Source organism: Caballeronia sp. GAWG1-1 (assembly GCF_023631465.1).
Lineage (GTDB): Bacteria > Pseudomonadota > Gammaproteobacteria > Burkholderiales > Burkholderiaceae > Caballeronia.
The window spans coordinates 285,884-401,226 of the sequence record NZ_JALQDB010000037.1; the positions used below are offsets into that span (position 1 = coordinate 285,884).

Genomic DNA, 115,343 nt, shown 5'->3' on the forward strand with positions numbered 1-115,343 from the left:
CGATAGCTACGATCGCGCGTCGTTCGTGAGCGGCATCGGCTTATCGATCGGCATCGTTGCGGCGACGCTGCTCGGCAGCGCAATCGTCGGCGTGGTCTTGCTCATGGCGTTGCGTTCGAGCAGCGCGTTGCTCGAAGGCATTGCGCGCGGCGTGATCGAACTCACGCGCAATACGCCGACCATCGTGCAACTGTACTGCGCGTTTCTCGTGCTCAATACGCTCATCACGCAGCATCTGCAGGCGCATGGCGCGGACAATCCGCTCAAACCATTTCTGTGGGTCGTGATCGTGCTTTCGATCAACAAGGGCGCGTTTCATGCCGAAGCGCTGCGCGCCGGTTTCGATGCCTTGCCGCGCGAAACGCTCGAAGGCGCGGACTCGCTCGGCTTCTCACGCAAGACGCGCTTCTTGCGCGTGGAGTTGCCGCTGGCGTTACGCGCGGCGCTGCCCGCGCTCGTCAACAATGCGGTGGAACTGGTCAAGGCATCGGCGATTGCATCGGCTATCGCGGTCGGAGACATCACGTATCAATCGATCATGATCTGGACGCAGCGCGACAACGTACTCGGGTTGATGCTGCTGATACTCGCGTTCTTCTACGCGCTCACGGCGCTCGTCAATGTGTCGGGCCGCTGGATAGAGCGGCGGCTTGCGGTGCCCGGTTATGGTCAGCGATAGACCCGGCGCCTATGCGGGCGCGACCATCGCCGTGGCCGCGCTCGTGCTATGGCTCATGGCGCCGCGCGATATTCCCGGCGCGCAACTGCTTGCCGATTTCGTTCGATGGCTCCCCGCGTTGCTGCACGGCTTCGCAATCAATGTCGCGGTGAGCATCGGCGCGTTGACATTCGGCACGGTGCTGGGTGTGTTCGTCGGTTCGCTCTCGCTGGCTCGCGGTATCGTCGGGCGGGCGGCGCGGCTTTGGGTGCAGGCGTTTCGCAATGCGCCGTGGCTCGTGCTGATTTTTTTCACGACCTATGTGTTTCCGTTCGAGTTCGATCTCGGCGGACATATCGTGCCGTTTCCCGACTGGCTCAAGGTGGTTGCGGCGCTCGCGCTGCCGGCGAGCGCGAATATTGCCGAGGTATTTCGCGGCGCGGTGCAGTCGATTCCCTCCACGCAATGGGATGCCGCCGGTTCGCTCGCCATGTCGCGCCGGCAGATTCTCTTGCTGATCGTGCTGCCGCAATGCATGCGCCGCATGCTGCCGCCGTGGATGAACGTCTACGCGATCATCACGATGGGCACGGCGCTGTCATCGCTCGTCGGCATTCACGACGTGCTCGATACCGCGCAGATCGCCAGCACGACGGTCGCGCATTCGAGCTTCACCGTGCTCATGTACATGAGCGCGCTCGCGTTGTTCTTCGTTTATTGCTATCCGGTGACGCTCGCGACCCGCGCGGTCGAGCGGCGCTTGCGTTCGCGCTAGGCTTATCTTCCGTCAGGCGCGGCGTTGTCCGCGCTCCGCGCTCGCGGAGACATCTCCTTACCCGTTCCGTTAATCGAATTGCGCGAGCCAAAGGCAGTCGTTATACTGCCTCGGCGGTATAGTGGCCTGACCACTGCAATTGGCCTGACCGCGACAGACAAAGGTAATGGCAACTCCTGGCAAGCATCGCACCGGCATTCGCGCCCGTGCGCTTACGAAAGGCGTGTGATCATGATGTCGTCTCAAAGCCTCGGCCTCGCCCCGCGCAACGCCCGCAATTTTCTCGAACAGTCGTGCCATTTTTTATCTCTCGACACAGGGGGAGGGCCGAACGCGCCCTGATCGTCCATACGCATTCGGCCTGACAAAACGCTAATTCAATCAACGATAGCAGGCGACATGAAAGGAGACACAAGGATGTTCCGCAATGGAAAGACGGCCGCGCTCGCGCTGGCCTCATGCCTCATCGCAACCGGTGCGCACGCGCAAGTCGCAACCGGCGATACCTCGCAGAAGAAGATCGCGTTGTCCAACAGCTTCGGCGGCAACGCCTGGCGGCAGTCGATGCTGAAGAGCTGGAACGCCGTGTCGGAGCAGGCGGTCAAGGACAAGAAGGTCGCCGCCGCGCCCGCCTTCACCACGGCGGAGAATCAGGTCACGGAGCAGGCGCAACAGGTGCAGAACCTCATCCTGCAAGGCTATAACGCCATCGTGATCGATGCCGTCTCGCCCACCGCGCTCAACGGCACCATCAAGAAGGCATGCGCGGCCGGCGTGGTCGTGGTGTCGTTCGACGGCATCGTCGATGAACCCTGCGCGTATCGCGTCAACTTCGACTTCAAGGGCTGGGCGGAACAGGGCGTCGATTTTCTGGCGCAGCGTCTCAACGGCAAGGGCAATATCCTCGAAGTGCGTGGCGTGGCCGGCATCTCGGTCGACAACCTCATGCATGAAGGCGTGCTCGAAGGCATGAAGAAGCATCCGGGCATGAAGCTCGTCGGCTCCGTGTATGGCGACTGGACGCAATCGGTGGCGCAAAAGGCCGTGGCGGGTATCTTGCCGACGCTGCCGCAAGTGGATGGCGTCGCGACCGAAGGCGAAATGTCCTTCGGTATCGCGCAGGCGTTCAAGGCAGCCAATCGCCCGACGCCGCCGATGATTATCGGCAGCACGTATCCCGAACTCAACTGGTGGAATGAGCAGACGAAAACCGGCTATCAGTCGCGTTCGTTGTCGAATCCGCCGGGCGCGGTGAGCTTTGCTTTCTGGGTCGCGCAGCAAGTGCTGGCAGGCAAGAAGATCCCGAAGGAAGTGACCATCAACGTGCCGCTGCTTGAAATCTCGCAACAGGAATTGCCCGCGAAGCTCGCGGCGACGCCACCGGGCGGCATCAGCGATGTCACCTACACGTTGCCGCAAACCGTCGCGCTGCTCGACAAGAAGTGATCTCCATGGCGGCGCATGCCTGCAAGGGCCGCGCCGCTTTCTCCACACATGGAGCACGTGGATGAGTGCAACTTTTGATACCGGTAACAGCGGCGGCACCGGTCATGCCGGCAAGCGCGCCGCGCTGATTCGCTTCGAAGGCATCGGCAAGACGTTCGGCCGCGTGCGCGCGCTGGCCGATGTCGATTTCACCTTCCTGCAAGGCGAGTGCGTGGGTATCGCCGGGCATAACGGCGCAGGCAAGTCCACACTGATGGCCGTGCTCGCGGGCGTGTACGAACCGACGCAGGGCACCATCGAAGTGGACGGCAAGCATGCCGAAGGCTACGACGCCAACTCCGCACGCGATGCAGGCGTGCGCTGCGTGTTCCAGGAACTGTCGCTATGCGCGAACCTGACGGTTGCCGAGAACATGTGCGTCGTGCACCCGCAATTGCATGGACGCGGCTGGCGGCGTCGCGCCACGGCGTTGATGCGCGAGAAGCTCGAAGAGATTTTTCCCGGCAATGGATTGAAGGGCAATGAGCTCGTTTCCGATCTCACCCTCACTCAGCAACAGATGGTGGAAATCGCGCGCGGCTTCACGGTGACGGATGCGCCCGTGCGCCTCGTGATTCTCGACGAACCGACGTCTTCGCTCGATGCTCACACCGCCGACCAGTTGCTTGCGTTCGTGCGCAAGGCGGCGCAAAGCGGCATTACGTGTCTGCTCATTACGCATATGTTGGGCGAAATAGAGCGCGTGGCGGACCGCGTGATGGTCATGCGCGATGGCGGTATCGTGAGCGTGCTGGGCCGTGACGATGCGAAGCGCGAATCGATCATCCAGGCGATGGGGCAGCATCTCGAAGCCGACAAGACGCCGGGCACGGTGCGCGAACAGAACGCGCGCAATGACGAGCGGCATTTTCGCTGGACGCTGGGTGCCAAACGCGAGACATCCGTCGATGCCGCGCGTGGCGAAGTCGTCGGCTTTGCGGGACTTGCAGGACAAGGGCAGACCGAAGCGTTGCTCGCCATCTACGAAGCCGCGACGAATAATGCGAGAGTCGCTTTCGTGGCGGGCGATCGCGCTCGCGACGGCGTGTTCCCGGTGTGGTCGATTGCGCAGAATTTGGACTTGCGCTGGCTTGCGGGCGGCATGAAACGCGCGCGCGGTCTGGTCGATCTCGCGGCGGCCCGTGAAGTGGTCGAAGCATGGCGCGCGAAGATCGGCATACGCGGTGCGTCGATGAACGCGGGCATTTTGTCGCTCTCGGGCGGCAATCAGCAGAAGGTGCTGTTTGCCCGCGCGCTTGCATCGAATGCGGAACTCATCCTGATGGACGATCCCACACGCGGCGTCGATGTCGGCACGAAGCGCGACATCTATCAGCTCGTGCATGCGGAAGCCGCGAAAGGCCGCACGTTCATCTGGTACACGACCGAAAACGAGGAACTGTCGCACTGCGACCGCACTTACGTGTTCCGTTCGAGTCACGTCACGCGTGTGCTGCATGCGGACGAATGCACGGAAGAAGCGCTGCTCGCGGCGAGTTTCGAGGAGCAAGCAGCATGACGCCCGCCAGTAGTAACACCCGCGCCAACGCATCGAATACGCAAGCACGTTTGCGCGCCTTGCTTCCCGCCATCTCGCTCGTCGCCGTGTTGGTGCCGATTCTCGTCATGCAGCCCACGGTGATGAGTTACTTCGGTTCCAGCCTGCTGCTGAATCTCGCCGTGCCGATCGTGCTCGCCACGCTTGCGCAGCTTGCGATCATCACCGTGAACGACCTCGACCTTTCCATCGGACCATTCGTGAGTCTCGTCGCGTGCATCGGCGCGACGCTGCTCGTGAAGACGCCGTGGCTCGGCGCGTTGACGCTCGTCGGTTGCGTGCTCGCATATGCGGCTGTCGGCGCGCTCATCGAGTTGCGCCAGATACCGTCTATCGTCGTCACGCTCGGGCTTTCGTTCGTGTGGAGCGGCCTTGCAATCGTGCTCTTGCCGTCGCCTGGCGGCACGAGTCCCACGTGGCTCGGCAACGCAATGAATTATCAGACGCCCTTCATCGCCGCGCCTATCGTGTGGTCGGTGCTGATCGCGATCATCGGTCACTTGCTGCTCATGCGCTCGTCGGCGGGCGTGCGCATTCGCGGTGCGGGCGGCAATCCGCGCGCAATGCGCCGCTTCGGCTGGTCGCTCGTGCGCAGCAAGGCGACGCTGTATGGCATAGCGGGCGTGTTCGGCGTCCTGTCGGGTCTGTCGCTGCTCGGTCTCACCACTTCCGCCGATGCCAACCTTGCACTGCGTTACACGCTGCTTTCCATCGCGGCCGTGATCCTCGGCGGCGGCGAATTCGTCGGTGGACGCGTGTCGGTGATCGGCGCGGTGCTGGGTGCGATCACGCTGACGCTCGCGGCATCGTTCCTCGCGTTCCTCAACATTTCGTCGGACTGGCAGGTCGGCATGCAAGGCGCGATTCTCATCGTCGTGCTTTCGTTGCGCGTGCTGCTGCAACGTGGAGAGCGCCGATGAACACACTCGCGGACAAGAATGGAAGCACCTGGACGCGCCTCAAGAGCATTCAGGCGCCCTGGGCCTGGTCGTTCGTCGGCGCGGTGCTGGTGTGGTTCGCCATCGTCGTGATCTTCGGCTTCGGCATTGCGAGCAATGTCGCGCAGACCGCGCTCACTTATGGCGTCTTCATGGTGCTCGTCGGGCTCGGGCAGATGCTCGTCATCACGTCGGGCGTGGGCAATATCGACTTGTCGGTGCCATCGACGATAGCGCTTGCGGGCGTCGTCGGCATGCACGTGATGGGCGGCACGAACGGCGGCATTGCACTCGGCATTGCGGCGGTGCTGGGCGTGGGGATCGTGATCGGCCTCGTGAATTACGCATTGATTCGCTTGCTGCGCATTCCGCCGATCATCGCCACGCTGTCGTCGAGCTTCATCATTCAGTCGGTCGCCATCACGCAAGGACGGCAACTGCCGCCGCCGCCTCCCGCGCTCGGAGCCTTTGCGACGGGACGCTTCCTCAACGTGCCGTATATCGCGCTCGTGGCGCTGGTTCTATCCCTCGTGCTGGGCGTGCTCTTGCATCGCGCGGTGTATGGGCGCCAGCTTTCCGCTATCGGTCAGAACTCGCGCGCGGCATGGCTTGCGGGCGTGAACGTGCATCGCACGCGCTGCATCGCGTACGTGCTTTCTTCGATGATCGCCGCGCTCACGGCCTTGCTGCTCGCTTCGGTATCGGGCGGCGCATCGCTCGACATGGGCGTGGAGTACATGCTCATATCGATTGCGGTGGTCGTGATCGGCGGCACGCTCGTGACAGGCGGCAAGCCGACCATCACGGGCGTGTGGGGCGCGTCCATGTTCCTCTTTCTCACGAATGCCGTGCTCAACGCGGTAGGTGCGGATGCGGGCGTGCGCTCCATCGTGTATGGCGTGCTCATCATCGCGGTGACGGTGGCCGCGGGCGGCAAGGTGGTGCGCTGAAACGGATTCAAAAAAGGAGGAGACACATGAAGTCAGGAGAGTTCGAGATTCACGACGCGCGTTTCAAGTGGCTGATGCAGGGCAATGCGCCACTGCAGAAGATCACGGGCGATTGTCTGTGGGCCGAGGGTCCGGTGTATTTTCCGGCGGCGGACATGCTCATCTGGAGCGACATTCCCAACAACCGCATGTTGCGCTGGGCGCCGGGCATGGGCGTGGGCGTGTTTCGCGCGCCGTCGAATTACAGCAACGGCAATACGCGCGACCGCGAAGGGCAGCTCGTGAGTTGCGAGCATGGCGCGCGCCGAGTGACACGCACGGAGCACGATGGCAGCATCGTCGTGATTGCATCGGAATACGAAGGCAAGCGGCTCAATTCGCCGAACGACGTGGTGGTCGATTCACACGGCGCGATCTGGTTCACGGACCCCGATTACGGGATCATGAGCGATTACGAAGGGCATCGTGCGCCAAGCGAGATCGGCCGATGCAACGTGTATTGCGTCTCCCCCGACGACACGCACGTGCGCCTGGTTTGCGATGACTTCGTCAAGCCGAACGGTCTTGCGTTCTCGCCGGACGAGTCATTGCTGTATATCGCCGATTCGGCGGCATCGCACGACGACACCGCACCGCGTCATATCCGCGTGTTCGACGTCGCGAAGGACGGCGCGCTGCGCAATAGCCGCGTGTTCGTGGACATGCCAAGCGGCGTGCCGGATGGCTTGCGTCTGGACGAACATGGCAATGTCTGGACGAGCGCGGAAGACGGCGTGCACTGTTATGCGCCGGACGGCACGTTGCTCGGCAAGATACTCATTCCCGAAGTGGTGGCGAACTTGACCTTCGGCGGGTTGAATCGCGATCGCTTGTTCATCGCGGCGACTTCTTCACTCTATTCCGTGGCCGTGAGCGTGCGCGGCGTCGGACGATAAAGACACATCTACAAGGAGACAGCAACGTGAAAACAGTATTGTCGTTTCTTGCCGGCGCCTGCTTCGTGGCGTTGTCGGCAAGCGCATCGGCGCAAGTCGCGACGGGCGATACTTCATCGCTCAAGATCGCGCTTTCGAACAACTACGCGGGCAATAGCTGGCGTCAGCAGATGTTGAAGAGCTGGGCGAACGTGGCGGACCCGGCTGTAAAGCAAAAGGTCGTCGCGGCCGCACCCACCTTTACGACCGCCGAGAGTCAGGCGACCGAACAGGTCCAGCAGATTCAGAATCTCATTTTGCAGGGCTTCAAGGCCATTGCCGTCGATGCCGTCTCGCCCTCCGCGCTCAATGGCGTCATCAAGCAGGCGTGCGGCGCGGGCGTGACGGTCGTGTCGTTCGACGGCATCGCGACCGAACCGTGCGCGTATCGCATCGCCGTGGATTTTCAGGGCATGGGGCGCATGCAGGTGGATTATCTGGCGAAGCGTCTGAACGGCAAGGGCAACTTGCTGGAAATTCGCGGGCTCGCGGGCGTTTCCGTGGATGACGAGATTCATCAGGGTATCGTCGATCAGCTCAAGAAGTATCCGGGCCTGAAGATCGTCGGTTCGGTGCATGGCGACTGGACGCAAACCGTGGCGCAGAAGCAGGTTGCGGGTATCTTGCCGACCCTGCCGCAGATCGATGGCGTGGTCACGCAAGGCGGCGACGGCTTCGGTACGGCGCAGGCCATCAAGGCAGCGGGCCGGCCGACGCCTATCATCATCCTCGGCAACCGGCAGGAAGAACTGGCGTGGTGGGCGGAGCAGAAGAAGACCGGCTACGAGACCATGTCGGTGACCATTCCGCCGGGGGCTTCGTCGTTTGCGTTCTGGGTCACGCAGCAGGTGCTGGCCGGGAAGAAGATTCCGCACGATATCCGCATGCCGGTGCTCGAAGTGAAGCCTGAAGAACTGGACGCGGTGTTGGCCAAGACGCCAACGGGCGCGCTGGCTAACAAGGAATACACGCGGGATGAGGTTGTCGCGGTGATCGACGGAAAGAAGTAGATGTTTGCGAAGTAGCGTGTCGAAGGGCGGCCGATGAATGGCCGCCCTTCGACTTTCATGACGCGCCTGATCAGCCCTTCTGAATCAACCGCCCAAGCGGCGCGAGCGGACCCACCGGAATCAGGTCGAAAGTCATGAAACCGCCTTCGGTCAGCGGCAGCGCGCCGACTTCCGCTCGGGCCGCGTCGACCGATTCGACGTCCATCAGAAACATCACGCCCGGACGGTCCTGACGGAACCAGAATTGCTCGATCTTGCCATCGAGATAAAGCTGCAGGGTATGTGGAACCTCCTTCGGCATGATCCGTTGCTGCTGCTCCGGTGTGGGCGGATTGGTGATCGATCCAACTGCGAATACCTTCATGGGTGAACTCCTTCCTTGACTGCGTTGCGATGTACAACGGAGCTCACTGTAGTCTTAGGGCGCAAAAACCGGTATCGTCGCAAATGCCAACTTTGAGGGCATTTACGCCATGCGAATTTCAATCGTCGCTTTGGAAGGCCTGTTCGATACCGGGCTCACGGTCCTGCTCGATGCGTTCACGCTCGCCAACAAGTTCTCCGCTCAGGCCACGGGCGGTGCGCCTCGGTTCGATGTTTCGCTGGTCGGCGTGCGCAAGAAGGTCCGCTCGGCGCAGGGATTCGGCATTCCGGTTCGGCCGGTTGCAGCCGACCTGAAGCCCGACTGGGTGATCGTGCCGGCATTGAGCACCGGCACACCCGAGTTGCTCGTTCCCGCGCTCGAACGGCCGGATGTGAGAAAGGCCAGAGCGCAACTGCTGCAATGGCACGACGAGGGCGCGCTTATCGCAGCGTCGTGCATCGGCACGTTCCTGCTGGCGGAAACCGGGCTGCTCGATCATCGCGAAGCGACGACGACCTGGTGGCTCGGTCCGTTTTTCCGGCAGCGCTATCCGTATGTGCTGCTCGACGAATCGCGCATGCTCGTGCCGACCGATGTGGGCGTGACGGCCGGCGCGGCACTAGGACATCTCGATCTGGCGTTGTGGCTGATCCGCAAGGCAAGCCCGGAACTCTCGAATCTGGTGTCGCGTTATCTGCTTGCGGACCTTCGCTCCTCCCAAGCGCCTTACATGATCCCCAATCATCTGGCGCAAGCCGATCCGCTCATTCTGCGTTTCGAGCGATGGTCGCGAGAGCACCTCAAGTCAGGCTTCTCGCTTCAGGAGGCCGCCAGCGCGCTCGCGACGAGCACGCGTTCGCTGCAACGCCGGTGTCAGGACGTGCTCGGCAAGTCTCCGCTCGCGTACTTTCAGGATCTGCGGGTGGAACGCGCGCAGGCGCTTTTGCATGGCAGCGGTCTCGACCTCGAAGCTATCGCGGCCGAAGTCGGTTATGTCGATGGCGCAACCCTGCGCACGCTCTTGCGTCAACGCCTGGGACGCGGTGTGCGAGACCTTCGCGCGGACTTGCGCTGAGAGCGGTGCGCCGGGACTTTAAACTTCAACGCATGACGAACACCGTGCGCTGTTTGTTGTCGTTGCCGTCCCAGTGCTCGCTCAACTGCGAGAGCGGCACCGCTTTTGCATCGACACGTAATGCTCCCGATGCAGCCGCGTTCAGTACCGCCTTCAAGCATTCGAGCAAGCGCGGCAGTGCAACGCTGCCGATCCCGCTGCCCATCAACGTGATTGCAGTGGAGCGCAACACGGCGCCCGGCAAGCCGATCTCGGCGCCGCCAATCGAGCCGATCTGCACGAAGCGCAAGACACGGCCATCGTCCAACGCTTTCGCGGCGGCGATCAACAAGGCACGCGCACCAGGACCCCAGAGATAGTCGAGCACGATATCGACGCCTTCCGCGAACTGCGCTTCGAAAGCACGCGACATCGCATCCTCGTTTTCATCAAGGGCGATCGTGACATCGGCGCCGGCTTCGCGCAGCGCGTCGAGCACCGCCGCGTTGCGCCCTAGATTCGAGACCTATCGACATGAGGCCGCTCAACGCGCCCATCAACTTTCCGCGCGCGTGACTGTGCAGGGACATTTCGCGCGGCGCGGCTTGCGTGTGTTCGGCGGCAGCGAGAAAAGGCCCGTCTTGCAAAGTGACGAGGTCGGGGCGAATGAGCGGTGTAGTCATGGCCGGTTTGCCGTATCGATTGGCTTTTATACCGGAGATTGGCCGCGCTCGCATGGCTAGACTGGATGCATCGTCATGGAGGCACTATAAAAGCCGCAATCGTCAATGCAGCAGGACAGCAACCGTTCTACGGCGACTTCGCCGAACCCGTCGCAACGCCAGAACACCACATCGTTCACGTCAATCAGCGCATTCATCGATGTGTTTCGCCGCACCTTCGGCACGACGCCCGGCCGCTATATGGCGATGAAGCGCGTTTAGATGTGTTCCAGCATCCATTCCCGATGCCCGAGCAGTGTCTGCCCCAGCACTTCGAACGCCGCCGCGGGCAACTGCTGAAGCTCTTCCACGACGCTACATACGGGATAGAACTCTTCGACCGCGTCATCGAGTATTCCGATACCGATGAGTTCCACCTTACGCGCGAGCACTTCGCGCACACGCTCGCGCAGATCGCTACGCAAAAGCGCGGGATGACCTTCTCCCGTCGCCGGATAACCGTCCGACAAAACCATCAGTATGCGACGGCGCGCACGTCTCGCGAGCAATCGTTCGGCGGCCCAGGTCAGCGCTTCGCCATCGGGATTTTCGTGGCCGCATGCTATGCGCGCAAGCCCGCTGAGATTGGCCGAATCGAAGCGCTTAAAGACTTGCAAATCGAGTCTTTCGACAAAGCGATTGAAGCCTTCGGGCGGCGTGTGTCCACTAGAGAGCCAGCGCTCGTAATAAGCGCGCATGTCCGCGTCTTCTATCGAGCTATAGCCCAGCACTTCGCACGCGAAGCCGAGATGTTCGAGCGCGTCGCACAGCGCGGTCGCGCATAGCCGTGCAAGTTCGATCTTGCGTCCAGCCATGGAGCCGCTTCGATCGATCAGCAGCGTGACGGCGGCATCGCGGCCGGGACGCGCGCGTGCCGCACGAAACGGCGTGCGATAGCCAGGCGATGTTGCAAGACGCACGAGCGACGGCCGGTCGAGTTCGCCGCGTTCCTGTTCGCGCTGCCAGTGCGTTTGTTCGTCGGCCTTCAATGCACGTTCAAGACGTGCCTTCAACGGCCCTGTTTGTGCGCGCGCCAGCGTGCGCAGCTTGCGCCATGCGGTGGGGTCGCCCATGCCGGTGAGATCGGTCACGCGATCGAATTCCGTGGTGAGGGGAACGGAGCGTGTCGGTCGTTCGATCGGCGATGCATTGCTTTCGGGCGCGATGGCATCGCCTTGAGAATCGGGCGAGGAATCGTCGAGTGGCGCCGCGCTGGAATGCGCGGGCGTCGACTCTTCGCTGCTTGCGTCGTATTCGGGCTCGGATGCCGACTCGTGGTCCACGGTGAACATCATGTTGTTGATGTCGCCCGCCGATAGCGCTGCAATGCGTTCGAGCGCGCGCATTGCAAGACGCACGCTTTGTTCCGTCGATACGCTCGCGCGCCCTTCGCGCAGGATATCTTCCATCACATGAAGCGCCGTGCCCAACGATGGCGTGTCCTCCACGGCCGTCGCTTGCTCGTTCCAGAGCGCGCGTTCGACGCGCCAAGCAAATTGCTCGCGCCAACTGAGCTTCTGCCAGCCGCCAAGCACGAGTTCCTGCCGATGCTCGCGGTACGAACGCAATAACGCTTCGGCACCGGGGTAAGCATCGAGCAGAAGGGCGCACGCGCGTCTGTCGTCGAGTGCGCGAGCGATACCGCGTGCACCTGCTGCCGTCTTGTCGAGTGCGTCTGAATCGCAATGACAATGCCGCGCGACGAGCAAGTCGAGATAGCCCTTAAGCGTGTCGATTTGCGTCGTCGGGTCGAGCGTATCCGGCAGCAAAAGCAGCTTGCCGCGCACGACGGGCCCGTCCGGTGAGAAGCCGATTTCCAGATCGTCACGACGAGCCAGCGTGCGCGCGAGCTTCGCGAGATTGTCGTCATCCATCGGCGTCGATGCGTTCATCTCGCGATGTAATGCTGCACGATATCGCGGATAAACGCGGCGTCCTCGGCGCTGACCTTGGCGTAGATCGTCGGACCCGCGGCGGCTTCCGGGTCGCCGCTTCTCAGCATGAGCGCGGTCCAGTCGAGCAGCCTGCGCGTGGAGAACGCGCTCGACAGATCTTCGCGCGCGAAGGCAGCGCGACAGTCCGCCGCGATGGAGGCAAGCGTCGTCGCCATGGATGCGCTCACGCCTTCGCCGAAGGTACGCACGAGCACCTCGGCTTCATCGGCGGGAGAAAGGTAGTCGAATTGATACACGCGCCAGCGGTCGAGGAACGCCTCGTTCATCACGTTGGCGCCCTGATACAAGTGCCGATATTGACTCATCGCGCCGACTGCATTGGCTGTCGCAAACAATCTAAACGAGGGATGCGGCGTCACGATCTCGTTGCCCTTCTCCTTGAGCAGGAGACGTCCGCCGGGTTCCAGCACGGCGGTGAGGACGGCGAGTATCGCGGGTTCGGCGAAGTCCACTTCGTCGACGATCAGCCAGAGACCTTCGCGCATGGCGGTGGGCAACACGCCGTCGATCCAGATGGTCTCGCCGCCCTTGACGGTCCAGAAGCCGACGAAGTCGCCGACTGTCGTCTGGCCGTTCATGTTCGAGCGCAGCACGCCCTGATTCGTATGCGCGGCGACTTGTTCGATGAGGCTCGTCTTGCCCGTTCCCGTATGCCCGATCAGCAAGAGGCGCCGGTTCTCGACGATGTCCAAGAGGATGTCGCGTGAGCGTGCCGCGAAGAGATAGGCCGGGTTCCGTGCGGGAACGAAGGGTCCGCCCGCACCCGTCGGCATGGGCACGGAGTCGATCACCGTGCTGTCCACCATGCTCACGACGCCCACGCTAGCAACGGCCGCGTGCTTCAAGTCTTGCATGAACGCATGACGATTAGGCGACGACGCCTGATCTTCCCGATGCTTCACGAAGCCTTCACGCCGCCACTTTTGCAGCTTGGCTTCGAGATTGTCGAGGTCGACCACTGTATCGACACGGACTTCGCCCGCATTCAGACGATGCAGGATGCGATACAGATGCGGCCGGTCCGCGTGACTGACGGTCCATTGGCCGGCGTTTGCATCGGCGGGATGAACATAGACGCCGACGTGAGACGCGTCGCGCGTGGAAGATTCGAAAGAGGCGTTCATGAAAGGCGAGGCACGGGCGATGACCTGTGCGAGGGTGCATCAAAAGTCACGCCACGTCCAGCTTACTTCGTCGTGACCGACGACGGCACGAAGACGAAACCTTCCATCAGACGCCGCGCGCTGCGGCTCATGATGGCTTTCGTCACGGTCCAGCTTCCGTCGCGTTGCTCGGCTTTCGCGCCTACTTCGAGACTGCCGGAAGGATGCCCGAAGCGCACCGGTGCGTGCGCATTCGCGACGAGCCGGTTGACGACCGTCCCCGGAATGGCCGCCGCGACGGCGATAGCCACGGCGCCCGTGCCCGTCATCGCGTGATGCAGCTTGCCCATGGAAAAGATGCGCGCGTTGATGTCGAGCGCGCTCGCATCGACATGCTTGCCGCTCGATGCAACGTAGCTCGCGGGCTTCGCGACGAAGGCGAGCTTCGGGGTATGCGGGCGCGATTGCGTGGCTTCGTCGGCTGACGCCGCGAGACCCATGCGCACCGCGGCGTGAGCGCGAATGGCTTCGGCTCGTTGCAGCAAAACGCTGTCGCTGTTCACGTCGCGCTGCAGTTCGCTGCCTTTCAAGCCGAGCGATGCCGCATCCACGAAAATGGCCGGGTTTCCCGCGTTGATCATGGTCATTTCGACCGGGCCGACGCCGGGCACGTCGAGCACGTCGATAGCGTTGCCGGTCGGAAACATGCTCTCGTTTGCATCGCCGGCCGGATCGAGGAATTCGATCTTTATCTCGGCTGCGGGGAAGGTCACGCCGTCGAGTTCGAAGTCGCCTTCTTCGACCACTTCGCCGTCTTTTATCGGCACATGCGCGATGATCTTCGCGCCGATATTCGCCTGCCAGATGCGCACGGTGGCCGTGCCGTTACGCGGGGCATCGACTAGACCCTGCGCGATGGCGAACGGACCGACCGCCGCAGTCAGGTTGCCGCAATTGCCGGACCAGTCGACCACCGGCCGGTCGATGGCGACCTGACCGAAGCGATAGTCCACGTCGCAATCTTCACGCGAGGAAGGACCGATGATCACGACCTTGCTCGTGCTGGAGGTCGCGCCGCCCAGGCCGTCGATATGCTGGCCATAAGAGTCGGGGCTGCCGATCACGCGTAGCAGGACGGCGTCGCGCACGGCAGCGTCGGCGGGTAGCCAGTCGTCGCGGAAGAATACGCCCTTGCTGGTGCCGCCGCGCATGTAGACGGCCTGAAACTTCGACTGAGCCAAGATGATTCTCCGGGTGTGCACGCATTCGATGTCTTCATTAAACATCAAAACGTCCCGACCCGGATAACTTACAAAAGCATCTCAACGCCTGGCATAGTCTTTCGCCGAACACAGCGAGGCTGCCAGCGCGACTTGCGTTTCATCCTCGCCGCGCAGACGCGCGAGCCACTTGCCCGCGTTTGCCGATGCAGTAGCGAACGGCGCGGTCACGCGTTGCAGATAGGCTGTCATCGGCGAGACGATACTGACGTTCTCCATCATGCCGCGATCTTCGTGATCGAGGATATGGCAATGCATGACGAATTCGCCCGTGAAGTCCTGATAGATCGTGCGCATGGAAAGCTGATACCCGGCCTTGATGAAAAGCGTATCGCGCTCCACGCCTTGCAGGTTGCAGTACTCAGTGTCGCCGGTTTGAAGCTCTTCGTCGGTGCAACCCCCCGAGCCATTGAAAATGGAGTTGCCGGCTGCGTTCTTGATGTCGATGATCCTGAACGGATTCGTGTGAATGTGAAACACGTGTGTGGCGAAGGCCGTGGCAGAGACGTTCCATTGATCGATGTTGCCGAGCACGCCGGTGTAAGCAGTGACGCTCGGATCGTAGCTCTTGCCGTTGATGGTGAATGCGGGCGGCTTGATGTCGAACACAGCAGGCACGACGTTGACCACCTTGCCATCGACCGGCACACTGGGCGCGAACGCTCGCAACGTAAGCGATGCGAGATCCGTCTTCGCGGGTTCCGCGAGCGTGGGATTGGCCGCGACCAGTTGATTGCGAATGTATTGCCAGTAGCGCGAGTGATTGCCGACCGTGGTGTTCGGAATGTTGACGCCGGGACCGACACGCGCGAGCGACAACAGACGCCGGTCCTTCGCCTTCGATGAATTGGTTCTGAAGTTGATGGTCGCGGAAGCCGAGGCGGCTTCGTCGAGTATGCAATACACACCCGGCGATGGAAAGGCCACGAGCACGTCGCTGCGGTAGCCGGGGTTCATCGAATTGACGTCCTTTTCGACCATCGCGTTCATGGTGATGCCGTCTTCGGCGAACTCGAGTTGCTTGACGGTTTCACCGCTGCAGAGTTGATCGAGCGTCAGGGTCTGCGACGTCTTGGTGTTGTCCTTCGCGAGCGCCGAGGCTGCCGCGCTCGTCGCCGTGTTGACCTGCGCCGCGCTCAAGGACTGCGAATCCGCCACGCCAACGGCCGAGAGATTTGCACGCACGATCTTCACATTGATGGTGTCGCGATTGCCGCCATGCACCATGCGAAGACGGCGCACTTCGCCTGCGGGTACGAAGGTCGTTGCGCTCGGAAAGACTGGCTGAACCACGCCGTTGATCTGCGTATAACGGCCGGATATTTGCCACGTCGAATTGAACTGCCCCGTGTGACCGGGCCGCGGGTCCTGAACGAAGGAAAGCTGGTTCGTATAGCCGCGAATTTCGCCGATCTTTCCAGATGGGCAGATCCATTCGAAAGTGGTCGGGTCGGCCAATGGCACGGTGGATTGCGCGTCGCTGAAGCAGCCGTATTCGATCTGCTGAAACAGCATGACGTGTTCGCGCATCGGCAAGGGTAACAGCAGGAAGCGGCGATGCAGGATGGTGTCGATATCGGCGCTGCCATCGACGACGCCACGGCGCGCCTGACGTGAACCGCGCACGATCAGCACGCCGGCCATGCCGCTCGCGACATCGATGGCAGTCGAGCCGTGCAGATGCGCGTGATACCAGAACGTGCCGGAGGGATGCGTCGACGGAATGTTGTAGACGTATTGCTGCGACTGCTGAGGCAGCACCGTCAGCAGCACGTTGTCCGACTTGCCGGAAGGCGAGACATGCAGACCGTGCGTATGGATGTTCGTGTGATTGAAGCAATGCGGCGTGGAGTGATCCGGATTGTCCGGGCAGTCGTCCACGGGATCGTTCACCTGCAACCTGTTGTTGAGCTTCAGCCTGAGCGTGGCGCCCGGCTTGATGCTGATGGTCGGCCCGGATGGGCAGCCATTGTACGAACGCATCGACACGGTATCGAAGGCGTTGGTGGAGGGGTTGTAGATGCGGTAGCTGCCCTTTTGCACCGACAGCGTGACCGAGGCCGAATTACCCGATGGATTCAGCCCTTGCAAGCACTGAAGCCGCGCAAGTATCGAAGCAAGCCCGCCCGGCGTTGCGACCGCTGTGTTGTCCGCCGTGGTGTCGGAGTCGTCGCTGAGATCGTCGAACGAACGTGTGGTCAGCGTGCTCGACGTGCTCTGCGCGAAGCTCATAGCGGGCGCGAATGCACAAGCAAGAAGCACGATCGGCAGAGCGCTTTTGAAACGACGAACGAGGGATTTCATGATCCGCTCCTTGCATGGACGAACACGGTTGGCTCGCTGCAAGAGGACATTAGGTGATTGGAAGAATGTCGTATCCCTAATCTTTTTCGATCTGTTCGCTTCACCACACGATGACCCGAGCGAGACGGTAAAAGCCGGTTGGCGTTGAAATCCCTGAGAGGGGAATATGAAAGGAAACCGAAGGGCGATGCCTCGGCGTCATCGCTTGCATGGAATTAGATCGGAACCCGAAACAATCTTCAGATGCGACGAAATTCATCGCATCAATGCCATGGATTCATGTCTGACGATTAGGCGAAGTCGTCCTTGCACTCCCAATCCCGTTATAAGCTTTCCACCCGTTCGTGCTTTTGCATATGCAAATCGATTCGTTCGCGTCCGCGCGACGGCGTTTTAACGTGTGCGCTGCGGCAGCAGCCCAGCAACGCCGCCAAGATCATCGACGACAGACGAAACAAAGGAACGGCAATACATGGCAGGCATCGATCGACGGGGATTTCTCATTTCATCGGGCGCGGCGCTCGCGTCCGCAAGCCTGTCCTCACTGGCGTTCGCTCAGGGCGACGCCGGAAGTCCGAAGCGCGGCGGCACGCTCAACATGCTGATCAATCCCGAGCCGCCCGTGCTCGTATCCATCTTTCAGACGACGGGGCCCGCGCTCGTCGCCAGCTCGAAAGTGCTGGAAGGCTTGCTCGCCTACGACTTCGATCTGAAGCCGAAAGCGCAGTTGGCGACCGCATGGAACGTGAGCCCGGACGGTCTCAAGTACACGTTCACGCTGCGCGAGAACGTCAAGTGGCACGACGGCCAGCCGTTCAGCTCGGCCGATGTCGCGTTTTCCATCGATTTGCTCAAGTCGATCCATCCTCGCGGGCGTAGCACGTTCGCCAACGTGGTGAAGGTCTCGACGCCCGATGCGCGCACCGCCGTGATCGAATTGTCGAAGCCCGCGCCGTATCTGTTGAAGGCGTTGTCGGCGGGCGAATCGCCGATGGTCCCGAAGCATCTCTACGCCACGGGCGACCCGCTCTCGAATCCGCACAACAACGCACCCGTCGGCACGGGACCGTTCCGCTTCAAGTCGTGGACACGCGGCGCGAATATCGTCTATGAGCGCAACCCGGACTACTGGGATGCGGGCAAGCCGTATATCGATTCGCTCGTGTTCAAGGTCATTCCCGATGCGGCGGCGCGTTCCGCTGCGTTCGAAACCGGCGCGCTCGATCTCGGCGGCGAGAATCCGGTGCCGCTCACGGACTTGCCGCGTCTTGGGCAACTGCCGCAGCTTGCCACGGAAACGCGCGGGTATCGTTTTCTTCAGCCGCAATCGGAGATCGACTTCAATCTCGATCATCCGATCCTGAAGGATCTGCGCGTGCGTCAGGCCATTGCGCACGCCATCAATCCGCAGATAGTGCAGCGCACGATTGCATACGGTTACGCCGATATTTCGCCGACACCGATCACGCCTGCATCGCCCTATCACGACGCCAAGATCACGCCCTATGCGTTCGATACGGCGAGCGCCGAGAAGCTGCTCGATGCGGCGGGTTATCCGCGCAAGAACGGCGGGCCGCGTTTCAGTCTCACGCATGACTTCCTGCCTTATGGCGATATGCATCGGCGTCAGGCGGACTATGTGAAGTCGGCGCTCTCGCGCGTGGGGATCGACGTGACAGTGCGCTCGCAGGACTTGCCTTCGTTCCTGAAGCGCGTGTATGCGGACCGCCAGTTCGACTTCACCAGCATAGGCGTGAATACGCTGTTCGATCCGAGCGTGGGCGTGCAGCGTCTTTATTGGTCGAAGAATATTCGTCCGGGCGTGCCGTTTTCCAATGCGCCGCACTACAGCAATGCGGAAGTCGATACGCTGCTCGAATCGGCATCCGTGGAAACGGATGAAGGCAAACGGGTCGCGCTTTATCAGCAGTTCCAGCAGATCGTGAATCGCGACTTGCCTGTTCTGAACCTCATCGCGCCGCGCATGATCACGGTCGCCAACAAGCGCGTGCATAACCACACGGTGTCGGCGCAAGGTCTGGAAGGCAATCTCGCCGATGTCTGGCTGAGCGCGTGAAGGCATCCACATGAGCCGACGCACGCGCCTCGCCGCCATCGTTCGCCGCACGGCCTGGCAAGCCGTGCCGACGATGCTTGCCATCGTGATCCTCAACTTCTTCCTGCTGAAGCTCATGCCGGGCGATGCCGCCGATGTCATCGCGGGAGAGTCCGGCTCGGCCACGACGGAGAGCTTGCAAGCATTGCGCGCGAAGTTCGGTCTCGATCAGACGGTGCTCCATCAGTTGTGGTCGTATCTCTCGCATCTCGCGCACGGCAGTCTTGGTTTCTCGCCGCGTTACGACGCGCCCGTCATGCAGCTGATCCTTTCGCGGTTGCCCAATACACTCATTCTGATGGGCGCGGCACTTGGCATTGCAATCGTGGCGGGCATCGTACTCGGCGCGGTCATGGCGCATTGGGCCGGCAAGTGGCCGGACCGTGTGCTGTCCGTGCTTGCGTTGTTGCTCTATTCGACGCCGGGCTTCTGGATCGGGCTTCTCGCCATCGTGCTGTTCTCGGTGCATCTCGGCTGGCTGCCGAGCGGCGGCGACGTGACGGTTGGCGCGAACCTGCATGGCTTCGCTTATCTGGCCGATATCGGCAAGCACGTGCTGTTGCCCGCGGTCACGCTCGCCACGTTCTTCGTCGCGATCTACGCGCGTCTCACGCGCGCCGCCATGCTCGAAGTGCAGCGGCAGGACTTCGTGCGCACGGCGCATGCAAAAGGATTGCATCCGTTGCGCGTCACCGTGCGGCATGTGCTGCGCAATGCGCTGATGCCGCTCACGACGATGGTCGGCATTCACTTCGGTACCTTGCTCGGCGGCGCGGCCGTGACCGAGACGGTGTTCAGTTGGCCAGGGCTTGGCCGCCTCGCGCTCGATGCCGTCATGGCGCGCGACTTCAGCGTTCTGCTCGGCGTCCTGCTGCTTTCGTCGCTGCTCGTGATCGTGGCAAACGTGGTGGTCGATCTGTTGCAGGCATGGCTCGATCCGCGTATAGCCTGATACGCCCGACACGCCTGACATTCATTCGAGGACGCATGGCTTCCGATTCCCCCGAACTCGTTTCATCCCATGCCTCGCCCTGGCGACGTCAGCTCGCGGGCGCGTTGTTCGGCACCCGCCGTGGTGAAGGCGCACCCACGGCCCGCGCGCGGCGTGGCGCATGGCACGCGTTATTGCGCAACCCTTCGGCGCTTGCGGGACTCGTGTTGCTCGCGGCGTTCATCGTGCTTGCGTTGAGCGCGCCGCACTTCTATCCGGGCGATCCGCTCGACATGGTTGCGCTTCCATTCGACTGGCCTGGCGCCGATCCGATGTATCGCCTCGGCACCGATTCGCTTGGCCGAGATGTCGCCGCGGGCGTAGCCCACGGCACGCGCGTGTCGCTACTGATCGGCGCATCGGCGGCTGCGATCGGCTTGTTGATCGGCACGCTCGTGGGCGCTATCGGCGGCTTCTTCGGCGGTCTCGTCGATGATCTGCTCGTGCGTATCACCGAACTCTTTCAGACCGTGCCGTCGTTCCTGCTCGTGATCGTGATAGTCGCTATAGGACGGCCCAGCGTGACGATCATTGCGCTTGCCATCGGCATTGCTTCGTGGCCCACGGTCGCGCGAATCGTGCGTGCCGAGTTCCGCACCTTGCGTCAGTCGGACTTCGTGCTTGCGGCGCGCAGCCAGGGCTTCAGCAACGCGCGCATCATCTTCGGCGAGATTCTGCCGAACGCGTTGCCGCCGGTGATCGTCACTGCATCCGTGATGGTGGCGAGCGCCATCCTGATCGAATCGTCGCTTTCGTTTCTCGGCATGGGCGACCCGAACGTCGTCACGTGGGGCGGCATGATCGGCGCGGGACGCGATTCGCTGCGTACCGCGTGGTATCTGACGGCGATACCGGGCGCGGCCATCGTGCTCGCCGTGCTCGCATTGAACCTGCTCGGCGACGGGCTCAACGACGCACTCAACCCGCGCATGCGCGAACGACCATGACGAGGCGCGACGTGGCCAATCTACTTGAAGTGCGCGACCTGCGCGTGAGCTTCGGCGCGCACCACGCGGTGCGCGGCATCGACCTCAATATCGCGGAAGGCGAGACGCTGGCGCTCGTCGGCGAATCGGGCTGCGGCAAGTCCGCGACCGCGCTTTCGCTCATGCGTCTCGTGCCGGAGCCCGGCCGCGTGACGGGCAGCGTGCGTTTCGACGGACGCGATCTGCTTGCGCTGGCGCCACGTGAAATGCGTGCGATGCGCGGCCGACAGATATCGATGATCTTCCAGGAGCCGATGACATCGCTCAATCCGGTGCTGTCGATCGGCGCGCAGATCGTCGAGACCTTGCGGCAGCATGAGGCGCTCTCGAAGGAAGCCGCGCATAAACGTGCCATCGAATTGCTCGACCTCGTGCATATTCCCGAGCCGCAGCGGCGCGTGTCCGACTATCCGCATGAGCTTTCGGGCGGGCAACGTCAGCGCGTGATGATCGCCATGGCGGTGGCGTGCAGGCCGCGTCTTCTCATCGCCGATGAACCCACCACCGCGCTCGATGTGACCATTCAGGCGCGCATCCTCGAATTGCTCGCGGAGCTGCGGCGCGAACTCTCGATGTCGTTGTTGCTCATCACGCACGACCTCGGCGTCGTCGCGAACCATGCGGACCGGGTGGCGGTGATGCTTGCGGGCGAGAAGGTCGAGGAAGCGAGCGTGGAGCAGCTTTTTACCGCGCCCAGCCATGCCTATACACGGGGATTGCTCGGGGCGTCGTTGAATCTGTCCGGCGAGTTGCATTATCGCGAGTGGAAGCTGCCGGAGATAAGGCACACCGTCACCGAAGACGGTAAGCCCGTCTTCGACGTTACGCCGCTTGCGCCGCATCGGATCGTGCCGACCGCACAGGCGGACGATGTGCCCTTGCTTTCAGTGCGGGATTTATCGGTGCATTACGCGCATCGTCATGGCAAGGACTTGCTGCGTGCGGTCGATGGCGTGTCGTTCGACATCGCACGCGGTGAGACGGTCGGTCTCGTTGGCGAATCGGGTTGCGGAAAGTCCACGCTATCGAAGGCGATCATGCGGCTCGTGCCGTCCGCTGCCGGCGTTATCCAACTGCGCGGCACCGACCTCGCACCGCTTTCCGAACGTGCCTTGCGCCCGCTGCGCCGTCAGGTGCAGATGGTGTTCCAGGACCCGTATGCGTCGCTCAATCCGCGCCGTAGCGTGGGTGAAATACTCGAAGCGGTGCTGGAAGTAAATGGCATCGGCGATGGCAAGACACGGCGTGCACGCGCTGCGGCCATTCTCGATCGCGTTGGTTTGCCCAGTGCCGCGCTCGGGCGCTATCCGCATGAATTTTCGGGCGGTCAGCGTCAGCGCATAGGCATTGCGCGTGCGCTGATTCTCGAACCCGCGCTTCTCATCTGCGATGAACCCGTGTCCGCGCTCGACGTATCCATACAGGCGCAGATTCTCAATCTGCTGGTCGAACTCAAGCGCGATCTCGGGCTTGCGTATCTCTTCATCTCGCACGATCTTTCGGTGGTGCGCTATATCGCGGACCGCGTGCATGTGATGCAGGGCGGACGCATCGTGGAGAGTGGACATCATCGCGAGATATGGCGAGCGCCGCGGCATGCTTATACGCGCACGCTGCTCGAAGCCATTCCGGTGAAGCAATTCGATGCGGAAGCCGCATGACACAGAACCATTCAAACAAGGAAGAAGGTATGTCACAACAGGACCCGCGCCAGGCCGCGCTCGATGCGCTGCCCGCGCTCGCCGAGGCGATCGGCGAAGATGCAGCCGCACGAGAGGTGCGCCGCGAGTTGCCCTTCGAGGGCTTCGCATTGTTTCGTCAGTCGGGTCTTGGCAAGCTGCGCTTGCCGGTGGAATGGGGCGGTCTCGGCGGGTCGCTCGAAGACGTGTTTCATGTGATCGCCACGCTTGCCGCGCATGAAAGCAATGTCGCGCATGCGCTGCGTATTCACTTCGATCAGACCGAAGCGCTGTTGCTCTCGCCCCGCACGCCGTTCAACGAATTGCAGATCAGGCGCGTGGTGGATGGCGCGATCTTCGGCGGAGCTTCGACCGAAGCGGGCACATCGCGTCCCGGCGAGATCACGACCCGTTTGCAGCGCGACGGGGAGCACTTTCGACTGAGCGGCCGCAAATATTACTCGACTGGCACGGCGTTCTCGGACTACGCGCGCCTCAACGTGCAGGACGAAAACGGCGATGCGGCCGTTGCCATCGTGCCCGTGCAACGTGAGGGTTTTCGCGTGATCGACGACTGGGACGGCATGGGCCAGCGCATGACGGCAAGCGGCAGTCTCGAGTTCGACAATCTGCTCGTGCATGCCGATGAAGTCACGCCGCGCGTGCAGTCGACGCTCACGGGACGTCATGGCGGCGCGTTGCGTCAGTTGCATCTCGTGACGGTGGCGGCGGGCATCGTGCGCAATATCGTCGCGGATGCAAAGCGTTATGTGCTGAAGCATGGCCGGCCGGTGATGCACAGCACCGCGCCCACCGCGCGCGAGGATGAGTTCATTCAGCAGGTGATCGGCGAACTGAGTGCGCATAGTCACAGCATCGATGCACTGGTGCGCGAAAACGCGCGCGAGTTGGAGCGTTCCGCACAAGCCATTCGCAATGGCGTTGCGAATGCCGAGGCGCTCGTGCTCGAAGGCGCGCTTGCGACGGCGCGCACGCAGATCGTGGTCAGCAAGCTCGCGCTGTTTGCAGGCGAGCGGATGTTCGAGGCGGGCGGTGCATCGGCGACTTCCCGGGCGCATAACTTCGACCGGCACTGGCGCAATCTGCGGACCATCTTCAGCCACAACCCGCTGCTGCACAAGGCACGCGTGATCGGTGACTACGAATTGAACGGCGTGACCACCCATTTGACCGAAGGGAAGGTTTTCTAAGCTGCATTGACGCCGTTCACCGGACGAGGCACGGCGAAGTGTCCAGCGCTCGCGCGGGTTTTCAGCGCAAATCGCCTTCATCACGAGGCGATGAAGCCATCGCAAAGCTCAGGGCTTGTAGCCGTCGTTCAACGTCTGCAGGAACGCGACGATGTCGCGAATATCCGCGTCCGTCATCGCGGGCTTGTCGCCGAACTTGCGGTCGAACGGCGCGTCCTTGTCATCGATATTCGCGTGATACCGCGGCGGCAGATCGTCGTACTTACGCACCGCGCCCTTCGCGTCTTTCGAATAGAACTTTTGCGGCGCGGTATTGCGCTCGTTGTAGAAGGCCATCACGTCGTCGAGCGAATGATAGATGCCGTTGTGAAAGAACGCGTGGCGCGTAGCGACGTTGCGCAGCGTCGGCGTGAGGAACATGCCGCAATACTGCGTCTGGTCACGCAGATCGTCACGGAAAGGTCCGCATACGCCCATGTCGAAGAACTTCGGATCGTGATTGGTCGCGAGCTTGTCGTTGCGCGGCACGCCAAGCGACTCGTACTGATAATCCGTGAACATGGGCGGCAGGCCATCGCCGCCAGGCTTCGACAAATGGCATCCCGCGCAATTGGCCTTGGCGGGATCGTTGAAGAGGTGCAGGCCGTGCAACTCCGCTTGCGTGAGGCGCGTCTTGCCTTCGAGCCAGTAGTCGTACTTGCTCGTATAAGGATGAAACGCCTGTTCCTCAACCTGATAACGCGCCACCGCGAACATGGCTTCCGACACGGCCAGGCCGCGCGTATCGAAGATGCGCGGGCCGAAGAGCTTTTCGAATTCGCCTTTGTAGGCCGTATGCGCTAGCTTGCCGGACACTTCGTCGAGACTCGTGTTCGCCATCTCGACCGGGTTCAGCATGGGACCGGATGCCTGTGCCTGCAAGGTATCCGCGCGGCCGTCCCAGAACAGGCCGCCTTGTGGAACCAGCGCGGGTGCGGCGGGCGCCACGCCTGCGGTCTTCGTGGCGCGTTGCGTGCTTTTGGCCTGATCGGCGAGTTGCGCGAGATCGGGCGGGGCGTCGGCATCGCCTGCATCGGGACCAATGCTGAAGTTCGGTTGCCGATACAGATACATGAGCGAAGGCGGCGGCCGATAACCCTGCAAGCTCAAATGCGGTCCGCCTTCCTGCACGGACAGATCATTGGATGGCCCGAACGAATGGGCCGGGTCATGGCATGACGCGCACGACTGCTTGCCGGATGCGGAAAGCGTCTTGTCGAAGAAGATGTTCTTGCCGAGTTGCGCGACCGCACTCAGTTGCACGGCCGGCGGACGCTGCAAGACAACCGGCGCGGGATTCGCGCCGGTCAGGTTTTCCACGATCTCGCCGACGGCCGCAGGCACATGCGATGGATACATCGACGCAAACGCACCGAACGCGCCTGCGGCGATCACGAGGGCAGCAACGCCGCGTAACGCATGACGCCTGAGCGGCGGCTTGTGAGGGGAACGACCGAAGGCGGGTTCGACAGTAGCGGACATGTACGGATGAGTTTGGAAAAACGCGATGTCGCCGGCGAGCGGCGACACGATACGAGCGGCGATGGCGCGCATTGAATGCGCGCGCCCATGCGTCACCTTCAGATTGCGGGCACCGATGCGACCGGCGAACCGAGCGACTGATCGACGAAGACCTTCGGGTTGTTGCCCTTGCCCGAGAAGTCGAACATGCCCATGATGCTGCCGGCCGTGGCGTCGAACGAACCGCTGCCGAGACGCGTCGAACCAAGCCAGTTGTCTTCGATGAAGCGCACCACCGAAGCCTGCGAGATCGCCGTGTGATCGACGTAATTCACCTTCGCCCAAGGCGAGATCACTAGAAACGGAATGCGCGTGCCCGGACCGCAGCGGCCATTCACCGCGCCGCCGTTCACGCCGACGGGCGCCGCGCCCGAGCCGCATTTGCCCGCACCGTTCAACTGGTCGGCTTGCGGATCGAACGACGATGAAGTCGGTACCGCATAAGCGTGGTCGTACCAGCCATCCGAGTCATCCCATGCAACGATCACGGCCGTCGTGTTCCAGTCCGGCTGTTGCTGCAGGAAGTTCACGATCTTCGACGTGAAAGCCTGCTCGTCGAGCGGATCGGAATAGCCCGCATGGCCGTCCTGGAACGCGGGCGCCTTGATGAAGCTCACCGAAGGGTAGTTGCCGGCCTTCACCGCAGCGAAGAAGTCGTCGCTATCGTATTCGTGATTCGCGGGCTCGGCGGTCTTGCCATCCGCCTCCAGCGACGAACCGATGGCCGCCGTCGAACTCGGACGCAAATGCTGCGGATTCGCCGTCGACGCGTAGTACTGGAACCAGTTGTGATGTGCAACGTAGTCGGCCGTGGATGCATTGACCACGTTCGAGAAGGTCGCGCGCTTGCAACCGGTCGAGCCGTCGCTGTTCACGGTGGCGAGATTGAAACCGCCCATGAAGCCGCCCCACGTGATGCTCTTAGCATTGAGCAAGTCGCCGATGTTCTTCGAGGTCATCAACGCCTGATCCGTCGTGCTCGAACAGACGTCGTTGGCGGGATCGACGTCGTTGATCATCGAGAAGCCGCCTTGACCGTCGGCGACATAGTACGAGCCCGATGCCGTCGTCAGGTTGAACACGGGCTTGCTCGTCTTCACGATCTGCATGCCGTTGTTCTGACCGGAGACGACTTCGAGCGCGCCGGGCGTGGACGGGCCGTAGGTGTCGGTGTACGCGTTGTCGCTCATCGCGAAGTTTTGCGCGTAGTTCCACAACGCGGCGACCGTGTTGCCGTCGTAATAGCCCATGACTTGGCCTGCCGTGCCGAATGCACCCGCGCCGCCGCTCGAACCCTTTCCCGTGTATTTCGGGAAGAGATCGGCTGCACCGTTGTTATAGGCTTGTTGTTCCGCGGTGTAAGCGTGGTTCTGGTCGGCGGTCGCGGCTTGCGTGCGATCGAGCCGGAACGGGTTGGCGGCAGCCGCGCCGTTCAGCGTGTTGACGAAGTTCGGGTTGGCCGTGAGCAGCGTGCCAGTGAGGCCATTGACCGTCGGCGTGCCGGCGGCCGCCGTGAAGGCGGGCTCGCCCGCGGGGTTGGCGGCGTTCGGGTAGGTTGCGAAGTAGTGATCGAACGAGACGTTCTCGTTGAAGATCACGACTACGTGCTTGATGGGCGTGGCGGTGACGAGCTTGTTTTGCGCGCTCTGTTGAGCGTTGTTGTCGTGATCGCTGCCGCAGGCGTAGAGGCCGAAGGCGGCGATCGCGGCCGATGTTGCGACCATGATGGCTCGACGAAACATGAAGGAACTCCGGGGGTCGATGTGATTTTGTTTGATGAGGCGCAAAGGCTTCTCCTCGACGCGGATTACAACACTCGCGTGTTGCGCGTCGAAGTCGAAGCGCTTTCGCACCTCTTACTTCACATTGACGATTCGGCGTATTCCGGCGTGTTCCTGATCCGACTCCGTAAGGCTCTTATTTCGCGGCAGCCCCAATGCCGTTCAGTTCCTCGATCACTTCCGGCGACAATTCGAGGCCCGCACTTTCGATGTTCTGCCGCAAATGCGCGCGTGAGGACGTACCCGGAATGAGCAGGATGTTTTGCGAGCGTTGCAGAAGCCATGCAAGCGCTACTTGCATGGTGGTGGCGCTCACCTGTTGCGCGACGCGATTCAAGATGTCGGATTGCAAGGGCGAGAAGCCGCCGAGCGGAAAAAACGGCACATACGCTATGCCTTGCTGCGCAAGATGATCGATCATGGCGTCGTCGCCGCGATGCGCGAGGTTGTACTGGTTCTGCACGCAGACAATGGGCGTGATGCTCTGTCCTTGCGTGAGTTGCTTCGCCGTGACGTTGCTCAGGCCGATATGCCGGATGAGGCCCTTGCGCTGCAATTCCGCAAGCGTCGTAACCTGTTCCTCGATATCGCCTTCAGCGGGACCGGCTATGTCGAACATGACGCGCATGTTCACGACGTCCAGCACGTCGAGGCCGAGATTGCGCAGATTGTCGTGCACGGCAGATTCGAGTTCGGCGGGAGACCGCGCGAGATTCCACGATGCGTCGTCGCCGCGTTTGGCCCCCACCTTGGTGACGATCACGAGATCGTCGCGATACGGATAGAGCGCTTCACGAATCAGTCGATTGGTCACGTGCGGGCCGTAAAAGTCGCTCGTGTCGAGATGCGTGATGCCGCTGTCGATCGCTTCACGCAGCACGGCGATGGCTTCGTCGTGGTCCTTGGGCGGGCCGAACACATGCGGCCCTGCGAGTTGCATGGCGCCGTAACCCATGCGCGTCACGGACGATTCGCCGAGTTGATAGAGGCCAGCGCGGTTTGCGTCGGTCATTGCAATGCTCCTTGCATCCGTCGATGCGAAATGGATTCTCGAAACTGCTCGTCTATAATACGAATAATCCTTCAGATTGTGCATTCGCATATGTCGAGCGACAACAAGACCGCGTTGAAGCCCCGCAAGCTGCCGCGCCAGGCGCGTTCGCAGGCCACCGTCGATGCAATCTTCGACGCCACTATTCAGGTTTTGCTGGCCGATGGTTTGCAGCGGCTCACCACCATTCGCGTGGCCGAGAGGGCCGGTGTGTCCATCGGCACGTTGTATCAATACTTTCCGCACAAGCAGGCGTTGTTGTTCGCGGTGCTGGAGCGGCATCTCGGCAGAGTAGGCGACGTGCTCCAGCAGGCGGCGGAGTCGGTGCATGGCGAGTCGCTGGCGACCATGGTGTCTACAGTCGTGGAGGCATTCGTACGAGCAAAGACCGCACGTATAGATGAAGCGCGCGCGCTGTATGCGGTCGCGGCCGAACTCGATGTGCGGGAGCTTGCGCAAGGCGCGGAACGCCGAAGCCGCGCTACGCTCGTTGCCATGCTTGCGACAGCGTCGGACGCCATCTTCGACGATCTCAATACCACTGCCTTCATGCTCGCAGCGGCGATGGTTGGACCCACGCGCTTGATGGTCGAAGGCGGAGCACCGCGCGCCATGTTGCGGGCCCTGCCGCGTCAGCTCGAGTCGCTATGTCTGGGTTATCTGGAGCGAGAGGCAAGGCCGCGCGCGCGGTTGAAGCGCACCGGCGCTTCGTGAGTACGGCGTGCATGGGGCGGAGTTAGCCAGCCTTCGAGTTTTGAGCTAGGCTTGATGTCTCGACTCAACTCATGGCTGCAAAATCATGTCTCGTCCCCTGCAAATCGACTTCGTTTCCGACATCGCGTGCCCGTGGTGCGCCGTTGGTCTTTCATCATTGCAACGCGCGCTGGAACGCCTAGGCGATACCGTCGATGCAACCATCACGCTGCATCCGTTCGAACTGAACCCGGACATGGGTCCGGAAGGCGAGCGTATTGTCGATTACCTGGGCAGGAAGTACGGCCGCACGCCCGAGCAAATAAAGGAAGCGCAAGCGATGATCCGCGAGCGTGGCGCGAGCGCCGGCTTTACCTTTGGTCAGCGCGATTGGGTGTACAACACATTCGATGCGCATCGGTTGCTGCATTGGGCGCGTATCGAAGGCAAGCAAGTGCCGCTCAAGCTCGAACTCCTGCGTGCGTATCATTCCGATGGTAAAAACCCGAGCAATCGAGATGTATTGATCGAAGCCGCCAAGGCCGTCGGACTCGACGGCGACGCCGCGCGTGAAGTGTTGACGAGCGGCGCGTATGCGAACGAAGTCCGAGACGAGGAACGCGAGTTCCAGCGACTCGGCATCAGTTCGGTGCCCGCGATCATCTTCGATCGACAATATCTCGTGAGCGGTGGCCAGCCCGTGGAAGCGTTCGAAGAGGCCATCCGCAAGATCGTCGCCGAGGCGCAGTAAGGAAACGAAGGGCACGCTTACTTGGCTGCGCCGACGAGCGAGAAAGCGTCCCAGGTCGGATCGATAGGCGTGTGCGGATTGTGCGTGAGCGCTTCAGCCACGAGCGGTTCGCATGCGCCGTAATCCGAACCGACACTGTCGCTATGCGCTTGTGGGAAGTTCACGCCCGTGACCTGACCGCCCCAACGATTGACGGTCGCGGTCATGCTGCACTTGCCAGCCCCACCCACCTTCAAATCCAGCACGAGCGCGTTCAAGTCGAGCGCCGCATCGGAGTTGGAAAAATTCCACTGCACTTCCATACGGTCGCTTGGGCTATTGCGATCCACGAGCTTCATGGTCTTGTCGGGAATGCCGACGGACTGCACCAAATCGAGCACATTGGAGCCGATGAGCGCGCCGTCGGTGTTGCGGGCTTCATGCGTTCGAATGGCGCTACATCCTGTCAGCAACGTGAAAAGAAAAGCGAAAGCGATCGTCAAACGTGACATGCGGGCTCCTTTCGATGAGCGTATCGATTGATGAAACGGCGCGCGTCCCTCGAATGGTGCAGGATTGCCGAACGACGCGAACCGCTTGAATACTGGTGCGACACCGCTGCTGCGGGCTGGTTCCAAACTTGCGGCATCGGTTTATGTGTTGAACACGGGTTACTCGCTTTCAACGCGCCACGGAAACAGTCCAAGCCATGCGAAGGAGACTTGATGCACAACGATGAATCACGACAATCGAACATGCGGCGACGCGTGCTTGCTTCCATCGGCGCGGGTTTGCTCGGCACGATGAGTGTGGGTGCAGCGACGCAGACGGCATTTGCTGCAGGTGCAGAAAACGCGCCTCGTCTGGAAACCGTGGCAACTTTCGACGATGATTTTCGTCTCGTGGGAATCGGCGTATCGAAGGAGGGGCGTGTGTTCGCCACGGCGCCGGCTTCGGCGAAGCGATCGCGTTACAGCATGGTTGAAGTCGATACGAAGACCGGCGCGCTCACGCCGTTTCCCGACGAAAGCTGGAATGTTTTCAAACCGGATGAAGATGGTTCGCATCAGTGGATTTCGGTACAAGCGCTATGGGTCGATGAACAGGACCATCTGTGGGCGCTCGACTCGTCGCTGACATCGGTCGATCAGACACGTCAGCCACCGAAGCTGATCGAGTTCGATCTGGCTACGAAGAAGATCGTGCGTCGGTTCGACTATGGCAGTGTGGTGACGCCGAAGGACTCGCTCAACGACATTCGCGTCGATCTGAAACACGGCTACGTGTATTTGAGCAATGCTGCAAATCAGGGCGGCGTGGCAGTGACGAACCTTGCAACTGGCGAGTCGCGTCTCGTGCTCGCGGGCGACAAGTCGAGCGTGTCGGACCCGCAGCAGCATCTCATGTTCCGCGATCAGATTGCGCGCAAGGGCGATGGCAGCGTCCTCGTCTTACAGACCGATGGCATTGCGCTTTCGCCCGATCGCGAATGGCTTTATTACCGGCCGCTCACGGATCACCACTATTGGCGAGTACCGACCAAGGCGCTTATCGATACGTCGCTTTCTGCTGACGCCCTATCGAAGAAGGTGCAGTTTCTCGGCGACGGCGCGTTGACCGGCGGTCTCATCATGAGTCCAGCTGGCGTGCTATACGGTGGCGATCTGGAGAACAGGACCGTGGTGGGCTTCGATGTCGTCGAGAAGCATGGCAAGCCCGGGCTCGTGCAGAAGACGCTGGTAGGCAAGCATCCGCAGCTTTCATGGGCAGATGGCTTTGCTATTCAAAACGGCTGCTTGTATATCGCGGATTCGCATTTGCATGAGTTGAACAACTTCTCCAATCCTTACCCGCGCGAAGGCAAGTTCGCGATCTTTCGCGTGCGCTTGCCGAAGCAGCCGGCGCATGGGTTGGCGGGTTGAGTTTAGCCTGGCGGTTGATGCTGCGGCTCATCGACGGATTGCCTCAAGCGAGTCAAGCAAGGGCCACGCACTTGCCAGTTCGCTTCGCATTTCGTCGATGAGCCATTGCGCGATCTGCCGCGCAGGCTCCGGAGGATTCGACGAGCGATGTTCGAGCACACAGTGACAGCCCGTCGCTACATGACGACTCCGTGCTGGCACCACCTTGCCTTCGTTAAGCGGTGCCGCTATTGCCAGCAACCATCCGGGGACAATGCGACGCACAGAGTTCGAAACTGCGTGCACTGAAGGGCAGTCCGTCGGGTCGGTTGATGAGGTATCGGTATGGAGAATTTGCTTGGCTGAGTCGGTATGCACGATTCAACGTGGAAGCGCCGCCAACGCAATATCTCCGGCGTTCCCTAATTGCTCGACCTGCCAGCAGTTATCCATCAACGCGCGAGTTTGCTCGGGCGAGAGAATCCCATCGGCGAGATCGGAGAACTTCTTCTCCAATTGCTGATCGGTCATCGGCACTTCGGTACTGCCGATAGCGTGCTGAATATACTTGTGCAGCTTGCGGCCGTCCTTCAGCACGATCGTCATGTCGACCTGTTCCGGTTTTATCGCGGGATCGATGATCGCATTCACCTTGTCGCGCAACGCAATGGTGTTCGGGTCGCGCACCTTCGCATCGCTGAACTGCTTCTCACCGGCCGCGCCGTCGATGATCGCAATCGCTACCGCATGATAGATGCTGAATTTGCCTTCGAGCCCGATCTGCGGCGTCTTCTTCCCCGTCAACTCAATGACGAGAGGATGCACGCGAAGATCGATACGTTCTATTTGATCCGCTTGCAGCTTGTTTTCGTTGCGAAGCTGGATTGCACCGTCTATTGCCGGATGAATGACGATGCCGCATGCAAACGGCTTGTACGTATTCAAGGTCGATTCGTAATGCGATCCCAGACCTTCGGTAATCTCGCGGTAATCCTGCTTCGTGCTGATGGTGTTCGCCCATCCGCGCTTGGCTTCGATCATGCCGTCAGAACTCGTGTAATCCCTTGCCGCCAGTAAGGCCGCGAAGATGCCGTTCGCGGCGGCGCGCCCCGGATTGAAGCTCTTGTTCATCGAGCCGAATGACTCGCGCAGTCCTACCGGTTGCGACGCTGCAAGTCCCAGCGCCCATACCATTTGCTGAACGCTCAGTCCCATGAGCTTGCCGGTCGCGACGGCCGAACCGAATACGCCGCATGTTCCGGTGATGTGCCAGCCGACATCGTAGTGATTGGGATACACGGCATTGCCAATGCGCAATTCGGTTTCGACACCCAGCACGAGTGCGTTGAGGAAGTCCTTGCCCGACACCGGTTGGTATTGCGAGAACGCGAGGATCGCGGATGCCACGGGACCCGCCGGGTGAATGATCGTCTTGAGATGCGTGTCGTCGTAATCGAAGATATGACTGCTGACGCCATTGATAAACGCCGCGTTCATGATGTCGAAGCGCTCGGCGCGGCCCAGCAGATTGGCTTGTGGCGGACCTGAGAATGGCGTGAGCGCGGCGACGGCGCGACTGACGGTTTCATCGTGCGAGCCGCCGACCGCGACGCCGACCCAGTTCATGAGCGTGCGCACGCCTTCCTTGCGTGCTGGCGCGGGCAAATCTTGATAGCTCGTCTTGCAGATGAACTCCGCAAGTATGCGTGTGACTTTCGGCGGGCGGGCGTTGGGTGCGCTTGCGGGCGCAGGTGTTGAAGCCGAAGCCGCGTTAGATTGAGCGAACGCGGCCGGACTGACGGTAGCCGATGCCAAGGCACCCGCTGCGCTGGTCCTGAGGAAATTACGACGGTCGAATGCGGACATTTTCTTTGTCTCCTTGAGTACTCATGCCGTGATAGATGGCTTGGTATCGCGGCGAGCAGGTTTCGCTCCCGAAGAGATCAGACTCACGGTCCTCCAGCGTGATAGGACCTTTCCTTGACAGCCTCGTTCAGCAACTGTTATTAATAATGGTTATCATTTAGCCTGAATCGATCACGCCGCTGGCTTGCGTGACCATCGCGCTTGCAACTTCTGCTCGGCCATCTGTTTCGATGCCATCGGCGTCGGTCACACGGCGCGTGTCCGCGACGGGACACAGTGCACTCATGAACTCAAGGATTCGCCAGCCAATGACTGGTTTGATTACGAACCGAATTGCCCGCGTGGGGCCGCTCGTATCGCGCATCGTCTGCGCGATGTTCGGCGGTTACACGCTTGCCGCCCTGACGAGCGTCGCCGCGCTCGCGCTGCCGATGAGCAAGCCACAAGCGGTGCTCACCGGCATGCTGGCAAGTTTCGTCGTCTACGTATGCGCGGTGATCTGGGTCTTCGCGGTGCGGAGCGCAACGCGCGCATGGTTCGGATGCCTTATCGTATCGATACCGCTCCTGATCGCGGCGTGGTCGGTATGAAGGCAGACGTCAAACCGCGCGGCATCCGCCAGAGCATGTCGGACCTGCATACATGGGCCGGTCTGCTCGTCGGGTGGATTCTCTATGCCATGTTTCTCACCGGCACGGTCAGTTACTTCAAGGACGAGATCTCGCAGTGGATGCGCCCGGAAGTCGCGCATCAAAAGGTCTTGCCCGACGCGGCATCCGCTGCCGAACGCGTCGCCGCGACGCTTGGCACCATCGCTGCGGGAAGCTCGCAATGGAGCTTCGACTTGCCGAACGATCGCAGCAGCGTGATGGGATCGTTCTGGCGCACGCCGGGCGCGGCGCAGAGCCGGCGCACGTTTTCGGAAGCGAGCTTCGATCCTGCAACCGGCCAGAAAGTGACTACGCGCGAGACGCTTGGCGGTGACTTCTTCTACCGCTTTCATTTCCAGTTTTACTACATGCCCGCGCTGTGGGGACGCTGGATTGCAGGCTTCTGCGCGATGTTCATGCTGGTCGCAATCGTAAGCGGCGTCATCACGCACAAAAAAATTTTCATCGACTTCTTTACTTTTCGATGGGGCAAGGGACAACGCTCATGGCTCGACGCGCACAATGCGCTGTCGGTGTTCGGCCTGCCGTTCCACTTGATGATCACCTACACCGGTCTCGTCACGTTGATGGCGATGTACATGCCGTTCGGCGCATCGGCCGCATTCAAGACGCCCGCGGAACGCCAGCAGATGACGGCGCAACTGAGCGCATTCATTCAACCGGGCAAGCCCGATGGAACGAAGGTTCCGCTCGCGCCCATAGCTCCGATGGTGCGCGAAGCCGAAGCGCGCTGGGGCCGGGAAAACGCGGGACGAGTGACGATCACGAATCCGGGCGACGGCGCGGCACGCGTGGCCGTATCGCGTGGCGATGCGGTGCGTGTATCGATGAGTCCGCAGTATCTTCTCTTCGATGGCGTGACGGGCAAGCTCATCGACGTGAAAGACAGCGTGGGCGCAGCCGCCGAAACGCGCGGTGTGCTCTATGCGTTGCATCTCGGGCGCTTCAGCGGTCTGCAACTGCGCTGGCTGTATTTCATCGTCAGTCTCGCGGGCACGGCGATGGTCGGCACCGGCCTCGTCATGTGGACGGTCAAACGCCGTCAAAAGCTGCTCGATCCGACGCGGCCGTACTTCGGCTTCTGGCTCGTCGAGCGGCTGAATATCGCGAGCATTGCGGGACTTTCCATCGCCATGACCGGATATCTGTGGGCGAATCGACTATTGCCCGTGTCGATGCACGACCGCGCCGAAGCGGAGATCAACCTGTTCTTCGCCATCTGGGCGGCAACGTTGCCGTGGGTGTTCGCGCGGCCCGCGAAGCGCGCGTGGATGGAACTGCTTTGGCTTGCGGCTGCCTTGCTCGCGCTCTTGCCGGTGCTCAATGCCTTCACGACGCAAAGGCCGTTCTGGCGAAGTGTCCCGGAAGGCGATTGGGTGTTCGCCGGATTCGATCTGATGATGTGGGCGTTCGCCGCGTTGCATGCCGCATTGGCGATACGCACAGCACGTCACACGCCGCGCGTGAAGCCCGCGAGAACCGTCGACGAGCGCAAGGTGACGATGAAGGAAACCGAGGAGGAAAGCACGTGACGCATGGAATCGCCTTGCTGGTCTGCGTCGTGTCATTCGCGTTTCTTGCGCTGGCAATGGAGCGGCATCAAGAGACCCTCTTCGGACGCGAGCTGTCACGCGGTCAGTCGCGCGCGTTTCGCACCGCCGGATGGTGCGGCCTCGTGCTCGCGCTTCGATACCTCGTCGGTGGCGAAGGCTGGGCGCTCGGACTCGTGAGCTTTAGCGGATGCACGAGTCTTGCCGCAGGCATCGTATATGGCGCGCTCATCTTGCTTGACCGACGCGAGGTTCGTGGATGAATGAAGCATCGCCCACGCCTCGCATCCATCAAAACGCCGTGCGTAATCCGATCATCACGCTACGACCGCCTTCAGGCGCGATGTCCCTTACGACCGAACTCGCGTAACGCACTTCCTGATTCGTCAGGTTCTGTCCGCGCACGTAAGCGAGCCAGTCCGTTGGTCCGACGCGGAACTTGTACGTGAGCGTGAGCCCGAGCGTCGTGTAGCTTCCCGTCGGCAGATCGTTCTCCGGCACGCGATGCTGCGCCCACGCGTGAACCATTTCCGCGCGCGCGCCGTACGGACCGTAGCCGTAGTCGAGCGCGAGTGTCGTGCGCAACGGCGAGATGCGCGGCAAGGCTTCGCCGGTATCGACATTACGGGCATGCGTGTAATCGGCGACGACTTCCACATCGAGCCGATGCGCGCCTTGATCGAGCACGCGCCATTTGCCATCCAGTTCGATGCCGTAAAACTCCGCGCGCACGCCGCGATAAACCGCTTCGTCGAGCGCGTCGTCGGTGCCTGGCGCCACGGGCGTGTCGTCGTCGTTGACGAGACGGCCCGTGTTGAACTCGGTCAGATAGTTGCGAAAGCGGCTGTAGAACACGCCCGCGCTGCCTTTGTTGGGACCGCTCGCGAAGCGCAAGGACACGTCGGTGGACACGGCCTTTTCCTTCTGCGCGTCCTGATTGCCGATCAGGTACTGACCGGTGGCATCGTGCGGACCGTTGGCGAAGAGTTCGTAGTAAGTCGGCGCCCGCTCCGTGTAGGCGAGATTGCCGACCACCGACCAGATCGGATTCAGCTTGAACAACGCGCCCGCGGACACGCTTCCCGCGTTGAAATCACGCGACATCGCCGATGCGAATTTCTCGTTGCCGCCCGCCGTCGGGTCGATCTTCACATGCTCGTAGCGTGCCCCGACGCTGAGCGTGAGCGCGTCGTTGACGGCCCATTCCTCGAGTCCGAAGAGCGCGGCGCTCGTCGTCTGCGATGTCGGCACGAGCGCTTCGTCGCCGAGCGCGGAAAATGTGTTTTGACTCAACTGCACGCCGATGGCGCCATCGAACGGACCGATCTTCTTGTGACGCGCCTCGATGCGCGCCTCGTAGCCGTGGTTACGAAAGGTCGTGCCGGTTTCGCCGTCGTCGATCTCCTTGTGTTCGTAATCGGTATAGCCGAAGTTGAACTTGAGCTGGCTGAACGGTCCTTGCAGATTGCGTATCTCCGATGCCGCCGTCACGTGATCCTGATGCATGCGCAGACGCACATCGTCTTCGGCGACCGATCCGTAGTTCGCTTCGTAGCCGTTGTAGCTCACACCCGCATATCCGTCGGCCCAGGTGTAGGACGTGCCGACCGCGCCGCCGTGCCAGCGCCCGTCGCTATTCGGGATGCTGCCGTAGGGCTCTTGCGCGTCCGGTCCGTCGAGCGCGCGCTGGCGATCCGAGTGCGTAAAGCCGGGGACGCGCTCCTTGCTGGTTTCGCGGTCGAAGGCATCGACGTGAAACGCGAACTGCCCGTTGCCGCCTTCCACGAGCGCCGCGCCCGCGCGCGCATCGTTGGCGCCGCCATAGCTGGCATCGGCCTGACCGGAGACGCCTTTGATCGGCTCGCGCGGAATGCGGTTGTCGATGGTGTTCACCACGCCGCCTATCGCGTTGCCGCCGTATAGCAGCGCCGCCGGTCCGCGCACGATCTCGACGCGCTCCACTGAAAGCGGATCTTGCGGGACGGCGTGATCGTACGAGAGCGACGATGCATCGAAGGCCGCGACGCCGTTTTGCAGTATGCGGATGCGGTCGCCGTCCATGCCACGGATGATCGGCCGGCCGACCATCGGACCGTAAGTCGTCGTGGAGACGCCGGGCAGACCGTTGAGCGTCTCGCCGAGCGAATCGCCGCGTCGCAGAGCGAGGGCGTCGCCGTCGAGCGCGCTGGATGGCGACATCAACTGGTTCGATCCAAGCGGATTCGCCGTGACGAATACCGGCGTGAGCGCGGTGTCCGTTACGTTGCCGGCGGCCGTCTGGCCGCGTGCCACGGCGGTGACCAGCAGCATGCCGAGTGGCAAGAGGCGCTGTCTGCGCGGCGCTGGATGAGCGAAAGGCGTGTGGTGCAAGATTTTATTGCTCCTGTCGAAATGATATAACGTTGCATCCGATGAGCGTACGGAGGCGTAAGGAACGGCATCCACCGCAGGCGGTGAGATGATATAACGTATCTTTACAAAAACGCCAGTGTCACGTGATCGACTAAACAACGCGCGTCAGTTGCGCAAAACACCACACCTTTTTGCGATGACTTGCCCCATCGTGTCCGCTGCGATATTCGATGTGATAAAAGTCCGCGTGCTTTTTTCGATCGGCTTCACGAGAGCCATCGGCAAAGCGCGACATACAACATCGATCAAAGCATCCAGCACACGACATCCATGAAGACGATCACATCGCGTGCCGTATCCGCCCTTGGCATCACGGCCATTGCACTCGCCTGTCACACCGCATTCGCGCAAAGCTCGGTCACGCTGTACGGCGTCGCCGACGTCGGCGTGCGCTATCTCACCAACGCCAATGCCAACAACGACGGCAAGGTGTTCATGACCAACGGCGCAATCACCAATAGCCGGATCGGCTTGAAAGGCACTGAAGATCTCGGCGGCGGTCTCAAGGCGATTTTCCGTTTGGAAAGCGGCGTGGAATTGCAGAACGGCCAGTACTCGGATAGCCAGCGCGAGTTCAATCGCGCGGCGTATGTCGGTCTGTCGAACCAGTACGGCACGCTCACGCTCGGCCGCCAGAAGACGCCGCTTTTCGACATGCTGGGCGATACCTACGACCCGCTCACGGTCGGCAACTACTTCGAGAATGCGTGGTTGCCGGTCGCGCTCGGCGCCGGTCTCTATGCGGATAACGCGGTAAAGTACAACGGCACGTTCGCGGGCCTGACGGTCGCGGCGATGTACTCGTTCGGCACCAACTACACGTCGACGGGCGCGGGCGGCTTCTCGGGCCAGGTGCCGGGTCACATGGGCGCGGGCAACATGTACGGCTTCACGGCTTCGTATGCCGTGGGGCCGCTTGCCATCGGCGGCGGCTACCAGCAGAACAGCGACAACGCCAGCAACAAGCAGAAGATCTGGAACGCCAACGCGGTCTATACCATCGGTCAGGCAAAGCTCTACGTCGGCTATCTGCACTCGACGGATGACACCGGTTTCGTCGATAGCACGCTGTCGCAACGCGATCTCGTGTCGGGCGTGGATATCCTCAAAGGCTCGGGTCGTCGCGACGATGGTCCCTTCGCCGGCATCACCTATCAAGTGACGCCCGCGCTCTTGCTCACCGGCGCGTTCTACTACGACCACATGAAGAATGCGGCAATCGGCGGTGGAGAAGTCGGCAGCGGCAATCGCTATACGGGCGTGGCGGTCGCAGAATATGCGTTGTCCAAGCGCACCGAAGTCTATGGCACGGTGGACTTCAACAAGGTAACGGGCGCGGGCTTCGTGGAACTGCCGGGACGCTCGAATCAAACGGGCGTTTCCATCGGGCTTCGCAATATTTTCTAAGTGCTATCGATGACGGCGCGTTCGCACCGCGCCGTCGATGTCGCCTCTTGCTGGTGCGAATATTGCGATCTTTCGTGCTATTCGAAGAAGGACCGGAGTCAGCGCGCTTGCGCTGACTCCGCCTCACAGGAGACGACATGCCCGAGAATCAGTCCCCCGATGTCTGCCGCATGGGTGTCGCGTTTATCGACGCCCAGTTGCAATCGCTCTATATCCACGCGGCGCTATTGAGCGGATGGATCGAGAATGGCGGTCCTGCACCCGATTTCAGCGGCGTGGAGCGGCTCCTGACGATTCGCCACGCGCATCCCGAAGCGCACACGCATAGCGAAGACGGCATGCCTGCCAAGCGCGCGCCGGACGGTCCGCCGCCGTTGCTTCCGTCACTCGACGATCCCGCCGAACGCATGGCTTTCGCGCTTCGCGTGCCGTCGACGAACGCGATTCTCGCCGTCGCCGATTTTTTCGATGCGCATCGCCTGTCCGGTTCGCGCACGCCCGAAGTGCAGTTTCTGATGCGTATCCGCGATGCCGCCGTCAATGCCAATACCTTGCATGTCGAGACGGGCGTTTATCGTCCGCACGCGGCGTATGGTGGAATCATCATCGACGAAGCGCTCGACGGCGCACGGCTTTTCAGCGACGGAGAAAAGCCCGGCTTCATGGAATTTGGCGATACGGTGGGGTTACTGCGATATCTGCGCACGCTTCTGAAGAGCATGCAGACGGTGATCAGCTCAGGCGATGCAGGTTGAGCGCGGCAATCGGCGAGCATGAAGCCCGCTGAATGCCGCGCCCGGCATTCATGATCCTGCTTACTGCGATGCTGCGGCGGCCTTCTTTGCGTGATGCTTGTGGCTGTGCTTCTTGTAAGCAGGCCGCGGCTTGTTGTTCGGATATTGCGCTTCGGCGAACGACACGCTCGGTGCGAAGATAGCGGCGACCGCCAACAGGGCAACAGCTTTCTTGAGAGACATTTTCATCAGGAACTCGCAGAGAAGAAAGGCTTGGAAATGCGCGGCGGCGAGGCCTTCGCCGCATGCGCGGTGAGCACTGTAGAGACTGCGAAGCGGAGTGTAACTTGGGGAAAACATCAGCGCTCGTTAAAACAACAATGGCGTTGTTTTTTGCGGGACTGCCACGGAATTTGCACGCTTCCGGCGCACGTTTAGCGGTATTTCGTTAAACTCGATGAAAGCTCGCGCGCGCAGCCACCTGTGGATTGCAATCGATACCGTCAGGAAAATCCATAGACGAGCGACTGGGAAACCGGCGAACCATCCCTCCATCAGTCCTTACCTTGTTTCCCTGCACTGCGGAAACGCTCAGTTGTTTTCTTGCAGCTGGCCGCGCAACGAGCCACAGCGCTAGTCGCCCAGCAACGTCTGTACGCCCTGCGCAAATTCATCGAGTAAGACGGGCTTGCGCAATACGATGGCGTCCTCGGGTAGCGTCGCCTTGACGGCATCGATATCGTCGTAGCCGGTCATGAACATCACCGGCAGACGCGGATGCGTTTCCGCGAGAATGCGCGCGAGCAAGCCGCCGTTCAAGCCCTGCATGGCCTGATCGGTCACAACGACATCGGGCGGCGAACGATCGATCGCCTGCAGCGCCGCAATGCCGCCGCTCACCGCTTCGACATCGTAGTTCGCGTCGCGCAGCAGTTCAGATAACGCTTCGCGCACGTTGGCTTCGTCATCGACCAGAATGATGCGCACGCGCTTTCGCAGCGCGACCGGGCTCGCCGATTCGCATTCGCCGTCAGCATCGCCCGCTTCCTGAACGGCCGTTCGCAGATACAGCGAGACGGTCGTGCCCGCGCCCGGTTCCGTGCCGATACGCGCGATCCCGCCCGCTTTGAGCGCCACGCCATACACCTGCGAAAGCCCGAGCCCCGTGCCCTTGCCTTCGGGCTTGGTCGAGAAGAAAGGCTCGAACGCGCGCCGGGCGACTTCGGGCGGCATGCCGGGGCCGGTATCCGACACGCGCAGCTCCACGTAATTGCCATTCGCGAGATCAGGGTCGCCCTCGGCTTCGAAGACACGTGTGGCGACTTCTATTCGCCCGCGTCCTTGCATTGCGTCCCGTGCGTTGATGACGAGATTGAGCAGCGCCGCTTCGAGTTGCGTCGCGTTGGTCAGCACGCGAACGCCTTCGGAGCGAAGCTGAAACGCAAGCTGGGTTTCGGGCCCGAGCACGCGCGCCAGCAGTTCCTTCATGCCGTGCACCGAACGCGTGACGCACAGCGACTCCAGTTCGACCGATTCCTGCCGGGAAAACGTCAGCAATTGCCTGATGAGCGCCGCGCCATGCGTGACCGCCTGCAGACCGTTGGCGCTCCAACGGCGCACCTGATCCGCATCGTGCGCGCGATGCTCGACGAGTTGCAGACACGTGCTGATGGTCTGCAGGAGATTGTTGAAGTCGTGCGCAATGCCGCCCGTCAACTGCCCGACCGAACCCACGCGCTGATTCTGCTTGAACGTTTCGTGCGCGGCGTCGTCATCGGCGAGTGCGTCGGTGATCTTGCGCTGCAGTTCGCGTTTCTCCTCGCCGCGCTGAATGCCCATGCGCCGCAGCTTCAGCATGATGGCAGCCTGACGCGCGAGCGATTCGAGCGCCGTGCATTGTTCCTGACTCAAGGCACGCGGCTCGCGGTCGATCACGCAGACGGTGCCGAGCGCGTGACCGTCGTCCGTGACGATAGGCGCGCCCGCATAAAAGCGGATATGCGGCTCTCCGAGCACGAGCGGGTTGTCCCTGAAACGCGGATCGAGCGTCGCGTCCTCGATCACCAGCAGCGAGGTGGGTTCCAGAATGGCATGCGCGCAGAACGCCTGATCGCGCGGGGTCTCGCGTGCGCCGAGACCGATGCACGCCTTGAACCATTGCCGGTCGCGGTCGATCAGCGAAACGAGCGCGATAGGCGACTGGCAGATCGTCGCGGCCAGCGTGGCGATGTCGTCGAAAGCGGGTTCGGGCAACGAATCGAGTACGTCGAAGCTTCGCAGCGTATAGAGACGTTCCGCTTCGGTGGCGGGCACGGCCGCGCCACTGTGCGTTGATTTGGGCATGAGTACGAGGGCAGAACGGGTAGCGAAAGGCGCTGACCGATCATGGAACCTGATCGTGCGCAGTCGCTCAGTGTACGCTGGTTCGCCGTGCGTTATCGGACAGGCTCAAGTCCGTGCAAGCGCGCTGCGCTTCGCTGGTTTGCGCCGTTTGCGCGCACCCGGCACGACGCCGATGCGCGGATCGCGAGCGAGTACGAGTTCCGAAAGCCGACGCGCCGTGTCTTCGAACGCCGGATCGTCCTGCGGCACGTAAAGCCATTTTCCGAGCACGGGATGTGGCTGCAAAGCCGGAATGTCTTCGATGAGCGCTGCATGATGCTCTTGCGAGGTGCATACGAGCACGCCATTCCAGGGCTTGTCGCGGTCGGCGGCCACGAGACACATCAGTCCATCGATATACGCGGCGTCGGAACCGAACATGCGCTTTTGAATGAACGTGTCATCGCTCTCGAGCGGCTCGAAAACCCATAGCAGCGAATTACGAACGGTGGAGGGCATGATGGCGGTCGCGAGCCTTGACGGGCTCCATGTTACAACTCGAAGCGGTCGCGGGTCGTCACGTAATCGCTTGCGCCGAAGCGCCCGACCGGAAAGTAATGCTGTAAGCGCACGCGCCAGGTGTCGAGGTCGATGAGCTCGTCGCGTGCGTGCAGCATCAATACCTTGCCGATGAAGATGTGCCGGCTCGCGGTTTCCAGCGTTTCCCACAGCACGCATTCGAACGCGACGGGCGCCTCGGCGATGCGCGGCGGCTTCACGCGCAGGGACGGCAGCGCGGTGAAACCAACCGCGTCGAGTTCGCTGACATCGGCGGCGAAGCGTTCGCCGCAGCGATGCATCTGCTCGGCGATGGCTTCATCGGCGAGATGGACGACGAATTCCTTCTCGCGCGGCACGTTCGCGGCTGTGTCTTTCAACGTGCCATCCGCGAGCCGGTTGATGCTGATCATCACGATGGGCGGTTCTTCGCCGAGCATGTTGAACATCGAGAAAGGCGCGGCATTCACGGTGCCATCCGCACCGAGCGTGGTCACGAGCGCAATGGGCCGTGGCACGATGAGGCTCGCCATCAGCTTGTAGCGCTGGTATTCGGTGATGGCCTCGAAGTCGATTTCCATGTCATTGCACCTTTTCAATGCCGAGCAGATGCGCAAGGCTCTTGGTGCCCGGCATCCGTGTGGTTTCTATACGCGCTTCGAGTCCCTGCAGATGCGCGCTCATATGCGCCGCCGCGCCTTTTGCGTCGCGTCGTTCGAGGCAATCGAGAATGGCGGTGTGTTCGTCGTGCTCGCATGGCGCGTTGCCCGCCGGTTCATAGACGCCAACGATAAGCGAGCAGCGCGAGACGAGTTCGTTCAGATACTGCAGCAGGATGGCATTGCCCGCGAGCGCCGCGATACGCAGATGAAACTCGCTTGCGAGGCGTGCCCATGACGGTTGATCGAAGCGGTGCATCGCTTCGTGTTCCTGGTTGAGTTGCTCGCGCAAGGCGGCAATGTCCGCGCTGCTCGCGCGCTCCACCGCGAGTTCGACGAGCGCGCGTTCCACCGAGCGGCGTGCTTCGAACACCTCGCGCGTTTCCTCGCGCGTCGGTTGTGCGATCACCGCGCCCTTGTTGGGCCGCAACACCACGATGCCGTCGTACGCGAGCTTTTCGAGCGCGCGCCGGACCACTGCGCGGCCCACGCCGAAGAGCTCGCACAGTTCCGGCTCGGGCAGCTTGGTGCCGGGCGCGAGACGCCGGCTCAGCACACCGTCGAAGATGCTTCGATAGATGCGCATATCGGCGGCATCGGCTTGATCACGCATGCGCGGCGAGCTCATGCGGCGCGCGCGGCCGTGCTCGCCGCCTGTTCCATGTGCCGCGCGATTGCGCCGGGCGTGGTGAGCCAGATGTCGTTGCGCGCCGCCGCGATATGCGCGAGCGCGCGCCGTAAATGACGCAAGCGATACGGTTGCCCGACGATATACGGATGCAGCGCAATCCCCATGACGAGGCCCTGCGGCGTGCTCGCGCGTTGAGTCTGTTCGAGCATTTCATCGAACTGGTCGACGATCATGTCGGTGAACGCGCACATGTCGAGATGCCGCGCCATGATCATCGGCAGATCGTTCAGCTCTTGCGGATAAGGCACGGACCACAGCGCGCCGTGACGTGTTTTCATGCGCACGGGCCGGTCGTCGTGACACCAGTTGAGCGTGTAGCCGTAACCCGTTTCGGCAAGAAGGTCCGGCGTGTGATGCGTCTCCGAGATCCACGGCGATAGCCATCCTTGCGGCATCACGCCCGACTCCGCAAGGATGCGTTCGCGACAGTGCGCGAGCAGTGCGCGCTCGCCGGCTTCGTCGAAATCGCTCTGACGCTCGGCGTTCGTGTGACCGTGCGCGATGAGTTCATCGCCCCGCGCCACACATGCTTCGATCAGCTCGGGGCAATGATCGTAAAGCGACGTGTTGATGAGCGTGCCCGCGGGCATGTCGAGCGCATCGAACAATTCAATGCAACGCCACGCGCCCACGCGATTCCCGTACTCGCGCCAACTATGGTTGAGGACATCCGGTTGCGGCGATAGTGGTCCGAGCGCGGCCCCCAGTCCTTCGCCGAACGCAAAGTGTTCGAGGTTGAAGCCGAGATAAACCGCGAGACGCGCGCCGTTCGGCCAGCAATACGGCTCGCCATGATGAATCGCTTGATAGTCGAAACGGCCGTGCGATCGGAGTACATCGGGATTGAAGTCGCTCATTGTCGATGAATGCATGAACCGGTTTGGTTACGTCGTGCCCCAAGGCGGACCTGTTGCGCACCGCGAACGTACACGCCTCGCGTCGCGACGTGCCGACGATCGAGGCTTGCGATCGTGTGCAATATGCGAGCCAACGTGTCGACACGCATGCTGCGCTACGCGTTGCATGCGATGAAGCCGAACCACGACAGCAAATGGCATATGTCTTGCAATGGCTTCGCGCTGCAAGCCATTTCCCGTCAGCGCGTTCATAAGGACAAGCCTTCATGGTTCAGCCGGCATCAACCGTGGTTCACGCGACAGCCGCCGATATCGAACTCGTTCACGTGACGAAGCGCTATGCGGATTCCGTCGCCGTCGATGCGATCGACCTGCGCATTCCCGGCGGCGCGTACTGTTGCCTGCTCGGTCCTTCGGGATGCGGCAAGACATCGACCTTGCGCATGATCGCGGGGCACGAGTGGATTTCCGAAGGCGATGTGCTGATCGGCGGGCGCAACGTCACGCGCGAACAGCCGGCCGCACGCGGCACCGCGATGGTCTTTCAAAGCTACGCGCTCTTTCCGCATCTGTCCGCGCTCGATAACGTCGCCTTCAGCCTCAAGATGCGCGGCGTCGCGAAGGAAGCACGCAGAAAGCGCGCGGGCGAACTGCTCGAACTCGTCGCCATGTCGCCCTACGCGAACCGCAAGCCCGCGCAGCTTTCCGGCGGGCAGCAGCAGCGTGTGGCACTCGCGCGCGCCTTGCTCAATGAACCACGCTGTCTTTTGCTCGACGAACCGCTCTCCGCGCTCGATCCTTTCCTGCGCGTGCAGATGCGCGCCGAACTCAAGCGCTGGCAGAAAGAACTGGGCATCACTTTCGTGCACGTCACGCACTCGCAGGAAGAAGCAATGGCGCTCGCCGATCTCGTCGTCGTGATGAGTCACGGTCATATCGAACAAAGCGGCACGCCGTTCGAAGTCTTCAACCGGCCGCGCACCGAATTCGTCGCGCGCTTTCTCGGCGGCCATAACGTGCTCGGTTCGAAGGGCGGGCTTTTCACGGTGCGTGCGGATCATCTGCGGATCGCGCCGCAGGGCACGACGCCCGGCACGAGCGCGGGCGAGGGAGGACTGAGCCGTATCGGCGGACTCGCATGCACGGTGCGCGAGGCCGAGTATCAAGGCACGCATGTGCGCATGACGCTCGTGCCGCTCGACGGTTCCCCGGAACTCGTTTCTATCGTCAGCGATGCCGACTACGACGCCGAGCGCCTCGGCCCCGATGCGCGCGTGACTGTCTGGTGGGATCAACGCAACGCGCATCCGCTCGCGGCGTGATGCGCGCTTGAGCCAAACACATCAAAACCCGAAACGAGGAGGAAGGCTATGAGCAATGACAATGCACGTCCGCAAGCGACTCAGGAAATCAAAGAGACCAAAGAGGAACTGGAAAGCCGCGGCCGCACGCGCCGCACTTTCATCAAGGGCGCCGTGGCGGCGGCGGGCATTGCCGGGTTCCCTTACGTGCATGCACAAGAGAAGATCACCTTGCGCTATCTCGGCACGGCGGTCAACCAGAGCGCGGACATTGCGAAGAAGTTCAAGGAAGACACGGGCATCGAGATTCAATACATTCCGGTGACGACCGATGACGTCACCAAGCGCATCATCACGCAGCCCAACTCGTTCGATATCGTCGATACCGAATACTTTTCGCTCAAGAAGCTGATTCCGGCGGGCACGCTGGCCGGCATGGATGCGAAGCGCATCAAGCTCGCGGACAAGATCACGCCGGTGCTCACGAAGGGCGAAGTGAACGGCAAGAAGATTGGCGATCAGGGCACGGCCCCGAAGAAAGTGATGTTCTTGAAGGGCGCGCGCTCGACGGAGTTCTCCGCGACGCCTACCGAATGGATGACGCTCATTCCCACGACGTATAACGCGGATACGCTCGGCATTCGCCCGGACCTCATCAAGCGTCCCGTCAACACTTGGGCCGACTTGTTGAATCCGCAATTCAAGGGCAAGGCGGCGCTGCTCAACATTCCGGCTATCGGCATCATGGATGCGGCAATGGCCATCGAAGCGATGGGTCAGGTCAAGTACGGCGACAAAGGCAACATGACCAAGGCCGAGATCGATCAGACCATCAAGGTGCTGATCGAAGCGAAGCGCGCAGGTCAGTTCCGCGCCTTCTGGCGCGACTTCAACGAAAGCGTGAACCTGATGGCATCGGGCGAAGTGGTCATTCAGTCGATGTGGTCGCCCGCGGTCACGAAGGTGCGCACCATGGGTATCGCCTGCACGTTTCAGCCGCTGAAGGAAGGTTATCGCTCGTGGGCGTCGGGCTTCGGCTTTCCGCGTTCGCTGCAAGGCAAGAAACTCGATGCGGCCTATGAGTTCGTCAACTGGTTCCAGGACGGCTGGGCGGGCGCCTATCTAATGCGCCAGGGTTATTACCCCGGCGTGACGGAGACGGCCAAGACGCACATGCAGGCTTACGAGTGGGACTACTGGATGGAAGGCAAGCCCGCGACGCAGGACATCAAGGCACCCGATGGCCAGTTGCTCGAAAAGACCGGCGCGGTGCGCGACGGTGGCTCGTACACGCAGCGCATGGGCGCCATCGCATGCTGGAACGCGGTGATGGACGAGAACATCTACATGGTGCAGAAGTGGAACGAGTTCATCGCCGCCTGATGTTCACGTGAGGTTCACATGATGCACACAAGGAGCATTTGCTGATGGCATCCGTCGAGTATCTGTCGCAAGCGAAGGAAGCGCCGAAGCGTCATCGGCGCGTGAGCGCATGGTTGCAGGCCACGCCGCTCACACTCACCTTCGTGCTGTTCTTCATCGTGCCGCTCGTGATCACGTTGATCGTAAGCTTCTGGGATTTTAACGAATATCAGATCATCCCGGCGTTCACGCTCAAGAACTATGTGGCGATCTTCGACGGTTGCAGCTCCTTCACCGATGTCTGCGTGACCTTCAAGACATATTGGTCGACGCTCAAGTTCTGCGCAATGGTATGGGCCGTGACGCTCGTGCTCGGTTTCTCCATTGCGTACTTCCTCGCGTTTCACGTGCGCACCACGGCCATGCAGACCATTCTCTTTTTGCTCTGCACGATTCCGTTCTGGACGTCCAACGTCATCCGCATGATCTCGTGGATTCCGCTGCTCGGCCGTAACGGGCTCGTGAATCAGGCGCTGATCAACGCGCATCTCATCGATCAACCGCTGGAATGGCTGCTGTACTCGAACTTTTCGGTGGTGCTCGCGTTCGTGCATCTGTTCACGTTCTTCATGATCGTGCCGATCTTCAACGCGATGATGCGTATCGACAAGTCGCTCTTGGAAGCCGCGCGCGATGGCGGGGCGAGCGGCTGGCAGGTGATCCGCGATGTCGTGTTGCCGCTCTCGAAGACCGGAATCGTCATTGGCTCGATCTTCGTCATCACCATCGTGATGGGCGACTTTCTCACAGTGGGCGTAATGGGTGGACAGCAGATTGCGTCGGTGGGCAAGATCATTCAGGTGCAGACGGGCTATCTGCAATTTCCCGCCGCGGCGGCCAACGCGATCATTTTGCTGGCCGTCGTGCTGATGATCGTGTGGGCGCTCACGCGTGTGGTCGATATCAGGAAGGAGCTTTGACATGGCCAGCGGCATTGCGGGATTGAAGAAACATCGGGAGCACCGGCCCGCCAGCTTTTACTGGCTCGCGTTGCTGTTCGGCTTGTTCGTGCTATTCCTGTATGGACCGGTCATCACCATTTTCATTCTCTCGTTTCAAGGTCCCGAAGGCGGTCTGACCTTTCCCATGCGCGGCGTCTCGCTGCACTGGTTCGAGCAGTTGCGTCAGGGTGTGGGCGATATCGATATCTGGGCTTCGTTCGGCCGCTCCGTGAAGCTCGCGCTCGCGGTCACGGTGCTGACCGTGCTGTTCTCGGTCACGGCGGGTCTCGCCTTCAGAAGGCGTTTTCGTGGCGATACGGCCGTGTTCTACGTGTCGGTGGCGAGTCTCATCATGCCGTCGATCATTGTGTCGCTCGGTATCGGCCTCACGTTTCGTCTGCTCGACAACGTGATCAAGTATCTGGCGAACGAGTGGGGCTTTACTTCTTTCGCGGATTCGTGGACCACGTCGATGGGCCTCTTCACCTCCGCGCTCGGCGCACATCTGACGTGGACGCTGCCGTTCGGTTTGCTCGTGATGTTCGCTGTCTTCAATCGCTTCAATCCGGCTTACGAGGAAGCGGCGCGCGATCTGGGCGCATCGCCGTGGCAGAGCTTCAGGAATGTAGTGTTGCCGATCATCGGGCCATCTGTCATTGGCGTGGGAATGTTCGGCTTCACGCTGTCATGGGATGAAATCGCGCGGACGTCGCAGGCTATCGGCGAGCAGAATACGTTGCCGCTCGAATTGCAGGGCCTGACGACATCGGTGACCACGCCGGTCATCTATGCGCTCGGGACCATGACCACGCTGATGTCGCTGGCGGTCATGGTCGGCGGCTTGTTGATCGTGAGGGCGGTGACCAGGCGCCGGACTTCGAAGTAGGCGCCAGCGCTTTCCTCACGTGCGATCAAATGCAATCAAGTGCGATCACCTATGATCGTGCTCCCAGCGGCCGTCGTTCCAGCCGTTGTCGTCGTCATGACCGGTATGAGCGGCGCGCCAGTGGTTGCCGCCCTTGCACACGAGTTGCGATCCGTTTGCGCTGCATGACGCTTCATAGCCCGGCGAATAGAGAAACTCGCCGACCCAATGCGGATTCACGTTGGTGTTGCCGGGGTTGTACGCGACGAAGTTCGCTGCGTCGTCCGTGCTGCCCGAGCCCGTGTAGCGCGCTGCCAGCGGATACGGAAACACCGGACGCGTGCGCGTGGTCTGCCCGGTCGTATCGACGAGCGATGCCACGATCTTGCCCGGCTTCGCGCCCGTTTCAACCCACGCCATGGCGGGCGTCAGCATGTCGAAGGTGCTGGGACCGTCGCCGCCGCCGCAGTGCGCAACGCCCGGGAACAGATACAGCTTCGCGAACTTCTCGACGCGCTCGTCGCCCATGTATTCCTTCATCTTCGCGTAGTACTGCAGCGTCGATTGCGGCGAGATGTGCTGGTCTTCCAGGCCGTGCCAGAGAATCAGCTTGCCGCCGCGTCGATGAAAGTCACTCAGATCGGGATCGGTTGCAGCAAGATAGTTCGACGTCTGCACGGTCTTCCAGAACGATTCGACAGTGAACTTCAGATCGCTGAACGCGGCGTTCGGGCGCGAGTCGTTGAAGTAGTCGAGGTATGCCAGGAACGGCATCACGAAGTTGATGCTGCCGCTAGGTCCGGCGTCCGTCGCGGGCACGAAGAGCGACCATTGCAATTCCGAACCCCATTCACGCGCGATCGGCTGTTCGAGATGACGGCCATACTGATCCGTCGCGCCATCGTGAATCTTGCGCACCACCGCAGCTTGCGCGGGCGTGAGACACGTGGCGTCGGGCTGCCCCTTCGCACACACGAGACTCGCGGGATCGAAATGACAAGCCTGCGGATTGTCGATGATGCCGTCCGTCACGCCGTCCTGACCGTCGCACGACTTCAGCACGGCGGCGTGGATCATCGGCAACTTGTCGGCGAGCAGAATGTACTTGCCCGTCTTCTCGTCGATGTTGACCGCCGCCGCCCAGCCGTGGTGGAACGTGTTCTGCACGATCAGATCGTTGGCCGGCGCGCCCGCGACGATGCCGTCGAAGTCGTCGGGATAGCGTTGCGCTTCCATCAGCGCTTCGCGTCCGCCGTCTGAGCAGCCGTCGAAATACGAGTACTTCGGAGCGCGCGCATAAAACTTGTTGATGATCGCCTTGGATACCTGCGCCGTGGCGTGCTCCGCGCGATAAGCAAAATCGATCTTGGCTTTCGGATCCAGCGCCCATGCGCCATCGTTGCCGCCTTCGTGGCCCATGTCGGTGGCGGAGATGGCGATCTGGCCGTTCGTGACCGGCACGCAGGTCGATGCCATCGGCGCGCTGATCGAGAGATTGCCGCACAGACCGCCGCATCCCGTTTGCAGATAGCGCTGCGTCCAGCCTTGCGTCGGCAAGCGCAATTCAAAGAGCGATGCGCCAGGGCCTATGGTTCCCTTGATATCGCACACTTCGGAAGGCAGTCCGGGTCCAGCCGTCGCGCCTGGAGGCATGCCGGGGTTGCTGATGACCGTTCCTTTTGCAAGGACCGTTGCCGAGGTGATGGTGACGGTACCATCGGTGACGCCGCTTAGATCGAGCGTGGCGACTGCCGCGCAGTTCATCGCGGGAAGGATCGAGGGGAGGTCGGCTAGACCGCTTGAATTGGCCGCCATTGCTTGAGGCGCCATGATTACGCATGTCGTCAAAAGAGCAAGCCACGCATAAAGCGTGCGGATGCATCGTCTGAGTAGGGCGGGGTTGCTGCAGAGTAATCGCATCATCGTCTCCTGAGGTCGTCGGGTCACTTTCCAGCGAGTACGGAGGATGACGAAAGAGTTTCGCGATAGGGAGAGGGCGTATACCCGGCAACCCTGCTTAATCGGCGCTCTAAAGCGTCAACGTTTGCGGCGCCCGCATGCTGCACCAAGGCGGAGCGGACATACCGCGCTTCCGGTGGCCGATAAACAAAACAGATAGCCAGGCAAATGATACGCAAGGAAAGCGTCCTTCATGCCGTACGCGGCTTCACCGAGACGCTTCGCCTGACTCATGCTAAAACGCTTCGAAGGCATCGAATCTGTTTATCGGGCACCGCATGGTCTTGCTGCGCAACGCCGCGCCAAATCACGCTGACGTGCATTTTCCGGCCCATGGGCATGGTTTACCCATCCTTTGCGTTATCAAACACAGGGACTAGCTTGCGTCATCACCTGATAACCATTCCGGAGAAGCGTCCATGAGTAGCAACCTGCATCCGAGCGGCAGTCAGTTTCCGAACGGCATTGCAACGCCCAGGCCCACGAGCGTGTCGTCGGCCATACGCGCCGGTGTAGCCGGTGGTCTCGCGGGCGCCGTCGTCATCTGGATCTACGAAGCATTGATCTGGGTAGGCGTACAGCATCTGATGCCCCTCGCGGGCATTCCGCGTAACGCGACCGGGCTGGTCTTCGGGAAAGCGTTTCAGGAAGCGAGCGGCATTTGGGCGTATGTGATTGGCACGGGTATTCACTTCGTGTTCGCCATTGCTTGGGGCATTCTCTTCGCACTCGTCTGGCCGTACTTTCGCCGACGCGGCTACGAGGCGACGTTCATCGCATTGTTCTATGCCGTGCTCGCGTGGATAGTGATGCATGTCGCCATCATGATCGCTTCGGACAATCACCCGAATTACTATGATCCGACTGTCGTCATCGGCGGATTCATGTCGCATATCTTCTTCACGGTGCCGCTCGCGCTTATCGTAAAGCGCAAGATGGAAGTGCGTTAGGCATTTAGCCTATCGATCGGTCCGCAACGGCTTGCCTCGTTCGAGGCGCATGAGCCGTTCGCGGATTGAGTCTCGCTGTTACCTGTTTCAAATTCCCTTATTGCAGCGCGAAAGCAGACGGCATGGCAGAAGACGCATGCCGCGTTTCTTCAATCTCGCGCAGAAGTCGACTTTCTCGTCACTTCGCGGTGAAAGCTCACATTTGGTTCGCAGCCGAGAAATGAGTAAACGGTTTCCTTTTTGTTTCGGAAACTCCGATTCCATGCAAAACCATTCCTTGATCGTGCCGGGTAATCCCCTATCAGGTCGTTGGATAAAAGTTTGACAGCATCGGCTTACAAAGCCTAAATTTGGAAAACGTTTTCCGATGAAGTTCGCTGACTCAAGCTCGGGGCTTCATTCAAATTATTTTTAATCTTCACCGATTCCGATGAAAAATTTCGGAAGGCCAAATAACGTCCGGTGTCGATCAAGCGCTCAAAGGACGCGCAAAAGAAACCCCCCGCACTACCCACATTCATAACTAAAGACGGAGACAACATGAATCGAAACAGGCAAATCACGCGTGCGTTCGCGCTCGGCACGCTCTCGGCGCTCGTCCTCGCTGCATGCGGTGGCCATGACTCATCGGATGGTTCCACGCCGCCGCCCGCCGCTGTGGCGGCTAATTCGCTTCAAGCCGTGGTCTACGGCGCGAACGACACGAGCGTGCCCGCCGGCGCCGGCGTCCCCATCACGATGATGGGCCAGATGCGCGCGCTCTTCGACCTCATCCGCAAGTCGCCGGATTTCACTCAGGTCGTGATGGATGTGGGCGATGGCAGCCCCGTGCACGTACTCGATACCAACACGGGCGACAAGTTCTTGCCGGGCAAGCTGGCGCTTGGTCTGTCTTACATCCTCATCGACATGAAGAAGAAGGGCGACCCCAAGTACGCCGACTATCTCGCAACCTATCAGAAGATAACCACGGCGATGATGGCGCAGTCCGCGAGCGGCGACTACGTCTACGCGAACACGTCCTGGGGCGAGTATTACTATCTCGTCGCCCTCAACAATTTGAAGGCGAACGGCATGCTGAACGAAGTCTTTAGCGATGCCATGCTCAACACGTTGCAAGGCCGCCTCACGTTCTGCGACATGTTCGGCCCCGATGCAAGCGGCAAGGACAATACGTGCCCGGCTGGCGGCGCGTCTATCGACGTGGCTTCGCTCAACACGGCGCAGAATTACTACGCGGTGTCATATGGCATTGCCGGGCTGAGACAGAAGCTCGGCTGGAGTAATCCGGGCTTCGTCTCCACTTCGGACCCGGCGGTTGCGACCATGGGCGCGCGCGATGCGCTGCTCTACACGTTAACCAAGCATATCCGCAATGATTCGTCGGGCGGCTTCTCGGATGAGGCATCGAACACGCATACGACCTACTACGATCAAGCGCGCTTCGACCGCTACAGCACGCTGCTTATCGCGGAGACGGTCGAGCGCAGTCTCGAGATGGGCAACGAAGCGAATTTGACGCCTGAATTGAAGGGCTATTTGCGCAAGTCGATCGATCTGATTCTGCCGCAGATCAATCCGGACGGGCAGGGCTTCAACTACGGCCGCTCGATCGGACCTTACGGCGATTCCGCTTTCATGGAGATTCTCACGGCCGCAGCCAACGCGGGCGTGCTGAGTGCCAAGGAGATGCAGGTCGCCTACACGTTCATCTACAAGGCAGCGCTGCGCTTCGACACCTTTTGGTACGACCCGAACCTGCCGACGCCGTCCGTGAACATGTGGGTGAAGGGGCGCGGCACGGACACATATCGCGGCAAGCCTCGCGTGATGGGCGAAAACTTCAGCCTGCTGCATCAGTACATGTACGTCAACGCGTGGTGGAGCAAGCTCGGCTTCGGCGGCCAAGCCCCCATGAGCGACAGCGATTTCAAATCATGGCGCGATGCATTGCCTCATTACACGCTGACGTACTACAACTTGCCGAGCGACAGCGCGCATCCGTATAACGCGGCGCTGCTGACGGTGCGTGATGGCGAGCGTGTGATCAACCTGAATCTGAGTCAGGCGCCGGACTACAACTCGTATTCGCCGTACTATCCGGTGCCGTTCTCCGACAAGCTCATCTACGGCACGACCGACCTGGGTTACGCCTTGCTGATTCCGCAAGTGACGTACAACGGCAAGACATACATTCCGGTGACGTACTACAAGAATCTGAGCGTGCAGGAGAGCAACGGTCAGGTGACCGTTTCCTTCGATACGACGAAATTCCGTCAAGCGACCAAGAACGCGGCGTACACGACCGATATCGACCTGCAAGCGCACACGGTGCTGACTTTCGCGCATGGCACGATCACGCGTACGGACACATTGAGTTCGGCCACCCTTGCGGCGCCGCTCGCGGTGGAAACGGACTTTACCTCGTTCGCGGACTTTCAAAGCACGGCGGCGGGCGCGAACGGTAACTCGGTCACCTACGCCAATAGCGCCGCGACGAGCTATGCCACGAGCGGCTTCGATGCTTGCGCGCTGTCGAATTTCGATGTCGCGAACGGTGTCACCAATCCGCTGTCGACTACGCCTGTCGGCCAGTTGCACTCGAACTTCGCATGCAAGGCGAATGCGTTCTCTCTTGCGGGTGGCGCGCAACGCAACTTTAGCTGGACCTTGAAGTACGCGGACCCGAACTGATCCTCGTGCAAGGCAAAGCGGGCTCCTCTTGCAAAAGGAGCCCGCTTCTTTTTATTCGACGTGCGCGGCAAATCCGGTCTGTCCCGCAGCATGCTCGTCTCGCAAGGTCAACTGCGGAATGCGGTAGTCGCCATGATTCTGCCGTCTATAAGCAATCGGCGCGTTGTCCCAGAGGGTGTCTAGCCGTTCTCCGAGCGCATCGCGCGTGGCCCCGAAACGCGTTTCATCCATCTTGCTCGTGCGATACACCACGAACGGTGGCACCACGTCGAAGCCCGGATAGAACAGCATCCCGTGCTGGATCGGGAAGAGGATATCGTCCATCGGGCCGTTGATGCCGCGCGCGTCGTAATGCGATTCCCAACCGCCGGTCGTCACGATGATCATCGCGCGTTTGCCCGACATCATGCCTTCGCCATAACGATCGCCCCAGTGCGTGTCCGAGTGTTCGCCCACGCCGTAAGCGAAGCCATAGGCATAGACGCGCTCGAACCAGCCTTTCATGATGGCGGGCATGGAGAACCACCACATCGGGAATTGCAGGATCAATGCGTCGGCCCAGCGCAGCTTGTCCTGTTCGATTTCGATGTCGTGGCTTTGCAAGCCGTTTGCGAACGCGTGTTTCGAATCGAGACTGGGATGAAACGGCGCGTCGGTGTTGCGCTCGCGCACGTCGTTCGCGTCGAGCGTCGTTTTCCAGTTCATCTCATACAGGTTCGACACCTGCACCGTGTGGCCGTTATCGCGCAGGCGCTGCACGGCAAAGTCGTTGAGCGCGCCGTTCAGCGAGCGGCGTTCGGGGTGGGCATAGACGATCAGCACATTCATGGCTGCAACTCTCCTGGTTCGTATGACCGCCAGACTAGTGCGGATGAAGGTATATTGGAAATGAATAGTCAATATGCCAGGCATTACGATGAATAATATTCTCCGCAGACTCGATCTCAATCTGCTCGTGACGCTCGACGCGCTGCTCGCCGAACACAACGTCACGCGCGCGGCCGAACGGCTGAACTTCTCGCAGCCTTCGGTGAGCGTGCATCTGGCGAAACTGCGCGATATCTTCGGCGATCCGCTATTGCTGCCCGGCCCGCGCGGCATGCGTCCGACTGCGCGCGCCGAGGGTTTGCGCGAGCCATTGCGCGAAGCGCTTGCAGCACTTGCGCGCGCGGTGTCGCCGGAGCAGGCATTCGAGCCGGCGAGCGCGGAGCTTACGTGGCGTATAGCCGCAACCGATTACAGCGAGTCCACCGTGCTCATGCCGGCGATAAACGGCTTGCGGCTGGCCGCACCGCGGACGCGCATTGCCGTGCTCGAAGCCACGCCGCCGCGTCTCGCGCGACAAGCCGAACGCGGCGAGATCGATCTTGCGTTTCATATCACCGAAGGCGCGCCACCGGGTCTGCATCGGCAGGCGCTTTTTACCGAACGCTATGTGCTTGTGGCGAGGAAGGGTCATCCGCGTCTCAAGCGCAAACCCAGCCTCAAGCAGTTCTGTGCGCTCGAACATGTGATCGTGTCGCCGGACGGCGGAGGCTTCTTCGGTCCGACCGATGAAGCGCTCGCGGCACTCGGCGTCGCGCGTCGCGTCGTGCTGTCCGCGCCGCATTTTCTCTTCGTGCGCTCGCTGATTGCATCGACCGATCTCGTGGGCATGCTGCCATTGCGGCTAGTCGAGCACGATGCGGCGCTGCACGTGGTGGACGCGCCAATCGAAGTGTCCGGCTATGAAATGTCGATGTTCTGGCACGAGCGCGTGCATCGCGATCCGGCGCATCGGTGGTTGCGAGACTTCATCGCCGGATCGGTATGACGCGCGATTGCTAAGACGTGAACTGCGAGCGCAGCGACTTGCGGATGATCTTGCCAGTCGCCGTCATCGGCAATTCGGAGACGAAGCGCACCTCGCGCGGATATTCATGCGCCGCAAGCCGCGTGCGGACGTGCTGCTGCAGTTCGAGCACGAGGGCATCGCCCGGTTCGAAGCCGTCGTTGAGCACGACGACCGCGCAGACGATCTCCGTGCGCCGTTCATCCGCCACGCCGATGACCGCCGCGAAGCGCACGGCGGGATGCCTCAAAAGACAGTCCTCGATCGGTCCCGGCCCAATGCGATAACCCGCGCTCGTGATGACATCGTCGTCGCGACCGATGAAGCGAAAGAAGCCCTCCGCGTCGAGCATGCCGAGGTCGCCCGTCAACAGATAGTCGCCGCGAAACTTCTGCGCGGTCGCGGCCTCGTCGCGCCAGTAGCCGAGAAACATCACGGGATCGGGCGCGGCAATGGCGATTTTGCCGGGCGTGCCCAAAGGCTGCGGCATACCCGAATCGTCGACGACAGCCACGCGGTGCCCCGGCACCGCGCGCCCGATCACGCCGTTGCGCGGTTCGAACCATCTGGCGCACGAGGAGAGCACCACGTTGCATTCAGTCTGCCCGTAGAATTCGTTGATGGTGACGCCAAGCGTTGCGCGGCCCCACGACAGCAACTCCTCGCCGAGCGATTCACCGCCGCTCGCCACCGAACGCAACGCGAGCGCCGGCGCTTTCGCTTGCGGCGTCGCGCGCATCATCTTGAGCGCGGTCGGCGGCAGGAACGTGTGGCTCACGCCATGCCGTTCGAGCAGATCGAACGCGGCGTGGCCATCGAACTTGTCGAAGCGCCGCGCGAGTACCGGCACGCCGTGATGCCACGAAGGCAAGAGCACATCGAAGAGGCCGCCGATCCACGCCCAGTCCGCGGGCGTCCACATGAGCGTCGCGTCGAGCGGGAAGCACTGCTGCGACATCTCCACGCCCGGCAGATGCCCAAGGAGCACGCGATGTCCGTGCAATGCGCCTTTCGGTTTGCCCGTGGTGCCAGACGTATAGATGATGACGGCGGGATCGTCCGCGGAAGTATCGACGAGAGTGTCTTCTTCCGATGCCGCTTCGAGCGCGGGCCAGAACGTAGCGTCGCTGCCATCGGTCGCGAAGACGTGGCGCAACTCCGGCAGCGATGCGCGAATCGACGCGATCTTCGCCGCGCCTTCGGCGTCCGTCACGACGGCGGCGGCCCCGGAATGCGCGAGCCGGAACTCGATTGCATCGATACCGAAGAGCGCGAAGAGCGGCACGGCAATGCATCCCATGCGATAGGCCGCGAGATGCGCGATCGCCGCTTCGACCGATTGCCGCACGAAGATGGCCACGCGCTCGCCGCGCTGCACGCCGCGTTCGGCGAGCGCATTGGCGAAGCGGTTGGAGAGGCGTTGCAGGTCGTCGAAGGTATAGCGTTGCTGCGAGAGATCGTTCGATTCGACGATCAGCGCGAGCCGGTTCGAGCCGTCCGCCCATTTGTCGCACACGTCTTGCGCGATGTTATAGCGCGCGGGGATGCGCCAGGTGAAGGCGGCATCGACTGCTTCGTAAGTGTCTCCTGACGGCAGCATGGTTTCTTGTGGTGGGTGAGGGTTCCTCGATCATACGCGTTGCAGCGTCTGCTCCTTCACTTCGTGGTCGCGCTCGGGCGTAATCTGCTCCCAGGTGCTATGCACATGCCGCCTCAGGAATTCCCCCAGCCGCGCGCCATCGCGCGCGTTGAGCAATTGCACGATGATCTCGTGTTCATCGATAGCGGTATGCCACGTCTCCGACGTCACGCTACCCTGAAAGCGATAGCGATAAAGCTGCCGGTTGAGCCGCTCGTGCACTTGCGTGAGCGTGGCGTTCTTGGCCGCCACGATGATGTTCGCGTGGATCGCCTGATTGAGCCGGAAGTAATTCATGCGGTCGCGCCGCTCGTAAGCCGCGTGCATCTCGTGATGGAGCGCGCGAATCTCGGCGATCTCCGCATCCGTCGCTAAACGACACGCCTGTTCGCCGCCAAACGCCTCGATTGCGCCCAACACGTCGAGCTTCTCGCGGATTTCCGCCGCGCTCAGGTCCGCCACGACCGCGCCGCGCTTAGGCAGCACGACGACGAGGCCGTCGCCCGCCAGTTCCTTGAGCGCCTCGCGCAACGGCGTGCGCGAGACCGTCAGCCGTTCGGCGAGCGTGCGCTCGCGCAGGCGCTCGCCGGGCTTAAGTTCGTCGGTCGCGATCATCGTGCGCAAGCGTTGCGCAATCTGCATGGAGAGCAGCGAATCCGGCTCGTCGGCGCTGTCGAAGCCTTCATGCTCGTCGTCTGAATCCTTCATTTTTGCTTGTTCCCTCGTCGCGGCGACATCCTCGGCCACTCTGGTATGCCACTTTACCAGCGAACGCGTCATCCGAGATTTGCGGCCGACAATCGCCCCGTCTAGGTGCGATCCCGCACTTGACGGTGCACGACGATAGAACTAAATTTCGGTATACCAGAATTAGACAGAGCGCAGAACGTCGTCCGACGCCTGCGAAATTCATAAGAACGCGACTTGGAGACCTGCATGCCAATCGACCGAAAACACCGTTGAATAAGGGTTTCTTGCCGATGCCCGTGTAGTTCGTCCGTGTTTTCGGCAAATAACTCCATCGTTCGGGCTCCGCATTTGTCCGGTATACCACAATGAAAACCTCGTCGACACCGGCGGGGCGCCACGCTTTTCGAGCCGCACTACTTCATGTCGCCTTCGCTCTATACGTTGATCGCGCCCGTTATCGCGATTCTTCTGCTGGTACTGCTGATCACGAAGGTCAAGCTTCACCCGTTTCTCGCGCTCATTCTCACGGCCGGCTTTCTGGGCTGCGCGGCCGGACTCGCGCCTACCGCCGTCATCAAGAGCTTCGAAAAAGGCTTTGGCGGCATTCTCAGTTCCGTGGGGCTCGTGGTCGGACTAGGCACCATGCTCGGCGGCTTGCTGCTCGAATCGGGCGGCGCGGATCGCATCGCCAATGCGTTCATCGGACTCGGTTCTAAGCGCTGGATTCCGGCGGCCATTTGCGCGGCGTCGCTGCTCATCGGCTTGCCGCATCTGTTCGATGTGAGCTTCGTGATGCTCGTCCCGCTCGTCTACGCCATCGCGCATCGCACGAAAAGTCCGCTGATGGCCGTCGGCATTCCGATGGCCGCCGGCCTCTACGTCTCGCACGGTCTCTTGCCGCCGCATCCGTCGCCGACGCTCGCGCTTGCCGCGTTACATGCGGACGCGGGCCGCACGATCTTTTTCGGCCTGATCGTCGCCGTTCCGATGGCCATTCTCTCCGGCCCGCTCTTCACGGCCTTCGTCATGCGCTTTCTGCCGGTTACGCCAGGCGAGGGTCTTTATTCGCCCGCTGCCGCCGACGAGAAGAAAGCCGGCCGCGCCACGCCGCCGCTCGCGCTCGTGCTCATCACGGTCCTGTTGCCACCGGTCCTGATGATGATCCGCACGTTCGGCCGCAACTACGCGCCGACCGGCACGCCGATGCGCGAACTGCTCGAAACCGTGGGCGACCCTATCGTCTCGTTGCTGATTGCCGTGCTGTTCGCAATCTGGTCGCTCGGTGTCAAGAGCGGCCTCACGTTGCCGCAGATTCAAAAGCTCCTCGGCAAGAGCGTGGCGCCCGCTGCCGCCGTGATCCTGATCCTCGGCGCGGGTGGCGGCCTGAAAGAGATGCTGCTCGCCACGCATATCGGCGACGCCATCGCGCATTGGGCCACGCATTGGTCGATCTCGCCGCTCGTGCTCGGCTGGGCGGTCGCGGCGCTGATCCGTATCGCGATCGGCTCGGCGACGGTCGCAACCGTGACGGCGGCGGGCATCGTCGCGCCGATCGCGGCGGCCACGCCCGGCGTCAATCTCGAACTTCTGGTGCTCGCCGTGAGCTCGGGCGGACTGATGCTCTCGCATCTGAACGACTCGGGCTTCTGGCTTTTCAAGGAATATTTCCGCCTCTCGGTCGCCGATACGCTCAAGACCTGGACGCTGCTCGTCTCGTTTCAATCGCTCGTCGCGCTCGGCGTGATTCTCCTCATCAACTCGGTGATCGGCTAAACGTGCCGTTCACGTTCCCCACAAGATCAGGCCTTAAAGGACAGACATCGCCATGAACTACGAACATCTCTTCAAGTCGCTCGGCAGCCGCACGATCCGCATGGCGCTCGTCGGTCCGAAAGGCGGCTTCGGCCGCTCGCTGCTCGTGCAATGCCGCGCGTTGCCGGGCCTCGAGATCGCCGCGCTGTGCGATATCGATATCGAAGGCACGCTCGCCGCCCTGGCTTCGCTCGGCTTCGCGAACGATACTGCGCGCGTCTGCAACAACGCCGACGACGTGCGCGCCGCTCGCGCTGATGGCCGTATCGCGCTGGTGGGCGACCATCTGCTGTTGAAGAACGTGGAGCTCGATATCGTCGTGGAAGCGACGGGGCATCCTGAAGTGAGCGTGCAGATCGCCGAGAACGCATTGAAGCGCGGCGTGCACGTGGCGATGGCGACCAAGGAAACCGATTCGGTCGTGGGCCCGTATCTGAACCGGCTCGCGCTCGAAAACGGCGTGACGTACACCACGCCCGACGGCGATCAGCCGAGCAATCTGATCGGCCTCGTGACGTGGGCGCGCGTGCTCGGCTTCGAAGTGATCGTGGCTGGCAAGTCGAGCGAGTACGACTTCATCTACGATCCGGACGCGCATACCATCGACTATCTCGATCAACGCTACGAAGTCTCGCTCGATGCATGCTGGACGCCTGGCGACGATATCGCCGCGACGCTCGCCGCCCGTAGCAAGGCGCTCTCGATGCTGCCGCAAAGCGCGACGCCCGATTACTGCGAGATGAACGTCGTCGCCAATTCGACCGGCTTCGTGCCGGCTGCCGATGCGCTCAACTATCCGCTCGCGCGCTTGAATGAACTCGCCGATATCTTCGTGCCGAAGGAAGACGGCGGCATTCTAGAGCGCACCGGCGTGGTCGATGTCTTCAACTGCCTGCGTCGTCCGGACGATCTGAGCTTCGGTGGCGGCGTGTTCGTCATCGTGCGCTGCAAGGACGAGGAAACCTGGGAGTTGCTCAAGCAAAAGGGCCATGTGGTCGGCAAGAACGGCCGCTATGCATGCATCTACTTGCCGTATCACCTGATGGGTCTCGAAACGCCGATGAGCATTTTTTCGGCGGTGCTGCTCAATCAGCCGACTGGCAGCGCGGAGCAGTTGCCGCACGCGCAAATGGTGGCGCGTGCCGAACGCGACTTCAAGGCGGGCGAGACGCTTGCCATGGGCGGTCATCATCACACCATTCAGGGCGCGACGCCGTTGCTCATCGAACGCGCGAAGGCGGGTGTCGCGGCGCCGTTCTATCTCGCGGCCAACAAGCGTCTTCTCGCCGATGTAAAGCAGGGCGACCTCGTTCCGCTCGATGCGCTCGACTTGCAAGGCTCGGCGCTTTACGAAGCGTGGAAGCGCAATCCGTCGCTATAAACGGCCTGCGATACGACGAGGGCTTTCGACCCATACAGGAGGAGACATGCAAACCAATTTATCCGCGAGCGCCTCGGGCAGTTCGCTGCGCGCGCTTCTTTGCACCACCCGCTGGCGCATGGTGCTGTTGCTCTTCGTGCTCTATACGATCAACTGCATCGACCGCATGTCGCTGTCCATTGCAATGCCGACCATCGTGCGCGAGTTTCATCTCGCCGCGACGATGCAGGGGTTGATCCTCTCTGCGTTCTTCTGGACGTACAGCACGTTCCAGATTCCCGCTGGCTGGGCCGCCGACCGCTTCGGCGCACGCCGCATGATCGGCATCTCGGCGGTGCTGTGGGGCGGCTTCCAGTGTCTTGCCGCGTTCGCCATGAACGGCGTGACGCTGTTGCTTACGCGTATCGGTCTCGGCGTGTTCGAAGCGCCTTACATGCCCGCCGCGACGAAGCTCACGGCGGCGTGGCTGCCGCCCGCGGAACGGGCGCGCGGCGTGACACTCATCGATAGCGGCGCGCCGCTCGGCTCGGCGCTCGGTGGCTTGCTCATCAGCGCGCTGATCGGCTTCTCGGGATCGTGGCGTTCGGCGTTCCTGATCGTGGGAGCGGTGACGATCGTCTTCGGTCTCGTCGTCTATCGCATGCTGCGCGAGACGCCCGAGCGGCACGCGGGTATCGACCAGGCGGAAGTCGCGTATATCCGCGAGCAGAAGCTCGTTGCTGGCGAAGCCCCTAGCGCGAAGATGGCGCCGCTGTCACGCGGCATCATTTCGGCGATGGTAGTGGGCCGTGTCGGTTGGGCGATGGTGTTCTTCGGCCTCGTGACCTGGGGACCGAACTATTTGTCGGTCGGACGCGGGCTCGATATCCGCAGCATGGGCTTCGCGACCTTCATCATTTTTCTCGCGGGCGCGGTCGGCGAGATTCTGTCGGGCGTGACAGCCGACTGGTTGCAACGGCATTTCGCACGCAAGACGGCGTTCAAGATCCTCTTCGGCGTGTCGGGCGGCATGTCGCTTCTTTGTCTGCTGGCTTTGCCGTTCGTGGCGGATATCCGGTTCGCGGTCGCCGTGTTGTCGCTCGGCGTGTTCTTTCACTTGTGGGGCGGCCTGTACTGGCTCATTCCCGCGATGCTCGCACCGCGCGAGCAAGTCGGCCTCGTCGGCGGCGTGATGAACTTCGCGGGCACGGGCGGCGCGATCATCGTGCCTATCGTCGTGGGCGTGATCGTCGATATGACAGGCGGCTTCACGGCGGTCATCCTGTTCTTCGCGGCGGCGGCGTTCGCTTATCTCGTCGGCTCGCTCTTTATCGATTTCGGCCGCAACGATCCGGGAGCGCGCGCATGAACGAGGTGTACGAAGGGCCGATCATCGACGCGCATCAGCACTTCTGGGACCTCGAAGCGAATCGCTATCCGTGGCTCATGCCGGGCGTGCTGATCGAACATCGTTACGGCGACTACACGCCGATCAAAGAGACGTACCTGCCATCGGACTATCTGCGCGATGCGGCGGGGCATCGCGTGATCGGCAGCGTGTATGTCGAAGCCGAGTGGAACCCGGATGATCCGCTTGGCGAAACGCGCTATGTCCGCGAGCTTGCCGAAGAGACGGGTCGCCCCAACGCGATCGTGGCGCAAGCGTGGCTCGACCGCGCCGACGTGGACGACGTGTTGTCCGCGCAAGCCCGCGTGGCTCGCGTTCGCAGCGTGCGTCACAAGCCGGGCGCACCGGACAAGGATGGCCGCACGCTCATGTCCGACGAACGCTGGCGGCGCGGCTATGCCTTGCTCGAACGATACGGCCTGCACTTCGACTTGCAGGCGTCGTGGCGGCAACTGTCCGAAGCGGCACAGCTCGCCCGCGATTTTCCACACACCACGCTCATCGTCAATCATGCGGGCGTGCCCGGCGATAGATCGAACGCGACGCTTACGGGTTGGCGCGCGGCGCTGGAAGAACTCGCGCGTTTGCCGAACGTGGCCGTGAAGGTGTCGGGGCTGTGCGAGGCGGGCAAGCCGTGGAGCGTGGCCGCAAACCAGCCAGTGCTCGATACGCTTCATCAAGTCTTCGGCGCCGGGCGTCTCATGTTCGGCAGCAACTTCCCGGTGGATGGCATGTTCATCTCGCTCGACGGTCTGCTAAGCGGCTTTGCCGAACTGGCGCGCGCCTGGCCGCGCGCGGATCAAGAGGCTTTCTTTCACGATACGGCCGTGCGCATCTATCGCCCGGAAGGGCTTGACGACAACGCACGCGGCACTCACGCAAGGACATCGCGATGACCACCAACACGCTCGGCTTCGACCTGCCGATACTGGATGCGCATCATCACTTCTGGGACTTGTCGGACGGCGACTTTCCCTGGCTCACGAACGAGTACGACGACGCCTTCTTCCTCGGCGACTATCGCCGAATGTGTCAGGACTTTTTGCCGCCGCAGTATCGCCAGGCGACGGCCGGCTTCAACGTGATCGGCACCGTGCATGTGGAAGCGGAGCGTTCGCGCAAGCAACAAGTGCGCGAAACCGACTGGCTCACCGCGCTCAACGCGAAAACGGGATTACCCAGCGCGATCGTCGGCCATGTGTTCTTCGTGCAGCCCGATTGCGATGCGATTCTCGCAGGCCATGCAAACAGCCCGCTCGCGCGCGGTGTGCGCTCGAAGCCTGAAATCTCCAGCGGTCCGCATGAATCCGTTGCGGGCCAACCGGGCACGATGCAAGACGAAGCATGGCTTGCGGGTCTTGCTTTACTCGATAAGTACGGCTTCTCGTGGGACTTGCGCGTGCCGTATTGGCACTTGGAAGAAGCGGCGGAAGTGGCGCGTGCATTCCCGAAGACGCCTATCGTCACGAACCATCTCGGCTTGCCGCTCGATCGATCGGACGAAGGCGTCGCGATCTGGCGCTGTGGCATGGAGAAGCTCGCGGCGTGTCCGAACGTCTATCTGAAGGTATCGGAACTCGGCTTGCCGAACGGCACGTGGGACAGCGTGAGCAATCGCCGCGTGATTCGCGAGGCCGTCGATTTATTCGGCTACGAGCGTTCGATGTTCGCGAGCAATCTGCCGGTGGGTAACTTGTCGGCGAGCTTCACGGAGATCGTCGCCGATGTGCTCGGCGCCTTGCCGCAAGCCACCGAAACCGATTTACGCGCGTTGTTCGAAGGGACCGCGCGACGTTTCTATCGCGTCGAATAAAAACATGACCGCACGAAATCAAGGAGACTGACATGACGCCCGCCATCGACGAAAACAGGCTTTTCAGAAAGATATCCCTGCGCATTCTGCCCGTGCTGATGCTTGGATTTTTCTTTTCCTATTTGAACCGCGTGAACGTGGGGTTCGCCAAGCTGCAGATGTCGAGCGACCTCCATTTCAGCGATGCCGTGTATGGCTTCGGCGCGGGCATCTTTTTTCTCGGTTACTTTCTGCTCGAAGTGCCGAGCAACGTAATCTTGCATCGCGTGGGTGCGCGACGCTGGATTGCGCGAATCATGGTGACGTGGGGCCTGCTTTCGTGCGCGACCATTTTCATCCGCACGCCGACGCACTTTTATGTCATGCGCTTTCTGCTGGGTCTCGCCGAAGCGGGCTTCATTCCGGGCGCGATCTATTACATGAGCCAGTGGTATCCGGCGGCGCGACGCGGACGCGCATGGGGCGTGTTTTATATCGCGCTGGCATCGTCGGGCGTCATCGGCGGACTCGTGTCCGGCTCGATTCTCGGCTTTCTGTCGGGCGTCGGCGGCATGCGCGGCTGGCAGTGGCTGATCTTGTGCGAAGGCATTCCGACGATACTCCTCGGCATCTATATCTACTTCCGCATGAGCGAGGATATTCGCCGCGTCACGTGGCTGACCGATGGCGAGAAGACGCATCTGAGCGCGGTGCTTGCGGCGGAGAATCGCGACAAGATCGCGCATGGCTTCATGAGCCTGCTGGGTCATGGACGCATCTGGGCGCTGATGCTGATCTATTTCGTCTACAACATGGGGCTGTACGCGATCAGCTTCTGGATGCCGACGCTCGTGCAGAAGATGGGCGTGGCCGATCCGTTCACCATCGGGCTTCTCACGGCGTTGCCGGGCGTGTGCGCGATCATCAGCATGCTGGCGTTCGGATTCTCGGCGGATCGTCGCAAGGAACGCAAGTGGCATCTGATTGCCGCGTTCTCGATGGCCGCGCTTGGCTTTGCGTTGTGCGTCGTGTGGCAGAACCAGCCGGTATTGGGCGTGATCGCGCTGTGCATCGCCAACATGGGCGTGCTGTCGATTCCCGCGTTGTTCTGGAGCTTGCCGACGGCGTTTCTCACAGGCGTGACGGCGGCAGCGGGCATTGCGATGATCAACTCCATCGGCAATCTCGCGGGCTTCGTGTCGCCCTATATGATCGGCTATCTCAAGGACGTGACGGGACGCACGGATGTGGCGTTGATCGTCGTGGCGGCGGGTTTGTTGGTCGGCGCGGTGGCGGTGGGGTGTGTGTTGCGTGGGCGTAGTGGAGTTGGGGCGGCGGGGGTGGGGGTGAGGAGTTGAGGCAGCCGGAAGGCACAGACCGGATGTCCGTGCCTTCCCCGATAGGCCCTGCCAGCGAGGCACGCTACGATGCCTGTTTCCCCAGGCATCGTGACAGCATGAAGGACGAACGCCTCACCGAGATGAGGATCTTCAGGGCCGTCGCCGAGACGGGCGGTTTCACGGCTGCGGCGCTCGCGCTCGATTTGCAGCAGCCTTACGTCAGCCGCACTGTATCCGCGCTGGAGAAGCGGCTCGGCGTATCGCTTTTGAGGCGCTCCACGCGTCGCCTTCAGATGACGCAGGAGGGCACGCAGTATCTCGCGCTCTGCAAGCGCATTCTCGAAGAACTCGAAAGCGGCGAAGCACAACTCTCGCGCGCGGGCCAGCACATGTCCGGCGATATTCGCGTGACCGTGGCTACGTCGTTCGGCATGGATCAGATCGTGCCGCTCATTCCGGCATTTCTCGAACGTTATCCGGGCCTGCGCGTGCGGCTTTCTCTTTCGGATACGCTCGCCGATATCATCGGAGAAGGGTTCGATGTCGCCATCCGCATGGGCAATTTGCAGGACTCGAATCTCGTGAGCCGCAAGCTATGTCATCTGCAGCGAGTGGTCACGGCGTCGCCTGCGTATATCGCCAGACATGGGGTACCCTCGACACCCGCGGAACTCGCCCGACACAACTGCCTGATGTGGGAACCGCCGATGGACCATCTCAACCATTGGCCTTTCATGGTCGGCGGCGAGCGCACGTCCATGCTCATCAACGGCAACTTTCAGACGAGCAGCGGCGTGAGTTCCGTTTATATGTGTCTTGCAGGCGTGGGCATTACGCGGATGGCTGAACACATGGTGTTGCCTTCCATTCGCAGCAACATGCTCGTGCCTTTGCTCACCGACTTTCAATCGAGCGACGAAACCGCGATCTATGTGCTGTATCCGCGCGATTCGACTTTGCATCCGCGCGTGCGTGCGTTTATTGATTACGTGGCGGATAAGCTCCGGCGGCCGCCATGGGCCGCCTGAAGCAACGCGTCATTTGTCCAACGTTCGAGGCAAGCGCATCGTCATGCAGGCGCCGAGCACGAGGAATGCGGAGATCACATACATGCCGACTTCCGCGTGTCCAAGCCACACGTTGAGCAAGCCTACGAGATACGGCGACATGAAGCCCGCGATATTGCCCACTGAATTGATGAACGCCAACGCTGCCGCCACCGATGCTCCCACGAAGAGACTTGTCGGCAAGGCCCAGAACAGCGCGATGCACGAATAGACGCCCGCTGCGGCGACCGACAGGCAAGCTACCGTCACGAGCGGCCCCGCCGACAACCACATGCTTACGGCAAGTCCAACCGCGCCGATCACCATGAACGCCGCGAAGTGGATGCGCCTGCCGCCGGTGCGATCGGCGCTGCGGTTCGACAAATAAAGCGCTATCGCCGCAAAGATGTTCGGCACGGCCGTATAGAGTCCGATGGCGAACGGGTCGGCGACACCGCTGCGCTTGACGAGCGAGGGCATCCAGAAACCGAGCGCATAAAGACCCATGATGAGGCAGAAGTAGATCGCGCAGAACGCCCACAATTTCTTGTTGCCGAGAAAGCCGCGCACGCTCGTATAGTCGATCTTGCTGGCGTTTTCCGCGCGAATGTCGGCGAGCACGAGATTGCGTTCGTCGTCCGAAAGCCAGCGCGCCTTGGCGGGATCGTCGTCAAGAAAGCGCAACACGACGAAGGCGAGCACGATGGCGGGCAGCGCTTCGATCAGAAAAAGCCATTGCCACGGGGCTAGCTGGTCGTTACCTGAAAACGCGTGCAGGATATAGCCGGAAATCGGCCCGCCGACGACGAACGCGAGCGGCGCGCCCATCACATAGATGGACATTGCGCGACCGCGGTAGCGCGCGGGAAACCACAGCGTGAGCAGATACATGATCGCCGGTGCGAAGCCTGCTTCGGCGGCACCAAGCATGAAGCGCGCAATGTAGAACATGGTCGGCGTCTTGACGAGGACCATCGCCGCAGAAATGACACCCCACGTGAGCATGATGCGCGCAATCCAGCGGCGCGCGCCGACCTTGCGCATCACGAGATTGCTCGGAACCTCGAAGAAGAAGTAGCCGGCGAAGAAGATGCCCGAGCCGAGGCCATAGATGGCGTCGTCGAAGCCGAGTGCATCGAGCATCTGCAACTTCGCGAAGCCAACGTTCACACGGTCCAGATATGCCACGAGATAGCAGATCAAGAGCAACGGCAAGAGCCGCCAGTAAGCCCTGCCATAGATGCGGCCAGCATCCGTTTCCTTGACGGCCTGATCTCCGTATAGCGCTTCCATGCTTGTCTCCTGTATTTTTTAGCGCTTTATCACGGCATGCTCGTATGGCACGCATGCCGCTGGGTCATTGCTCAGTCGAGATATTCCGGCTCCTCTTCGGCGATCTCATACAGCATGGTCTGGAAATGCAGCCAGCTGATGAACGAGTTGCCCAGATGACGATGCGAATACTCGGCATGCTCCGGGTCGATCTGCAACGGGCGCGATTCGGTCGCGTCCATGAGCAGCTGCATCTTGCAACAGTGATCGAGGGCGATGAACGTCCATACTGCATCATCGATGCTATGGCGGCTCGCCGTCAGAAGCCCATGGTTCTGATGGATTACGGCCTTGTGTTCGTTGAAGGCGCGTGCAATCGGATTACCCGATGCATCCGCGACCGGCACCTTGCCCGCGCCGTCGCGCACGACCATATGCGAGCCATAAAACATGCAGGCGTCCTGCGTCACATAGTCGAGCGGCTTGCCCATTGCGGCCCACGCATCGCCATGAACGGTATGCGCGTGACACGACCCGATGATGTCGGGATTGTCAGCGTGGATCGCGGAATGCAGCACGTAGCCTGCGCGGTTCACCGCGTACTTTCCTTCGACCACTGTGCCCGAATGATCGACGAGCACGAGTTGCGAGGTCTTCACGCGTGACCATGGCACGCACATCGGATTGGTCCAGAAGAGTTCGGGATGTTCCGGGTCGCGCACGGTCAGATGGCCGCCAAAGCCGAAGCTGAATCCGTGCCGCGCGAAGATCCGGCATGCGGCGGCGAGATGCTCTTTGCGATAGCGCCGTTCTTCCGCCGAGGAGGAAAACGTGGGCTCTTCGGGGAAAATCAGCCCGTCCTGCGTCGGGCTGTAGATCGATTCCTTTGCTTCCATCAACATCGGTGTCCCCTTGTTCGAAATGTGAGACCCCAGTATAGGAAAGCCTTCCGCAAGAATTCAGTACCGCGCCGGAATAGCATTTATGCAACGCCATGCCGATATTGCGCCCGCACAATTTTGGCGTCGTACGATCAATTGCCAGTCGCCGCTCTCCGGGCAGGCCGTCGCTTTCAATCGTTCATGGAGCTTTCAGCAATGAAAAGGTCAATGTTGATCGTCGCGCTGCCTGCCGCTTTATGCGCAGCTTCGGTGCATGCGCAAAGCAGTGTCACGCTATATGGCCTGATCGACACGGGTATCGTCTACACCAACAATCAGACCGGCCACAGCAACTGGCAGATGCTCAGCAGCGTCACGCAGAACACGGTCTTCGGCCTGAAAGGCAGTGAGGATCTCGGCGGCGGCCTTAAGGCCATCTTCAAGCTGGAGCAAGGCTTCAATCTGAATAACGGCACCAATGCATTCGCGGGCGATGGCTTCGGCTCGCAAGCATGGGTCGGCCTGCAACACGACGACTACGGCACGCTCACGGCCGGGCGTCAATACGACGTGCTCAACGATCTGCTCGGTCCGCTCACCGCCGAATTCAATACGTGGGGCGGCAGCATCTCGGCGCATCCGTTCGAAAACGATAATCTGGCGGCAAACTCGGTCGTCATCAACAACACCGTCAAATACGTCAGCCCCACTTATCGCGGCGTGACGGTCGAGAGCATGTATTCCTTCGGCAATAGCGCCGGAAACTTCGCGGATAACCGCGCGTATGGCTTTTCGGCATCGTACGCGCAAGGGCCGTTCACGGTCGCGGGCGGCTATCTGCAATTGAACAACGCGGGCGGCGGCATTGCGGGGACGAATTTGAATGGCGCGGTGTCGCAAGGGGATGGCAGCGCGAACTTCGTCGCGCAACGGCAGCGCATCTGGGGCGCGGGCGCCAACGCCACCTTCGGGCCGGCGACGGTCGGTCTCGTCTGGTCGCACACGCAACTCGACAATATGAACAGCGTGCTTTCCATCGGGCTCGGCAACTATATTCCGCTCGATGGCACCCTGCGTCTCGACAATTACGAAGCGAACGTGCATTACGCGCTCACGCCCGTGTTGAGCGTATCGGCGGCTTACACGTTCACGGACGGCGCTTATGGCAACGCTGCATCCATCGCTTATCCGTCGTGGCATACGGTCATGTTGCAGACCGACTATTCGCTCTCGAAACGCACGGATGTCTATCTCGAAGGCGTCTATCAGCACGTAAAGGGGGCGCCGCCCGATTCCGTGCTCGGGCAGGCGATGCTCAATACGTTGTCGCCGTCATCGACAGGTACGCAAGTCGGCGTCACTGTCGGCTTGCGGCACGCGTTCTAGCATGATTCAAGGGCGCGCAGCCACTTCGTCGAGATGGAACAGCAGGTCGGCGGGGTCTTCGTAGACGCGCAGCGCGCCCGAGCGTTCCAGTTCGTCGCTGCCATAACCGCCCGAGAGCAGACCGACGCCGAGCGATCGGCAGCGACGCGCCGCGAGCATGTCCCAGATGCTGTCGCCAACCACCACGGTATGCTCGATCGGCACGTTCAGACGCGCGGCCGCCGCAAGGAACAAGTCGGGATCGGGCTTGGCGTATTTCACCTGATCGCGCGTGACGACCACTTGCTTGCCTGGGTCCACGCCCAATGCTTCGAGATTGAACGCCGCCGTTTCCATGCGGCCGCTCGTGGCGATCGCCCAGCGCGTGCCCGCCTGGGTCAGCGCGTCGAGCAATTCGCGCGCGCCCGGCAATGGGCAGACCTGTGCGCGCAGACGTTGATAAGCGTCGGCATGAAGGCGCCGCAGACGTTCCACGCGATCCGCGTTGATCTCCCCATGCGTTTCGCGCAGCAATTGATCGGTGAAGAGGCCGCCGCTCATGCCGATTTTGCGATGAATGCGCCACACCGACAATTCGATGCCCTCGCTATCCAGCGCTTCTTTCCACGCGAGCACGTGCTGATAGACGCTGTCGACCAGCGTTCCGTCGAGATCGAAGAGAAAGGATGTTTCGATTCGCATGGTCTGCTCCCTTGGTGAATGGCGTGTTCCGGTTCCTTTCATGATACGCACGATCCTCGTCCGCTTTCGGAAATGCGCGACGCATGCGCTTCAAATGCGATAATCGATGTTTGCACCGCGCGGCCAAAAGTGCGCGGTTTTCTCGCATCGAATAGCCGCAACATGCATTCTTTACGCATTCATTACGCCCGACGGAGCTGACCTTGAGCCGCATCGACAATCCCTCCCGCGATCAGGAGGCCGGCGTGGCCGACTCCACGCAAGACACGACCCGTATCGACGATACGCGCATCGGCGCGGTGCGCCCGCTGATCTCGCCAGCGCTTTTGCTCGACGAACTGCCGGTCACGCCCGGCGTGCAGGCGCTCGTGGAAACGAGCCGCGCGCGCATCGCGGACGTTCTGCATGGCCGCGATGACCGCCTCGTGGTCGTGGTCGGACCGTGTTCCATTCACGATCACGACCAGGCGATCGAATACGCGCACCATCTGAAGACCGTCGCGGATCGTCTCGGCGACGATTTGCTGATCGTCATGCGCGTGTACTTCGAAAAGCCGCGCACGACGGTCGGCTGGAAGGGCTATATCAACGACCCGCGTCTGGACGGCAGTTTCCGTATCAACGAAGGTCTGCGCCGCGCGCGTGAGCTTCTGCTGGAAATCAGCGAGCTTGGTCTGCCAACGGGCACCGAGTTTCTCGACCTGCTGAGTCCGCAGTACATCGCGGACCTGATCGCGTGGGGCGCAATCGGCGCACGCACGACGGAGAGTCAGAGCCATCGGCAACTGGCGTCGGGGTTGAGTTGTCCGATCGGCTTCAAGAACGGCACGGACGGCGGCGTGCAAGTCGCGGCGGACGCGATCGTCGCGGCGCGCGCGAGCCATGCCTTCATGGGCATGACGAAGATGGGCCTTGCCGCCATCTTCGAAACGCGCGGCAACGACGACTGCCACGTTATCCTGCGCGGCGGCAAAAAAGCACCGAATTACGATGCGGCCAGCGTCGCGGCGAGTTGCGCGGCGTTGGCGGCGCTCGGACAGCGCGAGCAGGTGATGATCGATTGCTCGCATGCCAACTCGAACAAGTCGCATCTGCGGCAGGTGGATGTGGCCGAAGACATCGCGCGGCAACTGATCGCGGGCGAAAGCCGCATCACCGGCGTGATGATCGAAAGTCATCTGGACGAAGGGCGGCAGGACCTCAAGCCGGACGTGCCGCTCAAGCACGGCGTCTCGATCACGGATGCGTGTCTCGGCTGGAGCCAGACCGAGCCGGTGCTCGACCTGCTTGCCGATGCGGTGAGACAGCGCCGTCGCGGCTAGGCATGCGTACCTAGCCGTCTCCGCTTTCGGAGACGGCTAGCGGATCAACGCATCACCGCAGCGTTCAACGCTTCGATCAGCGCCAGCGGGTCGTAAGGCTTGCGCAACTGCGTCGCGCGCGGCAAGGCCTTGCGTTCGTCGGCGCTCAGGACGAGGTCGTATCCGGTGACGAACACCACGCCGATTCCGGGCGCCTCACGGCTAGCCGCAAGGGCCAGCTCGATGCCCGATTCGCCCGCCAGATCCACATCGGTCAGCAAGAGTTCGAAGCGCTCTTCGCGCAGCAGGGCGAGCGCCTCGGCGACGCTGCCGGCTTCCACGAGATCGAGCCCGAACGTGCGCAGCAACTCGGCGCTGCTTACGCGCACGAGTTCGTTGTCTTCGACGAACAGCACGCGCATGTGCGAGAGGGCGTCGGCGGGCGCGGCATCGGAAACCATGTTGCCGGTGACCGTCGCGGGCGGTGCGCTGGAACTCGCGCCCTTGCCGCTAGCCGCGAGCACCTGACGCACCTTGCGGGCGAGCGCCTCATGCATATAAGGCTTGCTCAGCAGATCGATGCCTTCATCGAGCCGTCCCGCATGCACGATGGCGTTGTCCGTGTAGCCCGACGTGAACAGCACCGCGATACCCGGCACGCGTTCGCGCGCCTTTCGCGCCAGTTCAGGGCTGCGTAGCGGACCGGGCATCACGACATCGGTGAAGAGCAGGTCCACGGGCACGCCGCTCTCGACGATAGCCAGCGCGCTTTGCGCATCCTTTGCACGAAGCACGCGATAACCGAGGTCGCCAAGCATGGCGACGACGGTTGCGCGCACTTCTTCGTCGTCCTCGACCACGAGTATGGTTTCGTCGCCGCCGTGCGCGGGGCCGGCGTCGATCGTGGTTTCGAGGTCTTCTTCCTGGCGGGCGCGGGGCAGATAAATGCGTATCGTCGTGCCGTGTCCTTCCTCGCTGTACACCTTCACGTGGCCGCCGGACTGCTTCACGAAGCCGTACACCATCGAGAGTCCGAGACCCGTGCCCTGGCCCTCGCGCTTGGTGGTGAAGAACGGTTCGAACGCGCGTTCCTGCACTTCGGGCGACATGCCCGAGCCGGTATCGGTAACAGCGACCATGACGTATTGGCCGGGCAACAGGTCGGCGTGGCGCTTGGCGTAGTTTTCATCGAGCGATGCATTGCCCGCTTCGATGGTCAGCTTGCCGTGCGCGTTCATCGCGTCGCGCGCGTTGATCGCCAGATTGAGCAGCGCGTTTTCGACCTGGAACGGATCGACGAGCGTGTTCCATAAGCCGCCCGATACGATCGTCTCGATCTCGATGCCGTCGCCCAGCGCGCGGCGGAACATGTCGTCGAGACCGCGCACGAAGCGGCCCAGATTGACGACCTTCGGCGCGAGCGGCTGGCGCCTGCCGAACGCAAGCAGCTGCGAGGCGAGGTTCGCGCCGCGCGCCACGCCCGCGAGTGCGCTCTTCACGCGCTGCTCGGGGCGTTCCTGGCCCGCGACGTCCTTTGCCAGCAATTGCAGATTCCCGCCGATCACCTGCAGCAGATTGTTGAAGTCGTGCGCGACGCCGCCCGTCAACTTGCCGATGGCTTCCATCTTCTGCGCCATGCGCAGCGCTTCCTCGGCGTGCCGCAGCGCGTCGGCGGTTTCGCGGTCCGCAGTGACGTCGCGCCCCACGCCGTGGATGCGGCGCGTGGCCGGGTCGATCGACAAGGTCCACGCGATCCAGCGCCAGCCGCCTTCCACGAAGCCGTGCCGGCACTCGTAACGCACGGACGCGCCGCTTTGGCGCAGACTTTCCATCGCGCTCGCGACCGCTTCGACGTCGTCGGGATGGACGAGGTCGAGCATGGTTCGCGCATGCACGCGCTGCAGATCGACGCCGAGCACGGTCGACCACGACGGGCTCACGCGCAACAGCGTGCCTTCGAAGCTCGTCACGACGAACAGGTCTTCGGTCAGTTCCCACAGCCGGTCGCGGTCCGCGATGGCGTCGGCGACGCGGCGTTCGAGCGTATCGTTGAGATCGTGCAGCGCGGCCTGCGCCTTGGTGCGCTCGGCGATCTCGTCCTGCGCCGCCTGAAAGAGCCGCGCGTTGTCGATGGCGATAGCCGCCTGCGCGGCGATACCCACCACGATCCGCTCCGCGCGCAGGTTGAACATCGCCGGTTCGGGATGACCGAAAAACAGCCCGCCCAACACTTCGCCCGTGCGCGAGATGACGGGCGCGGCGAGATAGCTGCATACGCTGAGATGACCTTCCGGCATGCCGTAATGCGGCGCGCTCTGGCCGTAGCGCGGGTCTTTCGTGATGTCGTCGGAACGCACCACGCCTTCGCCCGCGAAAGTCGGGCCGAAGAGCGCGGTGTTGCGCGGCATGGGAAAGCGCGAAAACGCGTCTTTCGGCACGCCGGAGATGGAATAGAGCGTGTAGCTCTCGCCCTTGTCGTCGAGCAGGTTGTAGAAGAACGAGCCGAAGGCCGCGCCGGTGAGCTCGGTGGCGGCATCCACGACGACCTGCACGGCGCGCGACAGATCGAGCTCGCCCGCGACCGTGGTGCCGACGTCGTTCAGAATCTCCAGCATGCGCGACTCTTCGCGCAGGTTCTCCTCGGACGCGCGCCGCAGCCGCGCGATGCGCAGATTGCTCGCGACTCGCGCAAGCAATTCTCGCGCGGCGAAGGGCTTGGTCAGATAGTCGTGCGCGCCGGCTTCGAGACCGCCCAGGCGCGCTTCCTCACCCGCGCGCGCGGACAGCAGCACGACCGGTGTCTCGCGCAGCGCTTCGTCGGCGCGCACGGCGTTCAAGAGGCCGAAGCCGTCGAGGCGCGGCATCATCACGTCCGACACGATTACTTCGGGATGCCCGGTGCGCGCCGCTTCGAGCGCGCTCTCGCCGTCGGCCGCGACGCTCACTTCGTGGCCCGCCGCGACCAGCATGCGACGCATGTATTCGCGCAGGTCGGCATTGTCGTCGACCACCAGCACGCGGCCGCGGATTTCATCGGCGGATGCGCTGGCGTTCGCGCCCGCGCCGAGCGGCGTTTCGTCGTCGAGGGCGAGCGCCGGTTCGCTTGCGTCGGGAATCCAGCGCAAGGCGGCATCGACATAACTGCGCGCGCCGCTGCTGGCTTGCGCGCGCGGCGTATCGGCATGTTGCGCGTCGACTCGTTCATGCGCGGCGGGCAGCGTCACGGTAAAGCACGTGCCCTCGCCAGGACTGCTTTGCACGCTGATGGCGCCGTCATGCAGCTTGACGAGCTCCTGAACCATTGCAAGGCCGATACCGCTGCCTTCCACCGAGCGCCCGGTCGCGCCCGCCACGCGATGAAAGCGCTCGAACACGCGCGCCAGTTCCGCCTCCGCGATGCCGATGCCGGTATCGCGCACGCTCATCTCCACGCGCTGCGCGGCGTTCGTGCGCAGCGTCACTTCGATCGTGCCGCCAAACGTGAACTTGAACGCGTTCGACAGCAGGTTCATCACGACTTTTTCCCACATGTCGCGATCGATGTCGGCGAGCACCGGCGTCGAGGGAATGTCGATGTAAAAGCGCAGCCCCGCCGATTCGATGGCCGAGCGAAACAGCGAGGCCAGTTCCGCCGTGAACGCGCCGATGTCAGTGGTCTGCCGATGAATCTCGATACGCCCTGCCTCGATGCGCGAAAAGTCGAGCAGCGCGTTGACGAGCTTGAGCAGGCGCAAACCATTGCGATGCGTGATTTCGAGCAGACGCACTTCGTCGCCCGCGCGCTCCGGCTTCGTCAGCAGGTCTTCGAGCGGGCCGAGCATCAGCGTGAGCGGGGTTCTGAACTCGTGGCTGATATTCGAGAAGAAGGTGGTCTTGGCGCGGTCGATTTCGGCGAGCGCCTCGGCGCGGCGGCGTTCTTCCTCATAGGCATGCGCGGCGCCGATGGCCGCGCCGATCTGGCCGCCCACGAGGTTCAGGAACGCGCGATAGCCTTCGTCGAAGAGACGGTATGGATTGAGCGCGGCGATCAGCACGCCCGCGCGCCCGGTCTCGCCCGACGGCGCGATAGGCAGCAGCACCGCGTGCGTCGGCGCGGCGTTCCACGAGCCGGTGGGCAGCGGTCCTTCGATGAAACCCTTCAGATTGGTCACGAGCCGCGCTTGGTTGTCGCGCAGCACTTCGTGAACGGGCCACGCGCCCGCTTGCGCCGCGTGCAGCATTTCCGGCGCGGCCGCACTGCCCGGCGCGATGCCGCATGCACCGGTGAGCGTGGCGCTTTCGTCGCCGGGCTCGGCTGTATAGAGCAACGCGAAAGGCATGTCGCGCGCGGCATTCGCGAGCACGTTCATCGAACGTTCGCAGGCCTCGCGCCACGAACGCGCGTTCGCGGCCGACGCAGCCAGTTCGCGCAGCACGAGCAACTGGCGTTCGCCAAGCACGCGTTGGGTATCGTCGCTATTGGCGCAGATGATGCCGCCCGCGCCGCCGCGATCGTCCGGAATCGGGCTATAGGAGAACGTGTAGTACGTTTCCTCCGGGAAGCCGTTGCGTTCCATGATGAGCAGCTTTTGCTCGACGAAGGTGCCTTCGATGCCGGCAAGCGCGGTGTCGAGCAGCGGGCCGATCTCGTTCCAGATTTCGCGCCACACCACCGACGTCGGCTGACCGAGCGCTTGCGGATGCTTGCCGCCGATGATCGACTTGTAAGGATCGTTGTAGAAGAACAGGAGATCGGGACCCCAGCCGACCCAGATCGGCTGCCGCGAGGTGAGCATGATGCGCACGGCCGTCTTGAGACTCTGCGGCCATTGTTCGGGCGAGCCGAGCGAGGTTTGCGTCCAGTCGAAAGCGCGGATGAGCGCGCCCATCTCGCCGCCGCCGAGCAGAAAGCTCGGCTCGGGCGCGTCGGTGCGCGTGTCCGGTATCAGCTTGTCAGCTTCCATTGACGCAGGTTCTCCTCGCTGCATGTCTTTTTTGCATGTCGTTTGGCGTGTGGATCGGCTCAACCCGGCTTGGCCCAGCGAACGGCTTTTCAACTATTGAGCGGACCAATCCTGCCTGTGGAGGCGCTCGCGCGAGCATCTCGATTTTCGCACGGAACGCCGTTTTCGCTTCGCAAATACGCATGAAACGCAAGGTGAACCGGCGCGTGGCACCTGCCTGCGCTTCAATGCGCGGCGATCGGGTCGAGTCCAGTGGCACGCACGGTGTCTTGTGCCTGCGGCGAAGCGAGGTAGCGAAGCAAGGCGCGCGCCTCCTCCGGGTGCTTCGAGCCGACCGGAATGCCCGCGGCGAAACGCGTGACGGACTGCACGGACTCCGGAATCCTGCCGACGAAATCCGCGCCTTGTACCGGTAACAGTTCGCTCACTTGCTGGAAGCCGAGTTCGTACTGACCGTCCGCAACGACCGAGGCCACGGGAATCTTCGGGATCATCTTCGCCTTGGGTTTCACCTGATCTTCGATGCCGAGTTTCTTGAACATCTCGTTCTGGATATAGACGCCGCTCGCGCTGTCCGAATAAGCGATCGATTTTGCGTGCAGCAGCGTTTCCTTCAACGCATCGACATTGCCGATGTCGGGTTTCGGCGCGCCGGCTTTCACCGATACGCCGATGCGCGAATCGGCGAGTTCGACACGCGAGTCCGGCATGACCTTGCCTTCCTTGATGAGATCGTCGAGCGCGTAGCCCACCATGATGACGACATCGGCGGGTTCGCCGCGCGCGAGTCGATTGGGGATGGCTTCGGGCGCCTTGCCCATCGACGGGCCGAGTTGGGTATCGAGCGTATTGCTGGTTGCGGCCGTGAATTTCGGGCCGAGGATTTTATAGGCGGCGGTGAAGCCTCCTGAACTCATGACATGAAGCTCCTCGGCTTGCGAGGAAACAGGCGCGGCAATGGCGCCGAAAGCGATAAAAACGAATGCGGCGAGTCTTGAGGAGAGTGGTTTCATAGGCGGCTTGTTTGGTGGTTCAATGGCTGGGCCAGGGTGGATTTGGTCATAACTTTTTGCACTATACTGAAATCGATGCGTTATCGTTCGGCCTTCGTTTTTGCGGGCACCGGTACGAATGTGGAAACAACGCCGCGACTTGATTCGCGAAGAGGGATCAAGCGAACGCCTCATCTCCCGTCCGCAAGACGAAATAACAGAGATCTACCTGAGATCGAATTAGTTTGGTTTCCTACGCAAGAGAAATAATCACCATGCTTGAAGACAATGATCGAAACGTAACGATGACATTTGCTGAAGCCGAAGCGAAGTTTCGTCAAGACATCGAGGCCAATCCTTCCTCGGTTGTAGCAAAAAACAATCTTGCGCTGGTGTTGCGCCAGCTTGGCCGCTTCGCCGAAGCAGAGACGTTGTTGAACGAGGCGCGGACTTTGCAGCTCACGTCCGCCGAGATTGTCGTCAATCTGGCGCTTGTCATGGCAGATCAAAAGCGGTTCGCCGACGCCGCATCCTTTTGCCGTGAAGCGCTGGCTATCAGGCCGGATTCTTCTCTCGCGCACTGGATGCTCGGCTGCATCCTCAGCGACGAAAAGCGCGAGTCGGAAGCCGAGGACGCTTTTCGCCAGGCTATCCATCATCAGCCGGACATGGTTCAGGCGCATTGCGCGCTGTCTGATCTGCTGCGCCGTCGGCAGCGTCTGCCGGAAGCCGAGGTTGCAGCGCATGCTGCCATCGAAGCGCAGCCGCAGTCGGTCTCCGGCTATCTTGCGCTCGGTGATGTCCTTTGCGCCGCCGTTCGTCTAACCGAAGCCGACACTGCATTTCATCGTGCGCTGGACATCGATCCCAAATCCGCGGAAGCCTATTGCGGTCTGGGCAATGTGTCGGAACGACGCTTCAATCCGGCCGAAGCCGAGGCGCACTTCAAGGAAGCTTTGGCACGGCGTCAGCCGTTTTTCGAGGCGAGCATCGGTTTAGGCATGGCCATGCTCAATCTCGGCCGATTCACCGAGGCGGAAGGTGCGCTGCGTCAGGCGCTGGCCATTCGCCCCGACGACATGCGCGCGAAGGATGCGCTCAACTTCGTTCTTACGCGTCAACTCAAACCGGCCCCGCTTGTGCCGGGAACGGTGTTTGCAACTCCGCCGAACCAAAAGACGTCGCCCTAACGCTTGGGTAAGCCGGGCGATTGTTCCTGCGAGGAGCATGCCGACCACAACACCTCTCGCTGCTCCGTGCCACTTTCCATGGCGATGCAGCGAGCAGAGTGCCCCAGGCATGACCGGACCCTTCACGCGTTCGCGGGGAAGGGTCCGCACTTTGCCGTTTGCATCGATCGCAAAGCGCGGCGCTGCTTGCTAAAGCGGCGTTTCGTCGCGATAGACTTCATCAAGCTCCAACGCTCGTGCAACATCCAAACTCTACCGCGCCACCTTGGCCACCATCGCTTTCCTGTTCAGCACCCGCGCCTGCAGCACGATCACGAGCAGCAGGAACAACCCGCGAATCACCGACTGCCAGTAAGCCGATAACGAGATATAGCCCAGGCCGTTCTCGAAGTTGAGCAGATTGAAGACGAGGCCGAGCAGTGCGACGCCCGCAATGGTCATCGCGATAGAGCCGTCGCCGCCTGTCAGACGCGTGCCGCCGAGCACCACCGCCGAGATCGCGAACAGTTCCCAGCCGATGCCTTCGTTCGGCTGTCCCGCGCCGAATTGCGCCGCGAGAATCGCGCCGGCGATGCCCGCGAGCAGGCCGCTCACGGCATACACGGCGACGAGTGTGCGATCCACATTCAGTCCCATCAGACGCGATGCTTCCTCGCTCCCGCCGATAGCCAGCGCATGCCGCCCGAAGCGCGAGCTGCGCAGCGCGATCCAGCCGACAATCGCCGCCGCGGCCGCGACGAGCCCCGGAATCGGCAAGCCGAAGAGATCGCCTTGGCCGAAGTTGGCGAAGCTGGTGTCCGACGAGATGGCGACGGCATCGTTATGGCCGAGCAGAAGCGCGAGGCCATGCGCGCCGAGACTCGTCGCCAGCGTAACGATGAAGGGCAGTATCCGCAGATGCGTGATCACTAGCCCGTTGAGCAGGCCCACCGCGAGACCGGCAGCCGAGCCCGCGAGCACCGCCGCCACGCCGCCATGCGGACTCGCGAGCGCCGCGACCACGCTTGCGAGCGCGGCCACCGCGCCCACCGACAGATCGATGCCGCCCGTGATGATGACGAACGCCATGCCGATGGAAATCAGCGCGAACATGGAGTTGTAGCGCCAGAACGACGTCACGTTGTATTCGGATGCAAAGTGCTCGTACCGCACGACGCCAAGCACGAGCAGCGCCGCGAGCGCGATGAGAATCGGGAGGTTCTTCTTCATGTCGTCGTCAGCCTCGCTTTCTCTGCACGTACACGGCGGCGATGATGATCGCGGCCTTCAGCACCAGCGCGGCGGCATCCGGAATGCCGTGTGCAAGCAGCGTATAGCGCAGCAACTGGATGATGAGCGCGCCGATCAGCGTGCCCGTGATATACGCCTTGCCGCCCGTGAGCGCGGTGCCGCCGACGGCCACGGCCGCGATGGCATCGAGTTCCACGCCGAGGCCGACCACGTTCGCATCCGACGACGAATTCACCGAGATCGAAATCAGTCCGGCCAGACCCGCGAGCGCCGCGCACGCCGTGTACGCGATCATCTTCACGCGCGCGGTCGGAATGCCGGAAAGATACGCCGCTTCCTCGTTGCCGCCCGTCACGAGCAGATATTTGCCGAAGAGCGTCTTACGCACGATCCACGTAAAGATGGCGACGAGCGCGAGCATGAGCAGGATCTGAAACGGCACGCCCGCCACGCGGCCCAGCGCAATCCACTGAAACGCGGGATTGTTGAAGGCCTGCAGGCTGCCATCGGTGACGACCTGCGCAATGCCGCGTCCCGCGATGAACAGCACGAGCGTCGCGACGATAGGCTGCACATTCAGCCGCGTCACGAGAAAGCCGTTGAAGACGCCGCATAGTGCCGCCGCCACGATCGGCAAGGTGAATGCGAGCAGCAAGCCGCCCGGCCCGTCGATGTTCATGAAGAGCATCGGCGCGAGCGCACCGGAGATGGCCATCGAAGCGCCCACGGACAGGTCGATGCCGCCTGTCGCCACCACGAGCGTCATGCCGATGCCGACGATCACGATCGTCACCACCTGCGTGAGGTTCACGTTGAAGGTCTGCAGCGACCAGAAGTGATCGGTAAAGAGCAGGTTGAAGAGGATCATCGCGACGAGCACGACGATCTCGCGTTGAATCGCCATGCCGCGTTTTTTCTTCCGCGCGGGCGCGGTATCCGCGACGATAGGTGCGCTGGTTTTCTCTATCACGACTCGGTTCCTTGAGCGGCCGAAGCCAATGTCGATTCCTCGCCCGTGCCGTAAGCGATCGCATCCATGATCGAGGTCTCGGTCATCTGCGCGCCGTCCAGTTGCGCGACCGTTTCGCCGTCGCGGATCACGACCGCGCGATCGGCCACCGCCGTCAACTCTTCCAGTTCCGATGCCGACAGCAGCACCGCAAGCCCCGCATCGCGCAACTCACGCACGATTTTCGCGACATCGGCTTTCGCGCCGACGTCGATACCGCGCGTGGGTTCGTCGAGCAGCAAGAGACGCGGGTTGGTCGCGAGCCAGCGCGCGAGCAGCACCTTCTGCTGATTGCCGCCCGATAGCTCGCGGATCGGCTGATCCGGCGAGCGCAGCTTGATGCCGAGCGAGGTGATGAAGCCATCGACGATTTCGCGCTGTTTGGCCACGTCGATTACGCCGCGTCTGGTCAGCGCCGGCAGGCACACGAGCGTGAGGTTGTCGCGCACGGAAAGCTCCGGCACGATGCCTTCGGCCTTGCGATCCTCGGTGAGATAAGCGATGCCGCGCGCGATGGCGTCTTTCGGCGACTTGAATGCGACCTCCGCGCCGTCGACCGCGAGTGTGCCGTTGGACGGACGGTCCGCGCCAAACAACAGGCGCATGGTTTCCGTGCGGCCCGAGCCGAGCAATCCGGCGAGTCCGACGACTTCGCCCGCGTGGACATCGAGCGTGACGTCGGTGACTTTCGCGCCCGCCGAGAGACCCTGCGCGCGCAACGCCACCGCGCCGCGCTTGGCGAGATTCGCTTCCTTCACGGCATCGTCTTCGTGCACGACGGCGGCAAGCGTGCGGCCGAGCATGGTCGTGACGAGCTTGAGCTTGTCCATCTCCTGCATGCTGCTTTCGGCGACGGTCTGGCCGTCGCGCATCACCGTGACGCGGTCGCACAGTGCATAGAGTTCATCCAGCCGGTGCGACACGAAGATGACCGCGCGGCCGTCGTCACGCAAGCGGCGCACGACCGTGAACAGCAATTCGACTTCACGCTCGTCGAGCGAGGAAGTCGATTCGTCCATGATCACCATCTTCGCATCCGACGATACCGCGCGCGCCAGCGCGACCATCTGCTGAATGGCGGTGGAATATTCCCGTACGGGTTTTTTGACGTCGATGTGAAGGCCGAACGATTCGAGCAATTCATGCGCGCGCCGCTGCACGGTTTTCCAGTCGATGAGTCCGAAGCGGCGCGGTTCGCGTCCGAGAAAGATGTTCTCGGCCACCGACCGGAACGGCACCAGGTTGATCTCCTGATAGATCGTGCTGATGCCCGCTTCACGCGCTTCCTTGGGCGTGCGGAAATCGGCTTCGCGGCCATCGAAACGAATCGTGCCCGCGGTCTTTCTATACGCGCCCGTGAGAATCTTGATGAGCGTGGACTTGCCTGCGCCATTCTGGCCGATGAGCGCGTGCACTTCGCCCGCCGCCACGGTGAGGCGGGCGCGCTTCAATGCGGGCACACCGCCGAAAGCGATGTCGATGTCCTGCATGTCGAGGAGGGGAGCATTGGGCATGGCGTCGGTGTTCGTCCGGAGAAAAGAGCGGGCGTCCGTGAATAGACGCCCGCGAACCAGCCAACTGCGCTCAATACCCGTACTGCATGCTTTCCTTGACGTTGCTCTTGTCGTAGAAGCGGTCCGAGACCTTGACCCACGGCGGGATGGTTTCGCCCTTCGCGAACTTCTGCGCGACGTCGCACGCGAGCGGGCCGAAGAACGGACTCGACTGCACGCTTGCGCCCAGTTCGCCCGCCTGAATGGCTTCGAGTCCGCCTTTCGTGCCGTCGATGGTCACGAGCACGATGTCCTTGCCCGGCTGCTTGCCGGCCGCCTTGATCGCCGCGATCGCGCCGAGCGCCATTTCGTCGTTATGCGCGTAGACGGCGGTCACGTCCGGATGCGCCTGCAACAGCGTTTCCATGACTTGACGACCCTTGTCGCGCGCGAAATCGCCGCTTTGCGACGCGACGATCTTCATGCCCGAGTTCTTCGCGATGACATCGTCGAAACCTTTCTTGCGGTCGTTTGCAGCGGAGGCGCCCGTCGAGCCTTCCAGTTCGATGATCGTCGCCTTGCCGTTGGTCGCCTTAACGAGCCAGTCGGCGGCGCGCTGACCCTGATCGATGAAGTCCGAACCGATGAACGTGATGTAGTCGCGGCCGGCCTTCACCGTCGATTGATCGACGTTGCGGTCGACGAGTATCACCGGAATGCCGGCTTTCTTGGCCTGCAGGATGACCGGCACGAGCGGCTTCTCTTCGCGCGGCGGGAACACGAGCAGATCGACGTGCTGCGCGATCATGCTTTGAATGTCCGATACCTGCTTCGCGGCCGAACTGTTCGCGTCGGTCATGACTACCTGCCAGCCGCATTTCGCGGCGACATCCTTGAAGCTCTTGGTTTCCGCGAGCCGCCACGGATTGTTGCTCTCGGTCTGCGCAAAGCCGACCTTGAGCGGCTTCTTGTTGGCGATCTTCGGCAAGCCGTCATCGGCGGCATGGGCCGCGCTGAAACCCATGGCGAGCGTCAGGGCGGCAAGCGTGGCGGCGAGCGGGCGCAAGCCCAGGCGAGTGTTCTTTTCTAGCGACAGCATGTCTTCCTCCGATAGGGATGGGTGCCTTCTTCTATTGATGCCGATGCTTATGTGTTGCCCGGTCTGCTGCTGCGAGAGTTGATTTCCGGCGAGTGCATGGTCGGCTTATGACTCGTCATCGCTAATATTATTAATTGCGAGTTGCTTTGCTTCGGTAATTTCCCTGACGGAACCGCGTTCGATGAGCGGGCCGTCCAGCTTCACGGTGCGGCGTCGCACCGGTGCGCCGGCCGCGCGGTTGTGTTCTTCCTGCAGTAGCGTTTCCACGGCCCAGCGGCCCAGGTCGTAGTTGGGCAAGACCACGCTCGACAGCGGCGGATGCGTATGGCGCGCGATCTCCTGATCGTCGTAGCCGAGCACGGAGACATCGTCGGGCACGCGCAGTCCGAGTTGCTTGAGCGCTTCGATTGCACCGAGCGCCATCAGGTCGTTGGCGCAGAAGATGGCCGTCGGCGGATTCGCCTCGCGCATCAATGAAAGCGTCTGCTCGAATCCAGTGGCCGGTCCCCAGTCGCCTTCGCGGACCAGTTCCGGCGCAAACGGCAGGTCCGCCGTCGCCAATGCCGTGCGATAACCCTTGAGCCGGTCGCGCGCCGCGTCTTGCCACGGTTCGCCGTTGATATAACCAATTCGCCGATGCCCCGCCGCCAGCAAATGATCCGTCGCCGTGTGACCGCCCGCGACCTCCGCCGGCACGACCGAAGACACGTTCGCTTCGCTCGCATAGCAGTTGAGCAGCACGGTCGGCACCTGTTCGAGCGCGGCGGGCACGGTGACGCGGCGCGTGTAGACCGTCGCGTAGATCACGCCGAGCACGTCCGGATTGCCGAGCGTCGCGTCGAGCACGCGCGCCTCGATTTCCGCGTTGCCGTGCGTCGAATAAACCGCGAGCATGCGGCCGTGGGCGAAGGCGGCATCGCGCGCGCCGTCGATGCTCACCACCGGATGCGGACTGGTCGAGATTTCATCGGCCAGATAGACGATCAGATTGCGCTCCGCCGTATCCAGCGGCGCAAACGAAAGCGGCTCGCGCTGCGTCATGCGATAGCCGAGTTCGTGCGCGGCGCGCAGCACCTTGTCGCGCGTGGCGTCGGAAAACTTCGCGCCGGACGCGTTGTTCAGCACGAGCGATACCGTCGATTGCGAGACTCCGGTGAGTTTCGCGATGTCGGTCATCGTCGGGCGGCGTTGGGTGGTTTTCTTCATCTGGCGCGCCGTCGTAACGGCGGCGATTCATCCGTGAGCGTGCCGCTAATATTAATGATGATTCCGCGAAATGCCGCTCGGGGTTTTCACTGGTTTTGCGTGGAAAATTACTAATAATATTGACGGACGGATTACGCCCATGCCATTCTTGGTTTCACTTCGGCAAACATAACAAGGAGACGACACGCATGGGCCGATACGACGAGAGCGCAAGAGATGCGCTCGCGCAGGACTTCGAGCGCGATGGCTTCGTTTTGTTGCGAGCACACTTTCCACGCGCAACCATCGAAGCTTGGCGCGATGCGTTCATGCCTTTGCTCGCGCCGCATAGAGAAGCAGCGGACGGCAATCGCGGGCCAGGCCGCTATTACGTGACCTTGCCCTTCGAAGGCGCATTTGCCGATCCATCGATTTTTTGCGACGAGGACATCGTGGCCATCGTCGAGCGCGTAGCCGGCGCCGATCCGGTCATGTGCCAGCTCGCAACTGATACGCCCGTGCGCGGTTCTGACTTTCAGGACTGGCATCGCGATACGCCCGCGCTCTTCGACGACGCGCCGGAAACGCCTTCGTTCCAGCTAGCGGTGAACTTCCCGCTCGTCGATGTCGACGACAGCAACGGTCCGCTCGAAACCACGCGCGGCACGCATCGCATGTCGCGCGAAGAAGCGCTCGCCGGTCTCGCCGATGGCCGCTTCCCCACCGAACGCGTGCCAATGCGAGTTGGCGACGTGATGATTCGCGATGTACGCGGCTTGCATCGCGGCACACCGAATCTTTCCGGTGCGCCCCGGCCGATGGTCGTGGTCGGCTACAGCCGGGCGTGGTATTTCCGGCCCGAAGTGCGGATCGATGTGCCGCGCGATGTCTTCGCCAGCTTGCCCGCTCGCGCGAAGCGTTTGCTGCGTTACAACCCGCAAGTCGAAAGCACGGCGCGCACCTTCGACGAAAGCTACCGGCAGTTTGCATATTGAACGCCGCTCTAGACTCCAACGCCCGCGGAAGTGAAGCGCTCGTCGAACTGCGTCATGGCGCGCGGCGTGTTGTGCTCGCTCCGCATATCGGCGGCGCGATAGCGGCGTTCTTCGAAACGCGCGATGACGGCGTGGTTCACTGGCTGCGGCCCGCCACGCCGGATGCGCTCGCTGCAAGGAATCCGCTCGGCATGGGCAGTTTTCCGTTGCTGCCGTATTGCAACCGCATTCGCGATGCGCGCTTTGCCTTCGATGGCATGGAGATCGATCTGTCCGGCGACGGCAACGGTTTTGCGCACGCGCTGCATGGCAATGCGTGGCGGCTGCCCTGGCAAGTGAGCGCGTTATCGGAGGCGCAGGCGACGTTGAGTTTGCGGCACGAGCCTTCGCAAGAAGCCGCGCATCACTGGCCGTTCGCTTACGAAGCCGAACAGCGCATCACGCTCGACGCACATGCGCTCCATGTGACGATCACCATGCGCAATCTCTCGCCAAGAGCGATGCCCTTCGGCATGGGACATCACCCGTACTTTCCGCGCACCGAAGCGACTTTCGTTCACGCAAATGTCGATTCGATGTGGCATGCAAGTTCCGATCCGCTGCCGCTGCACGCCGGTCCGCATGCTAGCGTCGATGCACTGGCTTCGACGCAAGGCATGTCTGCAAACGGCTTCGATCTGGATAACCACTTCACGGGTTGGAAGCACACGGCGACAATCGACTGGCCGAACGAAGGCCGCTCGGTCACGCTGAACGCCGAAGCACCGCTGGACTTCATGGTGATCTACGCGCCGGCCGTGTTTCCTTCACTGCTTTGCGTGGAGCCGGTGAGCAATGTCGCGGACTGGGTCAATTTGTATGTCGAGCCAGCGCTGAAGGGAGGAGGCGTGCTGCAAGCGGGTGAGTCGATCACGGCATCGTTTTCGCTTACGACCAACGTGCGCTGATTCATCGATTCGCTGAAGAACAGACGAAAACGCCCGGACCAAGGCCCGGGCGCTTTCAACCGTTGACGACTTAGTTGGACTGGCCGCCAGTGCTGTTGTTCGACATGCCGTTGTTCGACATGCCCGAGCTGCCCTTTTTCATCTTGCCCATCTTGTGCGAGCCGCTGCTGTTCGAACCGGAAGTGTCGCCACCGGTGGCGCCCGAGGTCGAACCCGTCGTGCCGTTTGCGTTCGGTGTGCTCATGCCCGTGCCGCCTTGACCCGCGCCGTTACCGCCTGCCGTGCCGCCACCGCCGCCTGCTCCACCGCCCGCGCCCTGCGCGAATGCCGCGCCCGACAAGCTCAGAACCAGCGCCGATACCAGCAAGCTTTTTTGTGCAATCTTCATGATGTCCTCCCGAGTGGAATTTCGATGCGCGCCGCCTCGTGTCCGGAGCGACGTCGCTGCTTACATACCGCAATCGGCGTGCCGCGTTGCGAGCGAGCAGCTTTCAGCCGTCGACGTCTGAAAGAAAGAACACCGGGTGAGCGGTCAGGCAAGTACTTCGTCACACCACTCGATAGCCCACGAGCGCGCGCAATGCAGCGCATCCGCCTGGCTCTGGAAGGAGTCGAGATCGCCTGAATCGAAAACTTCCACATGCGCGGTGTCGTCCTCCGAGGCGCGCGTAATTCGCGCGTGAGCCTGGTAGTTCCCGTCTTCGTCGTGTGGCGCGGTGCAGTCGATGTGAAAGGACCGGTAATCAAAGCGCATTGATTTCTCCGTAGGTGAGTGGACAAAGGCTAGCACGCTTGCGGCGTCTTGCCGGGTGCATGGCTTGCTCTTTCGTGACGAGAAACTTAACGGATGAACGCTCATGACCACTCGACACGCGCAGCATGGACACCCTGCGGACGAAGATGAAGCCCAAATCTACGGGGCTTTCAAGGACCTCGTGAACATGACGCCGCACCAGATAGAAAAGTGGCTCGCGACGGATCGATCCCGCGAAGTTGGCCAGAAAGACGGCAACAGCGAGTCCGTGGGACACAAGTCGGGGCGGCACATTATCGACATACTTGGCAAGAAGAAGGCCGACCTGAGCGATGACGACTACGCGCATATGCGCAAAGTGGTCGGCTATATCAAGCGACACCTCGCGCAACGACCGAATGATGTCGAGCACTCGCACTGGCGCTATTCGCTGATGAACTGGGGCCATGATCCTCTCAAATAAGCCGCCAAAACGGTCGATTGCTTTCCGCTACCCACACACATAGAATACTGTACGTATATACAGTATAAAAGCCAAGATGGATCTGTCCGAAAAGCTCGAAATTCTTGCTGACGCCGCCAAGTACGACGCGTCGTGCGCCAGCGGCGGCGCGCCGAAACGGGAATCGCGCGGCATCGACGGGCTCGGCGCGAGCACGGGCTCGGGCATTTGCCATAGCTTCACGCCGGACGGCCGCTGTGTGTCGCTGCTCAAGATTTTGCTGACCAACTTTTGTCTCTACGATTGCCGCTACTGCATCAACCGCCGGTCGAGTAACGTGCCGCGCGCCCGCTTCACGCCGGACGAAGTCGTCAAGCTCACGCTGGACTTTTATCGCCGCAATTACATCGACGGCTTGTTTCTCAGTTCGGGTGTGATCCGTTCGTCGAACTACACGATGGATCAACTCGTGCAAGTAGCGCGATCGCTGCGTGAAAAGCATCGCTTTCGCGGTTATATCCATCTAAAGACCATACCGGATGCCGACCCGGAACTCATCGAACTGGCGGGGCGTTATGCGGACCGCTTGAGCGTCAACATCGAGCTGCCGACCGAAATCAGCCTCGAACGTCTTGCGCCGGAGAAGAGCGGCCGCACCATCAAGCTCGCGATGGGCAACATTCGCGTGGCGCGCGAAGAGTCGGAAGCGGAGCCGCGCGCGCCGCGTTTCGCGCCCGCCGGGCAGAGCACGCAGATGATAGTTGGCGCGGACGAGACCGATGACCGCACCATCCTCGGCACGGCGGAAACGCTGTACGGTTCTTATCAGCTCAAGCGCGTCTATTACTCGGCCTTCAGCCCGATCCCCGACAGCCCGTCGGGTGTGCCGTCGCAGGCGCCGCCATTGTTGCGCGAGCATCGGCTGTATCAGGCGGATTTTCTGATGCGCGGCTATGGCTTCGAAGCGCAGGAGTTGCTCGGAACGGCCGGTAACCTCTCGCTCGATATCGATCCTAAGCTCGCCTGGGCGCTGTCGCATCGCGAACGCTTTCCGGTGGATCTGAACGCCGCGCCCGTGCGCATGATCTCGCGAGTGCCGGGCATCGGCATGCGTAATGCCAAGCGTATCGTCGAGTTGCGCCGTTCGCGGCGCGTGCGGTATCACGATGTCGCGCGGCTGCGTTGCGCAATGGACAAGGTGAAACCGTTCATCGTGACGGACGATTATCGGCCGCCGTTGCGCGAGGCGTCGACGGAGCAGTTGCGGCGTTCGCTCGCGACCGAGCCCGTGCAGTTGTCGCTCATCTGAGCGGATCATGCACGTCATCGAGATAGAAGACGACTTCGACTCCTGGCGGAGCGCGGCGCTCATCGCGCTGGCAAAAGAGCGCGCGCCCGAATCGATCGAATGGCGCACGGCCGAAGGCGCGGCGCAAGCGCCTGCGCTGTTCGGCGACGTCGTTGAAGACGCCGCCGCTTCCGAGGTGAAGCCCGCACAGATCCGCGTTTCGAAGGAACTGGCGGCGTTGCTGAAAGACGCAGCCTGCTTTCGCGACGAACGCCGCTGGAGCTTCCTCTATCTCGTGCTATGGCGCTGGACGCATGGCGACCGTTCGGTGGCATCTCCCGCGGATGAAGACGGCGCGCGGCTTTACAAGATGGCCAAGGCCGTGCGGCGCGCGCAGCACGACATGATCGCCTACGTGCGTTTCCGGCAGCGCGACGAGGCGCTCGGCGCGCCCGAGTACGTCGCATGGTACGAGCCGGATCACGACGTGCTCGCTTGGGCCGCCGAACACTTCGCGGCGCGCATGGGACGCTCGTCATGGCTCATCACCACGCCCGATGGCGCCGCGCTCTTCAACGGCGAGCGCCTGCAACTCGAGCGCCGCCGCGCGCTCGCCGCCGATCACGCGAACGACACCGCCGACGCCGCCGAGGCGCTCTGGATGACCTACTACCGCAGCATCTTCAACCCGGCGCGGCTGAACGAGAACGCGCTCGAACAGCATATGCCGGTGCGGTTCTGGAAAGGTTTGCCCGAAGGCGCGCTCATTCCCAAGCTCGTGAGCGATGCGCGCGGCGGCGCGCGGCGTGTCGGCCAGGCGCGCAGCGTCGGCGCACTCGGCGGCAAGGCGGTGCAGGTCGAAGCCGACGCCGCGCAACCCGAACGCGACGCGCCTACATCGCTCGATGAATGCCGCCGCTGTTCGCTGTGGAAGCACGCGACGCAAGCCGTACCCGGCAGCGGCCCGGCCGACGCGCGCATCATGCTGCTCGGCGAGCAACCGGGCGATCAGGAAGATTTGAAGGGCGAACCGTTCGTCGGCCCGGCAGGGCAGTTACTCGACGACGCCATGCGCCGCGCGCAACTTCCGCGCGAGCAGGTCTATCTCACGAATGCGGTCAAGCATTTCAAATGGGAGCCGCGCGGCAAGCGGCGCTTGCACAAGACGCCCGGGCAGCAGGAAATCGAAGCGTGTTCGTACTGGCTCGACAAGGAGCTTCAAGAGACCGGCGCGCGCGTGATCGTCACGCTCGGGGCCACGGCGCTGACTGCCTTGCTCGGCAAGCGGGCGACCTTACAGGCGCATATCTGCCGCGTGGTGCCGTATGGCGACAAGTTCATCGTCGCCACCTATCACCCTTCGTATGCGCTGCGGCAGAACGACGAAGCCGCGCGCGAGAAAACCGTTGCGGCTATCGTCAGTGCGCTCGAGAAGGCCGCCGAAGTGAACGCGTCGCGCTAAAACGCCGACTTCACGACGCCGCCATCCGCGCGAACCGCCGCTCCGTTGGTCGCCGAAGACAGTTCCGAGCACACATACACGACCGTGTTCGCAATCTCCTCGGGCGTGATGAAGCGCTTGAGAATCGAGGTCGGCCGGGCTTCCTCGAAGAACTGCTTTTCGAAGTCCTTCAGGCTCTTTCCGCCCGAGAGCTTCTCCGCGAATTCCGTGACGCCTTCCGAACTCGTCGGACCGGGCAAGACCGAATTGACCGTCACGTTCGTGCCCGAACACGTCTCGGCGAGACCGCGTGACAGCGCCAACTGCGCGGTCTTGGTCAACCCGTAGTGAATCATCTCGACGGGAATCTGAATACCGCTCTCGCTGCTGATGAACACCACGCGGCCCCAGTTTTTCTCCTTCATCTTCGGCAGATAGGCGCGCGAAAGCCGCACGCCCGACATCACGTTGGCGTTGAAGAAGCGCAGCCATTCTTCATCGGAAATTTCTTCGAAGGGTTTGGGATCGAAGATGCCCATGTTGTTCACGAGAATATCGACACTCGGGAAGCGCTTCACGAGTTCCGCGACCTGAGCGGCATCCGATACGTCGCCCGCGAAACCCTCGGCCTGTGCGCCCGGCGCCTGCTCCTTGAGCTTGGCGAGGGCGGCATCGACGGAAGCCTGCGAGCGGCCGTTGAGGATCACCCGCACGCCTTCGCGCGCGAGTCCCACCGCGATGGCGTGCCCGATGCCCTTGGTCGATCCGGATACGAATGCCAGCTTGCCGGCGATCTTGAGGTCCATATGCGCTCCTTGAAAACGATTCGTGGATGCGGCGCGCCCCTTCGCGCGACGCCTGGCGGTCATGGTAACCAGAAGTGGTGCACCTCTGCACAAGCGGTGCGCCGGCGCGGGCCGCGAAGGCCGCGAAAGACGTGAAACCTCGCGACATAAATGCTCGATGGCGCACGCGGCGGGCATCGTCCATAGTGGCGACCAGCGTGACGCAGACATCGCGGTAACGAGTGAACCCAAGCGCCGTATCACGCACAGCCAGGATCGCGGTTATACGGTCCGATATCCCCGACTTTTTGCTTTCCGGCGCGGCCGGCATACAAGGTGCACATCATGTTCGACTCGATCAAGACCCCTTCGCTCCATTCGCTGCAGAAGCTGGCTCGCCGCGTGACGGTGGCAAGCCTGTTTGCCGGAGCGGCGCTCATGGCCGGTTGTACGAACGCAAACGCGCAGACCGTCGCAGGCCCCGACGTGATCTACGTCTACGCTTTCCATAGCGACGCGTCCCAAGTCAAGCTCGATCAACATGGTCTCGCGTCGAAGCTCTCTAGCGCGTTCTCGGGCGACACTTCCGCCGCACAGCAAGCGCAGGACGCCACGGCCGCGCGAGAGGAAGTGGCCAACGAAATCGTCGCGAAGCTGCAAGCGCAGGGTCTGCGCGCCGTTCGCGCAGACGTCGCGCCGCCGGACGATCAAAACGTGCTCGCCGTGGTCGGCGACTTCAGCACGATCGATGCGGGCAATCGCCGCCGGCGCGTCCTGATCGGACTCGGCGCGGGCGAAAGCAAGGTAGGCGCGAACGTGCAACTCGTCTTCAAGCCGGCGCACGGCGCGCCGCAAGTCATCGAACAGTTCGATGCAAAGGGCGACAGCGGCCACGCACCGGGCGTCGCGGAAATGGCGGGCGTCGGCGCGGCGGCGGGCCATGTGGCGAGTTCGCTCGCGGTATCGGGCGGCATGCACGCGGTATCGGAGACGAAGCACGCGGATGTATCGTCCGATGAAAAGCGCCTGGGCGACGCCATCGCCAAGGAAATCGCCAAGGTGAGCCGGGAAGCAGGCTGGACGGCATTTAGCGGTTGAACAAAAACCCAATACACTGTGGGTCCCGGACGCCAGTTCCTTCACCGAGACCCCCGCATGCCGGCGCTTGCCCTGATTGCTGTGATTGTCCTGACCGTCGTCGTGACCGTGGTCATCGTGCTGCTGATCGCGAATCTGACGAGCGGCGAAAAGAAGATCGAACACAAGATCGAGCGGCTCTACGCGAGCGACGATCCGCAATTTCTCCGCTCGATGGGACTGTTGCTCGGCCCGCCCGTCGTCGATGGCAACTGCTTCGAGATGCTCGTCAACGGCGATCAGATTTTCCCGTCTATGCTCGCGGGCATTCGCGGGGCGAAGAAAACCATTACCTTCGAAACGTTCATCTACTGGTCGGGCAAGATAGGCGAAGAGGTGGCCGCCGCGCTCGCCGAGAAAGCGCGCTCCGGCGTCGCGGTACACGTGCTGCTCGACTGGGTCGGCTCCTCGAAGATGGACAAGCGCTACTTGCAGATGCTCAAGGACGCGGGCGCGGAGGTCATTCAGTATCACAAGCCGCACTGGACCGGTCTTGGCCGCATGAACGACCGTACGCACCGCAAGTTGCTCGTGATCGACGGTCACACGGGCTACACGGGCGGCGTCGGCATTGCCGAGGAATGGACCGGACACGCTCAGGACGAGAAGCATTGGCGCGACACGCACTTCAGGATAACCGGCCCGGCGGTGGGACAGATGCAGGCGGTCTTCATGGACAATTGGGTCAAGGCCACGGGCAACGTGCTGCACGGCGGCGACTACTTTCCCGAGATCGCGCCCGCGGGCGACGGCCTCGCGCACATGTTCAGCTCATCGCCCTCGGGCGGCAGCGACGACATGCAACTCATGTATCTCATGGCGATCACCGCCGCCACGACGTCGATCCATCTGTCGAGCGCGTATTTCGTGCCGGACAAGCTGACGATCAACGCCATCGTGGAAGCGGCGAAGCGCGGCGTGCGCGTGCGTATCATCACGCCGGGCAAGCGGATCGATACACACACGGTGCGCGAAGCCTCGCGCGCCTGCTGGGGCGACCTGCTCGCGGCGGGCGTGGAGATGTACGAATATCAGCCGACCATGTTCCACTGCAAGCTGATCGTGGTCGACGAATATCTCGTGTCGGTCGGGTCGACCAACTTCGACAGCCGGTCTTTCAAGCTCAACGACGAAGCCAATCTCAACATCTACGACCGCGACTTCGCGGCCCAGCAGACCGCTATCTTCGACGACGACGTGACCCGAGCCAAACGCATCACGCTGAAAGACTGGCAACATCGGTCCTTGCGTGAACGCGTGCTCGAACGCGTGGCCGCGCTTCTCGATTCGCAACTTTGAAGCGCTTCTTACCTGGACAAAAGTTGCGTGCGGAACTAATTGCAGCCGCACACTAAAGAAGCGCGATACCGCGCCGATAAGACGCTCACACTATTGAGTCTTCGACATCGGCCCGGACATGCACGGCACCTATAACTTATGGCTGGTCGCGGCATCCTTGATCGTCGCGACGCTTGCCTCCTTCACCGCGCTCGACATTTCGGGCCGCCTCGCCATGCTTGGGCAGTCGCGCCTGCGCCACGTCTGGCTCGCAGGCGGCGCGGCGTCCATGGGCCTCGGCATCTGGTCGATGCATTTCATCGGCGTGCTGGCGTTCCAGTTGCCAATTCCGCTCGGCTACGACTTCTGGATCACCACGGGATCGCTGGTCATCGCCGTCCTGACGTCGTTCTTCGCGCTCTACGTGATCACCGGCGCAAAGCTCACGGCGCGACGGCTCGTGGTCAGCAGCGTGATGATGGGCGCGGGCATCGCGGCCATGCACTATACGGGCGATGCCGCCATGCGCATGCTGCCCGCGATCGTCTACGACCCGACGCTGTTCGCGGCGTCGATCGTGATCGCCATCGTGGCTTCGGGCGCGGCGTTGTGGATTGCGCGAACCTTGTCTGACGCGAACAAGTCGCACGTGCTGACCAAGCGCGCGGCGGCGGCGCTGGTGATGGGAATCGCCATCACGGGCATGCACTACACCGGCAACGCGGCGGCCGAATTCGCGCCGGGTTCGATCTGCGGCGCGGCCAACGATGTCGATACACACTGGCTCGCGACTACCGTCGTGCTCTTTACGCTCACCATTCTGATCATCACGCTGGTGCTGTCGCGCCTCGATGCGCGCACCGCGTTCCTCGCCGGCTCCGTCTCGCGGCTGAACGGACAGATCGTGCGCATGGCGACCTTCGACACGCTGACCGATTTGCCGAATCGCAGCACGATCACCGAGCGCATCGAGCGCGCAATCAAGAGCGCGCAGTCGGGCGGCAACGGCTTCGCCATTCTCTTCATGGACCTCGACGGCTTCAAGACGATCAACGATTCGCTCGGCCACTCCATCGGCGATGAAGTGCTGAAGGCTTTCGGCCGGCGTCTGCAACAATGCGTGCGTGGTGGCGATACGGTGGCGCGCATCGGCGGCGACGAATTCGTCGTGATGCTGGAAAACCTTCCCGAGCCCGCCGATGCCGAAAAGATGGCCGAGCGCGTGCTCGAATCCATGCGTCAGGGGCTGATGGTCGCGAAACATACCTTGCAGGTAATGCCGAGCATCGGCATTGCGCTTTATCCGCAGGACGGCGACACGGTCGATGCCTTGCTCAAGCACGCGGATATCGCCATGTATGAAGCGAAGCGCGGCGGGCGCAGCACCTATCGCTTCTTCGAGGCGAGCATGAACGAAGCCGCCGTGCGGACCTTGCAGATTCAGCAGGCGTTGCACGAGGCATTGAACGCGGGACACTTCTATTTGCTGTTCCAGCCGAAGTTTCGCGGCGCCAACGGTACGCTGGCGGGCGCGGAAGCGCTCATCCGGCTGGATCATCCCGTGATCGGCGTACTGACGCCGCTCGAATTCATTCCGATTGCGGAGCGCTCGGGGCAGATCGTGCAGATCGGCTACTGGGTCGTGCGCGAGACTTGCCGACATATCGCGCGCTGGCGTGCCGAGGGGCGGCCGGCGGTGAAGGTGGCCATCAACTTGTCTCCGCGTCAGATGAACGAAGTGGACCTCGTGGCGAACGTGATGCGAATCGTGCGTGAAGAGAGCGTGCCGAGCGACCGGATCATGTTCGAGATCACCGAGACCGTCGCCATGCAGGACGCGCCGCGCACCATCGAGATGATTCGCGCGTTTCAGGACAATGGCTTCGAAATCGCCATCGACGATTTCGGCACGGGTTATTCGAGTCTCGCGTATCTGCAGCGGTTTCGCGCGAAGCAATTGAAGATCGACCGGTTTTTTACCAACGGGCTGGACGAGAACGGCCACGAAGGGCGCGCGATCGTATCGGCGATCATTGCACTCGCGCATTCGCTGGACATGGATGTGGTCGCGGAAGGCGTCGAGACGGGATCGCAATTGAATCGCCTGCAAGACTTGATGTGCGATGAAATGCAAGGCTTCTTGCTGGCGCGACCGCTTTCGGCGGATGCGTTTGGCGAGTTGCTGGCTCCCTCGAACGCGAGGACCGATGATGCGGTAAATGGCGCATCGGCGTCTGGCTTAATTACGGGATAAGCGCGCCGGGCGTTTCATAGCGATCCATACATCTCTCTCCCGAACGAAGCTAGTGCTGGAGCGAGATGTCGATATACAGAAGTAACTTGCCGCATGTATTGAGCTTTATCAATCTCAAGGGCGGCGTGGGAAAGACCACGACGGCGGTGGCCGTCGCCGAAATGCTTGCGCACGAGTTGCGCAAGCGCGTGTTGCTTATCGACCTCGATCCGCAGACGAACGCAACCATCAATCTCATCTCCAAAAAGCGCTGGGACGAACTCGATCGCGAAGGGCAAACCATCGCACATTTGTTCGAAGACAAGATCAACCTGCATTGCAAGCCGAAATTCGATATAGAGAAAGCGATCGTGCGCGGCGTTTCCACGGTCGATGGCGGCATTGCGCGGCTCGATCTCTTGCCTTCGAGCATCCGGTTGATCGACTTCGAAGAGCGCATTGCGATGATCTCGTACAACCCCGGTTTTCTGATTAGTCCGCTCGATGTCTTGCGTCAGGCGCTGGAGCCGGTGCTTGAGCGTTACGAGTATGTGATTATCGATTGTCCGCCGAGTCTTGGTTCCGTCACGAAGAACGGCTTGCGCATTTCCACGGGCTATGTGATTCCGACGATACCGGACATCGTTTCGACTTGGGGCATTTATCAGATCGTGCAGAACGTGCGGAGCTTTGGTGCGCGGTTTGGGCGCGTGCTCGAGCCGCTTGGGATCGTCGCGACCAAGGTGCAGAGGAACAACCTGCACGCGCGCGTGATGGAGGACTTGTTCCATGGACGACTGGGCAAGTTCTCGGAAGAGGGCGTGCCGCAGCCGCGCTTTTTCAAGAGCAGAATTCCGCTGGCGGTAGACGTCGCGCGAGGCGGTGATGCGGACGCGGGGCTGCGCACGCTGAAAAGCAAGTATGGCATCGAAGCCTATGAGGCTTTGCACGAGCTTACCTTGGAGATATGGGCGCTATGCGAAGCACGATGCCATTGAGGAAGTTGTTGATGCGGCTTGCCCGGGTGGTGGTGGAGGAGGAGGCGGTTTATCCTGGGTTTGCGGTGAGACTAGGGGCGGTGTTGGTTTCGGTAGGGCAGGAGGTGGAGGCGGCTGCGGCTCCGACTGCAGTGCAGGTTCCTGCGGCGGTTCCAAGTCCGATTCAGGTTGCAGCCGAGGTTGCGTCTGCGGTTCCTGCCTATGCTGCGGCTGCGGATGCGGATGCGGTTCCGACTTTGCGTGCGCGCTCGCCGAAAATCGCCTTGCCCGATGTGCATAAGGAGTTTGCCAAGCTCGGCGATGAAGGCTTGCGCATATGGCTGCGTTCACTCGCGGTGGAGACGCTTAGGGCGATCATTCGGCGCGAAGATATGGATGCGGCGCGAAGGGCTTCGAGATGGAAAGATGTCGGAAGGCTGGCAGAGTTTATCGCCGATGCGCTGGAGGTCAGGAGGAATCGAGGTGCGGCGTTTATTGGGCGCGAGCCGCGGGACATTGGCGGATCGTCAGATGGTATGGACGTCTGACGCCAACGCGTGGGTTCTGGGAAAATAGAAAGCGGTCGTCCTTCAGAACGATGAGGGGCCATTTGTAGCGGCCCGCCTATCGCTCGCACAATTAGGGCAGCGGTGGCAATCAAAGAATAATGTTCATGTCGAATGGCATATTCTTTGGGTACATTCCTGCGCAAGTTCGCCGATGCGACAGACATGGCGTAGAGGTCGCAGCCCTGCTTTAAGAAAACGCGGAGCCATCGGTGATGGCTCCGCGAATCATAGTCGCTAGCTAATTATCTTACTGAACAGATATCGCGATTCCGGACTTGAGGCCACCAGTTGTATCGGCTCGGTTGATGTTGATTGTAACGCTCGTATATGAGGAAGATGACGTCGAACCGGCGCCCGCGATATCGACTTGTGCGAGTGCGCTTCGCGTGATTTTCTGCATACTCATTTTCAAACCTATTTAAAGTAAAAGCGTTGATAAAAATTCTCGAACCTGTTGACGAGAATGGGTTTTCCGAGGTCGTCACGTATGGATATCGATGCAACGACACGCGGATGTTTGACGGATAGCGCGGTGACTATTCGACCAGTCAATCTGGGAGCGTTTAGAGCGCGCTAAATCCTTAAGATTGGTTCACATATCGTTAGTTTGGAAAACGAACCTTAGACCAGTTAATTATAAGCGAAGTTGACTGTAGCTACTGCCGTCACCGTACCACCCGTCATTGCTCCAAGTCGGTAGAATTGCGCAACCATCGGGATGGTCATCTCATTCGTCTGATCGACGGCACCGAGCGATTCAGCGCTTCCAAGCGTAATAGGCGATCCAGTCGTGTCGCCAACGTTCGTTGCCTTCAGCAACTGCACACCCACCTGCGCCGCTGAACCTGTGTTTTTCAACACGCTGGTCAACGTGTCATTCGTACCATTCACGGTCATTGTCACGTTGGTATTCGTAGCACAAGCGGCCAACTTTACGTTGAACGGTCGAGGATTTTGAGTGGACCCCACAGCCGCGAAATCGGTCGTCTTCGCCGTGTCGAGCGAGATTGTCTGGTTCGCACTACTCGAATCGACCGTGCAGGTTGGCAGAATGATTGTGCCTGTGAAGTTGAGCGTCGCGTCTACTGCAAACACCGACTTCGCGGCGGCCAATGCTGAGACTACTAGAATGAGCTTAAGTTTGTTCATCTTGCTTCCCGAAAATGTTTATAAACTTGAATGGTGCAAACACGTTTTTTACGCTTCTATTGGTACAGCACAGTCATTGTCATGGTCGAGTTCGCCGGTCCCGGAGTAAGGGTTCCTGTTCTGTAGTAGCGTGCCGTGAGCGGAATGTTGTAGCTACCACCTGTGGCGCTATTGAAGTTGCTTAAAGTTTTGTACACGCTAAGCGGAAAGACTGCACCGGTGCTGTCATAGAGCTGGATTCCGACGCCGCCGGCAGATGGGCTTCCGCTCAACGCCGCGACGTTGGTAAAGCCGGCTACTGCTCCATTCGATGGATCGATTCGGTATTGAATGCTGTTAATTTGCCCAACCGAAAGGCCTGCTACGGGCGCACCACCGGGGCAGTTATTCAAGTCGAGCGTAAACGATGCCGGATTGCTCGACGTCGACCCAACAGTAGGTAAGTCACTTGGGCCGTGTATGCCCATGGGGATCGTCTTGTCTGGTGTCTGACAAGTCAACACGGTCACGACGACAGGCGTAATGTTGAAGCTTATAACTCCTGACGCAGGATTATCTCCGGCGGGTGGGCTAACAGCGCCTTCCCATGAAAAGCCTTGCGCAATCAAACCTGAAAGCGTGCCGGGAGTAATATCGCCGATCTTCACCAAGGCAACGATCAGTTGACCCCCATTGTCATTGGTGCCGTTACTGTTCCAGTGAAAGCCCATGTCGTTGAAGCCGACAGGACCGGCCGTGCGGCCGTGAGCATTGAGGTTCCCCCCCATCGCGATCCCCACGCCAGGAAGGTTGGTTTGGTACACAGGGAACACCGTGCCGTTATAAGAGGCCTTATAGCTCGTCATGGTCGAACTCATGCCTGCGAGTTCGAAGTCTATTCCTGAATATGTAAGGTTAGTCGATGTACATGTGTACATGTTGGTCGTGTTCGGCATCATTGACCAGGATGTCAGCATGGAACCATTGGCCAGGTCGCGAGGAACCGCAACCGTGCCCGGCATCGTGATAGTAAAACTCGTATAGTTCGAGCGGCATGAGACATCGGCTTTAGCATTGTTAGGGAGCATAGTGACAGCTAACACCGAGCACACCGCGAGCCGCGCGAATGTCAGCACTATCCTCTTAACGTGATTCATGTATAACTCCAAAATGGTTTAACTCGTGCCTTGCATTACTGGCATACGCCGTCCGCGATCTTTAGCAAGATCGGCGTCACCGAGTTTGTCTTTTCTGGCAACTGATAAGGCACGGAGCAGGCTTGATCAGATGCATCGCCCCACTTGACATTCAATTTGCCGCTATCGAGCTTCAGTCCCACCGCGATAATGCGGCTGCCCTGAGCAACGGTACCGACCGTGTTCTGTGCGTCGTCCGAAACCGTGGCGCCAAACGGAAGCGGCTTGCCGTTGGCCTGCAAGACACGCATTACTGCGGACTTGCCCTTGTCCTCGGTTTCGAACTTGAGCTTCACGACTGCGCCTGCCGTCGGCGCTGTTCGCTGAACGGTTGATTTCAGCTCGATATTCAGAGGCAAGCCCTTGGGATCGATCTCGACGTCGTTATTCGAATACGGCTGTATGCCCGACACCACTGCGTGGCCCCAAGGGTCTACGCGAAGGCCCGAGCCGTTCGCAAGCTTGGCTCCAGCCGCATCCTTGGCTTCCACCACGGCAACCGTTTCACCCATGTTCGGCGTGAACGCCACGCCATCGCCCCAGGCCACCACACCGCCTGAAACGCTCGCGCCCACCTGAGAGTATTGACGTCCCGTGCTGGCGTTGGCCGTCAGGAGCGCGAATGGCGACATATAGCCCACATTGGCGCCTGCATTGAACGAACTGCGTGCGTGGCCACCGTCGTTGAAGTTTCCATTCAGGCCATACGTGATGGCGTTGTCCTCACCCAAGGTGCCGGTGATCGACTGTTGAATACTGGAACTGCTGTCGCTCGTGTCATGCTGGAAGTACGTCGACGATTGCGGCGCATGCGAACCCAAACCCAGCGGAACCGTGAGATTCAGCATGATCCGGTTGTCCCAGCGGTCGGCATCGACCTGATACTGGCGCACAAGCGACGCGCCATAGGTCAGACGCTTCCAACTGTTGTTATAGCCAATCTGATACTGCGTGTCGTGACCAGAGCGGTTCCAGTAGGAAGTGACCGAACCCATTGCATACACTGACCCGAAACGGCCACTCGATCCGATGCTCTGATTCAGCACGAACTGAACACGCGATTTCTGTAGCGCCGACATAGCCGCTAGCTGACCGTCGTCGTTCAATTGACGCATGGTCATGGCATCAGGCAAGCTGAAGAAACCGCTCGTGGAATAGCGGTACGCTGCGATCGCGATATTCGTGTCGGTTGGTGCAATTAGCTGCGAGTAACTCAGGCGTACGCTCGCCCCGTTACGCGTGCCGAGTCGCTTGAAACTCGCGGTCGCGCTGGTTACGTCCACGCCGAATGCACCAACGCTCGTGTTTAGCGCCGTGCCCACCATGCCCGCGAAATACAGATCCGCAGCGGTGATCCCGCCGTAGAGCGTCAGCAGGTTGCTCATGCCGTGCTGTATCGTGAACTGCGAGACGAAGGGATGAATGTTGAGCGTGGCATCACGATACTCACCGATCGTCGCGCTATAGCGCGTCACTCCCGGACGCAGCGCATTGACGGCTGCGGCGTACGGCACAGTGGAGACATGCTGAGACCCGTCTGCTTCGGTGACGATGACATCGAGATTGCCGCCGTAGCCAGTCGGATACAGGTCGTCGATCTCGAAAGCACCGGGTGCGACGGTCGTTTCGTAAATGATGTTGCCGTTCTGCCGGATCTGAACCTTGGCGTTGCTATTCGCGATGCCATGGATGACCGGCGCATAGCCACGCTGCGATTCCGGATACATTCGGTCGTCGGTGCCCAGTGTGACACCTCGAACGCCATAGCTGTCGAATAGAGCACCGTCGGTGAAGGTGTCGCCGGCGGTCAACTGGCTCTTGATTCCCTTGAACCCGCGCTGAACATAGGTCTGCACACTTTGAAAGTGCGAACCACCGTTACTGGTGTTCGTCAGGTTGCCCTGATAGCGAAAGCGCCAGGCACCCGCATTGATCCCGCCGATCAGTCCGAGATACTGAGAGTCGTTATTGAATTGCGGCGACGAACTGTGATATGCATTGGCGTTGTATTGCAGCATGGCCGCAGGCACGCCGTCCTCCCAGTACTTCGGATCGACATAGCCTCGGGCACGGCTATTCATCACGATCTGGGGGATTGAGACGTCCAGCCGTTGCTCGCCACTGTCAAACGACGCGACCGCGCTCGGAATCAGATCTGGCAAAGTCAGGCAGACCTTATCTGCTGTTTCGAGCTTGGCGGTCGACTCTGCCGAGAGCTTTCTCGGGTCGACGCCAAGCCGTTCGAGCAGATCGGCATTCATGCAAGGGACCACCTCGTGAGAGTCCCCTCCCAGCTCTCGAACCTCGATATTCAGCTTTCCTTTCCAGGCGTCGTTGACATATATGTCGGACCGATACGTGCCCGGAAGCACTTCTTGGCCCTTATTGAATCGAGATACATCTAACTTCTCGGAATCGCTGGAATCGAGGAATTGCTCGTTAAACTCGACGGCGGCATAGTGTTGCGGTGTATCCGCCCAGGCACGGCAACTGGTACCCACTGCCGCGATAGCTTGAATGACCAGAATACTTACCGGTTTCAGGTGCGTGCCTGCCAACTTAATGCTGCGGTATTTCATGTTCCCTGACGCATACGAAAATTACGGGCGTGCATAGCCATGCAGCCATCAAAGGCGTGCATGCCAGCCTGCGCGTCTTTTGGAGGAAATCCGGCGCGTTTGCAAACTCGTGGTTAGTTGGCCACGCGGTCGAACCGGGGTTGTCTCTTAGTCAGGGAGCCAGACTCGCTTCGCCAGACTGGGGGCCGCCGTAGTCGTTAATGGCCGTGTATTTGACCTTTCCGCCCGATGAAGGCACTTCACCCTTGAGCGGAAACGATTTTGATTCTCCCGGCCCGACCATTCCACCTTGATCGAATGCCGCGGTATGCCCGTCCCCCGTAAGTTCGATGCGGTCGAAAGAAACGTGATACTGAGAGCTATTGGACGCTTCGATCGCATTCGTCGAGCCATCACGCTTGACGTGCCAAACGACAGCGCCGGGCGCGTCCGACGCTTGCCCTTTCAGTCCAGTCGGCCGGAAGAAGAACTTGATGCGTGTACGGAACGCCAACTGCAGCTGGTTGGCGGAAGCGTCATCGCCGGATGGCTTTGGCGGGACTTCCAGCACGTTCAGGTAGAGAATTGATTCCTTGTCGGCAGGCAGCGCCTCGCCGGTCGACATGATGCGCAACGTCTGAGACTTGCCCGGATCGATGCGCATGATGGGAGGGGTGATCGTGAACGGGACGTCGATGCTGTCCGGCTTGGCGTCCGGGTCGCCCTTATCCAGCCACACCTTGGTCAGCCCCGGGAGCTTTCCATTGTTCGTGAGCTTCACGGTGACTTCGGAATCGCTCTGGTTGTAGACGACGCGCGTGCCGGCAATCACCACGGAGGCGTACGCTTGTGGCGCCGCCGTGAGATGCCCAATGCACAGCGCTGTAATTGTGAGTAGCCTGCTTGCCAGTCTCATGGGAACTAAAATCTCAACCAAATGCTTTGACCCAACGCGAGGGTGGGCTCGCGCCCACCCTTGCATGACCTCTTACTTGTGCGAACTCAACCGCCGCTAAAAGCGCGGCTTATTGATAGTCGATGCTATAAACGACTGACGAGTTCGCCGCGCCAGCGGTCGTTACACCGGTTGCGTAGTACTGAACTTGATAGTTCAGCAGAGCCGAGCCTGAAGAGATGTCGGCCGCGATGGAGTTCTGCAGGTCGCGCGAAAAACCTGCCTTAATAGGCGAGGAGTCCGAGTTCAACAGTTGCAGCTTGACATTTCCGGCACCGCCGCCTGCGACAATCAGACGACCATCGCTCGGGTCGACGGTCGAGCCTGCTTCATAGAACACCGCCGCCTTGCTGCTGGCGGTAATCGGCGAGCAGGCCGAAAGAGCTATGTGGTAGGAGGTCGTGCCGGCTGTCTCGCCCGAAGCCGTGAGTTGGCTGGTGGAAACGGTCGGCAAGGTGACGGTGAAGTCTTTAGACGACGTGTCGTTGCCGTTGATGGTGCAAGTCGTGGCAGTCAATGCGCCGTTGAACGTAATGGTTCCGTCCGAGGCGAATGCGCTGGAGGCAGTCAAGCCAAGCAAGCCAGCAACGAGGGCCGAGATAGCAAAAGTCTTCATACGAGATTCCAGACAGTTAGATTTGCGAATGTGTTTTAAGTTGAATCGCCGCTAAGTATGTGAAGCGTCGAGCCTGGATTGGCGCCGAAAAGGTGCGCGTCAGTCCAGACAGTCAGCTTCATCAGACGACAGAGTCAGTGCGACTAAAGTCATCCGAGTCGCTCTCTACAAAGCGTGTTTGAATGATCCGGTATCCTTATCTAAGCTTCAACGAGATTGGTCTTATATTTTCATTGGCATTATTGCTTATGTTTAGGAAATCGAATCTTTGATTGAAAAGTGCCAATGTAAGTGTGAAGGAAATTGCTTTGGGGCAGTGGGTGAGCCGGCTAATTTGCTGCGCCTCGGGCGTCGTATGCTTCCTTGCGCCTGCCTTAGTATTTCGATGTAAGAAGGGTTTGATCCGGCGATGCAGAACCAAAATGTGCTCTTGAATTTCCGTCTCCGCCGGATTGGTGAGGCACCCGGAAAGCGGCGCGAACACTAGCCGACGTTGTCAGTGCGCAAGCAGCACAGATGAGTACGTGACGCCAGGCAGCTTGTCGAAGTGGAACTGCTTCCAACCACGCTTCAGTCGTGGCGGTTGCATGCGAAGTGCGTTCGGGGAAGTGGCTTGTAGTACCTCTGTCATGTTGCGCAGGGTACCTCGACCGGTGAACAAGACAGAAGTCACCTGGATGGCGAAAGTCGAAAGCCAAGAGCCGAAAACCTTGCATCTTAGACAGACGCGCGTTGCGGAAAGGTTGGTTTTTTGTTGGCGCCAAGGAAGACCATCAGGTCGAGCGGACGCTTGAGGTAGGGAAAGACCCGAAGGACAATGTTGACAAGACGAAGTCTTGATCGACGCGCCTAAACGACCCATGCTCGAAAGCAGCGGCACAACCCATCGTGCCCACGCGATCTTCGGCTTTAACATGCCGCGCCGAAGCACGAGCGCATCAAGCCCCAGGGAGACTAAGCGGTATTAGATAGCAGCAGCCGAGCAGCGCAAAACCGATGCGCGTCACCGTGCCTAAACAGAAGGTCAAATATGACGCGCCGCAGCAAACCCGAAAGCTGCTGCGGCGCGTTCGCCTTACACAGGCTTGATGTTCGAAGCTTGCTTGCCCTTCGGGCCCATCTTTTCTTCGTAGCTCACTTTCTGGCCTTCCGCCAGGCTCTTGAAGCCGTCAGCGCGGATTTCCGAGAAATGTGCAAACAGGTCCTCGCCACCGCCATCAGGCGTGATGAAACCAAAACCCTTTGCATCGTTGAACCACTTGACCGTACCGGTTGCCATATCTTCTTCCTGAATTTTGCCGCGTAGCGGCGGTTTCCTATCGCGATTGCGCTAAGGCGCCTATAGTGAACTGCCTACGTCTGAAAGGCAACTGGTGTTGTGCGCAAAATTACTTCTGCGTCAAACTCCGGTTCGCGAAACGCCGGATTTCCTGCCTTTCGGGCACACAACGTCCATTTCAACCTCAATAGACCGATGGCAAGCCGTCCGGCCGATGCTTGAAGCGCCTGTGCACCCAATAGTACTGCTCGGGCATCAGGCGAATCTGTTCTTCCAGAAATGCATTCATGCGGCTCGCATCGACCGTGTCGCTGGCGGACGGAAAATCGATCAAGGGTTTAAAGACCTTCAGCCGGTATCCTCGATAATCGGGCAACACCTCGGTGACGAACGGTACCACACGCGCATGTCCCAGCTTTGCAAGCCGAGAGACGGCAGTCAACGTGCAGGCCGGCACGCCGAAAAACGGCACAAAAACCGAATTGTCGATGCCGTGATCCATATCGGCCGCCAGCATCACCGGCGTGCCCGAGCGAAGCAGCGCAACCACCTTTCTGGCGCTCGTCGACCGCTCTATCAGCTTGGCGCCGAACCTGCCGCGCTGCCGTTTGGCGAGCGCGCACAGGCGCTTGTTCGACATGCGGGTGTAGAGCGCGGCCACCGGCGAAGTCGTCGAATGCACCAGACAGCCGACCTCGATGGCAACGAAGTGAAAGCCCATGAAATGGTTGGCGGGGCGTTTTTATCATCGAGATCGATTTCGCTGTCTATCTGCACTATCGAACGTATCGACTTCGCGCTGCCGTACCACTGAATACCGCGCTCGAGATAGCTGCGGATTACATGACGAAAGTGTTTTTTGGCAAGCTCTTGATAGTGCGCTTCGGAATTGCCGGGAAAGCAAAGGCGCAGATTGACGAGAACGATGTGCTTGCGACGGCTCGGGATCTCGTACAGCAGCGCGCCAAGTATGCTGCCAATTCTGGCAACCCATCGATATGGAAGCATCGAGAGAGCACGGAGCAGTAGCGCGACAGGCGTGAAGCCGGGGTTCTCCGGTATCTGTTCTCGTGGATGAGGGAGGGAATCGGCTGTCATGGGCAGGTACCACTCGGTAGTAAACACCGTTTGCTCCGTAGACCGGCCTGAACCAGCTATTTACACATACGTAGTAGGCATTTAGTCTTGTTGAGCCGGAAAACAGCCGGCTGGATATTTCACGCTGATGGTCGGTGGCCTGGACGCGCCGACTAAAGTGGCAAAGACTATTTTTCGCGAATCGATCGCCGATGCGATCGTGACGCACGCAAGACATTAGTCGCAGAGAATGGCGACTCTGGGCGGATTAGAAGCGGGCAAGGCTTGCGTTTAAACGCGCCTGCAACCGAGGAGATCGTGCAACCCGTCGCTGCACTTACACGAAGTTAGAACTAACGAAGCGAGTATTGAAAAGGATCATCAGATTAATAATGCGCTAATTACTCGTAAAGAGTCGTGCGAAAAGGGCGCTTTCTCGTTGAAGGGAGCATGGATTGTCGAAGCCCATTGGCAATACGTGCACGATCGATAGGAGGGAGCAACTCACAAGCGGCGAATGGTGCGTGCCGCGTGGCTTGCTTCAGAAGGCATGTTGTCAAGCTTAACACGCATGCGGCTGTAAATCGGTAAAACATAAAGCAATTGGAACGATATTTACCGGGCGCTGTGCAACTAAATCCTGCCCAACTAACGCGTGCGTCATCCTGTGTGCAGAGACTAAATAATTTAGTACGGTCGAGCCTTTATCGGCCGTTGTGGCAGACGTTAAGCCGTGACCAGATTCGAATATGCGAACTGATACATCCATGATTCAAATCGACCGCGCCATCGGCAAAGCATTAAGAGATATTCGGATACCGAAACATAACGATTAACTTCAAGAAGTCGAGTCATCTCTTCGGCACAAAAAGGCATGGACTTTTCGCCGTGGCGTGTATCGAATGATTAGCGACTCAATTCATCGCTGCGCGCATCACACCGACAACGCACATCAGCATGAAGTCGTTGAGATCACGATCATCGTGGTTTGCCTGCCCGTCGCCTCTGGAACACCGGGCGGCGTCTTCCCTATAATCGCCCGATGGAAACTCAACTCGACAAACGCTTCGGCTTTCTGGTCGCCGATGTGGACCGCCTGTGCGGCAACCGCTTCGACGAGCTGGCCAAGTCATCGCTGAACTTGACCCGCGCGCAATGCCGCGTGCTCGCCTATCTGTCGCATTACGGCGAGGTGAATCAGGCGCGGCTCGCCGGGCTGCTCGAAGTTGCGCCGATCTCCGCCGGGCGGCTGCTGGATCGCATGGAGGAGGGCGGCTGGATCGAACGGCGGCTCAATCCCGACGACCGCCGCGAGCGGCAAGTGAGCATGACCGCGAAAGCCGGGAAGGCGCTCGACCGGGCGCGGCGCGTCGGCGACGAAATCACTTCCGAGGCGCTCGCGGGCCTGAGCCGCCAGGAAAGCGAGCAGTTGATCGGGCTCCTGCAGCGGGTGCGGGCGAACCTCAGCCGGATCGTCGACAAATAAGGTTTGGATCGGTTCTTGCTGTCGCGACAGGCGCTTCATTCACTTCCTGGGGAGAAGAATTATGCTTAACCTACGCACCGCACCGCTCGCCGTCATCGCGCTGTCCGTCGCGGCGCTCGTCACGCTGCCCGCGACGCCCGCACACGCGCAAGACGCCGGCGCGTCCACGCCCAAGCAGGTCAAGAAAGCGCAGCGCAAGGAAGCGCGCGCAAAGAAAAACGCCGAACTCGGCGAGCTCGAAAAGAACGGCTATAACCCCGGCGGCGAGCAGAACGACTATCCGCAGAATCTGCAGAACGCGCAGGCCAAGGTCAACGCAAAGAAGGCCGGACAACCGGCGCCCGCTTCGACGCCGTGAACCGGACGCTCAGTCACGTGAAGCTTCAGTCCAGCTGATACGACAACGAAGCGTTCACACGCGGACTGCGCGATGCGCTCTCGACGGGCGCATCGCCCGTTGCCTTGGCGACGGAGAGATCGATGCTGTAGTGCTTCGAATCCGACACTCGAAAACCTATCCCGAACGACGACAAACGCCGCGGACTCGCCGTGCCGCCGTGGAGAAAAACGTGCGCGGCATCGACCATGACGTAGGGCGTGAAGGTCTTCAGATACGTCATGCCGATATCGAGCGGCCGGTTCATTTCGAATGACGCGCCGAAGCCCGAATCGCCCGACACTTCGCCCGGCTGATAGCCCAGCGCGAAACGCTGCGCGCCGAACGAAACCTGCTCGGATGTCGGCAGGGAGTCGGGCGAATACTGCCCTGTCAGCGAAAGCGCCGTGCCGATTTTCATCGGCCATTCGTTGCTCTGCGTGTAGCTCGCGCCGGTCCGCACGAAGGTGAGCGAGACGGGATTGACGGGCGCGTAGCCGGCAATGTTGGTGTCCGCGCTCTTCGAGGCGCCGAGCACGTCGAACGCCTTCGCCACGTTCACGCTCGCGCGCCGCACGACGCCTGTCGCAATGCCGGTGTAATCGAGCTGCAATTGCGCGACGCGAATCTGCGAGCGCTGCGACAACTGCGGATTGCCCGCGACGATGGTGTTCTTCAGCCGGTCTTCATCGTGCGATGCATAGACGCTTCCCGTGCCGACGAGACTGCGCGCGTTACTCAGCAGGAACGGATAGACGGCGGAAAACGCGAGCTTGTCGTTCACGACGGTGCGCTCGATATAAGACGGCAGTCCCGGATTGTCGACCGGATGCCCGTGATAATGCGATGCATCGACTTTCGCGGTGAAGCCATCCGTGCCGATAGGCAGCGAGCCGTTGAGCGCGTAATAGGTTTGATCGTCGCGTCCCTTGGGCAACAGAGCGGACGCCGACAGCGATTCGCCGAAGCCGAGCATGCCGTTCTCGGTCGCGCTCAGAATGCCCTGCACGCCCGGATGATTGAAGTCGATGCCCGTGCTCACGTTGAAAGGCTTGCGCTCGACATCGAGTTCGAGCGTGGCGCCGCCGTCCGTATTCTGCGGCGGTGCGACGGTCGCGCGCGTCTTCACGCCCGGAATCATGCCGAGCACGTTGATATAACGCTCGAAATTCGCTTGCGTGAGCGGCCGGTCCTGACGCATGCGGTCGGCCACCACGCGAATGCGCTTCTCGGCCGCGCCCGCGTTGCCCTTCACGACGACCTGCGCGATATACCCTTCGACCACCGTTATCCGCACCACGCCATCCCGAAACGTTTGCGCCGGAATGAAGGCGAACGAGAGCGCATAGCCGCGCTCCTTGTAAAGCGCGGTGATGCCGTTGGCGGTTTCGATCAGCTTGCCGATGGTCACGTCCGTGCCGACGAGCGGCGCGAAGCGTTGCGCGACATCGTCGAAGGGCAGAGCCTTGACGCCCTCGATTTCGAATTTGCGCGGCGTGAGATGCTGTGCGAGGAGCGCGTCGAGCGCGGGAGCGGGCGGCTGCACGTTCACCGATACCGCCGGCTTGGGCGGCGTGTTCACTTGCGGCAGGGCATCGAGCGGATTGCCGCCGATGCTCGCGCGCGGCGCCGCCGGAGCAGTTTGAGCGAGCGCGAGTTGCGCCGTGAATGGTGCGCCGATTGCGGCGAGCAAGAGCACCCGTTTCCAGTCGCGGATCTCCACGATGAATCCTCGAAGGTTGTCGCGAGAACGTCGTACGGTGCGTGCTTCTTCCAACATCCTGCACGGGCAGCGCCGCGTTCTTCGTCGTGTGTTGTCGTTTGGTGATGCGATTCGTGGCTTCGATCGGACGCGTGTTGTGTTGCTGGCATGCGCGTCGACGTTCGCCTGGCGTCACGCCGTTTCCGAACCGCGATACGCCGCGATCCGGAAACGGTGACGCCTGGCTTCATGCGTTAGCGTCGCGGTCCTCCGAGCACGCCGCCGACGATCGAACCCACCGCGCCGAGCAAGCCCGTGCCAGAGCCGTTTGCGGTGCTGGCGGTGCTGCCCGTGCCGCCTGTCGTCGTCGCGATACCTACGCCCGTACCCGCGCCTGCGCTGGTCGTGCCGTGCGTCGTGGCAACCGTCACGCCGACCGCGCCCGTGATCGTGGTCACCGTGCCGAGCACGCCGCCGCCCGAACCGGACGAGCCGGTCGTGCCGCCCGGCGCACCAGTGACCGCGCCAACGATGCCTGTCACCGGAGCAAGCACGCCACCGGCCGATCCCGTGGCGCCTGTAAGCGCGCTGGTCACGCCGCCGACCGCGCCCGTGACCGGAGCAAGCACGCCCGCACCGGCGCCCGTACCGCTCGTCGCGCCTGTCAACGCACCCGTCACGCCGCTGACCACGCTCGTGACCGGCGCGAGCACGCTCGTACCGCTGCCGGTTGCGCCCGTCAACGCACCCGTGACGCCGCCGACAAGCCCCGTGACCGGTGCGAGCAAGCCCGCCGTCGAGCCCGTGCCGCCGCCCGTCGCGCTCGTAAGCGCGCTCGTCACGCCGCCGACGAGACCGGTGACCGGCGCAAGCAAGCCTGCCGTCGTTCCAGTGCCGCCCGTTGCGCCCGTCAGTGCGCCCGTGACGCCGCCGACCAGACCCGTGACCGGCGCAAGTACGCCCGAGCCTGCGCCGGTAGCGCCGCCGAGAATGCCGGTGATCGGTGCGAGCGGATTGGACGCCGGCGTGCCGCTGACGAGGCCGCCCGCGGATGCCACCGTCGTTCCCGTGGTCGACACCAGATTGCCCACGCCCGCCGTGACCGGATTGGCGCCCGTGCCTGCGATGCCCTGACCCGCCTGACCGAGCGCGCCGCCGAGCGTTGTGAGGAGGTTGTTGACCGGCGTGCCGAGGCCCGTTGCCGCGCCGACGGTCTGCGTCGTCGAACTGACGACAGACGTGATCGGCGTGATGGCCTGGCTGACTTGCTGCGTGAGTTGCTGAACCGGTGCGCCGGTCAGCGTCTGATCGAGGACGCCGCCCGTCTGCGTCACCGCGTTACCCACGATTCCGACGATGCTCCCGACCGGCGTCGTAACGGGTGCGAGCGGTGAAAGCGTACCGGTGCCGAGGCTCGATACGAGCGTCCCGGCGCCGCTGACCGTATCGCCGGTTTTTTCGACGACACCGCCAAGACTCGCCACCGTCGTGCCGACCGGATTCGTGCTCGAGCCGATGGTTCCGAGCCCGGCCGACACGCCATCGCCGAGCGTCGTGACAGCCGCGCCTGCGTTCGTGACGACATCGCCCGTGGCTTTCGTGGTGCCCGCGCTGACGAGCGGTGTGGTCGTCGCGCCGATTGCCGACCCGATTCCCGATACCGTCGCGCCAAGCGCGGACACCACGTTGCCTGTTTTGCCTACGACGGCCGCGACAGGCTGAGGCGTCGTGCTGCCCGTGGTGCCACCGCCGGTTCCCCCACCGCCAGTGCCCCCGCCGCCCGTGCTGCCCCCGCCGGTGCTGCCACCACCCGTACCGCCACCACCCGTGCTACCGCCTCCGGTGCTGCCACCGCCGGTGCTGCCACCACCCGTACCGCCACCGCCCGTGCTACCGCCTCCGGTGCCGCCGCCGCTTGTGCCGCCCGTGCTGCCACCGGAGCCCCCGCTGGTCCCCCCGCCACTACCGCTGCCACTACCACTACCCCCGCCGCTACCCGTTCCGGTACCGCCGCTGCTGCCCGAGCCCGTGCCGCTGTCGCCGGTCGTGATCGTTCCAGAGCCGCTACCGCTCGCGCCTGCCGACTTGCTCATCGTGCCCGAGCCGCCACACGCCGCCAGCGTGAGTACGCTCGCGACCGCTGCCGCGACGATAGACTTGCGCAAGAATTCCTGTCCGACGTTCCTCGTATTCATGATGGCCCTCGTTACTTTGTTTTGGTTGAACCGCGGGCCAGTAACTGCGAAAGGTGTGCCAACGTACGGACGACGGGGCTCGCAGGCGTTCCTCGCCCTGCGAGAAGCGCTCGCGAAAGGAGAATTTCCAAATGAATTCGGGGTTCGGCGGGAGATTGCGGCCGCCTCTCACCGCGTATCGGCAAACGGCAATTCGGACGTTCGTAACGTAACGAACATCGAGCCGCGTTACGACGCGACGCGTTACGCGGGCCCGCCATAAAGAGCCAGTCAATGAAAAAGAGCGGGGCAGGAAATCAATACGAGTCGCTGCATTCGCATCAAGTTGATTTTACTGATATGCCAGAGTTTATTTACCCGATGCAACTATTGATGCACTGCACGATACAAAATGTTCTGACGTAATTGATTTTGAGATGTGCATGCGATATAAATTCGCCAACGCAGTCCTCTTCTTTCGGCAAACGTTGTGGGAGGGTAGCGATCAACAAGAAAAACCAAAAATATCGAGAGAGTTGGAGCGCCGCTCCGATGCATGGGCCCGGGGTCACGACATCGCGTTCGCGTGGTTGTCTGCCGCCTGGAGCCTCGCACGAAGAGGCGAATCCGCGGCCAGGCAGTACACCATCCGAGGGCAACAAGAATGACATCTACCTTGCTT

At 61.4% G+C, this 115,343-nt stretch carries 96 protein-coding genes and 1 pseudogene (2 of these 97 running past the window's edge); 52 read left to right on the top strand and 45 right to left on the bottom strand.

The features are described 5' to 3' along the window. The 8 genes from NCT03_RS26415 to NCT03_RS26450 all read left to right on the top strand — a co-directional run. Positions 1 to 679, top strand: partial view of an ABC transporter permease subunit gene (locus tag NCT03_RS26415; protein WP_502800422.1) — the 3' portion only. 95 nt of this gene lie to the left of the window's left edge; only the last 679 of its 774 coding nucleotides appear in the window; the start codon falls outside the window, past its left edge; it ends in the stop codon at positions 677 to 679. Continuing rightward, positions 666 to 1,433, top strand: a complete 768-nt coding sequence (locus NCT03_RS26420; RefSeq protein WP_250469230.1) for an amino acid ABC transporter permease — start codon at positions 666 to 668, stop codon at positions 1,431 to 1,433. Before NCT03_RS26415 ends, NCT03_RS26420 begins: the two co-directional genes overlap by 14 nt. Positions 1,434 to 1,850: 417 nt before the next feature. After that, complete coding sequence (locus tag NCT03_RS26425) at positions 1,851 to 2,879, top strand: ABC transporter substrate-binding protein (protein WP_244830909.1); 1,029 nt, start codon at positions 1,851 to 1,853, stop codon at positions 2,877 to 2,879. A gap of 61 nt (positions 2,880 to 2,940) precedes the next feature. Continuing rightward, positions 2,941 to 4,437, top strand: a complete 1,497-nt coding sequence (locus tag NCT03_RS26430) for a sugar ABC transporter ATP-binding protein (RefSeq protein ID WP_250494498.1) — start codon at positions 2,941 to 2,943, stop codon at positions 4,435 to 4,437. Beyond that, positions 4,434 to 5,396, top strand: coding sequence for an ABC transporter permease (locus tag NCT03_RS26435; protein ID WP_250469233.1), 963 nt, complete (start codon positions 4,434 to 4,436; stop codon positions 5,394 to 5,396). The genes NCT03_RS26430 and NCT03_RS26435 overlap by 4 nt, the downstream gene beginning before the upstream one ends. Next, positions 5,393 to 6,364, top strand: a complete 972-nt coding sequence (locus tag NCT03_RS26440) for an ABC transporter permease (protein ID WP_250469234.1) — start codon at positions 5,393 to 5,395, stop codon at positions 6,362 to 6,364. The genes NCT03_RS26435 and NCT03_RS26440 overlap by 4 nt, the downstream gene beginning before the upstream one ends. Positions 6,365 to 6,390: 26 nt before the next feature. Beyond that, entirely contained in the window at positions 6,391 to 7,299 is a 909-nt protein-coding gene (locus NCT03_RS26445) for an SMP-30/gluconolactonase/LRE family protein (RefSeq protein WP_250494499.1), read from the top strand. Between the two features lie 26 nt (positions 7,300 to 7,325). Next, positions 7,326 to 8,348: an ABC transporter substrate-binding protein gene (locus NCT03_RS26450; protein ID WP_244830904.1), complete on the top strand. Its 1,023-nt coding sequence runs from the start codon at positions 7,326 to 7,328 to the stop codon at positions 8,346 to 8,348. 70 nt (positions 8,349 to 8,418) lie between these two features. On the opposite strand, the gene NCT03_RS26455 is transcribed toward NCT03_RS26450, so the two are convergent. Next, complete coding sequence (locus NCT03_RS26455; RefSeq protein ID WP_250469237.1) at positions 8,419 to 8,712, bottom strand: hypothetical protein; 294 nt, start codon at positions 8,710 to 8,712, stop codon at positions 8,419 to 8,421. 109 nt (positions 8,713 to 8,821) lie between these two features. Here NCT03_RS26455 and NCT03_RS26460 point away from each other — a divergent pair, with 109 nt between their 5' ends. After that, positions 8,822 to 9,787, top strand: coding sequence for a GlxA family transcriptional regulator (locus NCT03_RS26460; RefSeq protein WP_250494500.1), 966 nt, complete (start codon positions 8,822 to 8,824; stop codon positions 9,785 to 9,787). Between the two features lie 25 nt (positions 9,788 to 9,812). On the opposite strand, the gene NCT03_RS26465 is transcribed toward NCT03_RS26460, so the two are convergent. From NCT03_RS26465 to NCT03_RS26485, 5 genes are all read right to left on the bottom strand, one after another. Beyond that, complete coding sequence (locus NCT03_RS26465; RefSeq protein WP_250494501.1) at positions 9,813 to 10,199, bottom strand: hypothetical protein; 387 nt, start codon at positions 10,197 to 10,199, stop codon at positions 9,813 to 9,815. A 507-nt stretch (positions 10,200 to 10,706) separates the two neighbouring features. Then, positions 10,707 to 12,380: a cobaltochelatase CobT-related protein gene (locus NCT03_RS26470; RefSeq protein ID WP_250494502.1), complete on the bottom strand. Its 1,674-nt coding sequence runs from the start codon at positions 12,378 to 12,380 to the stop codon at positions 10,707 to 10,709. Continuing rightward, positions 12,377 to 13,567, bottom strand: coding sequence for an AAA family ATPase (locus NCT03_RS26475; protein WP_250494503.1), 1,191 nt, complete (start codon positions 13,565 to 13,567; stop codon positions 12,377 to 12,379). The genes NCT03_RS26470 and NCT03_RS26475 overlap by 4 nt, the downstream gene beginning before the upstream one ends. A 62-nt stretch (positions 13,568 to 13,629) precedes the next feature. Then, positions 13,630 to 14,832: a 2-methylaconitate cis-trans isomerase PrpF gene (gene prpF / locus NCT03_RS26480; RefSeq protein WP_502800423.1), complete on the bottom strand. Its 1,203-nt coding sequence runs from the start codon at positions 14,830 to 14,832 to the stop codon at positions 13,630 to 13,632. 36 nt (positions 14,833 to 14,868) lie between these two features. Continuing rightward, entirely contained in the window at positions 14,869 to 17,130 is a 2,262-nt protein-coding gene (locus NCT03_RS26485) for a multicopper oxidase family protein (RefSeq protein WP_250494505.1), read from the bottom strand. 472 nt (positions 17,131 to 17,602) lie between these two features. Here NCT03_RS26485 and NCT03_RS26490 point away from each other — a divergent pair, with 472 nt between their 5' ends. The 5 genes from NCT03_RS26490 to NCT03_RS26510 are packed head-to-tail and all read left to right on the top strand — an operon-like array spanning position 17,603 to position 24,113. Next, positions 17,603 to 19,207: an ABC transporter substrate-binding protein gene (locus NCT03_RS26490; RefSeq protein ID WP_244830896.1), complete on the top strand. Its 1,605-nt coding sequence runs from the start codon at positions 17,603 to 17,605 to the stop codon at positions 19,205 to 19,207. 10 nt (positions 19,208 to 19,217) lie between these two features. Next, positions 19,218 to 20,198, top strand: a complete 981-nt coding sequence (locus NCT03_RS26495; RefSeq protein ID WP_244830895.1) for an ABC transporter permease — start codon at positions 19,218 to 19,220, stop codon at positions 20,196 to 20,198. 35 nt (positions 20,199 to 20,233) lie between these two features. Continuing rightward, the gene (locus NCT03_RS26500) at positions 20,234 to 21,184 is read left to right on the top strand and encodes an ABC transporter permease (RefSeq protein ID WP_250494506.1); all 951 of its coding nucleotides are present in this window, start codon (positions 20,234 to 20,236) and stop codon (positions 21,182 to 21,184) included. An 11-nt stretch (positions 21,185 to 21,195) separates the two neighbouring features. Continuing rightward, complete coding sequence (locus NCT03_RS26505; RefSeq protein WP_250494507.1) at positions 21,196 to 22,884, top strand: ABC transporter ATP-binding protein; 1,689 nt, start codon at positions 21,196 to 21,198, stop codon at positions 22,882 to 22,884. Positions 22,885 to 22,913: 29 nt separating this feature from the next. Beyond that, positions 22,914 to 24,113, top strand: a complete 1,200-nt coding sequence (locus NCT03_RS26510) for an acyl-CoA dehydrogenase family protein (RefSeq protein ID WP_250494508.1) — start codon at positions 22,914 to 22,916, stop codon at positions 24,111 to 24,113. A 108-nt stretch (positions 24,114 to 24,221) separates the two neighbouring features. Here NCT03_RS26510 and NCT03_RS26515 read toward each other — a convergent pair whose 3' ends face one another. From NCT03_RS26515 to NCT03_RS26525, 3 genes are all read right to left on the bottom strand, one after another. After that, positions 24,222 to 25,634, bottom strand: coding sequence for a cytochrome-c peroxidase (locus NCT03_RS26515; protein WP_502800430.1), 1,413 nt, complete (start codon positions 25,632 to 25,634; stop codon positions 24,222 to 24,224). A 98-nt stretch (positions 25,635 to 25,732) separates the two neighbouring features. Continuing rightward, entirely contained in the window at positions 25,733 to 27,415 is a 1,683-nt protein-coding gene (locus NCT03_RS26520; RefSeq protein ID WP_250494509.1) for a phospholipase C, read from the bottom strand. 175 nt (positions 27,416 to 27,590) lie between these two features. Then, the gene (locus tag NCT03_RS26525) at positions 27,591 to 28,466 is read right to left on the bottom strand and encodes an aldo/keto reductase family oxidoreductase (protein WP_250494510.1); all 876 of its coding nucleotides are present in this window, start codon (positions 28,464 to 28,466) and stop codon (positions 27,591 to 27,593) included. 90 nt (positions 28,467 to 28,556) lie between these two features. Between NCT03_RS26525 and NCT03_RS26530 the strand changes: the two genes are divergently transcribed. Together NCT03_RS26530 and NCT03_RS26535 are read left to right on the top strand one after the other, a co-directional pair. Beyond that, positions 28,557 to 29,219, top strand: a complete 663-nt coding sequence (locus NCT03_RS26530; RefSeq protein WP_250469255.1) for a TetR/AcrR family transcriptional regulator — start codon at positions 28,557 to 28,559, stop codon at positions 29,217 to 29,219. Positions 29,220 to 29,304: 85 nt separating this feature from the next. Then, positions 29,305 to 29,949: a DsbA family oxidoreductase gene (locus tag NCT03_RS26535; RefSeq protein ID WP_250494511.1), complete on the top strand. Its 645-nt coding sequence runs from the start codon at positions 29,305 to 29,307 to the stop codon at positions 29,947 to 29,949. Positions 29,950 to 29,966: 17 nt separating this feature from the next. On the opposite strand, the gene NCT03_RS26540 is transcribed toward NCT03_RS26535, so the two are convergent. Then, complete coding sequence (locus NCT03_RS26540) at positions 29,967 to 30,440, bottom strand: hypothetical protein (RefSeq protein WP_244830887.1); 474 nt, start codon at positions 30,438 to 30,440, stop codon at positions 29,967 to 29,969. Between the two features lie 213 nt (positions 30,441 to 30,653). Between NCT03_RS26540 and NCT03_RS26545 the strand changes: the two genes are divergently transcribed. Continuing rightward, positions 30,654 to 31,850, top strand: coding sequence for an L-dopachrome tautomerase-related protein (locus tag NCT03_RS26545; protein ID WP_250494512.1), 1,197 nt, complete (start codon positions 30,654 to 30,656; stop codon positions 31,848 to 31,850). Between the two features lie 360 nt (positions 31,851 to 32,210). Here the strand turns inward: NCT03_RS26545 and NCT03_RS26550 are convergent, their stop codons facing one another. Continuing rightward, entirely contained in the window at positions 32,211 to 33,695 is a 1,485-nt protein-coding gene (locus tag NCT03_RS26550) for an MmgE/PrpD family protein (RefSeq protein ID WP_250494513.1), read from the bottom strand. A 157-nt stretch (positions 33,696 to 33,852) separates the two neighbouring features. Further along, positions 33,853 to 33,981: a hypothetical protein gene (locus tag NCT03_RS33895; protein ID WP_284503466.1), complete on the bottom strand. Its 129-nt coding sequence runs from the start codon at positions 33,979 to 33,981 to the stop codon at positions 33,853 to 33,855. A gap of 22 nt (positions 33,982 to 34,003) precedes the next feature. On the opposite strand from NCT03_RS33895, the gene NCT03_RS26555 reads away from it, so the two are divergent. Genes NCT03_RS26555 through NCT03_RS26565 form a run of 3 tightly spaced genes read left to right on the top strand, consistent with a single transcriptional unit; the run spans position 34,004 to position 36,179 of the window. Further along, on the top strand, positions 34,004 to 34,285 hold the full coding sequence (locus tag NCT03_RS26555; RefSeq protein WP_250469259.1) for a DUF3649 domain-containing protein: 282 nt from the start codon (positions 34,004 to 34,006) through the stop codon (positions 34,283 to 34,285). Further along, positions 34,282 to 35,898 carry a PepSY-associated TM helix domain-containing protein gene (locus tag NCT03_RS26560; protein WP_250494514.1) on the top strand — a complete coding sequence of 539 codons (1,617 nt, stop codon included), beginning with the start codon at positions 34,282 to 34,284 and terminating at the stop codon, positions 35,896 to 35,898. The genes NCT03_RS26555 and NCT03_RS26560 overlap by 4 nt, the downstream gene beginning before the upstream one ends. Next, positions 35,895 to 36,179: a DUF3325 domain-containing protein gene (locus NCT03_RS26565; protein ID WP_250469261.1), complete on the top strand. Its 285-nt coding sequence runs from the start codon at positions 35,895 to 35,897 to the stop codon at positions 36,177 to 36,179. The genes NCT03_RS26560 and NCT03_RS26565 overlap by 4 nt, the downstream gene beginning before the upstream one ends. 28 nt (positions 36,180 to 36,207) lie before the next feature. Here the strand turns inward: NCT03_RS26565 and NCT03_RS26570 are convergent, their stop codons facing one another. Further along, on the bottom strand, positions 36,208 to 38,226 hold the full coding sequence (locus tag NCT03_RS26570) for a TonB-dependent receptor (protein WP_250469511.1): 2,019 nt from the start codon (positions 38,224 to 38,226) through the stop codon (positions 36,208 to 36,210). A 372-nt stretch (positions 38,227 to 38,598) separates the two neighbouring features. Here NCT03_RS26570 and NCT03_RS26575 point away from each other — a divergent pair, with 372 nt between their 5' ends. Both NCT03_RS26575 and NCT03_RS26580 read left to right on the top strand, forming a co-directional pair. Next, a complete protein-coding gene (locus NCT03_RS26575) occupies positions 38,599 to 39,735 on the top strand; it encodes a porin (RefSeq protein WP_244830882.1) in 1,137 nt (378 codons plus the stop codon). Between the two features lie 137 nt (positions 39,736 to 39,872). Continuing rightward, positions 39,873 to 40,490, top strand: a complete 618-nt coding sequence (locus tag NCT03_RS26580) for a hypothetical protein (RefSeq protein WP_250494515.1) — start codon at positions 39,873 to 39,875, stop codon at positions 40,488 to 40,490. Positions 40,491 to 40,550: 60 nt separating this feature from the next. On the opposite strand, the gene NCT03_RS26585 is transcribed toward NCT03_RS26580, so the two are convergent. The 6 genes from NCT03_RS26585 to NCT03_RS26615 form a co-directional block, all read right to left on the bottom strand. Beyond that, positions 40,551 to 40,718 (bottom strand): hypothetical protein, encoded by a 168-nt coding sequence (locus tag NCT03_RS26585; protein ID WP_250469264.1) that lies wholly within the window; start codon positions 40,716 to 40,718, stop codon positions 40,551 to 40,553. A 384-nt stretch (positions 40,719 to 41,102) separates the two neighbouring features. After that, complete coding sequence (locus NCT03_RS33900; protein WP_284503467.1) at positions 41,103 to 42,812, bottom strand: ATP-binding protein; 1,710 nt, start codon at positions 42,810 to 42,812, stop codon at positions 41,103 to 41,105. A gap of 105 nt (positions 42,813 to 42,917) precedes the next feature. Continuing rightward, entirely contained in the window at positions 42,918 to 43,310 is a 393-nt protein-coding gene (locus NCT03_RS26600; protein ID WP_250494516.1) for a hypothetical protein, read from the bottom strand. Positions 43,311 to 43,342: 32 nt separating this feature from the next. Further along, positions 43,343 to 43,930: a flavin reductase family protein gene (locus NCT03_RS26605; protein WP_244830878.1), complete on the bottom strand. Its 588-nt coding sequence runs from the start codon at positions 43,928 to 43,930 to the stop codon at positions 43,343 to 43,345. 1 nt (position 43,931) lies between these two features. Beyond that, entirely contained in the window at positions 43,932 to 44,621 is a 690-nt protein-coding gene (locus NCT03_RS26610) for a GntR family transcriptional regulator (RefSeq protein ID WP_250494517.1), read from the bottom strand. A gap of 11 nt (positions 44,622 to 44,632) precedes the next feature. Next, positions 44,633 to 45,571, bottom strand: a complete 939-nt coding sequence (locus NCT03_RS26615) for a polysaccharide deacetylase family protein (protein WP_250494518.1) — start codon at positions 45,569 to 45,571, stop codon at positions 44,633 to 44,635. A 251-nt stretch (positions 45,572 to 45,822) separates the two neighbouring features. On the opposite strand from NCT03_RS26615, the gene NCT03_RS26620 reads away from it, so the two are divergent. The 4 genes from NCT03_RS26620 to NCT03_RS26635 are packed head-to-tail and all read left to right on the top strand — an operon-like array spanning position 45,823 to position 50,106. Next, positions 45,823 to 46,878, top strand: a complete 1,056-nt coding sequence (locus tag NCT03_RS26620) for an ABC transporter ATP-binding protein (RefSeq protein WP_244830875.1) — start codon at positions 45,823 to 45,825, stop codon at positions 46,876 to 46,878. 48 nt (positions 46,879 to 46,926) lie between these two features. Next, a complete protein-coding gene (locus tag NCT03_RS26625; RefSeq protein ID WP_244830874.1) occupies positions 46,927 to 48,240 on the top strand; it encodes an ABC transporter substrate-binding protein in 1,314 nt (437 codons plus the stop codon). 44 nt (positions 48,241 to 48,284) lie between these two features. Next, a complete protein-coding gene (locus NCT03_RS26630) occupies positions 48,285 to 49,199 on the top strand; it encodes an ABC transporter permease (protein WP_244830873.1) in 915 nt (304 codons plus the stop codon). 1 nt (position 49,200) lies between these two features. Continuing rightward, entirely contained in the window at positions 49,201 to 50,106 is a 906-nt protein-coding gene (locus tag NCT03_RS26635) for an ABC transporter permease (protein WP_284503468.1), read from the top strand. A gap of 45 nt (positions 50,107 to 50,151) precedes the next feature. On the opposite strand, the gene NCT03_RS26640 is transcribed toward NCT03_RS26635, so the two are convergent. Further along, a complete protein-coding gene (locus tag NCT03_RS26640) occupies positions 50,152 to 52,008 on the bottom strand; it encodes a tannase/feruloyl esterase family alpha/beta hydrolase (protein ID WP_502800424.1) in 1,857 nt (618 codons plus the stop codon). Positions 52,009 to 52,463: 455 nt separating this feature from the next. Between NCT03_RS26640 and NCT03_RS26645 the strand changes: the two genes are divergently transcribed. Both NCT03_RS26645 and NCT03_RS26650 read left to right on the top strand, forming a co-directional pair. Further along, positions 52,464 to 52,994 (top strand): hypothetical protein, encoded by a 531-nt coding sequence (locus tag NCT03_RS26645; RefSeq protein ID WP_250494520.1) that lies wholly within the window; start codon positions 52,464 to 52,466, stop codon positions 52,992 to 52,994. A gap of 540 nt (positions 52,995 to 53,534) precedes the next feature. Next, positions 53,535 to 55,688 carry a hypothetical protein gene (locus NCT03_RS26650; protein WP_250494521.1) on the top strand — a complete coding sequence of 718 codons (2,154 nt, stop codon included), beginning with the start codon at positions 53,535 to 53,537 and terminating at the stop codon, positions 55,686 to 55,688. A 51-nt stretch (positions 55,689 to 55,739) separates the two neighbouring features. On the opposite strand, the gene NCT03_RS26655 is transcribed toward NCT03_RS26650, so the two are convergent. Beyond that, positions 55,740 to 56,516: an NAD(P)H-dependent oxidoreductase gene (locus NCT03_RS26655; protein WP_250494522.1), complete on the bottom strand. Its 777-nt coding sequence runs from the start codon at positions 56,514 to 56,516 to the stop codon at positions 55,740 to 55,742. A gap of 88 nt (positions 56,517 to 56,604) precedes the next feature. Here NCT03_RS26655 and NCT03_RS26660 point away from each other — a divergent pair, with 88 nt between their 5' ends. Beyond that, on the top strand, positions 56,605 to 57,501 hold the full coding sequence (locus NCT03_RS26660; protein WP_250494523.1) for a LysR family transcriptional regulator: 897 nt from the start codon (positions 56,605 to 56,607) through the stop codon (positions 57,499 to 57,501). 10 nt (positions 57,502 to 57,511) lie between these two features. Here NCT03_RS26660 and NCT03_RS26665 read toward each other — a convergent pair whose 3' ends face one another. Together NCT03_RS26665 and NCT03_RS26670 are read right to left on the bottom strand one after the other, a co-directional pair. After that, a complete protein-coding gene (locus NCT03_RS26665; RefSeq protein WP_250494524.1) occupies positions 57,512 to 59,119 on the bottom strand; it encodes an acyl-CoA synthetase in 1,608 nt (535 codons plus the stop codon). A gap of 30 nt (positions 59,120 to 59,149) precedes the next feature. Next, positions 59,150 to 59,866, bottom strand: a complete 717-nt coding sequence (locus NCT03_RS26670; protein WP_250494525.1) for a GntR family transcriptional regulator — start codon at positions 59,864 to 59,866, stop codon at positions 59,150 to 59,152. A gap of 402 nt (positions 59,867 to 60,268) precedes the next feature. Between NCT03_RS26670 and NCT03_RS26675 the strand changes: the two genes are divergently transcribed. The 7 genes from NCT03_RS26675 to NCT03_RS26705 all read left to right on the top strand — a co-directional run bounded on the left by NCT03_RS26675 (position 60,269) and on the right by NCT03_RS26705 (position 68,588). After that, positions 60,269 to 61,621: a GntT/GntP/DsdX family permease gene (locus NCT03_RS26675; RefSeq protein ID WP_250494526.1), complete on the top strand. Its 1,353-nt coding sequence runs from the start codon at positions 60,269 to 60,271 to the stop codon at positions 61,619 to 61,621. 52 nt (positions 61,622 to 61,673) lie between these two features. Continuing rightward, on the top strand, positions 61,674 to 63,041 hold the full coding sequence (locus tag NCT03_RS26680) for an NAD(P)H-dependent oxidoreductase (RefSeq protein ID WP_250494527.1): 1,368 nt from the start codon (positions 61,674 to 61,676) through the stop codon (positions 63,039 to 63,041). Between the two features lie 46 nt (positions 63,042 to 63,087). Next, positions 63,088 to 64,389, top strand: coding sequence for an MFS transporter (locus NCT03_RS26685; protein ID WP_244830864.1), 1,302 nt, complete (start codon positions 63,088 to 63,090; stop codon positions 64,387 to 64,389). Continuing rightward, complete coding sequence (locus NCT03_RS26690; protein ID WP_250494528.1) at positions 64,386 to 65,324, top strand: amidohydrolase family protein; 939 nt, start codon at positions 64,386 to 64,388, stop codon at positions 65,322 to 65,324. The genes NCT03_RS26685 and NCT03_RS26690 overlap by 4 nt, the downstream gene beginning before the upstream one ends. Beyond that, positions 65,321 to 66,241: an amidohydrolase family protein gene (locus NCT03_RS26695; protein ID WP_250494529.1), complete on the top strand. Its 921-nt coding sequence runs from the start codon at positions 65,321 to 65,323 to the stop codon at positions 66,239 to 66,241. The genes NCT03_RS26690 and NCT03_RS26695 overlap by 4 nt, the downstream gene beginning before the upstream one ends. Before the next feature lie 32 nt (positions 66,242 to 66,273). Further along, positions 66,274 to 67,578: an MFS transporter gene (locus NCT03_RS26700; RefSeq protein WP_250494530.1), complete on the top strand. Its 1,305-nt coding sequence runs from the start codon at positions 66,274 to 66,276 to the stop codon at positions 67,576 to 67,578. Positions 67,579 to 67,676: 98 nt separating this feature from the next. Continuing rightward, entirely contained in the window at positions 67,677 to 68,588 is a 912-nt protein-coding gene (locus NCT03_RS26705) for a LysR family transcriptional regulator (protein ID WP_250469287.1), read from the top strand. Positions 68,589 to 68,597: 9 nt separating this feature from the next. Here the strand turns inward: NCT03_RS26705 and NCT03_RS26710 are convergent, their stop codons facing one another. Then, positions 68,598 to 69,899 carry an MFS transporter gene (locus NCT03_RS26710; RefSeq protein ID WP_250469289.1) on the bottom strand — a complete coding sequence of 434 codons (1,302 nt, stop codon included), beginning with the start codon at positions 69,897 to 69,899 and terminating at the stop codon, positions 68,598 to 68,600. A gap of 71 nt (positions 69,900 to 69,970) precedes the next feature. Beyond that, complete coding sequence (locus NCT03_RS26715; RefSeq protein WP_250469291.1) at positions 69,971 to 70,780, bottom strand: class II aldolase/adducin family protein; 810 nt, start codon at positions 70,778 to 70,780, stop codon at positions 69,971 to 69,973. Between the two features lie 195 nt (positions 70,781 to 70,975). Between NCT03_RS26715 and NCT03_RS26720 the strand changes: the two genes are divergently transcribed. Next, on the top strand, positions 70,976 to 72,145 hold the full coding sequence (locus NCT03_RS26720) for a porin (RefSeq protein ID WP_244830860.1): 1,170 nt from the start codon (positions 70,976 to 70,978) through the stop codon (positions 72,143 to 72,145). A gap of 6 nt (positions 72,146 to 72,151) precedes the next feature. Here NCT03_RS26720 and NCT03_RS26725 read toward each other — a convergent pair whose 3' ends face one another. Continuing rightward, positions 72,152 to 72,826, bottom strand: coding sequence for an HAD family hydrolase (locus NCT03_RS26725; protein ID WP_250469293.1), 675 nt, complete (start codon positions 72,824 to 72,826; stop codon positions 72,152 to 72,154). 203 nt (positions 72,827 to 73,029) lie between these two features. Here NCT03_RS26725 and NCT03_RS26730 point away from each other — a divergent pair, with 203 nt between their 5' ends. Beyond that, positions 73,030 to 74,148 (top strand): 3-deoxy-7-phosphoheptulonate synthase, encoded by a 1,119-nt coding sequence (locus tag NCT03_RS26730; protein ID WP_284503469.1) that lies wholly within the window; start codon positions 73,030 to 73,032, stop codon positions 74,146 to 74,148. A 44-nt stretch (positions 74,149 to 74,192) separates the two neighbouring features. On the opposite strand, the gene NCT03_RS26735 is transcribed toward NCT03_RS26730, so the two are convergent. Both NCT03_RS26735 and NCT03_RS26740 read right to left on the bottom strand, forming a co-directional pair. After that, on the bottom strand, positions 74,193 to 79,070 hold the full coding sequence (locus NCT03_RS26735; RefSeq protein ID WP_250494531.1) for a response regulator: 4,878 nt from the start codon (positions 79,068 to 79,070) through the stop codon (positions 74,193 to 74,195). Positions 79,071 to 79,294: 224 nt separating this feature from the next. Further along, positions 79,295 to 80,083, bottom strand: coding sequence for a substrate-binding domain-containing protein (locus NCT03_RS26740; RefSeq protein ID WP_250494532.1), 789 nt, complete (start codon positions 80,081 to 80,083; stop codon positions 79,295 to 79,297). A gap of 254 nt (positions 80,084 to 80,337) precedes the next feature. Between NCT03_RS26740 and NCT03_RS26745 the strand changes: the two genes are divergently transcribed. Next, positions 80,338 to 81,252, top strand: a complete 915-nt coding sequence (locus tag NCT03_RS26745; RefSeq protein ID WP_250494533.1) for a tetratricopeptide repeat protein — start codon at positions 80,338 to 80,340, stop codon at positions 81,250 to 81,252. Positions 81,253 to 81,504: 252 nt separating this feature from the next. Here the strand turns inward: NCT03_RS26745 and NCT03_RS26750 are convergent, their stop codons facing one another. From NCT03_RS26750 to NCT03_RS26770, 5 genes are all read right to left on the bottom strand, one after another. Beyond that, on the bottom strand, positions 81,505 to 82,461 hold the full coding sequence (locus NCT03_RS26750; protein WP_250469299.1) for an ABC transporter permease: 957 nt from the start codon (positions 82,459 to 82,461) through the stop codon (positions 81,505 to 81,507). Positions 82,462 to 82,468: 7 nt separating this feature from the next. After that, on the bottom strand, positions 82,469 to 83,386 hold the full coding sequence (locus tag NCT03_RS26755; protein WP_244831005.1) for an ABC transporter permease: 918 nt from the start codon (positions 83,384 to 83,386) through the stop codon (positions 82,469 to 82,471). Between the two features lie 62 nt (positions 83,387 to 83,448). Further along, positions 83,449 to 85,005: a sugar ABC transporter ATP-binding protein gene (locus NCT03_RS26760; protein ID WP_250494535.1), complete on the bottom strand. Its 1,557-nt coding sequence runs from the start codon at positions 85,003 to 85,005 to the stop codon at positions 83,449 to 83,451. A 70-nt stretch (positions 85,006 to 85,075) separates the two neighbouring features. Further along, positions 85,076 to 86,083, bottom strand: coding sequence for an ABC transporter substrate-binding protein (locus NCT03_RS26765; RefSeq protein WP_244830853.1), 1,008 nt, complete (start codon positions 86,081 to 86,083; stop codon positions 85,076 to 85,078). A 105-nt stretch (positions 86,084 to 86,188) separates the two neighbouring features. Continuing rightward, positions 86,189 to 87,289, bottom strand: a complete 1,101-nt coding sequence (locus NCT03_RS26770) for a LacI family DNA-binding transcriptional regulator (protein ID WP_244830852.1) — start codon at positions 87,287 to 87,289, stop codon at positions 86,189 to 86,191. Between the two features lie 188 nt (positions 87,290 to 87,477). Between NCT03_RS26770 and NCT03_RS26775 the strand changes: the two genes are divergently transcribed. Continuing rightward, positions 87,478 to 88,263 (top strand): phytanoyl-CoA dioxygenase family protein, encoded by a 786-nt coding sequence (locus tag NCT03_RS26775; RefSeq protein ID WP_250494536.1) that lies wholly within the window; start codon positions 87,478 to 87,480, stop codon positions 88,261 to 88,263. Next, the gene (locus NCT03_RS26780; RefSeq protein ID WP_250494537.1) at positions 88,260 to 89,210 is read left to right on the top strand and encodes an aldose 1-epimerase; all 951 of its coding nucleotides are present in this window, start codon (positions 88,260 to 88,262) and stop codon (positions 89,208 to 89,210) included. Before NCT03_RS26775 ends, NCT03_RS26780 begins: the two co-directional genes overlap by 4 nt. 70 nt (positions 89,211 to 89,280) lie before the next feature. On the opposite strand, the gene NCT03_RS26785 is transcribed toward NCT03_RS26780, so the two are convergent. Together NCT03_RS26785 and NCT03_RS26790 are read right to left on the bottom strand one after the other, a co-directional pair. Further along, positions 89,281 to 89,598 carry a hypothetical protein gene (locus NCT03_RS26785; RefSeq protein WP_244830849.1) on the bottom strand — a complete coding sequence of 106 codons (318 nt, stop codon included), beginning with the start codon at positions 89,596 to 89,598 and terminating at the stop codon, positions 89,281 to 89,283. A 144-nt stretch (positions 89,599 to 89,742) separates the two neighbouring features. Continuing rightward, positions 89,743 to 89,964 carry a hypothetical protein gene (locus NCT03_RS26790; protein WP_244830848.1) on the bottom strand — a complete coding sequence of 74 codons (222 nt, stop codon included), beginning with the start codon at positions 89,962 to 89,964 and terminating at the stop codon, positions 89,743 to 89,745. 103 nt (positions 89,965 to 90,067) lie between these two features. Between NCT03_RS26790 and NCT03_RS26795 the strand changes: the two genes are divergently transcribed. The 3 genes from NCT03_RS26795 (at position 90,068) to NCT03_RS26805 (ending at position 93,156) form a co-directional block, all read left to right on the top strand. Further along, positions 90,068 to 90,427 carry a DUF3140 domain-containing protein gene (locus NCT03_RS26795; protein WP_250494538.1) on the top strand — a complete coding sequence of 120 codons (360 nt, stop codon included), beginning with the start codon at positions 90,068 to 90,070 and terminating at the stop codon, positions 90,425 to 90,427. Positions 90,428 to 90,503: 76 nt separating this feature from the next. After that, positions 90,504 to 91,715 (top strand): putative DNA modification/repair radical SAM protein, encoded by a 1,212-nt coding sequence (locus NCT03_RS26800; RefSeq protein WP_244830846.1) that lies wholly within the window; start codon positions 90,504 to 90,506, stop codon positions 91,713 to 91,715. Between the two features lie 7 nt (positions 91,716 to 91,722). Further along, positions 91,723 to 93,156, top strand: a complete 1,434-nt coding sequence (locus NCT03_RS26805) for a UdgX family uracil-DNA binding protein (RefSeq protein ID WP_250494539.1) — start codon at positions 91,723 to 91,725, stop codon at positions 93,154 to 93,156. Here NCT03_RS26805 and NCT03_RS26810 read toward each other — a convergent pair. Further along, positions 93,153 to 93,941, bottom strand: a complete 789-nt coding sequence (locus NCT03_RS26810; RefSeq protein WP_250494540.1) for an SDR family NAD(P)-dependent oxidoreductase — start codon at positions 93,939 to 93,941, stop codon at positions 93,153 to 93,155. The two genes, NCT03_RS26805 and NCT03_RS26810, sit on opposite strands and share 4 nt — an antisense overlap. A gap of 324 nt (positions 93,942 to 94,265) precedes the next feature. Between NCT03_RS26810 and NCT03_RS26815 the strand changes: the two genes are divergently transcribed. The 5 genes from NCT03_RS26815 (at position 94,266) to NCT03_RS26835 (ending at position 100,093) form a co-directional block, all read left to right on the top strand. Continuing rightward, a complete protein-coding gene (locus NCT03_RS26815) occupies positions 94,266 to 95,018 on the top strand; it encodes a DUF4410 domain-containing protein (protein WP_250494541.1) in 753 nt (250 codons plus the stop codon). A gap of 57 nt (positions 95,019 to 95,075) precedes the next feature. Further along, positions 95,076 to 96,356 (top strand): cardiolipin synthase, encoded by a 1,281-nt coding sequence (gene cls / locus NCT03_RS26820; protein WP_250494542.1) that lies wholly within the window; start codon positions 95,076 to 95,078, stop codon positions 96,354 to 96,356. Between the two features lie 118 nt (positions 96,357 to 96,474). Continuing rightward, on the top strand, positions 96,475 to 98,589 hold the full coding sequence (locus NCT03_RS26825) for a putative bifunctional diguanylate cyclase/phosphodiesterase (protein WP_250494543.1): 2,115 nt from the start codon (positions 96,475 to 96,477) through the stop codon (positions 98,587 to 98,589). Positions 98,590 to 98,654: 65 nt separating this feature from the next. Beyond that, positions 98,655 to 99,566 (top strand): ParA family protein, encoded by a 912-nt coding sequence (locus NCT03_RS26830; RefSeq protein ID WP_250494544.1) that lies wholly within the window; start codon positions 98,655 to 98,657, stop codon positions 99,564 to 99,566. Beyond that, positions 99,545 to 100,093, top strand: coding sequence for a hypothetical protein (locus NCT03_RS26835; protein ID WP_250494687.1), 549 nt, complete (start codon positions 99,545 to 99,547; stop codon positions 100,091 to 100,093). The genes NCT03_RS26830 and NCT03_RS26835 overlap by 22 nt, the downstream gene beginning before the upstream one ends. A gap of 651 nt (positions 100,094 to 100,744) precedes the next feature. Here NCT03_RS26835 and NCT03_RS26840 read toward each other — a convergent pair. The 7 genes and pseudogenes from NCT03_RS26840 to NCT03_RS26870 all read right to left on the bottom strand — a co-directional run bounded on the left by NCT03_RS26840 (position 100,745) and on the right by NCT03_RS26870 (position 108,854). After that, positions 100,745 to 101,263 (bottom strand): fimbrial protein, encoded by a 519-nt coding sequence (locus NCT03_RS26840; protein WP_250469313.1) that lies wholly within the window; start codon positions 101,261 to 101,263, stop codon positions 100,745 to 100,747. 56 nt (positions 101,264 to 101,319) lie between these two features. Continuing rightward, positions 101,320 to 102,399 (bottom strand): fimbrial protein, encoded by a 1,080-nt coding sequence (locus NCT03_RS26845; RefSeq protein WP_250494545.1) that lies wholly within the window; start codon positions 102,397 to 102,399, stop codon positions 101,320 to 101,322. 35 nt (positions 102,400 to 102,434) lie between these two features. Next, positions 102,435 to 105,017 (bottom strand): fimbria/pilus outer membrane usher protein, encoded by a 2,583-nt coding sequence (locus NCT03_RS26850; protein WP_250494546.1) that lies wholly within the window; start codon positions 105,015 to 105,017, stop codon positions 102,435 to 102,437. Between the two features lie 151 nt (positions 105,018 to 105,168). Then, positions 105,169 to 105,912 (bottom strand): fimbria/pilus periplasmic chaperone, encoded by a 744-nt coding sequence (locus tag NCT03_RS26855; RefSeq protein WP_250494547.1) that lies wholly within the window; start codon positions 105,910 to 105,912, stop codon positions 105,169 to 105,171. A 109-nt stretch (positions 105,913 to 106,021) separates the two neighbouring features. Next, positions 106,022 to 106,567: a fimbrial protein gene (locus NCT03_RS26860; protein WP_250494548.1), complete on the bottom strand. Its 546-nt coding sequence runs from the start codon at positions 106,565 to 106,567 to the stop codon at positions 106,022 to 106,024. A 1,075-nt stretch (positions 106,568 to 107,642) separates the two neighbouring features. Next, on the bottom strand, positions 107,643 to 107,846 hold the full coding sequence (locus tag NCT03_RS26865) for a cold-shock protein (RefSeq protein WP_244830836.1): 204 nt from the start codon (positions 107,844 to 107,846) through the stop codon (positions 107,643 to 107,645). A gap of 184 nt (positions 107,847 to 108,030) precedes the next feature. Next, positions 108,031 to 108,854, bottom strand: a pseudogene (locus NCT03_RS26870) (lipid A biosynthesis lauroyl acyltransferase). A 1,111-nt stretch (positions 108,855 to 109,965) separates the two neighbouring features. On the opposite strand from NCT03_RS26870, the gene NCT03_RS26875 reads away from it, so the two are divergent. Together NCT03_RS26875 and NCT03_RS26880 are read left to right on the top strand one after the other, a co-directional pair. Further along, positions 109,966 to 110,409, top strand: a complete 444-nt coding sequence (locus tag NCT03_RS26875; RefSeq protein WP_250494549.1) for a MarR family winged helix-turn-helix transcriptional regulator — start codon at positions 109,966 to 109,968, stop codon at positions 110,407 to 110,409. Positions 110,410 to 110,470: 61 nt separating this feature from the next. Continuing rightward, positions 110,471 to 110,767 (top strand): DUF4148 domain-containing protein, encoded by a 297-nt coding sequence (locus tag NCT03_RS26880; RefSeq protein ID WP_244830834.1) that lies wholly within the window; start codon positions 110,471 to 110,473, stop codon positions 110,765 to 110,767. Positions 110,768 to 110,792: 25 nt separating this feature from the next. On the opposite strand, the gene NCT03_RS26885 is transcribed toward NCT03_RS26880, so the two are convergent. Next, entirely contained in the window at positions 110,793 to 112,508 is a 1,716-nt protein-coding gene (locus NCT03_RS26885) for a ShlB/FhaC/HecB family hemolysin secretion/activation protein (protein WP_250494550.1), read from the bottom strand. A gap of 233 nt (positions 112,509 to 112,741) precedes the next feature. Then, complete coding sequence (locus NCT03_RS26890; RefSeq protein WP_250494551.1) at positions 112,742 to 114,682, bottom strand: collagen-like triple helix repeat-containing protein; 1,941 nt, start codon at positions 114,680 to 114,682, stop codon at positions 112,742 to 112,744. Positions 114,683 to 115,325: 643 nt separating this feature from the next. Here NCT03_RS26890 and NCT03_RS26895 point away from each other — a divergent pair. Further along, a protein-coding gene (locus tag NCT03_RS26895; RefSeq protein WP_244830831.1) for a Flp family type IVb pilin crosses the window boundary here: on the top strand, positions 115,326 to 115,343 show its beginning. 159 nt of this gene lie beyond the right edge of the window; the window shows 18 of its 177 coding nt (coding positions 1-18); it begins with the start codon at positions 115,326 to 115,328; its stop codon lies beyond the right edge, outside the window.

Bases quoted from the DNA above. Each gene is read 5' to 3' on its own strand.
- NCT03_RS26420 (WP_250469230.1), top strand. From the start codon at position 666: ATGGTCAGCGATAGACCCGGCGCCTATGCGGGCGCGACCATCGCCGTG.
- NCT03_RS26425 (WP_244830909.1), top strand. From the start codon at position 1,851: ATGTTCCGCAATGGAAAGACGGCCGCGCTCGCGCTGGCCTCATGCCTC.
- NCT03_RS26430 (WP_250494498.1), top strand. From the start codon at position 2,941: ATGAGTGCAACTTTTGATACCGGTAACAGCGGCGGCACCGGTCATGCC.
- NCT03_RS26435 (WP_250469233.1), top strand. From the start codon at position 4,434: ATGACGCCCGCCAGTAGTAACACCCGCGCCAACGCATCGAATACGCAA.
- NCT03_RS26440 (WP_250469234.1), top strand. From the start codon at position 5,393: ATGAACACACTCGCGGACAAGAATGGAAGCACCTGGACGCGCCTCAAG.
- NCT03_RS26445 (WP_250494499.1), top strand. From the start codon at position 6,391: ATGAAGTCAGGAGAGTTCGAGATTCACGACGCGCGTTTCAAGTGGCTG.
- NCT03_RS26455 (WP_250469237.1), bottom strand. From the start codon at position 8,712: ATGAAGGTATTCGCAGTTGGATCGATCACCAATCCGCCCACACCGGAG.
- NCT03_RS26460 (WP_250494500.1), top strand. From the start codon at position 8,822: ATGCGAATTTCAATCGTCGCTTTGGAAGGCCTGTTCGATACCGGGCTC.
- NCT03_RS26465 (WP_250494501.1), bottom strand. From the start codon at position 10,199: ATGTCGCGTGCTTTCGAAGCGCAGTTCGCGGAAGGCGTCGATATCGTG.
- NCT03_RS26470 (WP_250494502.1), bottom strand. From the start codon at position 12,380: ATGAACGCATCGACGCCGATGGATGACGACAATCTCGCGAAGCTCGCG.
- NCT03_RS26475 (WP_250494503.1), bottom strand. From the start codon at position 13,567: ATGAACGCCTCTTTCGAATCTTCCACGCGCGACGCGTCTCACGTCGGC.
- prpF (WP_502800423.1), bottom strand. From the start codon at position 14,832: ATGTTTAATGAAGACATCGAATGCGTGCACACCCGGAGAATCATCTTG.
- NCT03_RS26485 (WP_250494505.1), bottom strand. From the start codon at position 17,130: ATGAAATCCCTCGTTCGTCGTTTCAAAAGCGCTCTGCCGATCGTGCTT.
- NCT03_RS26490 (WP_244830896.1), top strand. From the start codon at position 17,603: ATGGCAGGCATCGATCGACGGGGATTTCTCATTTCATCGGGCGCGGCG.
- NCT03_RS26495 (WP_244830895.1), top strand. From the start codon at position 19,218: ATGAGCCGACGCACGCGCCTCGCCGCCATCGTTCGCCGCACGGCCTGG.
- NCT03_RS26500 (WP_250494506.1), top strand. From the start codon at position 20,234: ATGGCTTCCGATTCCCCCGAACTCGTTTCATCCCATGCCTCGCCCTGG.
- NCT03_RS26510 (WP_250494508.1), top strand. From the start codon at position 22,914: ATGTCACAACAGGACCCGCGCCAGGCCGCGCTCGATGCGCTGCCCGCG.
- NCT03_RS26515 (WP_502800430.1), bottom strand. From the start codon at position 25,634: ATGTCCGCTACTGTCGAACCCGCCTTCGGTCGTTCCCCTCACAAGCCG.
- NCT03_RS26520 (WP_250494509.1), bottom strand. From the start codon at position 27,415: ATGTTTCGTCGAGCCATCATGGTCGCAACATCGGCCGCGATCGCCGCC.
- NCT03_RS26525 (WP_250494510.1), bottom strand. From the start codon at position 28,466: ATGACCGACGCAAACCGCGCTGGCCTCTATCAACTCGGCGAATCGTCC.
- NCT03_RS26530 (WP_250469255.1), top strand. From the start codon at position 28,557: ATGTCGAGCGACAACAAGACCGCGTTGAAGCCCCGCAAGCTGCCGCGC.
- NCT03_RS26535 (WP_250494511.1), top strand. From the start codon at position 29,305: ATGTCTCGTCCCCTGCAAATCGACTTCGTTTCCGACATCGCGTGCCCG.
- NCT03_RS26540 (WP_244830887.1), bottom strand. From the start codon at position 30,440: ATGTCACGTTTGACGATCGCTTTCGCTTTTCTTTTCACGTTGCTGACA.
- NCT03_RS26545 (WP_250494512.1), top strand. From the start codon at position 30,654: ATGCACAACGATGAATCACGACAATCGAACATGCGGCGACGCGTGCTT.
- NCT03_RS26550 (WP_250494513.1), bottom strand. From the start codon at position 33,695: ATGTCCGCATTCGACCGTCGTAATTTCCTCAGGACCAGCGCAGCGGGT.
- NCT03_RS33895 (WP_284503466.1), bottom strand. From the start codon at position 33,981: ATGAGTGCACTGTGTCCCGTCGCGGACACGCGCCGTGTGACCGACGCC.
- NCT03_RS26555 (WP_250469259.1), top strand. From the start codon at position 34,004: ATGACTGGTTTGATTACGAACCGAATTGCCCGCGTGGGGCCGCTCGTA.
- NCT03_RS26560 (WP_250494514.1), top strand. From the start codon at position 34,282: ATGAAGGCAGACGTCAAACCGCGCGGCATCCGCCAGAGCATGTCGGAC.
- NCT03_RS26570 (WP_250469511.1), bottom strand. From the start codon at position 38,226: ATGCTGCTGGTCACCGCCGTGGCACGCGGCCAGACGGCCGCCGGCAAC.
- NCT03_RS26575 (WP_244830882.1), top strand. From the start codon at position 38,599: ATGAAGACGATCACATCGCGTGCCGTATCCGCCCTTGGCATCACGGCC.
- NCT03_RS26580 (WP_250494515.1), top strand. From the start codon at position 39,873: ATGCCCGAGAATCAGTCCCCCGATGTCTGCCGCATGGGTGTCGCGTTT.
- NCT03_RS26585 (WP_250469264.1), bottom strand. From the start codon at position 40,718: ATGAAAATGTCTCTCAAGAAAGCTGTTGCCCTGTTGGCGGTCGCCGCT.
- NCT03_RS33900 (WP_284503467.1), bottom strand. From the start codon at position 42,812: ATGCCCAAATCAACGCACAGTGGCGCGGCCGTGCCCGCCACCGAAGCG.
- NCT03_RS26600 (WP_250494516.1), bottom strand. From the start codon at position 43,310: ATGCCCTCCACCGTTCGTAATTCGCTGCTATGGGTTTTCGAGCCGCTC.
- NCT03_RS26605 (WP_244830878.1), bottom strand. From the start codon at position 43,930: ATGGAAATCGACTTCGAGGCCATCACCGAATACCAGCGCTACAAGCTG.
- NCT03_RS26610 (WP_250494517.1), bottom strand. From the start codon at position 44,621: ATGCGTGATCAAGCCGATGCCGCCGATATGCGCATCTATCGAAGCATC.
- NCT03_RS26615 (WP_250494518.1), bottom strand. From the start codon at position 45,571: ATGCATTCATCGACAATGAGCGACTTCAATCCCGATGTACTCCGATCG.
- NCT03_RS26620 (WP_244830875.1), top strand. From the start codon at position 45,823: ATGGTTCAGCCGGCATCAACCGTGGTTCACGCGACAGCCGCCGATATC.
- NCT03_RS26625 (WP_244830874.1), top strand. From the start codon at position 46,927: ATGAGCAATGACAATGCACGTCCGCAAGCGACTCAGGAAATCAAAGAG.
- NCT03_RS26630 (WP_244830873.1), top strand. From the start codon at position 48,285: ATGGCATCCGTCGAGTATCTGTCGCAAGCGAAGGAAGCGCCGAAGCGT.
- NCT03_RS26635 (WP_284503468.1), top strand. From the start codon at position 49,201: ATGGCCAGCGGCATTGCGGGATTGAAGAAACATCGGGAGCACCGGCCC.
- NCT03_RS26640 (WP_502800424.1), bottom strand. From the start codon at position 52,008: ATGATGCGATTACTCTGCAGCAACCCCGCCCTACTCAGACGATGCATC.
- NCT03_RS26645 (WP_250494520.1), top strand. From the start codon at position 52,464: ATGAGTAGCAACCTGCATCCGAGCGGCAGTCAGTTTCCGAACGGCATT.
- NCT03_RS26650 (WP_250494521.1), top strand. From the start codon at position 53,535: ATGAATCGAAACAGGCAAATCACGCGTGCGTTCGCGCTCGGCACGCTC.
- NCT03_RS26655 (WP_250494522.1), bottom strand. From the start codon at position 56,516: ATGAATGTGCTGATCGTCTATGCCCACCCCGAACGCCGCTCGCTGAAC.
- NCT03_RS26660 (WP_250494523.1), top strand. From the start codon at position 56,605: ATGAATAATATTCTCCGCAGACTCGATCTCAATCTGCTCGTGACGCTC.
- NCT03_RS26665 (WP_250494524.1), bottom strand. From the start codon at position 59,119: ATGCTGCCGTCAGGAGACACTTACGAAGCAGTCGATGCCGCCTTCACC.
- NCT03_RS26670 (WP_250494525.1), bottom strand. From the start codon at position 59,866: ATGAAGGATTCAGACGACGAGCATGAAGGCTTCGACAGCGCCGACGAG.
- NCT03_RS26675 (WP_250494526.1), top strand. From the start codon at position 60,269: ATGTCGCCTTCGCTCTATACGTTGATCGCGCCCGTTATCGCGATTCTT.
- NCT03_RS26680 (WP_250494527.1), top strand. From the start codon at position 61,674: ATGAACTACGAACATCTCTTCAAGTCGCTCGGCAGCCGCACGATCCGC.
- NCT03_RS26685 (WP_244830864.1), top strand. From the start codon at position 63,088: ATGCAAACCAATTTATCCGCGAGCGCCTCGGGCAGTTCGCTGCGCGCG.
- NCT03_RS26690 (WP_250494528.1), top strand. From the start codon at position 64,386: ATGAACGAGGTGTACGAAGGGCCGATCATCGACGCGCATCAGCACTTC.
- NCT03_RS26695 (WP_250494529.1), top strand. From the start codon at position 65,321: ATGACCACCAACACGCTCGGCTTCGACCTGCCGATACTGGATGCGCAT.
- NCT03_RS26700 (WP_250494530.1), top strand. From the start codon at position 66,274: ATGACGCCCGCCATCGACGAAAACAGGCTTTTCAGAAAGATATCCCTG.
- NCT03_RS26705 (WP_250469287.1), top strand. From the start codon at position 67,677: ATGAAGGACGAACGCCTCACCGAGATGAGGATCTTCAGGGCCGTCGCC.
- NCT03_RS26710 (WP_250469289.1), bottom strand. From the start codon at position 69,899: ATGGAAGCGCTATACGGAGATCAGGCCGTCAAGGAAACGGATGCTGGC.
- NCT03_RS26715 (WP_250469291.1), bottom strand. From the start codon at position 70,780: ATGTTGATGGAAGCAAAGGAATCGATCTACAGCCCGACGCAGGACGGG.
- NCT03_RS26720 (WP_244830860.1), top strand. From the start codon at position 70,976: ATGAAAAGGTCAATGTTGATCGTCGCGCTGCCTGCCGCTTTATGCGCA.
- NCT03_RS26725 (WP_250469293.1), bottom strand. From the start codon at position 72,826: ATGCGAATCGAAACATCCTTTCTCTTCGATCTCGACGGAACGCTGGTC.
- NCT03_RS26735 (WP_250494531.1), bottom strand. From the start codon at position 79,070: ATGGAAGCTGACAAGCTGATACCGGACACGCGCACCGACGCGCCCGAG.
- NCT03_RS26740 (WP_250494532.1), bottom strand. From the start codon at position 80,083: ATGAAACCACTCTCCTCAAGACTCGCCGCATTCGTTTTTATCGCTTTC.
- NCT03_RS26745 (WP_250494533.1), top strand. From the start codon at position 80,338: ATGCTTGAAGACAATGATCGAAACGTAACGATGACATTTGCTGAAGCC.
- NCT03_RS26750 (WP_250469299.1), bottom strand. From the start codon at position 82,461: ATGAAGAAGAACCTCCCGATTCTCATCGCGCTCGCGGCGCTGCTCGTG.
- NCT03_RS26755 (WP_244831005.1), bottom strand. From the start codon at position 83,386: ATGGCGATTCAACGCGAGATCGTCGTGCTCGTCGCGATGATCCTCTTC.
- NCT03_RS26760 (WP_250494535.1), bottom strand. From the start codon at position 85,005: ATGCCCAATGCTCCCCTCCTCGACATGCAGGACATCGACATCGCTTTC.
- NCT03_RS26765 (WP_244830853.1), bottom strand. From the start codon at position 86,083: ATGCTGTCGCTAGAAAAGAACACTCGCCTGGGCTTGCGCCCGCTCGCC.
- NCT03_RS26770 (WP_244830852.1), bottom strand. From the start codon at position 87,289: ATGAAGAAAACCACCCAACGCCGCCCGACGATGACCGACATCGCGAAA.
- NCT03_RS26775 (WP_250494536.1), top strand. From the start codon at position 87,478: ATGGGCCGATACGACGAGAGCGCAAGAGATGCGCTCGCGCAGGACTTC.
- NCT03_RS26785 (WP_244830849.1), bottom strand. From the start codon at position 89,598: ATGAAGATTGCACAAAAAAGCTTGCTGGTATCGGCGCTGGTTCTGAGC.
- NCT03_RS26790 (WP_244830848.1), bottom strand. From the start codon at position 89,964: ATGCGCTTTGATTACCGGTCCTTTCACATCGACTGCACCGCGCCACAC.
- NCT03_RS26795 (WP_250494538.1), top strand. From the start codon at position 90,068: ATGACCACTCGACACGCGCAGCATGGACACCCTGCGGACGAAGATGAA.
- NCT03_RS26800 (WP_244830846.1), top strand. From the start codon at position 90,504: ATGGATCTGTCCGAAAAGCTCGAAATTCTTGCTGACGCCGCCAAGTAC.
- NCT03_RS26805 (WP_250494539.1), top strand. From the start codon at position 91,723: ATGCACGTCATCGAGATAGAAGACGACTTCGACTCCTGGCGGAGCGCG.
- NCT03_RS26810 (WP_250494540.1), bottom strand. From the start codon at position 93,941: ATGGACCTCAAGATCGCCGGCAAGCTGGCATTCGTATCCGGATCGACC.
- NCT03_RS26815 (WP_250494541.1), top strand. From the start codon at position 94,266: ATGTTCGACTCGATCAAGACCCCTTCGCTCCATTCGCTGCAGAAGCTG.
- cls (WP_250494542.1), top strand. From the start codon at position 95,076: ATGCCGGCGCTTGCCCTGATTGCTGTGATTGTCCTGACCGTCGTCGTG.
- NCT03_RS26825 (WP_250494543.1), top strand. From the start codon at position 96,475: ATGCACGGCACCTATAACTTATGGCTGGTCGCGGCATCCTTGATCGTC.
- NCT03_RS26830 (WP_250494544.1), top strand. From the start codon at position 98,655: ATGTCGATATACAGAAGTAACTTGCCGCATGTATTGAGCTTTATCAAT.
- NCT03_RS26835 (WP_250494687.1), top strand. From the start codon at position 99,545: ATGCGAAGCACGATGCCATTGAGGAAGTTGTTGATGCGGCTTGCCCGG.
- NCT03_RS26840 (WP_250469313.1), bottom strand. From the start codon at position 101,263: ATGAACAAACTTAAGCTCATTCTAGTAGTCTCAGCATTGGCCGCCGCG.
- NCT03_RS26845 (WP_250494545.1), bottom strand. From the start codon at position 102,399: ATGAATCACGTTAAGAGGATAGTGCTGACATTCGCGCGGCTCGCGGTG.
- NCT03_RS26850 (WP_250494546.1), bottom strand. From the start codon at position 105,017: ATGAAATACCGCAGCATTAAGTTGGCAGGCACGCACCTGAAACCGGTA.
- NCT03_RS26855 (WP_250494547.1), bottom strand. From the start codon at position 105,912: ATGAGACTGGCAAGCAGGCTACTCACAATTACAGCGCTGTGCATTGGG.
- NCT03_RS26860 (WP_250494548.1), bottom strand. From the start codon at position 106,567: ATGAAGACTTTTGCTATCTCGGCCCTCGTTGCTGGCTTGCTTGGCTTG.
- NCT03_RS26865 (WP_244830836.1), bottom strand. From the start codon at position 107,846: ATGGCAACCGGTACGGTCAAGTGGTTCAACGATGCAAAGGGTTTTGGT.
- NCT03_RS26875 (WP_250494549.1), top strand. From the start codon at position 109,966: ATGGAAACTCAACTCGACAAACGCTTCGGCTTTCTGGTCGCCGATGTG.
- NCT03_RS26880 (WP_244830834.1), top strand. From the start codon at position 110,471: ATGCTTAACCTACGCACCGCACCGCTCGCCGTCATCGCGCTGTCCGTC.
- NCT03_RS26890 (WP_250494551.1), bottom strand. From the start codon at position 114,682: ATGAATACGAGGAACGTCGGACAGGAATTCTTGCGCAAGTCTATCGTC.